Origin of the sequence: Halomonas sp. R57-5 (assembly GCF_900070345.1) — a bacterium.
In the GTDB taxonomy this organism is placed as follows: domain Bacteria; phylum Pseudomonadota; class Gammaproteobacteria; order Pseudomonadales; family Halomonadaceae; genus Vreelandella; species Vreelandella ventosae_B.
In genome coordinates, this window is sequence record NZ_LN813019.1 from 3919798 (window position 1) to 4035140 (window position 115343).

A 115343-nucleotide genomic window follows, 5' to 3' on the forward strand; every position below is an offset into this window, starting at 1 on the left:
TGATTTCGCAATGTTCAACCTTCCCTCGGGCGGCGCGTTCTTTGAGGACGGCACCTTCCGCGCTCTAGGCATCGCTCATCCGGAGCGTCTCGATAGCATGCCGGATGTGGCCACCCTGCGCGAACAAGGCATTGAGATGGATCACTCCACTAGCCGTGGTATTTTTGCTCCCAAAGGCACACCTCAAGAAGTTCTCGACACCATCGCTGATGCATACGAGCAGGCTCTTGAGAATGAAGAGGTACAAAGCCGTATCGAGAATGAATTTGGCTCTGTGGTGAGATTTCTAGCGGGTGATGATTATCAAGCGTTCTTGGATGACAACGAAGCGGCCCTCTCTGCTGCTGCCGAAAACATCGATTTCCAGAACTGAGGACGCATCCCTCTAGCCCTCGTAGCTACTTGGGCTAGCTACTTGGGCTAGAGCCATCCGGAGGCATCGCTAATGCTTACACTAACGAAAGACCGCGCCTTGGCGCTGGTACTGCTCTTGATTGTGGCCGTCATGTGGATGGAATCAGGCAGCATTGCGCCTCCTACCAGTTGGCAGCCCTATGGGTCGGCGCTGTTCCCACGCATTTTATTGGTAGTGATCGGGGGGCTGTCGTTAATGATTTTGGTGCGCTCATTATTAGTAAAAGTGCCTGAGCGTGCGGGCGCAAAACAGCTTCTCACAGATTGGTTTAAGAGCCGACGCACTATAGTCGCGCTATTCCTACTGTTTGGACTTTATGCCGCGTTACTCCCCTTAGTGGGTTATATCGCGGCCACGATAGGTTTCTTAGTCGCCTCTCTTGCCCTGTTGATGGGCACCAATACACGACGCAAGTGGATCATTAATCTCACTCTCAGTTTCACCCTGACGCTGGTGATTTTTGTGGTTTTCCGCTTCGGCCTGAATGTATGGCTGCCTTAACCTGTGGAGTAAATAATGACTAACTTTTTCCTCCAGGCGCTCGCGGAGGTCGGCACGCCATCGGTTTTGGGCCTGATCGTTATCGGAGTGCTGTTTGGGATTATTGGCGGCAGCATTCCTGGTTTCACCGTCACCATGGCCATCCTGGTGGTCTTCCCTTTCACTTTTGCGATGGATCCGGTGAGTGGGGTCTCGTTGATGGTCGGTGTGTTTGTGGGCGGCTACTCAGGAGGAATTGTATCGGGCGTAATGCTCGGCATCCCCGGCMCTCCCTCCTCCATCACTACTGTTTATGATGGCTACCCCATGGCGCAGAAAGGCGAGCCTGGCCGTGCATTGGGGATTGGTGTTGCAGCTTCGTTTTTAGGCACCTTGATCAGCGTGGCGGTGCTCGTCTTTTTCGGGCCGCTGATTGCCAGCTTTAGCATGAACTTTCGTCCGTGGGAGATCACCGCACTGATTGTGTTCGCCCTAACGCTTGTGGCGGGGCTCTCCAGCGGTGCACTACTCAAAGGCCTGATGGCCGCGGCTTTAGGGCTTTTAATCACTACTGTGGGCTATGACCGCAACAGCAATCTGCGCTTTGATTTTGGCCTACCCGCACTAGGTTCAGGGTTTGAAATCCTACCGGTGATGATTGGTATTTTTGCGTTCTCACAACTACTGGGCAATATCGAAAAGCTAAAAGATGAGAAGAGCGGTGCCCAAAAAATCGATACCAATGTAACGATTCCCTACGGCCAAATACTCAAAGATATGGCGGGGCAAAAGCTCAATACGCTGCGTTCTTCTTTAATTGGCAGCTTGGTGGGCGCGCTACCTGGCACGGGTGGCACCGTGGCGAACTTCTTGAGTTACGACCAGGCTAAGAAATTCTCTCGACATCCTGAAGAGTTTGGCACCGGCACCCCGAGTGGCATCGTGGCATCTGAAGCCTCAAATAGCGCGGTGGCGGGTGGCGCTTTTGTGCCCACACTGGCGCTGGGGATACCCGGCGATTTGCCTATGGCGATCATGATGGGGGTACTGATTCTGCATGGCATTACGCCAGGGCCAATGATGTTTGAACAAAATCCGGTATTGGTCGGCGCCATTTATGCCAGCCTGCTGATTGGCGCGGTTGTCATGGTACTTTGCAACCTACTGCTGGTGCGCTGGTTTGCCAAAATATCGCTGATCCCCCAACAGATCCTCGTCCCCGTGGTGCTAATGCTGTGTGCCATTGGCGCCTACGCCTTGAATAACAACCTGTTTGATATCTGGGTGCTATTCATTTTCGGAATCATCGGCTACCTGCTCTGGAAGGCGGAAGTACCGCTCACCCCGCTGATACTTGGCGTAGTGCTTGGCGACAATCTTGAGCGCCAACTATTCCGGGCCTTAGAACTTAATGAAAGCTGGTTAACGTTCTTAACTCGGCCTCTCTCTGCGCTTTTCTTAGCATTAGCTGTCGCTTCTATTCTATTTTCGCTCTATCAAGATCGTAAAATTCAGCGCTTAAAGAGCGCCAGTCAGCAAGAGAACATTTGATGCGTAAATAAGTTTAGTCAACAACATTCTTTTAATAGGAAACTGTTATGCAACAAGACGCACTCTACTACCCCAGCGCCTCGCGCCGAATGGCAACCTTCGGTAAGCGTGGCATGGTGGCGACCTCACAACCGCTAGCCGCCCAGGTGGGCATTAGCATATTGCAGCAAGGCGGCAATGCGATTGACGCTGCCATTGCTACGGCAGCTGCATTAACCGTGGTTGAACCGACCTCTAATGGAATCGGCAGCGACGCCTTTGCCATTGTCTGGGTCGACGGCAAGCTACATGGCCTCAACGCCAGCGGCCCTGCCCCACAAGCAGCCACTATTGAAGCACTTAAAGCACTTGGCCACGACGCTATTCCTAATCACGGCATGCTGCCTGTCACAGTGCCTGGCGCCCCGGCTGCCTGGGCGGCGCTGTCTGAGCGCTTCGGTAAGCTGCCGTTTGCAACGTTGTTAGCGCCTGCGATTGCATTGGCCGATGAGGGCTTCCCGGTATCTCCCGTGATTCATCAGATGTGGAAAGAAGCTTTCAACACCTACTCGGCTTACGACGAGACTGCCTTCAAACCCTGGTTTGATACTTTCGCCCCCGAAGGACGAGCACCGGAAGCAGGCGATCTATGGCGATCTGAAGGCCATGCAAAAAGCCTAAAAGCGATTGCTGATACCCACGCCAAAGCCTTTTACGAGGGCGAGTTGGCCGAGGCCATTGACGCTTTTTCCAGGGAGCATGGCGGCTTGTTACGCAAAGAAGACCTGGCCGCTTATCAGCCAGAGTGGGTTGACCCGATTAGCGTGCGCTACAAAGGCCACGACATTTGGGAAATCCCACCCAATGGCAGCGGCATGATTGCACTACAAGCATTGGGGATGCTGGAGCACCTGGGCGAAGCGGGAGGCGATCAGGTCGAAATCCTGCACCGTCGTATTGAAGCTACCAAACTGGCCTATGTCGATGGCTTTGCCCACATTACCGATCTCGACGCCATGCGCCCAAGCATTGCGCAGATGCTTGACGATGAGTACTTAAAATCTCGTGCCTCACTGATCAACGAGCAGGCCGTTGACCCCGTACACGGCAACCCAATCAAGGGGGGCACCGTTTACCTGGCAACCGCAGATGATGAAGGCAATATGGTGTCATTCATTCAAAGCAACTTTAAAGGCTTTGGTTCGGGCATGGTAGTGCCCGGCACTGGCATCAGCCTGCAAAACCGTGGCTGGTCGTTCTCGCTTGATCCGCAGCATCCTAATGCCTTGGCGCCAGGCAAACGCACTTATCACACCATCATTCCAGGCTTTATCACCAAAGATAATCAAGCCGTTGGGCCTTTTGGTGTGATGGGCGGCTATATGCAGCCCCAGGGTCATGTGCAGGTAGTCACGGCCATGCTTGAAGATCAGCTCAACCCTCAGGCAGCGCTCGATATGCCACGCTGGAAGTGGACCAAAGGCAAAACCATTGAAGTCGAAGCCGACTTCCCCAACCACTTAGCCCTGGCGCTGGCCCGCCGCGGCCACGACATCGTCAAAGTTGCTGATTCCATCAGTTTTGGCCGTGGCCAAATCATTCTGCGCGCCCCTGATACAGGTGTACTGCAAGGTGGCACCGAGCCGCGCACCGATGGGGCAGTATTGCCTTGGTAAGTCGTTTATCTGGCAAGATCCTGCCCCACTAAACGTTATCCGCCGCGTTGCCGTTGAAGGCAACCGGCGGTTGTTATCTAGCTATCCTTACTCAATCCCCGCATCATGGCAGTTCCCTTATGCTAGGTAATCGCCCGTCATTTTATGCCTCCTTCTGAAACTACCTCTTCTTCGCCTGTGAGCGGTTTTTTTGGCGTCTTTCGCTATAGTCGCCGTGCCCTGGGCTTGGTCTGGGAAACCTCCCGCTGGATGATGCTGGGCTTAGCGCTGTGTACCCTGGTCGCCGGGGTTCTGCCTGCCGTGGCCGCCTGGGTGGGCCAGTTAATTGTAGACGGGGTGGTGAGCGCGATGGAGGCTCACCAAGCAGCCACTGACCCCAACCTGCTGGTGTCCATTACGCCAGTGCTAAAACTAGTGGGTATTGAAGCCGTTATTATTGCGCTCATCGCCCTTGCCCAGCGCGGCCTTTCGGCCCAGCAGTCTTTGTTGCGCGCGCTACTGGGGCAGAAGGTCAATGTGATGATTCTGGAGAAAGCCGGCCAGCTGTCACTTAGCCAATTTGAGGATTCAGAGCTTTACGACCAACTCACGCGCGCACGCCGTGAAGCCTCTACGCGCCCCCTTGCCCTGGTGAATAAAACCTTTGGACTGCTGCAAAACGCTATCTCACTAGGCAGCTTCGGGGTGCTGCTAGTGCAGTTTTCCCCTTGGGCGCTGCTGATCTTGGTGGCAGGCGCCCTGCCAGTATTTATCTCGGAAGCCAAATTTTCGGGCGATGCCTTTCGGTTGTTCCGCTGGCGCTCACCGCAAACCCGTATGCAGATCTATTTAGAAACGGTGCTGGCAAGGGAAGACAGCATTAAAGAGGTCAAACTGTTTGGCCTTGAAAGGCTATTTCTCAAACGCTATCGAGATATCTTTACCCAGCTATTTGCCGAAGACCGCCGCTTAACGTTACGCCGTGAAAGCTGGGGGTTTCTACTCGGTTTGCTGGGCACCTTAACCTTCTACGCTGCTTACGCTTGGGTAGTGATTGAAACGATTGCCGGAGCGCTTACCCTGGGTCAAATGACCATGTACCTAATGGTTTTTAAACAGGGTCAAGCAGCGCTCTCCGCCAGCCTGACGGCCATTAGTGGTATGTACGAAGATAACCTCTACCTCTCCAATCTTTAKGAGTATCTGGAGCAGCCGGTGGAGGGCGGGGACGGTACGCTCACCCAGGGTACACTGCCCGGCGACGGACTCCGTTTCGAACATGTTAGCTTCTCCTACCCCGGCGGTGCCGATGTTCTTCACGATATCTCGCTGCATCTATGCCCTGGTCAAAGCTTGGCTTTAGTCGGCGAAAACGGCTCAGGCAAGACTACCCTTATCAAACTGCTAACACGTCTCTATCACCCTACCCAGGGGCGGATTCTGTTAGATGGCAGCGACCTACGGGAGTGGAGCACTCAAGCACTGCGTGAGCGCACCGGCGTGATCTTTCAAGATTTTGTGCGTTATCAACTACAGGTGGGCGAAAACCTGGGCGTTGGCGATACCCACGCCTTTAACGACGAACAGCGCTGGCAACGCGCCGCCCAACACGGTATGGCCGATGAGTTTATTACCCGCATGGCCAGCGGCTACCAAACGCAGCTAGGCCGCTGGTTTAAAAATGGTCAGGAGCTCTCCGGCGGCCAGTGGCAAAAAATTGCCCTCTCAAGGGCTTATATGCGCGAAAACGCTGACATCTTGGTGCTGGATGAACCCACCGCCGCCATGGATGCGGCCGCAGAAGCCGAGATATTCGCCCGCTTTCGCGAGCATAGTCGCGATAAGATGGCGATATTGATCTCCCACCGTTTTTCCACAGTACGCAGTGCTGATCTCATTCTGGTTATTGATCAAGGACATATTATTGAACGCGGCACCCATGAAGAACTCCTGGCCACGGCTGGCCATTATGCGAAACTATTTCAACTACAAGCGGCAGGTTATAAATAAACACTTAAACATAAACAATTCTTATTACAATCATGTTTAAATCGTTACACCGCTAATTAAAACGTGGAACGTGAACAAAAGTCACAAGCGTTACAAAGCTATCGACCTTTCTAATACTTTAAGGGTAATGTGCTCTCATGGTTTGACACTACAGGAGTGGCACATATGAACCGTCTTCATCAGATAAAAGTTAAGTATGCTCTTGCCTTTATTAGCGTTGCGTTAGCACTATTGGTTATTGTGGTTGCCGATGCACTGCTGGTTAATATGGTCAAGAAGCGTTTAGATACATTTATCACCAACTATATTCCGGCCACTTCAGCCACACTCAACGGCGACCGAGACCTTTATCAAGCACGCGTTGCTGAGATCGAATATCTGCTATCCGACCCCAGCTCCGAGCGAGCATCTGCGCTTATTGCCGACTTTGAAGAGAATGCTCAGCAGGCTTATGAACGCATGGGCCTCTATGCCGAACTGATGCAGAACTATCCTGAGTTAACCACGCAACTAGCTAACTTTGAAACGCTGTATAACGATTGGAAACAAGAGGCAACGCGTGTTTTTGAGCTGCACCAAAACGGCAATACCGCAGCAGCATTAACGATGCTTTCTGGTTCATCATTAGACGACTTTAATGCACTACGTGATATATATGATGTATCGGGAATAAATATTGAGACAGCCACTTATCAAGCGGAAGCAGCGGTAGTTGATAGAATCCAAGTTCAGCAAACATCCACTATTATCGTTGCATTAATCATCTTTATTGCAGCGACGCTTATTGCTCTACTAGGCCCATTAATGATGTCCCGGGCTATTCGCCAAATTAGTAGACGTATCAAAGAAATCACCGAGGGTGATGGTGATTTAACTGCCCGTATTGAGAGCCAACGTCGCGATGAAATTGGTGAACTCGCTCAGCAGTTTAATGGCTTTATTAAGCGCATTGACGATACGCTACAGTCAGTTAGCAACAGTACAGTTAGCCTCCAGCATGCCTCAACGGAAATTGCCAAAGGCAGCCAGGAACTTTCGGCACGCACTGAACAAGCCGCTGCGAATTTACAGCAAACCTCTGCTTCTATGGAAGAAATTGCAGCGGTGGTTAACAACGCCTCTGACTCTGCCCAACAAGCTGATCAACTAGCACTTTCAACCAAGGAGCTCGCACAACAGGGCTTACACTCCATGCATAGCGTCGAGCAGACCATGGATACCATTAACGACTCTTCAGCTGAAATCAGCAATATCGTTAGCCTGATTGATAGTATCGCGTTTCAAACCAACATCCTGGCGCTGAATGCGTCTGTAGAAGCCGCACGAGCCGGGGAACACGGTCGGGGCTTTGCAGTGGTGGCTCAGGAAGTACGTATATTGGCCAGCCGTTCCAGTGATGCCTCAAAGAGTATAGCTACGCTGATCAATACGTCGTTAAGCCGCACAAAATCCGGCGTCGACCAAGTTAAGCAAACCGGCAACACCATGCAGGAGATGGTAAAAAGCATCGAACGTGTGGCTGACGTGATTGCTGAAATTAGTGCCGGTGCTAAAGAGCAGAGCGTGGGTATAGGCCAAGTCAACGACGCGGTCAATGAGCTGGACAGCATGACCCAGCACAATGCCTCCATGGTTGAAGAGACCAGCGCTGCCGCCGCTGAACTCAGTGATCAAGCGAACCGGTTGAGCACTCTAGTGGGCGCCTTCAAACTCAGTAATAGCGATGAACAAGCCCTTTTTGGCAAAATAGCGCCTTCCTCAATGGTTAATAAGCCCTCGACTACGCCTGCCGCTCCGCGTCGTTTGGTGAGCACCCAGCCACCCGAGTGGGAGTCCTTCTAAGTATTCTCGGCTTCTCTCTCCCTAGGGTCTTGATAAGGCCCTAGGGGTTTAACCATTTGCTTTCAAGGCATGCGCTTTTCCAGCCACCGCGCCACGCGATAACCAATAGCCAATAGCCAATAGCCAATAGCCAATAGTAAGGGTCATCAAAGGAACCTCTATGCTGTCGAATGCGTTAATTATTGATGATGATCCGGATGTTCGACTGCTCGGCAAGACACTGCTCAGTCAACACGGCTATGAGGTACTAACGGCAGGTAGCCTTGGAGAGTTAGTGCGCCAGCCTGCGCTACTCAATGCGGAGCTTATTTTACTTGATTTCGGATTGGGCGAGTTTACGGGCCTAGATATACTCGACTACCTGTACGATTTGCGTATAAAGGCGTCAATCCTATTTATTAGCAGTTGTTCACAAGAAACCGCCGCGCTGGCGATTACAGCGGGTAAGACAATGGGTTTTCACATGCTCGGTTTTCTAGCTAAGGACAAGCTATTCACGGATCTAGCATCATTCCTTGAGCTATTAAAAAAAGCTCCCAAAGCCCCCACAAGCGATGAATTGGCGAGGGCTATCCAGGACAACCAGCTGTTTCTCGCCTATCAGCCCCAAATAGACCTTCAAAACAACCACGTTATCGGGGCCGAAGCACTGGTACGCTGGCAAGATCCCCAACGCGGGGTACTGTACCCCGATAGCTTTATTCCCTTGGCCGAGCAGAGTGACCAGATGGKTTCACTCACCTGGTACGTGATCGAGCTTGCCTTACAGCAACAAGCCCAGTGGCAAGCGCAAGGCTGGCACTTGAACATCTCGATTAATATACCAGCAGCCTTTATTCAAGCAGAAGGCGTACTGGAAGCGTTTGATCAGCTTACCCAACGCCACCATGCGGTGCTTAGCAAGATTACCCTGGAGCTCACTGAAACAGCCGGCGTTGAGTGTTTGGGCTACGCAAACTATGTGCTTAAAGCATTGCGGCAACGCGGTTGCCAACTGGCGTTAGATGATTTTGGCACCGGTCACTCGTCGTTAACTCAGCTCTATCGATTGCCTTTCAGCGAACTCAAAATTGATCGTAGCTTTGTGTCACTGATCGACCAGGACAAAGAAGCACTGGTGATAACAGCGTCGATTATCGACTTAGGCAAACGACTGGGACTGACCGTGGTCGCTGAAGGTATAGAAACAGCGGCGCAGCATGCTCTTCTCGCTGAAGCGGGGTGTCCGGTTGGGCAAGGTTACTTTCTCTCTCGCCCTTTAACCGCCGCTGCCTTTAATGCCTGGATGTGTGAACGTTCACTGCCCGACGTGATGACTCAAGAAGAGAGCATGTTTGCCCGCTGCAACGCTTGCTGTGTAGAGGTATGCAGCGCCACTAAACGCTCCAGATAGACAGCCAATTCGCTGAACGGGGCGTCTGAAGCCGCTTGCTCCAATTGGCTGGCTTGTTCAGCAATCGCCGCACAGCCGAGCGAAGACGCAGCACCCTTGAGKGAGTGAGCCTCTTGGCACAAGGCKGGACGATCCTCTGATTGCCAGTAGGCGTTAAGACGGGCACTACGCTCACCAAGCCGCGTTAAAAATGTCGTCAGCAGTGCCTCCAGCGCTCTTGGCTCAAAGGTGCTTTTCAGCTCTTCACAAAGGCGCTTATCGAGCACCTGAACGGCGCCGGCGGTGTCACCCAGTGATTTGGAGCTATTAGACGAGTGAACGTGAACGCTATCAGCCGCTAAGGTTTCGGCATTAGAGAGATAGCGGCAGATCACCAAGTACAGCTCATCCCGAGTAAAGGGCTTATGGATCATATCGTCCATACCGCTTTGCATACAGCGTTCGCGGTGCTCAGGCATCACATTGGCAGTCATCGCTACAATCGGCAGCCGGGGTAACTGATGCACGGTTTCGTAATCGCGCCACCGTTGGGTGGTTTCGGTTCCATCCAGCTTAGGCATCTGCATATCCATTAAGACCAAATCGACCCTGCCATGGTCTACTTTAAGCTGGTCAAGTGCTTCCAAGCCGTTCTCTGCGATGGTCACCTGCTGGCCAAGGCGTTCCAGCATCACCCGTGCTACCGTTTGGTTTAGTGGGTTATCCTCCACCACTAAAATATGCTGCTTAGCAGTGAGTGCGAGCTGGCTATCACCGGCTTGGTAAGCTGTCAGTAGTTCGGTTTCCGGCATGCTAACGGAGAACCAAAACCGACTGCCAAGCCCATGCTGGCTGTTAACCCCGATCTCCCCCCCCATGGCTTCGACCAAGCGCTTACAGATCGCCAGCCCAAGCCCTGTACCTTCATGCCTACGCGCCATGGAGGTATCCACTTGGGAGAATGCCGAGAACAGCTGTGCATGATCCGTGTCAGCGATACCACAACCGGTATCGTGAACTTCGACGAGGATATTGTCGTCTCCAAGTGGCTTTACTTGGCATTTAACGAAGCCCTCTTCTGTGAACTTCAACGCATTATTGATTAAGTTCATGATGACTTGACGCAGCCGTGCGATGTCGCCCATCACATAACGCGGTAGCAAAGGATCGATAGTATAACTAAAGGTGACCTTCGCCTTCGGCTCGCGCAGCGTGTAGCTTTCACATAGCTGGTCGATGCACTGATGGAGGTCAAACGGCTGACAGTCCAGATCAAGACGTCCAGACTCAATTTTGGTGTAATCAAGAATATCGTTAATCACCGCACGCAAATTCTCCGCACTGCGCTTTAGCGCGGCTAAATACGTCGCCGCGTTGGGTGTTTTCACCTCTTCGCTTAACAAATCCGCCATACCCACTACACCATTCAACGGGGTACGGATCTCATGACTCATTACGGCCATAAACTCAGATTTTGCGAGACTTGCTTTCTCTGCTTGCTTGGCAGCCTCATTTAACTCTTGGCTCTTGGCTTCTAACGCTTGAGCCTTGCGATCACTTGAGCGACGTTCCAGAATCAGCGCGCGAACCAGCATACCGCCTGACAACATTAACAGGACAATAAGCAACAGCACCAATCCGTAGAGGCGCGTCAATGTGCGGTGTTCCTCACTATGCATATGGGAGACATGGGCGTTGGTTTCGACCAAAATGGTACCGGTGAGCCGCTGTAGCTCACCCGCTTCCTGCAGGAGGGTAGCCGTTAAAGCGCTATTTAAATTGGTAGGGTTGTCCCATAGCGTTTCGAGTAGGGTTTCCATCTCTAAAATGCGGATTTGAGTTTGTCGAATGATCTCCTCAATATTTTCAAGTTTCGCCACGATTTTTCCTATTTCACCTTGAAAAAAAAGTGACTGTCGGCTGAAGAGGATTTCATAACGCAGCAACACGTCATCAACCGTAGCTTTCCCAGTACTCGTTTCGAATAGCGATAGGCGTAATTCGCGCACCTCTCGATCAAACTGATACCCGGCCCATAATAAGTTTTCGAGCAACCGATTCTCCAGCTCATGCTGACGGTTATAAATAACCCCACCGGTAGTAAGCGCAGAAAGAAAAAAAAGGATCGCCGAGAATGTAGCGACCCTCGTACTACGGGAAAAATAGAACTTAAAAAAGGCCAGCATGACAGCTACTCGGTTATATTATTCAATGTCAATTCTCGCCACCTGCCACACAGAGCGCGAGAATATCTCCTCATTTAGAAGCTCGGGATGCTTGTCAAAGGGGTAAATAACAAATAGTGGCCCCTGATCACGAATTCGCAATACTTCTCCGTTTGCCTGCATGGCTAGAATGACATCGTAATGCTCAAAATCACTGAGAGGTACTGTCGCCGCGTATTCATTCAACGCTATTACGCGAACATTCGCCCCCTCGGCACCGGCGGCTTCCAAGATAGCTCGCCCCAATGGGCCAGAGAAGCGCATCAAGCCATCGTGCCAGGGCGTACGGGTAACCGTTTCGTGCTGCCCCAATGCCTCTAGCATCGCTTTATCAAAATGGGCTTCATCACCCACATTTGGCTGACCAACCTTACCACTCACCACTAACATTACCGGGCCTTCAGGTGCTTCCAGGGCTATAGCATGAGTCGACGGCAGAGCAATGCTCAACGCGACGATAAAAGTCCTAAATTTAAGAACCAAAGAACGACGCATGAAGCTGCACCTCAGTATTAGCGATTGAAAGTGCAAGGAGTATATATCGGCCGTCTGCGAGCGAACTGTAAACCTTTGTGTCAACGCATCATTATCAACTAAACTTTATGCATGAGTTTTCCACGTCTACGCGTGTGACGTTTATAAGACGACAATAAGGGAAATCACCATTATGCATATTGGCGTACTTGAAGATGATCTCGACCAGCAGGCCTTTATTGAGCAGTGCTTACTAACGGTAGGCCACCAGGTTTCTTTATTTACTCGCGCTAGCGAGCTTCGTCGCGCGACACAACAACACAGTTTTGATTTGCTGATTATCGATTGGCGTCTCCCTGACAGCGACGGTATGGATGTTGTTGCCCATCTGCGCCAACACGACAGCTGGCGCGGGCCAATCCTGTTTATTACCGCCAGTCAGGGTGAAGACGACGTCGTGAAAGCACTCGAACAGGGCGCAGATGACTTTCTCGCTAAACCCCTTCGCCCCAGTGAGCTTATTGCCAGAGTAAGCGCACTAGGTAGGCGCTCAGGGTATGCCACACCGCGCCCAGCGCTGACCTGCCCCGACACCTTTACCCTGCATACCGAGGAGCATTACATCAGCGTGGCCGGTAACGCCGTGGATTTAACCGAACGTGAGTATCGGTTAGCTGCACTCTTCTTCTCAAAAATTGGTGAGTTAATTACCCGCGCGCACTTGCTAGAGCTGGTATGGGGCATCAAAGGGGACGTTTCGACGCGCACCGTGGATACCCACGTAAGCCGCCTACGCCGAAAGTTAGAGTTGGATGGTCGTCATGGCCTGCGTCTGCGCAGCGTTTACCAGTCGGGGTATCGCATGGAGACCTGCCAAACCACCAACATAGAACAAGTGGCTAATTAGACTTGACGCTCCCATAAACATCGGTTAAAAGATAAGGGCTGCCTTTAAAAAGGTAGCTCTTTTTATTAACCAGATTTTCAAAGTAAGACTTTTCAGAGAACCTCATTATGCGCTGGCAAATCCCCGCGACACGAATGAATAAGCTGTATCGCATTATTAATAATGCGGTATCAACTTATTGTTGTCGCGCGCCAGATATGTAGTGAGAAAATTGGCCGCGGCAGGTGTCGCGGCCATGTGATTTATCGTTACCTTTGATACTCCCTGATCGCGATGTTGCCCGGCCTCCTAACCCAGGAGACCTACCCCATGGCAATCGCAACAATGACTCGCAAGCTACTCAACGCGTTAAAGCACTCGCGCACTCAGCGGCGTTTTTATGAAGACCCACGCTTTCACGATCCGCACCTGTTAAAAGATATCGGCTTACGCTGGGAACAGGGCCAACTGGTATCCATTCATGGTGTAGAGGAGCCAAGCCAACGCAACCAGCGCCATCAGGCTGAAACCCGCGATGCCTACGAAAAATGTCCACATTGCGGGAGTAGTTTGGCATAGCCAACGCCCCGGTCACAGGACGTGGCCGGGGCGTTCGATCGTTTCAGGGTATAACAGAGATATAGCCAAATCGCTTATTTCAAACGGCTTAGCTTAAACAAGCAAGCTCAAGCGGCTTGGCTATATCCCTGCTTGACTCCTTTCTCGGTAACCCGGCCTTTACGAGAGTAACTGCCCTTACCTTTTTTCGGGGTTTGCTGCTGCATTTTAAACATTGGCGTCCGCAGCTGCGCTTTTAAAGCGTTGTCTTTTATCTTGCGCTGTTTCATCGTTTTCTCCGTTCTTTTTTTAAAGATGCCTGCTTGGCAGGCATCCACTACGACACACACTATCAATTGAAGTTCATCTATTAGCGTCCATCGTTTAGCGTTTCAAGCCTTGGTAATGCATTCCCCTTACTCATCCCAGGCAGGCGCAATTTCCGGGTTGGCAATACGCTCTTTACGATCCAGCTTGGCGATTTCAGCCATTTCGCTTTCGCTCAAGACTAAATCAAAGGCGGCGATGTTGCTTTGAATATTACGCGCCTTAGTGGAAGATGGAATGGTAATCATATTGCGCTGTTTTACCCAAGCAAGGGTAATTTGCGCGGGCGTGACGTTATGCGCCTCGGCGATCTGCTTAAGGGTCGGGTCGTCCATTACTTTGCCCACGGCCAGTGGCATAAACGCAGTGATCTGAATACCGTGCTGCTCGCAGTGAGCAACCAGTTTACGGTTCTGTAAGAAAGGATGAACCTCGATCTGGTTGGTGAGAATTTCACCTTTGCCCAGAATGCTGACCGCTTCGTCCACCTGTGCGCAGGTAAAGTTGGAAATACCAATGTTGCGCGCCTTACCCTCGGCTTTCACTTCTTTAAGCGCCGTCAGGTAATCGACCATTGGCACTTCGTCCTTAGGGGACGGCCAGTGGATTAACAGCAAGTCGACATAATCAGTGCCCAATTTCTGCAGACTTTCGTCCACGCTGGCTTTCAGCGTGGCGGGCTCTAGCTTATCGAACCACACCTTGGTGGTTAGGAAAATATCGCTGCGCGGGATGCTGCTATCGCGAATTGCTTCACCCACACCGGTTTCGTTACCGTAAAACTGCGCCGTGTCGATGTGGCGATACCCGGCCTCAAGCGCCGCGTGAATACTCTGTTTGAGCGTATCGCCTTCCAGGCGAAACGTACCAAAACCGGGGTTAGGCATCACATTTTGCATCATTAACATCCTTTTCTATTGATAGCGTGTTAACTAACATGGGGTGGCTACGGCACCACTTCAACCCTTTGCTATTGAAACTCTTACCATGATGACGCCATGACCTTCGCTAACGAAACATCCGCCAGCGACGAAGCGCCCTTACTCCCGCTTCACCGCCAATCAGGCTTTTTAAGTTTTTTGCTGTCGCGATTAGCCGCGGTATTTGCCATGCAGATTCAGGCCATTGTAGTGGCTTGGCAGGTTTACGATATCACCAGGGACCCGATGGCACTGGCCTATGTGGGTTTGGCGCAGTTCCTGCCAATGGTGCTATTGCTGCTACCTGCAGGGGATTTCGTTGATCGCTTCTCGCGCAAACGTATTTTGCAACTTAGCTGGATGGTGCAAGGGCTATGCAGCGCCCTGCTGCTGACCCTTTCGCTGAATGAAAGTCATAATGTGGGCGGCTATTACGCTGTTCTGGCGCTGTTTGGTGCCGCACGCGCCTTTACCGGTCCTGCCTTACAAAGCTTGCTGCCCAATATTGTGCCCCGGGCGCAGCTTGCCTCTGCGATTGCCTTGAATAGCTCTATCATGAAAATTGCCGTGATCGCCGGCCCGTTATTGGGCGGCATTCTGTATGGGTTAGGCGGTGGCAGCCTTGCCTACGGCGTGTGCTTAGGCTGTTTTATTGCGGCACTTGTGCTGCTGCTCCCGGTGCCCATTCGCTACGCTGAAACCGCCAAAATACTGGAAAGCACTGCCATAAAGCGCTTTACCGCAGGTATTCGTTACATCCGCCATCAGCCGATTATTTTGGGCGCCATTTCGTTGGATCTGTTTGCCGTGTTATTGGGTGGCGTCGTGGCGCTACTGCCTATCTACGCCCAGGAAGTGCTGCACGTTGGGCCGGAAGGGTTAGGCGCGCTGCGTAGCGCTATTGCGGTGGGCGCCCTCCTAATGGGGCTCTACTTAGGCATCCGCGGCATTCAGCGCCGCGCCGGGTGGGTAATGTTTATGGCAGTGGCGATTTTTGGCATTGCCAATCTGGTGTTCGCCGTTTCAACGATTTTTTGGCTCTCCCTGATAGCCATGTTGGTGGCGGGCGCCGCCGATATGATTAGCGTCTACGTGCGCATGACGCTGATTCAGCTTGCCACCCCAGATGAGATGCGCGGCCGCGTGAATGCCGTCAACATGTTGTTTATCGGTTCCAGCAATGAGCTAGGCGAGTTCCGCGCGGGCAGCATGGCAGCAGGGTTTGGCGTAGTGCCTGCGGCCATTATTGGCGGCGTGGGCACTTTGGCGGTGGTCGGCGCCTGGATGAAGCTGTTCCCAACCTTGCGCCGGGTTGACCGTTTTGACGATGCGCGCTGATAACACTGCATCCCACCATCATTAACGCACTAACAGAGCAATCACCACAATAGCCAGCGCTAGCGATACACTTTTCCAGAACAGCACCGGATCACGTTCCAGCAGCGGTAACTGGGCGCGCTTCAGCATGTCTGGGCTTGGCGAGCGTAGCTCGAAGATAAACTCCGAAAGCGCCGGAAAGCGTTTGTGGGGAGTGGGATGTAATGCCTTTTTGAGCACCTCATCCACCCAGGCGGGCAGTTCACGGTTTTCGCTAAGCGCCGATTGGTAGGCAAGCTTATGCTGCGCCGCCTGGGTGCGGGTTTTAGCCACCTCGGTGCCATAGGGCAGCGTGCCGGTTAGCATCTGATAAGTGATCACCGCCAGGGAGTATTGATCCGAAAGGGTCGAGCCCCCTTCGCCCAGAAAGTACTCTGGCGCGGTGTACTGGGCGGTGCCAAGGATATCGTCGCTAGCCGCACTGCCCTCTTCAGCGATCCCCGCCACCTTGGCAGCGCCAAAATCGATCAGCTTTACCGTACCTTGGGTGTCGATCATAACGTTGTCAGGGCGTAAATCCTGATGCAGCATTTCCAGGCGATGAAAGGCGCGCAGCCCCTTGGCGATCTGCTCGACGAGGGGCCGCACACTGGCCAAATCGGCATCCGGATGGTCGCGCATCCACTGGGTCAGGGTTTGCCCTTCGATATACGCCAGCACGGTATACAGGTAGTGGCGTGGCCGCTGTTGGGCAGGCGCTTTAAGCACGTGCACATTATTGATACGCCGGGCAATCCACTCCTCGCGCACGAACCGKTCAATGCTTGCCGGATCTTGGCTTAGCTCAGTCGAAAGCGTTTTTAGCGCGACTTTTTCACCACTCTCTATCTCTTCCGCCAGAAAGACATGGCTGCGGCTGCTGGCATGCAGCTGGCGCACAATGCGGTAGCCATCCAGTTCGCTTCCCTCACGCAACTCAGGCGGCTGCGGTAACGCGCCTAACGGCGCGTAAAGCTCATTGGAGTGACGTTCAGGCAGGCTATCAATGCGCACAATCTGTACGGTGAGGTTGTCATCGCTGCCGTTATCGAGGGCAGCAGCGATCAGTGCCTCGGCCGCCGCGTCCAGATCGCCCCAGTGGGCATGAATCAGCGCGACCATTTCGGCACTGGTCAGCCACTCATAAACACCATCAGTGGCGAGTAAAAACACATCACCGGCACTTAACGATACCGGGCGATAATCCAGCTCCAGATGCTGGCTGGCTCCCATGGCGCGGCTTAAGTGGCTGACTTCCCGCGAGGCCCAGAAGCGGTGATCCTCAGTTAACGGCTCCAGCGTATTGCCAGAGAGCTGATAGATACGGCTATCGCCAACATGGAAAAGGKGCGCGGTGGTGGACTTAATCACCATCGCGCTCAGGGTACACACATAGCCACGGTCCAGGTTGTAGCGATACTGGCTCTGGCGGGTTTGGGCGTAAAGCCACGCATTGGTGGCCTGCAGTACTCGTTGGGCAGAGGTTTTGACCGTCCAGGTCGCCGGGGTAGCGTAATAATCCGTCAAAAAACCGCCCACTGCCGCCTCGCTAGCCTCGCGGCTCACTTCGCTGCTGCTGATCCCATCCGCCAAGGCTATCGCAATGCCTTTAGTAGAACGCTGAGGTTCAGTGGGCAGGTAAACGCCATAAAAATCCTGATTGCTTGGCTTGCGCCCTTTATCAGAGTGCTGGCCGAGCGAAATGGTCAGCGCTGCCATTATGCTTCCCCTAAAAAAAGCCTCCGCCGCAGCGAAGGCTTGGTCAATGACAAACGGCTACCTATCAAATCATAGGGCTTTTTGCGGCGCGGTACGCACGTGAGTGGTGTAGAGCGTGAGCCCCGTTAATGCCAAGCCACCGATCAAGTTACCCAGCACTACCGGAATTTCGTTCCAGATCAGGTAATCCATAATCGAGAAGTTACCGCCCATCATCAACCCGGAGGGGAACAGGAACATGTTGACCACCGAGTGCTCAAAGCCCATACCGAAGAACAGCATAATCGGCATCCACATGGCAATCACCTTACCGCTCACCGTGGTTGAGATCATTGCCCCCACTACCCCCAGCGACACCATCCAGTTGCACAGTATGCCGCGAATAAAAATCGTCGCCATGCCGCCAGCGCCATACTCTTTATAACCGACGGTGCGCCCCTCTCCCACTTCGCCGATCACCCGCCCTACTTCGCTGGGTTCGGTGCTAAAGCCGTAGGTGAACACAATCGCCATGAGAAAGGCGACCGTTAATGCCCCACCAAAATTACCGATAAACACAATGCCCCAGTGCTTGAGAATACGATTAATCGTCACCCCAGGCCGTTTATCCAGCCACGCCAGCGGCGTTAACACAAATACCCCGGTCAGCAGGTCAAAGCCCATTAGATAGAGTATCGAGAAGCCCACCGGAAACAGAATCGCACCAATAATCGGGTAGCCGGTTTGCACCGCCACGGTCACCGCAAACACCGCCGCAATGGCCAAAATGGCTCCCGCCATAAAGGCGCGAATCAGCGCATCGCGGGTAGACATATGCAGCTTGGCTTCGCCAGCATCGACCATCTTGGTGGCAAATTCGGCAGGCAATAAATAGGACATAGAGTGCGTTTCCTTTGTTGTGAGTTTCAGGGTCAGATGAGAGGTGAAGCGCAAACATCAGTGATTTTTACAGCAGGCGTGGTGGCGACTCGCTGCACAACGCTGCCCACTACAATCAAACAGGGGGATGGCAAGGGAGTGGCGGCGAGTTGCTCGGGCATATCTGCAAGCGACCCCACCAGCGACTGCTGCTCGGGCTGACTGGCATTGGCCACCAGCATGATCGGCCACTCATCCGGCAGGCCTGCCTGGCGCAGGCCGTGACAAATCGCGTCGACCTTGGAAAGTCCCATATAAAACACCAGAGTTTCATCCTTACGCGCTAGCGATGACCAATCCGGAGTGCCATCTTCGCGGCATAGCTGGGCCGTCACAAAGCGCAGCTGCTGCGCATGGCCGCGATCGGTGAGCGGAATGCCCATACAGGCTGCGGCGGCTGAAGCAGCGGTGATCCCCGGCACAATGGCCGTGGGCACCTGGGCGGCGGCCAGGGCATCCAGCTCTTCGCCCATCCGCGCAAAAACCGCCGGGTCGCCACCTTTCAAGCGCACCACCGATTTACCTTCGCCGGCGAGTTTTACCATCAGCTCACCGATCTCAGCTTGGGGTACGCTGTGGTGACCGCGGGCTTTMCCCACGTAGTAGCGCTCGCTGCCGTTAGGAATCAGCGCCAGCACGTCATCCCCTACCAAGCGGTCATACACGACGGCGTCGGCCTGCATCAGTAAGCGTGCGGCCTTGAGGGTTAACAGCTCTGCATCGCCGCTGCCCGCGCCGACCAGGTAAACCTGCCCGGCGCGGCACTCGCCACGCAGTGGCAAACGTATGTCTGCAGCCTGCTGAACCAACGGCGTTAGCGCGCGGTGAGACAAGCGCATAAAGGCGTTAAACCACTTCTGTAGCAAGGGGTTGCTTAGTGCGGGCATTGGGCCGCTCCTCTTCAATCAGTGATTTCAATTCAGGAATACAGCTACCGCACTGGGTGCCGCAGGCGAGCCTAGCGCCCAACGTTTCTACGCTGGTGTCGCCCTCTCGGATAGCATTGACGATGGTGGTTTGGCCCACCTGGTGGCAACTGCACACAACCGGGCCGGTATCCGCAGCGCCGTCGTCGCAGCCAGCCAATAGACGCCGGCGGTGAGTATCGCTCAGCGCTGCATCGCTAAAGCGCGCTTGCAGCCACGCCAACCCTGGCAACTCACTGGGTGGGCCAACCATTAGCCACCAGCGCAACTGACCATTTTCCACGCAGGCAGCGCGTAGCCGTCCGTTAGTGGGGTCTTGGCTGACCACCGAGACGTCCCCAGGTAGCCACGCTTTCATCTGCGCCAACCAATCATTGACCGACTGTGTATCGGCAAGCTGCCAGCGCTGGCAGCCCGCCATGGGAATCCGCGTCCAATAATGGTTCGCGCACCACGGCGTTAATTCCGTTACGCCATCGGCCACCAGCAGAGTCGCCTGCCACTCAGTGGCGAGGGGTGCCAACGCTACGGCGCCGTGTTTCGATTCCGGCTGCCCAGAGAGCGGGTCGGTAATACTGTCGATCAGCGCGCTGCTTCTGGCCTGCTGGGTGAAGCAGTCAGTCCAGTGGATGGGTACGAAGACCTCACCGCGGCGCTGGGCGTTGGAGACCCGTACCCGGGCGCGAAATTCGCCTTTCTCGGCGGTTAGCACCGCCAACCCCTGATCGGTAACACCGGCGGTGTGGGCATCGTCCGGGTGCACGTCCATAAAGGGTTCGGCGCGGTGATTCATTAACCGCGGTGAGCGAGCGGTGCGGGTCATGGTGTGCCACTGATCACGAATTCGACCGGTGTTCAGCCGCAGCGGGTAAGCGGCACTCAGCGCCTGTTCAGGCCCTTGGGGATGGATCGCCAGCAGCTTGGCGCGACCATTGGCGGTGGCAAACTCGCCATGCTCAAACAGTCGAGCAGTGCCATGGGGTGCGGCCGTTGTGACCGGCCATTGAATGGGGGCTAAGGCGTCGTAGCCATCCTGGCCCAGACCCACCAAACCCGATATATCAAACAACCGCTGCGGGCTGCCAGGCACCGTGCTGTTATCAATACTGTTTTCAAGCCCGTTTTCAAGCCCGTTTTCAAACCCAGAGAGACGCGCGTGCTCGTCGAAAATCTCCCAGGGGTGAGCGTAGTTAAACGCCTCGGCAAAACCCAACCGTTTCGCCACCTCACACATTATCCACCAGTCGTGGCGGGCTTCACCTGGGGGCGGCAGCATGCCCCTCTGGCGAGAGATACGCCGCTCAGAGTTAGTCACGGTGCCGTCTTTCTCGGACCAACCCGAGGCGGGCAGCACGATATCCGCGTAGGGCAGCAGATCGGTGTGGGCGGCGCACTCGGAAACGATGACCAGCGGGCACTTTTCCAACGCAGCGCGAACCCGCGCCGCATCGGGCAGACTAATGGCGGGGTTGGTGGCCATCACCCACAGCACTTTTATTTCACCGCGCTCGATGGCTTCAAACAGCGCTACGGCTTTATGGCCCGGCTCTTCCGGCAGGATCGGTGTAAGGCTGTCGGTAGCCCAGAAGCGGCTGACCAAATCCAGGGCGCCTGGGGTGTGGTAATCCATATGCGCGGCTAACTGGTTGGCCAACCCGCCTACTTCGCGGCCCCCCATGGCGTTGGGCTGGCCAGTAATAGAGAACGGCCCTGCCCCCGGCAAGCCGATTTTGCCGCCGGCCAAGTGGCAGTTAATAATGGCGTTGCACTTATCGGTTCCGCTGGCGGATTGATTAACCCCCTGGGAGTAGAGTGAGACCACATGCAGTTGGCTAGCGAACCAGTAATAGAAGGTTTCCAGCCGCTCGGCGTCAACATCACAGGCCGCCGCTACCTCCGCCACCGACCCCGCCGTTTGTTGCGCGGCTTCCAGGGCCTCGTCGAAACCTTCGGTATGGCGCTCAAGGTAGAGGGTATCGAGCTTGCGCCGCTTTGCCATCCACGCCAGCAGGCCGTTAAACAGGTAAGCATCGCTGCCTGGTTTAATCCCCAGGTAGAGGTCGGCGATTTCGCAGCTGTCGGTCACCCGCGGGTCGATCACCACCAAACGCATCAGCGGATTGCGCTCTTTAGCGACTTTAATGCGCTGATAGAGCACCGGGTGATTCCAGGCCAGGTTAGAACCCACCAGCACGATCAGCTCTGCCTCTTCCAAATCTTCATAGTTGCACGGCACCGCATCGGCACCGAAGGCGCGCTTATACCCCGCCACCGCCGAGGCCATGCACAGCCGCGAGTTGGTATCCAAATGGGGGGTGCCCAAAAAGCCTTTAAACAGCTTATTGGCGACGTAGTAATCTTCAGTCAGCAGCTGCCCCGAGAGGTAGGCCGCCACGCTGTGATGACCATGCTCGGTGCGCAGGGTGTTTAAGCGTTCGGCGGTGGTGCTTAGCGCGGTGTCCCAAGAGACCTCAACACCATCGACCCGAGGATGTGTCAGGCGGCCCTGTTCGCCCAGGGTTTCGTGTAGCGCAGACCCTTTGACACACAGCCGCCCGAAGTTAGCCGGATGCTCGCGGTCGCCCTCGACAGCGCTTAGCGTGCCCGCTTCAATGGTTGCCGTCACGCCACAGCCGACACCGCAATAGGGGCAAGTCGTTTTGGCCTGAGTCATAGCTACTCCTCGGGTTGCTAATTAACGCCACGCATAAAAAAACGCCCAGTCCCTTTCTCTAAGGCGCTATATAAACGCATTAAGAGAAGAGGGCTGGACGTCGTTGCCGCAGCGCACCTTCGTCGGTGCAAAATTTACATTAATTCAAACAGCTACAATTTAAACAGCTACACATTTTCTAACGGCTAGTTATTTTTCGAACGGCTTTGGAATTGTTCGCTGCCATCGCCTAACAATGAGCGCTTATCACTTGTTAACTAACTTGTTGCTTAGTAAAGATGCAAAAGCCAAGCCTAAAACCACCTCATTAAAAATTAATTCATAAAAAACAAATATTTAAAAATTAAAAAACAGTAATGAAGCGCTCGTTTTAGCACTCATCGCGGGCGAAATGGTGTGTGAGAGTGCAAACCACCCCACTTCTCGCACCATCACTGTGCAGAGAAGCCAAGGAGCCACGTTACTGCTTATCTTTTATCTATATCTAAGCAACTGACGTTGTTGAATAAATATTGATTAATGGCCAGTTGGCCAGTTCCTTGCTTGAAACAACACAAGGTTTTTAACCATCTGACAGCCAATGGCGGTTGTCGCACGTTTAAAACATACGCTTTTAAACAGCGCTATCGGGCAACGACGCCCCTGCTGTGCTCTCCTTCTGCAAATTGCAGAACAGAGGGCGCGACAGGGGCGTTTTTTTGTTTGGTGCTCACGCAGCCGCAACGACAAGAGGAGCCACCCATGGAAACCACTTCCCGGTGCTCACCCCACGACCATCTGGTGATTATTGGCAATGGCATGGCCAGCCACCGCCTCATCGAGGCGCTGGTCAAACAGCCCGCGCGCCCCCAGCGCATCACGGTGATTGGCGCCGAGCCCAACCCTGCCTATAACCGTATTCTGCTTTCGCCACTGCTTGCCGGTGAGATGCAGCAAGACGCGCTGACCCTGCGTGATACCGCATGGTACGCAGATCAAGGCGTCACCCTGATACTGGGTGAAAAGGTCGAGACGCTTGATCGTGCGCGCCAAACATTGATTACTGATAGCGGCCAATCGTTTGATTACGATCATCTGGTCATCGCCACCGGCTCGCGCCCAGCGCTGCCCGATGTTYCCGGTATTGAGCTTGAGGGCGTACACGGCTTTCGCGACCTGCAAGATGCCGAAGCACTTGAGGCCATTGCTCAGCGCGGCGACGACGCTGTCGTGATTGGTGGCGGCCTACTCGGTCTTGAAGCGGCTGAAGGGCTGCGTAAGCGTGGCAACGGTATCAACGTTAGCGTGCTTCAGCGCAGCGAGCGGTTGATGAACCGCCAGTTGGATACCACCGCCGCGCACCTGCTTAAAGACACCCTCACTCAACGCGGCTTGAACATTATCACCGGTGCCCAGCTAGCACGACTAGAAAGCGACGCCCAGGGCCGGGTCGCCAAGCTGCATCTTGCCGATGGCCGCCAGTTGAACGCCTCTAGCGTGATCGTTGCCGCAGGCATTACACCCAATGCAGCACTGGGTGATCAGGCGGGCCTCAAAACCGAACGCGCCATCATGGTGGATGAATTTCTGACCACCTCAGACCCAACGATCTCCGCCCTTGGCGAGTGTTGCCAGTTTGATGGCACCACCTACGGCCTGGTGGAACCGATCTGGCGCCAGGTAGAAGTGCTTGCCGCAACGCTGTGCGGCGCGGCCACCCAAGGCTACGCAGATGCCCCCAGCGCCACCAAACTTAAAATCAGCGGCGTAGCGCTCTATGCCTTTGGCCCCACCGAGGCTAGCGCCGAGCATGACGTACTGAATTACCACGACCTTGAACGCGGCGACTACCGCCGCCTGCTCTTGCGCAACGGCCAGATAGAGGGCGCGGTGCTTTACGGCGACACCAGCCAGGGCCCCTGGTACTTCGAACAGGCGCTTGCAGGTACCGACCTCAACGCTTACCGCCAAGCGTTGCTGTTTGGTGCGGCGGATGTCGAGGTGCTACGCGAAGCGGCATCTCCCCATMCCCCTGATTCTTCTGAGCACTCTTCCACATGCTCTTCTTCAAAACACTCTTCTCATACAACGTCGGAGGCGGCTTAGATGTCTACCCAAACGATGGCTTCACAACAACAGCTTATTATTATTGGTAACGGTATGGTCGGCCACCACTTGGTCGAACAGCTGGTCGATAACGGCGCCCTTGAGCGCTATCAGGTCACCGTGTTTGGCGAAGAGCGCCATCGCGCCTACGACCGGGTGCATCTGTCTGAATACTTTAGCGGCCGCGATGCCGACTCGTTAGCGCTTTGCGAGGCTGATTACTACGCCACCAGCGGCGTTACACTGCGCACCGGTGAAGCAGTGATTGAGATCGACCGCGACCAGCAAGAAGTAATCACCGACCAAGGCCGTTACCCCTACGACCGCTTGGTGCTGGCCACCGGCTCCTTCCCCTTTGTACCGCCGATTCCCGGCAACGACCGCGAGGGCTGCCTGGTATATCGCACCCTGGACGATTTAGACGATATCCGTGCTGCCGCCGAAAACGCCACTACCGGTGTAGTGGTGGGTGGCGGCCTGCTTGGTTTGGAAGCGGCTAACGCCCTACGCGGTTTAAATCTCGATACGGCGGTGGTGGAATTCGCCTCACGCCTGATGCCCATGCAAGTGGATAACGAAGGCGGCGAGCTGCTGCGCGAAAAAATCGAAGAACTGGGGGTACAAGTACTCCTGGAACGGGCCACCCAGCGTATTGAGGATGGCGAAGCCAGCCGCCACCGCATGGTCTTCCAAGACGACAAAGTGCTGGAAACCGACCTGATTGTGTTCTCGGCAGGCATTCGCCCCCGCGACCAGTTGGCCCGGGGCTGCGGCCTGGAGATTGGCGAGCGCGGCGGTGTGGTGGTGGATAACCAGTGCCTGACCAGCGACCCGGCCATTCTGGCGATTGGCGAAGTGGCACTGTGGAACCAGAGCATTTTTGGTCTGGTGGCCCCCGGCTACCAAATGGCCAAAACCGCCCTTTCAACCCTGACCGGCGGTGATAGCCATTTTGGCGGCGCCGACATGAGCACCAAGCTCAAGCTGCTGGGGGTGGACGTAGGCTCAATTGGCGACGCCCATGGCAACCAGAACCCCGGCGCGCGGATGTTTCGCTACCTCGACCCGATCAAGCAGGAGTACCGCAAGCTGGTGGTTTCCAGCGACGGTAAAAAACTGCTCGGCGCGATGCTGGTGGGCGACAACGGCGTTTACGACACGCTTTTGCAGTACTACTCCAACGGTATTGAGCTACCCGATGAGCCCGCCTCGCTGATACTGCCACAAAGCAGTGGCGGAGCACCCACCCTCGGCCCCGGTGCGCTGCCGGAAACCGCCACTATCTGCTCCTGCCATAACGTCTCCAAGGGCGATATTTGCGCCTCCATTGATGCGGGTGCGATAGATTTAGGCGGGGTGAAAGGCGATACCAAAGCCAGCACCGGCTGCGGCGGCTGTACGGCGCTGCTTAAAAGCGTGGTGGATCATGAGCTGGAAGCCCGCGGCGTCGAAGTCGATAAATCGATTTGCGAACACTTCGCCCATACCCGTCAGGAGCTTTACGATATTGTGCGCGTGGAAGGCATCAAAACCTTCACTGACTTGATTGAAAAACACGGCAACGCCGACACCCACCGCCTGGGCTGCGACATCTGCAAACCCGCCGTGGCGTCCATTCTGGCCTCCTGCTTCAATGAGCCGATCACCGACGCAGCGCATATTCCCCTGCAGGATACCAACGACACCTTTATGGCCAACATGCAGAAAAACGGCACCTACTCGGTAGTGCCGCGTGTGGCCGGTGGCGAGATTACCCCAGACAAACTCATCGTACTGGGCGAAGTCGCCAAAAAATACAGCCTCTACTCCAAAGTCACCGGCGGCCAGCGGATCGACCKGTTCGGCGCCCGCCTGGAAGACCTGCCGGATATCTGGAGCGAGCTGATTGCCGCCGGTTTCGAGACCGGCCACGCCTACGGCAAATCGCTGCGCACGGTAAAATCCTGCGTGGGCAGCACCTGGTGTCGCTACGGCGTACAGGACAGCGTCGGCATGGCGATTCAATTGGAAAACCGCTACAAGGGCCTGCGCTCACCGCACAAGATCAAGTTTGGCGTTTCCGGCTGCACCCGCGAGTGCGCCGAAGCTCAGAGCAAAGACATCGGCATTATCGCCACCGAAAACGGCTGGAACCTCTACGTTTGCGGTAACGGCGGCATGCGCCCCCGCCACGCCGAGCTGTTTGCCMCCGACCTGGACGACGAGCAGCTCTACCGCACCATTGACCGCTTCTTGATGTTCTACGTGCGCACCGCCGACCGCTTGCAGCGCACCTCGGTATGGCGCGAAAACCTCGACGGCGGCCTGGAGTACCTCAAAGAGGTGATTCTGGAAGACAGCTTAGGCATCAATGATGAGCTAGAGCGCCAGATGCAAACCGTGGTGGATACTTACCAATGCGAATGGGCGGACGCGATCAGCGACCCAGAGAAGCTCAAGCGCTTCCGCAGCTTCGTCAACGACGACCGCCCGGATCCGTCGATCATTATGACCTCCGAGCGCGGCCAGCTGCGCCCCGCTTAAGCGACGCTGGGCCCTGACACTGACAACGACACTGACACTGAATAAAAACGAGGCAACCCATGACCGCAACGGCACTGAAAAAAGAGAGGGATATGGCGGATATTCAAGAMAGCCAAGCGTGGCAAAAAGTCTGTACCAAAGCCGATCTAGTCGCGTTCTCCGGCGTCGCCGCCTGGCTGGAAACCGCCGAAGGCCCCGCCCAGGTCGCTATTTTCTACTTGCCAGGCCTGGGACAAGGAAAGGGCGATGAGCTTTTCGCCCTAGACCACCATGATCCCTTCTCAAACGCCAACGTGATCGCCCGAGGCATCGTTGGCGACCTTAAAGGTGCGGCGGTAGTCGCCTCGCCTATCTATAAGCAGCACTTCCGGCTCAAAGATGGCCAGTGCCTAGAAGACGAAGAGGTCAAACTGCGTACCTGGAAGATTGAATTTAAAGGTGATGAGGTATGGGTTGAGGGGTAACTCAATTTTTATGCTACTGAAGTAATGCAGGCATATGGTCGCTGAGCGTCGGCCAGTCGGCCATATGCAACACATTAGTCTTGACTTAAAAAATGAAGTTTATCGAACAAAGTTGCTATGCTTGTCAGCCTTTTGGTTAGGTAAGCATAGGAGCAGAAAAAGTTCGTGAAGAGTGAATCAAGCACCTTATCCTTCTCCGCCTTTATGGCGCTGCTGATTGGCTGTGCTGGCATCGTGGCCACATTGGCATCTAACTCCCAAGCGATCTTGCTGGATGGGCTGTTTAATCTGATCTATTTCAGCGTCGCGCTGGTAACTATCAAGGTGAGCAAATTAGCCAGCCGTCCCGATAGCGAATCCTACCCGTTCGGCTATAGCTACTTTGAGTCGCTGGTGAATCTGTGCAAAGGGCTGCTTATTTTAGGCGTGTCTATTTTTGCCTTGGTCGATGCTATTGCGGCTCTGCTCACCGGGGGGCGTGAGATCGCAGCGGGCTTGGCAGTGCTGTATGCCCTGTTTGCCACCGCGGCCTGTTCACTAACAGCCTGGGTGATGCACCGCAGCCAGCGCCACGTCAGCAGCCCCTTGGTAGCGGCAGATAAACTCAACTGGTTAGTCAACAGCGTTATTTCGGCGGCCGTGTTAGCCGCTTTCTGCCTGGTGATGCTGTTTGAGCGCTTCGGTTGGCAAGCTATTCTGCCCTACGTGGATTCGGTGTTGGTGATTGCGGTGGTGGTGCTGTGCTTGGGCGTGCCTGTGCGTATGGCCTCCCAAGCGCTTCGGGAGCTGCTCAACAAAACCCCAGATGAGACTATCGCGGAGCCTGTACGCCAAGCCGTAGCGCGGGGTCTCGCTGATATCGACACCGTTGAAGTGCGCGTGCGCATGGTGCGTCCCGGGCGCTTACTGTATGTGATTGTGCATGTGGTGCTTCCCGAGGCATCTGACGTTTCGGTCACCAGGCAGGATTCGTTGCGGGTAAGAATTGATGACGAAGTGCGCCGCTACTACTCCCCCGTCGTATGTGATGTGGTGTTTACCACCAATACCCGCTGGGCGGCGCCCTCCTGTGGATTGTTGGTAGAGAAGCATCCCGCCTAACAGCTTGAAAGCGATTAGCTACCGCGCCTTGCGCAACAGAACTAGCGTGGCGATCACACCGCCCAGTAGCGCGAGGCCAAATAGTGTTAACGCCACGGTGTGCCCTACGGCATCAATCAGTATCCCGGTGGTGATCACCGGGATACTAAAGCCCAGATAGGCCATCAGAAAATAGCCCGCACTGGCTTGTTGGCTAGTCGACACATTCGCAATCGCCAATACACCGCTTAGCCCACCCAAATAGATAAACCCATAGCAGGCGCTACTGGCGGCCACCGTGCCCAGCAGCACCGCTGTAAGATAACCATGAACGGCACCCCAGGCGATCAGTGCATAGGCAATCGGCAGAATCACCAGCCCCAGCTGAGTAGCGGTAGGTGGCTCAAGCCGTCTCGCCCAAGGCTGAAACAGCACCCCGCAGCTGCAAATACCGAAGGTGGCGAAGCCGCTCCAGGCGGATAAACCGTGTTGGTTTAATGCCGAAGGTAGAATCGCGATGACCAACCCCACCGTGGCCCAGGCGAGCAAAATCGCCAGTCCATAGCAGAGCGCCCCCTTGGGGTAGCTGGGAAGGCGTAGCATAGGGCTTTTAGTCACATTCGGCGCACGATCCTTAAGCGTGGTGACCACCACCAGCGCCAGCGCAGCGATAGCGAGATAAAGCCACAGACTAGGAGGCGATACGCTTGGGGTGTGGAAAACAAACAGGCTGGTGACCGCCGCCCCCAAACCAAACCCCAGCGCGGTACTGGCAGTGACATAGTGGGTCGCCAAACGGTTATCCTGCCCMCCCAACAGCAGCTGCATATAAGCGGGCGCCACGGCTGATGTCAGTCCTGTGCTGATACCCAGCAGAAAGCGTGCAACCCCTAGCGCCAATAAACCGGGTGCTATCAGGGTTATCGCGGTCGCCAAGAGACATAACAGCAGTGCGGTAACGAGTAGGGGCTTACGCCCTACCCGATCAGCCAGGCCATTTAACCCCAGCAGCACCGGCACAATMCCCAACACATAGCAGGCGAAAGCGATGGTGGTGGCCCCAACGCCCAAACCATCCCGCGCTGCCAGCGCATCGTAAAGCGGGGCCTGTAAATTAACCGCCGTGGTGATCGTACATAGCGCAAACGCTAGGCAGGCGGCACTTTTTGTATTGATCGTTAGAATAGCAGCGCGATTCATAGCAAAGTCCTAAATAAGCGAGTCGTTGAACTGCTAAGCTCGCACGCTTACCGGGCAGCGGTAAGGTACACTTATTCACCACTTTTCAGACACTGTTCCGCCCTTTTAGCGAACAGTTGAAAACAACAGGGCACGTTATGCAGCTAGAGGTTAATCGGCMCTCTGCAACTCCCATCGCGCATCAGCTCGAAGCGGGCATTCGTATTTGGATTGCAGCACACGGTGCCGGTGGTGGCCGTCGGCTGCCCTCTATTCGCCGCTTAGCGGCCACTCATCACATTAGCCGTAACACAGTGATTGAAGCCTACGAGCGACTTGTGGCGGCTGGATTAGTGCGCTCACAACCCGGCTCGGGGTTTTACGTCGCGGATAGCGCAGCAGCACTGGTGTCGCCATCGACCACAACGAACGGGCTGGAAGAGGTCACCAACGGGCTGTGGGGACTTTTCAGTGCTAATGAGCACACGCTAAAACTCGGCTGCGGCTGGCTGCCAAGCGATTGGCGCGAAGGCGACGACCTAACCCATGCTATTCGCCTAGTGGCACGTAAAAGTCGTTCTGGAATCTTCGAGTACAGCACCCCGCAAGGGCCGCAGGATCTACGCGGTTTGATCCAGGAACGCCTGCGCCCATTAGCGATTACCGCTGACGCACAGCAGATCGTGATGACCGGCGGCGGCAGCCATTCGTTGGATTTGCTGGTAAGAATGCTGCTTGAGCCCGGCGACGTGGTGCTTGTAGAGKCGCCAGGCTATTACAACCTGTTCGGCCTACTGCACTTACAGCGTGTTCGCGTGATTGGCGTGCCGCGGCTTGCGGACGGGCCGGATATTGAGCGTCTGGAGGCGTTGTTAGCCGAGTACCGCCCTAAACTGTTTTATATCAACAGCGTGTTTCATAACCCCACGGGCAGTACCCTCACCCCGGCGGTTGCGCACCGAGTGTTACAGCTCGCCGAGCAGCACGATTTTAAGATGATTGAAGATGATATTTACGCGGATTTTCAGCACACTCCCACCACCCGACTGGCCGCACTAGATGGCTTAAACCGGGTGTTCTATCTGGGCAGCTTCTCAAAAAGCCTCTCCTCTTCGCTACGAGTCGGTTTTATCGCCGCCCCGCCTGGGCAAGTACAGCGCTTGGTGGATATCAAGATGTTGACCAGTATTTCGGCTTCGCGCTTTGCCGAGCATGTCGTCACTACCATGCTGCAAAACGGCAGCTACCGGAAACTCACCGAGAGGCTACGTACCAAGCTCGCCAAGCAAATGGCGATGGCCTTAACGATGCTTAAAAATGCCGGCTGGGTGGTTTATAGCCAACCGGCAGGTGGGATGTTTGTGTGGGCAAAACCACCGGCGACCATCACGCCTGAAACCCTGAACGAGCTGGCTAACCGCTGGGAAGTCACCCTCTCGCCAGGACACTTATTCTTTGCTGACCACCAGCCGACGCCCTGGCTGAGGCTTAACGTTGCCTATATGCAGGATCCCAGGGCGAAGGCGTTTATTGAAGCAGCGAGTTAAATCCTTACCCTTCTGTTGCTTCTGTCTTTTTGGCTTCTTTCACTGGCCATACATCCGCATCCACCAGTTCAGGGCGCTTAAGAATGGCCGGGTCAAATATTGGTTCATGAATACCTGCGCGGCGCTGGCGCTCATAATCTTTCAGCACGGCGACAGCTATCGGCCCCATGATCAGAATGGCAAACAGGTTGGTGGTCGCCATCAGGCCCATCGCCAGGTCGGCAAAGTCCCAGACCACGCTTAACTCCGCGACTGAACCTAACAGCACCATGGCGATAATAATCACCTTGAACACGCTGACCGCTTTTTTGGCGTGGCGGCGAAATAGAAATTCGATATTCACCGACGAGAACGAGAAGTTGGCCAAGATAGACGTAAAGGCAAAAAACAGAATCGCCAGGGCGATAAATATCTCCCCAAAACCACCTAAGTGGTCGACCATGGCATCCTGGGTGAGCTGAATACCTTCGATGCTGTCTCCCGGCGACTCCGACATCAGCCGCTCATACACCCCGGAAAGCAGAATCACCACCGCCGTACAGCTACAGATCACGATGGTATCAACGAACACCCCAAAGGATTGCACCAGCCCCTGGGCGGCCGGGTGCTTCACGGTTGCCTGAGCCGCCGCATTAGGAGTGGAACCCATGCCCGCTTCATTGGAGAACAGGCCGCGCTTAACGCCATTTTCCATCGCCGCTTTAATGGCGTACCCCGCAGCGCCGCCCACCGCGGGGCCAAGCCCAAAGGCGCTCATCACAATCAGCGAGAGCATATCGGGCACGGCAGAAAGATTGGTTACCAGGATCCATAACGCCACTAGCAAATAAGCAATCGCCATCGCGGGGACAATTTTCTCGGCAGTACGCGCCACCGACTTGAGGCCGCCATAAATCACCAAGCCTGCCAAAATGGCAATCACCACACCGGTGAGCCAATTAGGAATGCCAAAGGCGCCGTTCATGCCTTGTGCAATGGTATTCGACTGCGCAGCGTTAAACGCTAAGCCATACGCAATAATCAAAAACACCGCGAACAACGCCCCCAGCCAGCGCCATCCCAAGCAGCGTTCAATATAGTAGGCAGGCCCGCCGCGGAATACGCCATCTTCATTACGGTGCTTATAAACCTGTGCCAGCGTCGATTCGATAAATGCGGTAGCGAACCCAAGTAGCGCGGTCACCCACATCCAGAAAATCGCCCCCGGCCCGCCAACCCACAGCGCCAGCGCCACCCCTGCTAAATTACCGGTACCCACACGCGCCGCCATTGAGGTGGCGAACGCCTGGAAACCGCTAATGCCGCTTCCCGCGCCGCGGGCGGTGAAAGTCACATAAGCCATATGCCTAAACAGACGAAACTGCATGCCCCGGGTCATGATAGTAAACAGTAAACCGGCACCTAGCAGCAGATAGACAAGAATATAGCTCCAGATAAAGTTACTGACCGGCATCATGATGGTATAGAGACCATCGCGCAGCGGGGCAATTAGTAAATCGAGGGTCTCCATGGGAATACTCTCCAGTTCGTTTTTCTTCACCCCTAAGTATTTACCCTACCTCAGGGTGCTGAGTCCGCTCGCCTAAATGGCGATGCCACCCCACGATTCTAGACAGTTTTTGACCCCGCCCCAAAAAAACGCATTAAAAACTAGCCAGCTGCAAGCTGCGTAAGCTCATCATATAGCGCCTTGGGAAAGCTAAAGCCATTGACTCGGCTCCGCTCTCTTGCCTCAAAGCGGCGCTGGGAAGGCAAGCGCGCACCTTGGCCCAGAATACCCTCGAAAAGAACTTCAGCGTGTTTGAGATGGCTCTCTGCGTCCTTGCCCAAAAAAGCCTCCGGCGACATGGCGATAATCAGCTCGCCATGAAAGGGCTTGCCGGTTTTCTCAGCATTCGCTGCCTGGGTTTCGTGGCCTAGCAGGTCGCCGATCAGCGGACCCGCTAACAGCTCCACCATGGTGGAAAGTGCGGAGCCTTTATAACTACCAAAGGGCAGCATAGCACCAGCTAGGGCTGCCACTGGATCCGTTGTCGAGTTCCCCTCGCTATCAATCGCCCACCCTTCGGGGATCGATTTACCCGCTCGCCGATGCAGCTCTATCTCGCCACGGGCGACCACGCTGGTGGCAAAATCAAACGTATAGGGCGTACTCCCTGGGCGTGGCCAAGAGAAAGCGATTGGGTTGGTGCCAAAAAGGGGCGAAGTACCACCCGCCGGAGCCACAAAGGCGTGGCTGGGGGTCATCGCTAACGCTACCAGCCCTTCTGCTGAAATCGCTTCCACTTCGGGCCACAGCGCTGAAAAGTGGAAACTGTTATTAATCGCAAGCGCCGCAATCCCGCTGCGTTTAGCCTTCTCAATCAAATGCGGCTTACCCATTTCAAACGACAGCAGCGAGCAGCCCTTATTCGCATTAACGTTGACGACGCTTGCTGCCTGGTCAGTGATCGTCGGCTCGGCTTGAGTATCAACACCGCCGTTTAAGGCGGTTTGGACACAGCCAATGAGCCGGTATAAACCGTGGGAATGGCACTCATCACGCTGGGCCGCCATGACGCTGCGCGTAATCGCATCGGCATGGGGCTGGCTAAAGCCGTTATGGGTGAGCACCTTATTACTCAGCGCTTCGGCTTCTTGTACAGAAATAGTAATATTGTCACTCATGGCATCACCTAAAATACTCTTTTTGTTACTTATTTATTTAAATCTTCGTTTAAAAACCGCACTAAAAAAAGCAGGCATTCAATGCCTGCTTTTGGACTGCAATAGTGGCAGCTGTCTTTTAAAGTTCGCGTTTGCCGTCAACTAACCGCGACACTTTCAGCGGGTTGCCCTCTTTAAGCGCCTCGGGCAGCAAGCCTTCCGGTAGTGACTGGTAACAAACCGGCCGTAGGAAGCGGTGAATGGCCGCCGAACCGACAGAGGTCGTACGCGAATCAGAGGTGGCTGGGAACGGGCCACCGTGCACCATGGCATGACAAACCTCGACACCCGTGGGCCAACCATTGGCGAGAATACGTCCTGCTTTACGCTCAAGCGTAGGCATCAGCGCTTTAGCGGCATCCAGGTCGGCGTCGTCCATATGCAGTGTGACGGTGAGTTGGCCTTCTAGCTGTTCAGCAACACGCTTTACATCCGCCGCATCTTCGCACTCAACAACCAGCGATGTGGCACCGAACACTTCCGCCTGCAGCGCTTCAGACGCAAGGAAATCACTCGCTGATGCAGCAAACAGCCCCGTTTGGCATTGATACTCGCTGCCGGTATGACCACGGGCGATTTCACGCACCTGGGCCGCACCGCTCAGGCTGGTTACACCCTCTTGATAAGCACGGTGGATCCCCGGCGTTAGCATGGTCTGTGCGCCGCTGGCTTCCACTGCACCACGTGCCGCCTCAATGAAGGCGTCCAGCTCCGGGCCTTTTATCGCAATCACCAGCCCCGGGTTAGTACAGAACTGGCCGGCGCCCATATTGAGCGAACCGACAAACGCTTCACCGAGCGCTTTACCACGCGCTTTTAGTGCTGCGGGTAGCAAGAAGACAGGGTTAATACTGCTCATCTCAGCGTAGACCGGGATCGGCTGAGGCCGTGCTTGGGCGGTTTTCATCAGTGCCATACCGCCGCTGCGCGAGCCGGTAAAACCAACGGCTTGAATGCGCGGATCATCCACCAGCGCTTGGCCGATTTCGTTACCGGCACCAAACAGCAGCGAGAACACGCCTTCTGGTAACTGGCAGGCTTTCACGGCTTTTTGAACCGCCTTGCCAACAAGCTCGGAGGTGCCGGGGTGTGCAGAATGGCCTTTTACCACTACCGGGCAGCCAGCCGCCAGGGCTGAAGCGGTATCACCACCCGCTACCGAAAATGCTAGCGGGAAGTTGCTGGCACCGAAAACAGCCACTGGGCCCAGGGCAATATGGCGCTGGCGTAGGTCAGCGCGGGGTAGCGGTTGGCGCTCTGGCAGCGCTGGGTCAATGCGTACATCCAGCCATTCACCGGCACGCACAACTGAAGCAAACAAGCGCAGCTGGCCGCAGGTTCTGCCCCGCTCGCCCTCGATGCGTGCCTGAGGCAGGCCTGTTTCGGCCATGGCGCGCTCAATCAGCTCACTACCAATCGCTTCAATTTCACTGGCAATAGTTTCTAAAAAGGTCGCCCGCTCTTCGAGGGACGTTTCACGATAGGTGGTATAGGCCGCTTCCGCCAGCTCACAAGCCTGCTCAACGTGTGCACGACTGCCGCCGACATAGATAGGTTCAAGCTTTTCGCCGGTAGCGGGATTAACTGCTTGAATGTTGGCCTGGGTGCCGGTCACTGATTGTTGACCAATCAGCATTTCGCCTCGCATTGTCATACATCGCTCCTTAGATGGTCAGTGATATCACTGGTCGCCATATCATGTGTCGCGTTGCTACTGTGCACGTTACTTCTGTCCGCGATACTACTTTTCCAGATACTGGGCATAGGTGTTGCGCGCCCGGTTAAGGTGCTGAAACATTGTTTCGCGGGCAGCTTGCGCATCGCGGGAAAGAATGGCTTCGAGAATATAGCTGTGCTCTTCCTGAACGCGCTCTAAATAGCGCTCGGAGGAGATCGGGTTAATATCAATACTCAGCAGTTTGGCGCGGGGAATCACGCTCTGACTCCACTGCTTATAAAAAGATTGGAAAAAGGGATTTTTGGTCGCCGTGGCAATCGCAAAGTGAAACAGATAGTCCTCTTCACGGGCTTGGGTTTTTGCAGCATAGGCGTTACTAAAGGCAAGGTGCTGCGCCTCAAGTCGCTGACGATCTTCATCGTCGTGGCGTAAGGCAGCCAGTTCAGCTGCCGCTGGCTCTAAGGTTAGCCGCAGTTCCAGCAGGTGCAAGATATCTTCCACAGTCGTCGGGTTAATACGCTCTGCAGGACGCGCCTCTACTGTGGAAGAGCGCAGCACCGAGGTACCTACACCTCGCCGGGTTTCCACCAGCCCCAGAGACTTCAGGTGGGTAATCGCTTCACGAATCACTGTGCGGCTAACGCCAAAGGAGTCACACAGGCTGTTCTCGGTAGGGAGTTTTTCCCCCACCGCGACTTTACCCTGGGTGATCAACGCTTCCAGTTGGTCGGCCACATGCACGGACAAGCTTCCCTGCTGCGTCACTTTAGTTACTTTAAGCGGTTTTAGGGCAGATGCCGTTGCGCTGGGTTTGGCCATGGAAGCTATCCTTCATTAATCAACTAGTTGTATTATATCGTACAACCTAGGTCTTATAAGCACCACTAAGCATCGTTAGGATGGCCTATTTTAGTAAATTTACCGCCCTGATACCTCACGGCTAGGTCATCTTTATCAATATCGCGGTCAAGCTGTTCCGTTTCAACCCGCCATGGCTCAGAGCTATCCTGCGGACGCCAGCCTAAGAAGCCAGCATGAGAATTGTCCCACCACTTCTCAGCATTATCCGACGCTCCGTAGATCACCGTATACCCTAAACGCGGCGTTACAAACGCACGCTGCAAAAGACTGACGAAATCGGCTAGGCTCAGCCAAGTTGCCMTCATGCGGGTATCAGCAGGCTTATCAAAACACGAGCCGATTCTAACACTCAGTGTCTCGACACCAAATTTGTCGTGATACAGGCTAGCGAGGTTTTCACCAAAACATTTTGACACGCCATACAGGGAGTCCGGCTTTTGTACTACCTGGGTGTCGATACGCTGATGGCGCTCATAAAAACCGATGGTATGGTTGGAACTGGCAAACACAATGCGTGGTTTACCTTGCTTCCGAGCCGCTTCATAAAGGTGGTAAGTACCCATAATATTGGCCTGCAAAATGGCTTCCCACGGGCTCTCTACCGACATCCCACCTAAATGAACAATACCATCACAATCGCGCACTAGACTGGCAACAGCCTGCGCATCGCTTAAGTCAGCTTGAACCAGCTCTTCGCCCTCGCCCGCCGTACCTAAATCAGCAATATCGGATAGCCGGACATGTTTGGCGAGTGTACGAAGATGAGGTCGCAGGCTTTTGCCAAGCCCCCCGGCCGCACCGGTCACGAGAATACGGTTTAACATATAAACTCCTTACTCTATTTTTAGCTACAGACTTTTAATAACTGAAGGGTTAAAAGCCATAAAGCGCTGCAGGGTTATCCACCAAAATCTTTTGACGAGTGCTCTCATCCGCCCAATGCAACAAAACATCTAACTGTTCGGGATCGCTTGGAAACTGTTCTCTGGGTACGCCAACATGCGGCCAGTTGGATCCCCATATAATCCGTTCAGGAGCGTGCTCAATAAGCCGCTTAGCGATGGGGCCGACATCGGCATACTCAGGTCCGCCGCTCAGGCTGGCTTCATAACCCGCGCAGATTTTCATCCATGCATTACCGCGATCCAGCAAGCTAAGCAGTTGGTCAACGCGGTGATCGTCAGCGGCCACCGGCGGCATAAATTTGCCGATATGGTCGATGATGTAATCGGTTTCGATCGCTTTTAGCGTGGCCAGATAGTCATCAAGCTCACGGCCATTGAACTGCACCATCAAGTGCCAGCCGAAGGCTTTTATCCGTGCTTCAACCTCTGCTAATCGATCTATTCCAACAGCACCACCGGGCAACTGCATAATCCTGGCACCGCGTGCCCCTTGAGCGTGAAACGCTTCAATTTGGGATTCGTCAGCATCCGGCGCTATCGCTACAATCGCTCGGGCGGACTCCTGCCCGATTTCCGCCACACCCTGTAAAATCGCCCGATTATCAAACTGGTAGGCATTGGGCTGGGTCACCACAACGCGCTCCAACGAGAGCCATTTCTGAAGCTTTTGGTAGTCAGCAACGGTGGCTAGCTCAGGGATTTTGGGGCCACCCGGCTGCGCTTCATAGCCGGGTAGATAAAGGTGAACATGGCAATCTGTTGCCCCTGCAGGCGCTTTTAATGCAGGTGGTGGTCCTGTTAACGGACGTGTATTAGCGGGAATAGACAACGTCATTTCTCCTTGAGCGCGTAGGTGGACAGCGCGTCGCGATTAATCTCAATACCCAACCCAGGGCCATCAGGAATCATCATTACGCCCTGGTGATGCTCAAGGGGCGTTTGAACAACAGCCTGGCGGAAGGGGTTTTCGGTACGGTCGAACTCCATAATAGGTTCAATAGGCTTGCGGCGCGGCGGATTGGGCGGTAGCGCGGCCATAAACTGCAGGCTGGCGGCCAAACACACCGCGGTACCCCATACATGGGGCACCAAACGCACGCCGTGCATGGCCGCCATATCAGCGACCCGGCGCATTTCGCTAAAACCCCCTACGCCACAAATATCCGGCTGCACAATATCCACCGCGCGGCGGGCCAAGGGCTCATGCATGGCATAGCGACCGTGCCAGTTTTCACCGCTGGCAATAGGAATCGGCTGACCTGCCCGAACGGCTTCGTAGGTAGAAATTTGTTCGGGCAACACAGGCTCTTCAAACCAGTCGATACCAAACGGCGCGGCACGCTGCCCTAGCTCAATCGCTTCCAGGTAGTCGTAACCGTGATTGGCATCGATCATCATGCGCATATCCGGCCCGATGGCATCACGCACGGCGGCAATCMCTTCCAGATCTTCCTCGACGTCAAAGCCGATTTTAATCTTGACGGCATGAAAACCTTCGCGGCGATAACCGGCCACTTCGGCAGCTATATCGGTTACCCGGTCAACACCTGCCCGGGCGAACGAACCAGTTGCGTAAGCGCGCACGCTATCTCGAAAGCGCCCGCCAAGCAGCGTTGAGATCGGCACGCCAAAGTGCTTGCCTTTGATATCCCACAGCGCAATATCAATACCGCTTAATGCCGTAACCGTTAAGCCGCGCTGGCCTTGATCACGTAATCGGTTATAGAGCGTTAACCAAACTTTTTCCGTTTGCAGTGGATCTTCGCCTATAAGTGACTGAGCGTAGACCTCCACAATCGCTGCGTTAGGCTTAGCCGGCCCTAAGCACTCGCCCCAGCCAATGGTGCCATCATCGCAGACGATTTCGACCAAACAATGCTGGCGGCGCGAAAAGTGCATGGAAGCGCTCTCAAACGCTGTCTCAAGCTGGTAATCGAGTATATGAGTCTTGACGGCGACGACTTTCATAATTGATCTATCCTTTTTAGCGGCTTGTTGAAAGTGCCCTTATTGGAAAAAACTGGGTAACGTCAAAGAGATAGCAGGTACGTAAGTCACCAGCATTAAGGCCACAAACAGCGCTAAGAAGAACGGCCAGATCGTGCGCACCGCCTCCTCGATTTTAATTTTGCCAATCACACAGCCAACAAACAGACAGGCACCGACGGGTGGTGTACATAGCCCTAGCCCCAGGTTCATCATCAAAATAATGCCGAACTGGATCGGATCCATACCGAACTGCATAGCAACCGGCAGGAAAATAGGCGTACAGATAAGGATTAACGCCGCCATGTCCATAATCATGCCTAAAATCAACAGGATGATATTAAGCATAAGGAAAATAACCAGCGGCTTATCGGAAATAGCCATCAAGCCCGTGGTCAGCATTTCCGGAACATTGTAGAGCGCGAGCAGGTAAGAGAACGCTGATGCACACCCGACTAGAATCATCACCAGCGAGGTGGTTTTTACCGCCTGAACAACAGCAGCTTTGAAAGAGGCCCAGGTCAATTCACGGTAAACCAAGCCGGTCACGACAATAGCGTAGATAGCACCGAAGGCGCCTGATTCAGTGACGGTTAGAATACCTGACAGCACCCCACCGACGATGATCACTGCGGTCATGAGCCCAGGTAAGGAGGCGAAAAAACTGATCATCAACGCATACCAGCCAGGGAATGCTTCACCCTTATAACCGCGTTTCACCGCAACGATATAAGCCGCAACGGCCAAGCTAACGCACATTAAAATGCCTGGAACAATACCGGCGATGAACAGCTGGGTAACGGAGATACCACCACCCGCCGCGACGGCATAAAGAATCATGTTATGACTAGGGGGGATCACTACGCCTGCGATTGATGAGGTCACGGTGACATTCACGGCATAGTCGGCGTCGTACCCTTTCTCTTTCATCACCGGGATTAGGATAGAACCCAATGCGGAAGTATCCGCCACTGCCGAGCCGGATATTCCTCCGAACAGCATGGAAGAGCTAATATTTACCATCCCTAAACCACCGCGCACCTTACCTACCATTGCAGATGCTAAGCGCACAAGGCGAGTGGAGATACCGCCGTGCATCATTAACTCACCGGCAAAGATGAAGAAAGGAATCGCGAGCAAAGAAAAAACCGAAATACCAGACAGTATGCGTTGAAAGGCGACAAATAGCGGCAAGCCTTCATACAGGAAGGTAACAACAGCGGCCAATCCGACGGCAAACGCAACCGGGGCGCCGACGATAAGACCTAAGAAAAAGATCCCGAAAAGAATAATAAGCCCCATCGTTTATACCCTCTTAACTTTTCGAGACAGTAAGCGCTGCGCTATATCAGCGGCTGCAAAAAGCATGATTAGCACCCCACAAATTACTAAGGGAGCTGCACGCCAACTCTCAGATAGACCTATCATGGGTATGGCTCTGTTCAGGTTTGACATAACTAATGTCCAGCCCTGAAAAGCCATGAACCCCCCAAAGGAAAGAATAAAAATGTCAGCCAGGTGATGCATTAAGCTACGGATCGGACCGGTAAAACTTTCACGAATAAAATCAATATTCAGATGGCTATGATGCCTGACCCCTGCCGCTGCGCCTAAGCAGGTGATATAAACAACCAGCACTAACGAGGCTTGTTCTACCCAAGTCGGGGTGTTGTTTAGCACATACCGGCCGAAAACCAACCACCCAAATATAATAATAAGGGTGACTAATAAGACCCCTGCAATAAGAATACATAAGCTGGCAACACCATCTAAGATTCGATTCAGCGAGCCGCTTTCTTCCGCGTCTTCCTTATCGACCTGCGATTCAAGTTCGATACTCACGGCACATTTCCTTTTCAACTCCCGGCAGCGACTAAGCAAGACCTAGCTAACTGCCGGAAGCGTGTGGGCGACAAATTTTACTCGGTAGCGCGAATTTCCTCGATCAACTCACCCGTGCCAGGGTTATTCGCAATGAACTCTTCATACATGGGTTCCATGAGCGCCTGGAAGGCGGCTTTATCGTCAACTTCATTAATCTCGACACCGTAATCAAGAACGATCTGACGACTCTCTTCTGAGCTTTCTACCCACAGTTCACGCTGACGTTTGGAAGCCTCTTCGGCTACTTCACGAACAATTTCCTGATCTTCTTGTGAGAGCTCTTCCCAGCTGGATTTAGCCACACACAAGCATTCAGGAATAATCAAGTGCTCGGTTAACGAGTAGTAACCCGTTGTCTCATAGTGGTTACTTGATTCAAAAGAGGGATAGTTATTTTCAGCACCATCGAGCACGCCGGTGGTTAAGCTTTGATACACCTCACCATAAGACATCGGCGTGGCATTACCCCCCATAGCGGCGATCATATCGACGTAAAGATCGTTATTCATTACCCGAATCTTTAAGCCTTCGACATCTTCAGGGGTTTTAATAGGGCGTTGAGTGTTGTAAATGCTGCGAGCACCCGAATCGAACCAGGAAAGAACTACCAAGCCTTTATCTTCTAAGGCGTCGGCAAAGCGCTCACCAATTTCACCGTCCATTACCGTATGCATATGCTCTACGTCATTGAATAGGAAGGGCAGCGAGAACACATTGGTTTCTGACACGATGGGGCCCATCGGTCCCATATTGAAATTGGCAAAATCCAGCGCCCCGTTGCGGGTCTGCTCAATAGCGTCTGATTGATCGCCTAGTACAGCATTGTTATATACGCGAGGCGTGACGCGGCCTTCTGTTTGCTCCGCAACAGCTTCAGCAAACTCCTCTAACGCCACTGTATTAGGATAACCGTCAGGGTGAATGTTCCAGCCACGCCAGTTGTCAGCTTGGGCAGGCAGTGCCAACGCCATGAGTGCCATTACGCTAGCGGTAGGCAGGATAGCTTTTAAAGAGCTGGTTTTCATAGTGCTGGCGATCATGCAGTTATTGTGTGTGCGCATGTCTAACTTCCTCTTATTATTGGCAATTGCTTACTAACTATTAGTGATAGTTAGAGTGGATTAATACTTCTTTGCTACATTGATAAGCGCTTCAAGCTGCTGGCACTCATCTTTAGTGGGCATAGCCAGCGGTGCGCGGACACTGCCTGCAGGACGGCCGACAATGTCAGCGCCTGCTTTGATGAGGCTCACGGCATAGCCTGCTTTTCGATCCCTGAGATCCACGAAAGGAATAAAAAAGTCGTTGGTAATCTGTTTCACAACCTCTTTATTGCCTTTGCGCAACTCCTTGTAAAACGTCACAGCCATTTCAGGCACAAAGTTGAAAACGGCCGAAGAGTAAGTATTCACTCCAATGGAGACGTAGGCTTCAGCAAAAATTTCAGCCGTAGGCACGCCGCCGATATACACCAATCTGTCGCCAACGGTTTTGACGATTTTATTTAACGCCTGAATATCGCCTTTGCCATCTTTTAGCCCCACTAAATTAGGGCAATGATCGGCCAACTGCTGAACCGACGAGGCGTTCAAAATACCGTTACCGCGGTTGTAATAAATCACGTTGATTGAGGTGGCATCACAAATCTGGCGGGMATACTCAACCAAACCATCCTGCGGGCACTCGGTGAGGTACGGCGGCATCAATAGAATGCCGTCGGCGCCTGCCTCTTCAGCCGCTTTTGCAAAGGCTTTGCCTGTCTCCACGCTTAAGCCAGCACTGGCGATCACCGGCAAACGTCCGTCAATCACCTCAACCGCCACGCTAACGATTTCGCGATACTCCTCTAGTGAGAGACTGAAAAACTCCCCCGTACCGCCCGCGACAAAGACCGCGGAAATCTCGTGGCTAATAAACCACTCAAGCCGCTTGCGATAGCTCGCTTCATCAAAACGGCCCTGACTATCGAAGTCCGTGATGGGGAACGACAACAAACCATCGCCAATGGCGTTTATGACTGCTTGTCTTGAAAATGTCACCTTAAGCCCTCTTTATTAATGCGTTGGCCATTGGGTGAGTAGACGCTACCGACCGACCAACAGATTATGTAATACATCATACAACAAAGAAGATAAGTACCGCTCCACCAAGGCGCAAGCAGAACTATCAAAATTCAAACCAAAGTCTAGGGTCAACGGACCAAGGCAGGCTTCTTTGGATCGAACTCCCAGCCTGTAATTAAAAACTGCATGGCCATGGCATCATTCCGCTGCATGGTACCTAACGACTTATAAAGATGGTGCGCTTCCATAAGCTTCTCTTCATCCAGCTCAACCCCTAACCCTGGTGTTGTGGGCACCTTGAGTTTGCCGTCTTGAATCTGGAAAGGGTTGTGCGTAATACGCTGGCCATCTTGCCAAATCCAGTGAGTATCAATCGCGGTAATCTTGCCAGGGCAGGCGGCAGCAACGTGGGTCATCATGGCTAACGAAATATCGAAGTGGTTATTGCTGTGAGAGCCCCAGGTCATGCCCCACTCATTGCAAAGCTCACCGACTTTGACAGCACCTTGCATGGTCCAGAAATGGCAGTCCGCCAAAGGTATATCAACCGAATTAAGCTGGACGGCGTATTGCAGCTGTTTAAAATCTGTCGCAATCATATTGGTAGCCGTGGGCAGGCCGGTGCGCTTTTTGAACTCGGCCATGGTCTCACGACCGGAGTAGCTTTCTTCCTGACCACAGGGATCTTCAGCATAGCTGAGTAGATGCTTAATCGGATCGAGTACGCGCACCGCTTCATCAAGTTTCCAGGCCCCGTTGGGATCAAGCGTCAAACGCGCTTCAGGGAAAGCTTCGTGGAGCGCGCGAATGCAGTCGGCTTCTTCCTCGCCTCTCAGCACACCACCTTTAAGTTTGAAGTCCTTAAAGCCATAGCGCTCATAGGCGGCTTTGGCCAAATTAGCCACGGCGTCGGGTGTTAGTGCTTCTTGATAGCGTATTTCGTCCCAGGTGTCCTGGGGGTTATGCGCTTTAGGGTATGGCAGGTCTGTCTTGCCAGGGTCTCCCAGTAAAAATAGGTAGCCCAATGCCTCGACTTCATCACGCTGACGACCGTACTGACCGAGTAGGTCAGCCACGGGCAGCTGTAGCGCCTGTCCATAGAGGTCTAACAGCGCCGACTCAATACCTGTAATCACATGCACCGCTACGCGCAAATCAAATGTTTGACGACCGCGCTCTTCGCGCCCGTTCTGGGCTAATCGCAGGCGAACCTGATTGAGGGTGTGCTTAATATTATTGATCGGCGAACCTTCAACTAACTCACGGCACTGCTCCAGCCTGTTAAGAATACCGCCACTGGAAGGAATCTCACCCACGCCCTGATTACCCGCATCATCCTCAAGAATGACCACACAGCGAATAAACCAAGGGGCATGGCCGCCACTAAGGTTAAGCAAGAAGCCGTCATAGCCAGCGACGGGAATTACACGCATTGTTTTGATTTTTGGATACATATGCCTACTACACTGTTAGTTAATAAGCAGATTGATGCTCTAAGTAATACATCATACAACAAGAAGATAAGTATCTGGGCGTAGGAGCGCAAGCAGAACCAGCGGAATTTAAACCAAAGTAGCAGTAGCGGTCATGCCGCTCACATCGCTATAGGCAGCCTAGGCCTATAGCTAATCTTTTGAAAAACCGAGCCTTTAGATATCAACCACCCACGCTGGCTTAAACAGCAGCGGATTAAACTCATCAGGGTATCCACCGGGGTTGGCAATGATACGCGTGCCGTTACGCAGAATATCCACGGGTTCGTGCACATGCCCATGCACCCAAACGTCCATCTTGCCCATTAAATGGGGCAAGTCGGAGGCAAACGCCGGGGATAACGCATCTTCCAAGTATTGATCAGGAATACAGTCGTGCAGTGGGGCATGGTGACTAATCACAACCTTAGGGCCATCAAAGGGTTGAGCAAGCTCGTTTTCAAGCCAAGCAAGTGCTTCAGCGTGCACCTGCTGGCTCGCCTGTGGTGTGAACGTAACGCCTGGTGACGTTTGAACGATTTTAAAGTCGGGCATGTATCGTAGTGCCTTAGCCTCTGTATCGGCGGGGTTTTGAGTTGGGTCTCCGGCGTAAAGTGCAAAGTCTGTCCATAGCGTAGTGCCATAAAAGCGCACGCCATTGAGGGTTATGGCACGATTGTCCAGAAGCTCAATGTCGAGCCGCTCGGCTTCGAGCGCCAGCTCATCACGCAGCAGCGGCATGCAGGTACCGTAAAACTCATGGTTGCCTAATACATAGATAATCGGCGTGTCCGGAAAGCGGCAACGCGCCCAGGCAAGACCTTCGCACTGACGGTGAATATCTCCAGCAAGGATGACTACATCGACATCCACCTCAGGCAACTCGCGGTTTCCGTCAAAAAACTCCAGGTGCAGGTCAGACAAAATACGCAAACGCATAGGGCTCCTCGTGGCAAATACTTATTCAAACTATCTTATCCAGCCTAGGTCATTTTGTCGCAGGCCAGCGGTGCAATGTCACTTTATGCTGCATTGCAACAAAAAAGCGCTATACTAAGAATGTAGTCCCACTAGGAGGACCACATATGACTTTTCTGATAACACCCCCTGCATACGATAATGAAGTTCTAGAGTTCTGGAACTTGAATGCTCAATGGCATCGTGCCGCAGTTGAAGCAGTGAAAGCCTATTTAGGCTAATTCAGGTGCTTTCTTCCCCTTGAGACCCAAAGCTAAACACCGAAGCCGGATTAATTTCCGGCTTTTTTATGCGGTTGAAAACATTCACCAGCGCGGCAATGAATGTAACGTCGACAGTTCCTGATGTCCTCCTACTGAAATTTGTAAGCTATAGCTTACAAAAAATGGCAAATCGCCTACATCGTTAGGACTAGCCCTCTGCAAAAAAAGCTCTTAATATCTCACCACAGCTAAATTGCTGCCCTGCACAATATCAGCTGTACATAACAAAATATTTCACACAACACACACCCTGAAAAAGGAGTGAACGCCATGCAACGAGCAGCCTCCCAAGGTCATACGTTGGAAGTTGATGTTATGGAAGTATGGGCACAGCGTGCTATACAGCAACGTGCAGCACTTGACGCTATTAAAGCTTATCTGCGTTAAGCCTGGATGCGGTACGCTACTCAGCCCCACACAACGTCTCGTTTTAGCGAGGCGTTTTTTAAGCCTTTTGTAGCCATTGAACAGAAAAATTCCGCCATCAACAACTGGATGCGATAAGCAACCTTCAAGCTGTACCTACGCTTTACACAACGATTTTCACACTGCCAAGTTTCAAAATCATACCTCTCCTTGACAAAATACGCCTGCGCAAGAAAGCCCTCTTCTAACAGGCTTCTATGCTCGTAAAGATGAATATTTTTAATGCTGCTACGGCTACGATTAATTACGCTTTGTGCAGATTTAACAACAACGCTTAGCGCAATCCTGCAATGAATGTAGTTAATCTCCATCGTTTCTGCACGAGTAGGTATGGAGTTATATAAAGAAATAGTCTAATATTAATTTGGCTAATGAAGGCGCAATACTCAACGTGCAGACTCTTCTTGTTATGCACGCATATTGACGAAGGAACGGACGATGCAAACACCTTTTTTGGTTCGCAAAACATCTTATGCTTTAAGTTTAGCGGCGACACTCGCCCTCAGCGGCTGTCAATCCGGCGCTGATCTCGGCGGCCTAATATCTGCGGGCTCCGGTTTCGCTGGCGCGGCTACGATGTCTGACCAGCAAATGCAACAACTTGGCGATCAAACCATTGCTCAGCTTGACTCCCAAAATCACCTGATAGCAGATAACAGCCAGTACGCAGAACGTTTGGCAAAATTAACTCAAGGTTTGGAAACAGTCGACGGCCATACGCTTGACTATAATGTTTATCAACTAGACGAAGTGAACGCTTTTGCGGTTCCAAACGGCTCCATTCGGCTGCATAGCGGGCTGATGGATGAGATGACCGACGATGAAGTGCGCTACGTTATCGCCCACGAGATCGGACACGTCGCACTAGGACACTCCAAGCGTGCATTCCAGGTCGCCTATGCCGCGTCTGCTGCACGTGAAGCAGCGGCTGCCAGCGGCAGCAGCACCGCTGCCGCACTTTCAAGCTCTGAGCTTGGTGACTTGGGCGAAAAACTTGTCAATGCCCAGTTCTCGCAAAGCCAAGAGAGTGAAGCTGATGACTATGCCATTGAGCTAATGCAGCGCCACAACATGAATGCAGAGGCTTCAGTTGCAGCCCTACGCAAGATAGAAGCCAAATACGGCAACGACAGCAGCCTCTTCTCCAGCCACCCAGCAGCGGGTGACCGTGCAGAACGCCTAGAAGCTTCGTTCCAGTAAAGCTCAGGCACCAGTACTCCTGCCAAGTTAGTCTTGATAATGAATGGCAGGAGTATTGGTTGCTAGGGTTTAAAGATTTTTTCTTACCTCCACTAAGCCCACTCGCCACCCTCTTCTTGCTGTTCGGACAGTTGCGTTAGGTAAGTGTCCTGCAAGATATACATCCGCTTTACATCACGGTACTTGCCATTAATAAAGAACTCCTGCACCAAGTGGCCCTCTTCTATAAAGCCACTTGCCTCGTAAAGATGAATCGCTTTAACATTTTCCACCGCCACTATGAGGTATACTTTGTGCAGGTTTAAAATGGTGAAAGAGTAATGCAGCGCTTGACGAATTAACGTGCGCGCAAACCCCTTGCCCTGATACTCTGGAGTAATAATGATTTGAAACTCGCCGCTGCGATGGATATAGTCGATTTCAATCAGCTCTACCAGACCAATGGCATTTCCATGGCTATCTTCAGCGACAAAGCGCCGTTCGGCGTTGTCATGGATGTGCTTGTTATACAGCTCTTCCAGCTCATCGAATGACTCGTAAGGCTCTTCAAACCAATACGACATAATGCTCTGGTTATTATTTAGTTCATGCACAAAGCGCAGGTCGTTGCGCTCCAATGCACGCAAATAAAGTGTGTGGCCCATTTCCCGCTATCCTTATGAATATCCGTTAAGAATACTCGTTTTAAACTTGCTCGCTACCCGGTTCTTGCATTTAGGTTAGGCCATTTTGGCCAGGCGTCTAAATGAAAACAGCTCCGCCAAAGGGTGTTCTCTACCCTCTATAAGCGCTCGCAGCAGTTTGGCGCCTATCATGCTATAGCTAATGCCGTTGCCGCCGTAGGCCATGGCAAAATGAACGCGAGGGCCTAGGGCGTCATGCGGGCCGAAAAAAGGTAGACCGTCGTCGGTTTCAGCAAAGGTGCCACCCCAAGAGAATGTAGGATTAATCTCGAGTTTAGGCCATAGCGTTTCTATTTTAGCAGTTAGCCCTTCGGCCTTCTCTTCTACCCGCGCATCGCGGCGCTTGGGAATATCTTCATCGTCGTCGTCGCCCCCTACGAGAAGTCGTCCATCGCAGGTAGTGCGCATATACAGGTAGGGGCGCGATGATTCCCACATCATGGTGTGGCGCAGTTTGCCCAATGCCTCTGGCGGTAGTGGGTCGGTGATCAGCGCGTAGCTACTGCGATTGACGGCCACCTTTTCTGGCAGCCAGGCTTGCGACTCATACCCTGCGGCCATCACTACGTACTGGCAACGCAGCTTGGCGCCATTGGCCAGAGTGAGCGTGACGCCTTGATCATCCGGCGTCATCGTCTCCATCTGTGTGCGGTCATATACTTCTCCCCCACGCGCGACCACCCTGGAAAACAGCTGATATGCCATGCGATAAGGATCAATAGTGGCGGCTAGCTGAGTAAGAATAGCGCCGGGTGCCTCAAAGCCGTACTCCGCCAAAATAGCCTCGCGTTCAAGCCATTCGGCTTCAAAACCGTGTTGTTGGCGCAGCGCCAATTCCTCCTGAAGCGATGCGACATCCTCTTCGCTACTGGCATAGTAAAGGCTTTGCTGACGCTCAAAGTCCACATCGCCCAGCCCTGCCGCCAGGGACTCAAGCTCACCAATGGCCTCTGCACAGGCGCGGTAAGCACGCACTGCATCGCCTTCCCCGTAGCGCTCGGCTAACTCTGTCATATGGGTGTCAATTTCGTACTGCAGTAAAGCAGTACTGGCGGCTGAACTGCCCCACCCAACATCCCGGCGTTCAAGCACCACCACATGGTGGCCACTGCGGCTTAGCTCATCAGCAATCAACGCCCCCGTAATACCGCCACCAATCACCACAACCTCGCATTGGTGATCGCGAGTCAATTGAGGAAAGGTTTTCAACAGGCCATTTTTGACCGCCCAAAAGGGATAACCACTTTTCAGATCCATCTGTTTGCCTTTGCTTGAGAGACTTGCAGTATGCTGTTAACCATAGATGGTTCCCCGGAACTTGCTTGAGAAAACGCTTCTGAGTGATCGCCCCACACAATAAAGGAGATGCACATGATTGATTTACGCAGTGATACGGTGACCCGTCCGACCTCTGCCATGAAAGACACCATGATGGCCGCCCCGGTTGGCGATGATGTGTGGGGCGATGACCCAACGGTCAACGCGTTTCAAGCCAACCTGGCCGAGCAGGCAGGTAAAGAAGCGGCGCTGCTGTTTCCTAGCGGGACTCAAAGCAACCTGGTGGCGCTAATGGCCCACTGCGAGCGCGGCGATGAGTACATTGTTGGGCAGTCCGCACACGCCTATCGTTGGGAAGGCGGTGGCGCCGCGGTGCTGGGCAGTATCCAGCCCCAGCCCATTGAAAACGCCGCCGACGGTAGCCTGCCACTGGAAAAAATCAGTGCCGCGATTAAAGCCGACGATTTTCACTTTGCGCGTACTAAGCTGCTGGCATTAGAAAACACCTTTGGCGGCAAAGTGCTGCCCGCAGAGTACGTATTAAAAGCCACTGAGCTTGCCCGCGAGCGTGGTTTGGCAACGCACTTAGACGGCGCGCGACTGTTTAATGCAGCGGTCGCCACGGATACCTCGCTCAAGCAGCTCTGCCTACCGTTCGATAGCGTATCGCTGTGCTTCTCAAAAGGCCTGGGTACGCCAATAGGGTCGGCACTGGTGGGCTCACAAGCATTGATCGACCGCGCTCGGCGCTGGCGTAAAGTGGTGGGTGGCGGTATGCGCCAATCAGGGATTATCGCCGCCGCCTGCCAGTATGCGTTAGATCATCACGTAGCCGACTTAGCCGACGATCACCGCCGCGCTGCTCGCCTGGCAGAGGGCTTAGCAAAGCTGCCAGGGGTCAAGATTACCGCCCAGGCAACCAATATGGTGTTCGTGCATTTCCCCGATGCGCATGTAAAGCCACTCTCCGCCTGGCTAAAAGAGCACGGCATTTTGATTGAGCTGCTTTACGCCACGCGCTTCGTGACCCATCGCGATCTTAATGATGCGGATATCGACAAAGTCATCGCGGTGATGGAGGCTTATTTTAGTCGGCATTAACCGGTGATCGGCTTAGCTAAGCGATGTCGCCCCTAGAGCAAGATGTACAGCGATGCCTGCCATCATCAAGCCAATCAGGCCATCGATAATGCGCCATGCGATGGGTTTTGAAAGCCAAGGCGAAAGCGCAGCGCCGCCCCAGGCCAGCAGACTAAACCAGAGTATGGACGCGGTTGATGCCCCCGCCACAAACACACCGGCGCTCTCCTGCTGGGCGCCAATGGCGGGTATTAGCAGCAGCGTATCCAGATACACCTGGGGGTTAAGCACGGTGACGGCAAGAGTGGCGAAAATCACTTTGGTTAAGCTGCGCGCTTTTCCGGCCTCAGCGCTTAACCCTTGCCGTCCGCTAAAGGCTCTAAATAATGCCTGGGCCGCCAGCCAGCTTAAAAATACTACACCCACCCAGCGCATGGCCTCCAACGCGCTGGGCATCGTCAGCAGAAAAGCACTCACGCCAAACATGCCCGCCGTGAGCAAGATAATATCCGCACTCATGCACAGCCCTGCCGACCACCAGTGGTACTCACGACGAATCGCCAGTCCTAGGATGTAGGCGTTTTGCGCTCCAATCGCCATGATAATCCCACCGCACACCACCAGCCCGGTAATATAACTTTCCCACATTGCCCTGCCCCTATTGCCGGAATTAGCGTCGCGTTAATTAATCTGGCAATAAAGTAACTGGGAATGCTGATTGCTAAAAATCATCCTGCTAATGGGGTATTAGTTTTACTTATAGAAGAGCCAGTCATTAAATTTTAAAAATGGTTCAACATGTTAAGAATCATGGTTGTCCTAGAGCCCTACCCAACGAGATCCGCGCTCAAAGCTGACTACCCGCATCAGCGCTACTCAGCCACCCGAGCCACCGCATCGCGGCTGGCGGCTTCTCGCTGTTCGCCGGTGAGTTCAACCAACTGCCCCTGGCGCATTTCCAGCAGCCGGTCGGCCTGGTCGAAGTAGTGGTCGTCGTGGCTGATCACCACCAGCGTCTTGCCCAGCGCTCGCAACTGCGGCAGCAGCTCACGGTAGAAGACCCGGCGGAACTGCGGGTCTTGGTCGGCGGCCCATTCGTCAAGCAGCAATAGGTCGCGCTGTTCAGCGACCGCCAGCAGCATCGCCAGGCGTTTGCGCTGGCCCTGGGAGAGGTTGACGTTGGTGATGCGATCGCCGTCGAAGTCAAGCTTACTGCGCATGCCCAGTGCGGCAAGCCACTCCTCCATCAGCGCGGGGTCGGGTGACTCGCCCGCAGGGCCCATCAAACGGTCAAAGAGATGCAGGTCGGTGTAAATGGCCGAGAAGTGCTGGCGATAGCGTGTCCAGTCCTCCTCCTGCAGCGGCCTGCCATCGACTCGGACACATCCACTTTGGGGTTGGTAAAGCCCGGTTAGCAGTCTCGCCAAAGTCGATTTCCCGCTGCCGTTACCGCCGATCAGAAATACCACTTCGCCACGCTTCAAGGTCAGATCGATAGGGCCGATGGCAAAACCTGATCGAGCCTCCTCATCCGGGTAGCGATAGCTGACCTCCTCCAGGGTTAGTTCCTGCCAGTCGTGGCGCAGCGCAGAGTGGCCGAACGCTTCGCGGTGCTCGGCCAGGTCTAAACTGCTGATTTTTTCAAACGCCACTCGGGCGTTAATCAGCGTCGGGAAAGCGCCTATGGCCTGCATCAACGGCGCGCGCAAAAACAGCAGCGTGAGTGAGAAGGTCGTGGCTACCTGCACCGATGCCCAACCCAGGCCGTTGGCCAAAAAGAACGCCACACCAATGGCGCCCAGCATCATGATGTTGAACCAGTTCACCGCGCTGAGATGGTAGGTATCACCAAGAATAAAATGACGCCGACAATCCTGTGCGTTAGGCGTATAGACATCACGATACAGCCATTCGGCACGGTCACGGTTGAGCGCCAGCTCCTTGCGTCCCTCGATCACCGACTGGTAATCCGCGTAGAGACGATCCTGTATTTCGCGCAGTTTGGCCATATGCCCATAGACCCGAGCCACCAAACGCATGCCAATCAACACCGTCACGATCACCCAGAGCGCGGTGACGCCCAGCATGGCAGGCGAAAGCCACGCCAGGTAAAGCGTGGCGCCTATCGTCAGCACCCCGCCCTGCACCAGCTCCGGCAAGCGTATAAAAGCAACGGTCACTGAACTCACGTCGGTGGAGAGACTCGCCAACAAACGCGCACTGCCAATCTGCTCAGCGCGTTCGATATTGGTATCCAGAATTCGCTTGATCAACTGCCCCCGCAGCCGGTAGACGAAATGGTGGCCCAACGTGGTCAGCGCCAACTGTGATGTCAAGGTAATGACCAGTAGCAGCGCTATCAGACCCAGGAATTCGGGCAGGATGCGCCAGGGGTCGGTGAAGGTGCCCAGCAGCCGTTGATTGATAAAGGCGATGACACCGATGCCCAAGCCAGCGCTTGTCAGGCTAAGCAGCACTACGGCCACAAAAGGCCAGCGGTAATCACGCCATACAATTCTCAACAGCTCCATAACCACAACTCCCCGGCATTCTGTTTTCTTTAACAGCTAAAAGCGCTGGTGATTACAAACGCCGCAGCCCCCACATAAAGTAGGCACCGCCAATCAGTGAAGCGACCAAGCCCGCCGGTATCTCATAGGGGAAAATAATCTGACGCCCCACCCAGTCGGCCAGCACCATCAGTAGCATGCCGATCAACGCAGCACCCAGCAGGTGCTGCCCTGCACGGGAGAAGCCCACCAAGCGCGCCATATGCGGCGCCAGCAGGCCAATAAACGAAAGCGGCCCCACCACGAGGGTGGCGCAGGMGGTGAGCAGTGCTACCAGTAACAGCAACGCCAAGCGGGCACGGTTGAGGGTTACCCCAAGCGCCTTAGCCGTCGGCGCGCCTAAGGGCAAGATATCCAGCCAGCGGGTGAAGGGCAGCGTGACCAGCGCCAGCACAGCGGCAATCCCCCCTACCACCACCGCATTGGTGACATCCACGTAATAGGTAGAGCCCGCCAGCCAAGCGATCACCTGCTGGCCACGAGGGTCGCCGCCCGCCAGCATCACACTGCGCACTGCATCAAACAGCGCACTGACCGCCACCCCGGTGAGCAGCAAGCGCTCGGGGAGATAACCGCTCTTGCGGTTGATACCCACCAACACCAGCAGCGTCGCGAAAGCACCCAGGGTGCCCACGCCAATCAGCATCATATTGGTGGGTGCGGGCAGTAGGAAAATCCCTAAAATCAGCGCAATGGCACAGCCACCGCTGATACCCAGCACTTCGGGGCTGGCCATGGGATTGGCAGAAAGCCGCTGAAGTATCGTCCCGGCAATCGCCAACATCAATCCGCTGGCAGCGGCCGCCATCACCCGGGGCATACGCCACTGCATGACATTCCAGTTATTGGGCGCCAGCCAATACCAGCCATCTACGCCCTGGCCAAACAGCAAACCGAGAACCGTTGCCCCCAGTAACGCAAGCAGTAATCCAGTAACTAAACGTGAAGGCGCTGGGKGACGACGGGCGAAAACACCGGCCCCTTTCGGCGGCTGGTCGCCCTGCAGTTTCAGGCGCGGAATCAGCCACATTAACAGCGGTGCCCCCAGGGCACCGGTAATCGCCCCGGTAGGAATAAAGGCTGCCACCATGCCACCAAACTGCTGCAGCAGCAGATCCGTGGTAGCCAGCAGCACGGCCCCTAATAGCGTCGACCAGATTAGCCGCGGCCCTAAGCGGCGCGCACCGGTCATGCGCACGATATTGGGCGCTGCCAAGCCGATAAAACCGATGATGCCTACCACGCTGACAATGCTGCCGGTAATAAATACTGCCAACCCCATCCCCGCAAAGCGCAGATAGGTCAGCGAGACTCCCAGGCTCTTGGCGCTAGCATCATCCAGTTCCAGCACAGCCAAGGGGCGCAGCAAAAACCACGCGGCCACGCAGCTAATCGCCAGCCGCGGCCAGAGGATTGCAACGCCGTCCCAACCGTTTTGTGCCAGCGAACCGGCCCCCCAAATCAGCAGCCCCGAGAGTGCCTCGTGGTTAAACAGMAGCAGCGCCGTAGACAGCGCCCCCAGGTACAGATTGACCACCAGGCCCGCCAGCACCACCACGATCGGCGCCAGCCCGCGCCGCCAGGAGAGCAGAAACACTAATCCAACCGCTAGCGCGCCACCCAATAAGGCGACCCATTCGCGCCCGGCGACAAGCAGCCCCGGCGCCAGCAAGGTGGCGGTCATCAACGCCAGGTTAGCGCCCGATGCCACCCCTAGGGTGGTGGGCGATGCCAAGGGGTTGCGCAAAACCTGCTGCATAAGTACGCCCGCTAGCCCTAACCCCCCCCCGGCTAACAGCGCAATCGAGAGGCGCGGCCACCACGCGTAATAAAGCAGCAGCTCGTCAACGTTTTCAAAAGAGGGCGCCACTAACGCCTGCAATCCCAGAGTAAAACCACCCTGCCCCTGCAGGCCCACCCAAAACAGCACGACCATCGGCAGGCTCAGCAACAGGCAGGCTTTCGCGGGCGACATTCCTCCCMCTCGTTGGGCAACTTGTGAGGCGCCTAGCATAGCGAGCACCCTTTTGTGAGCACCGAACAGCTCGCCACGCGTGGCGTAATAGGCAGCAGCGTCATTGTCTAAGCCTTAATCGTTCTGGAGGTTAATAGTTAAATTATTGACAACGATTCTAAATGATAATAATTAGCACTACAATTGACTCCTTAATTGATGCACAAGTAACGGAGCCTCCTTATGGCAGCCAAACCGAGCTACCAGCTTTTTGATATCACCCTCGCCCGGCGCACCCAAGTCAGCGCCTCATTAGTCAGGTTTACTTTCACTGGCCCGGAAGTCAGCCAAATGGCGACCTATGCCCCGGATCAGCGCGTCAAGCTGTTCTTCCCCGAAGGCGGTGGTAGTCTCGATCCGCTGTTTGAAATTACCAAGCTGGAAGAGCACGACTGGTACGGCGCCTACCGCGCACTGCCGGATGCCCAAAGGCCCTCAGCGCGCACCTACACCATCCGTGCCCTGCGCCCGGAGAAGGCCGAGGTGGACGTAGAATTTGTACTCCACGGCGATAATGGCCCCGCATCGCGCTGGGCAATGCGTGCCCGCCCTGGTGACCGGCTAGCCATGACAGCCCCCGACGCCAGTGCGGAAGGCCCAAAGCTGGGCTACGAGTGGAAGCCGCCCCAAGGCGTGCGCCGTATTCTGATCATCGCCGATGAAACCGCCCTCCCCGCTGCTGCCGGTATTCTGGAAACCCTTGATGACTTGCCGCTCAAACCCAAGGTCGAAGCGCTATTCGAAGTGCCTCGTGGCGACGACGTTCAGCCGCTGCCCCAGGCCGCCAAACTGCGCTGGCTGGCCCGCGACGCGGAGCCCGCCTGCCAACACGGTGAGCTGCTGATGAGGGCGCTGCGTGATATCGATTTGCATAGGGAAATTCAAGCGCTAGGCGGCATGCCTGCTAATACCACTACCAGCACCACTACCAGCGCCACGACCAACGACGAAAGCGACGATGAGGATGGCCCACTCTGGGAACCCGCCACCCTAGATGACAGTGCGCCCTTCTACGCATGGATCGCCGCTGAAACCAAGGTCGCCATGAAGCTGCGTCGCTATTTGGTCAACGAGTGCGGGCTACCCAAGCAGTACGTTACCAGCATGGGCTACTGGCGCCTGGGCAAGGCCAATGGTTAAAGGAACGGCAAACAACACGGCGTTAAACAGTGATCTCACAAGCAAGCCAGCTCAAATGCCTATTGGCTGGCGAGACAGCCCCAACGGCTATGGGCGGGTCAGCCGTACACTTCACTGGTTGACCGCCGCGCTGGTCACGCTGCAATTTACCGTGTTGCTGGCCTGGAGAGGAATGGGCGAAAACGCTATCACGCTGTTCTTGGCGAGCATCGGGCCTCACGGCTCATTGGGTTTTATGATTCTGATAGTGACCCTGGCGCGCCTTGGCTGGGCATGGAACAACCGCAAGCAACGCCCGCCCCTATCACCTGGTCTAGGCGGGCGCATGGCGCGCTTTGTCCATATCACGTTTTATGGGCTGCTGCTGTGGCTGCCCGCTTTCGCTATTTTGCGCCAGATCGGCCGCGGTGGAGCGCTACGCTTTTATGGCATTGAGCTGCTACCCGAAGCGGAACGCGACATCACCTGGATGGTCGCCCCCGCCGAGCTCCTTCACGGCCCGCTTTCGTGGCTGTTATGTGGATTAGTCATCGGCCACATCATGATGGCGCTGATTCACCGCTTCTGGCTCAAAGACCGGGTACTGGCGCGTATGGTGGGGGCAAGTGGCCGATGAGGGTTCCGCTAGCGGCTCTTCGGCAGTCTCAGACTCAGCAGTCAACAGCTTGCCGCTCTCCAGCCGCACCAATTGATCCGCGAGGTGGAAATAGCGGTCATCGTGGGTGATGACCAACACCGCTTTGCCCATGCGTTTTAGCTCGGGCAACACCTCGCAGTAAAACACCTCTTTGAATAACGGATCCTGATCCGCCGCCCACTCGTCAAACACCAAGAAGGGCCGATCCTCAAGGTAGGCCACGACAAGCGCCAAGCGCTTACGTTGCCCCTGAGAGAGTGCTTGGGTGGTGAACGCACCGTTTTCAACCCGCACCTTGTGCTGCAGGTGCAACTTGGCCAGCAGGCGATTACCCYCCTCGTCCAGGCCATCACGCGGTGCCTCTAACAGACGTTCAAAGAGATGGAAGTCTGAGAACACCACCGAGAAAAGCTGCCGGTAGGCATCCAAGCCATCCGCTTCGACCCGCTCGCCATTGAGCAATACCTCACCACCTTCAGGCGGATAAAGCCCCACCACTACTTTGGCCAGCGTGGTCTTACCGCTACCGTTACCCCCCACCAGAAAAACCACTTCCCCCGGCGTAAAACTCAGATTAATCGGCCCCAACTCAAAGAAGTCATCGCTCTGCTCGTGGTAGTACTGATGGGTGACGTCGCGCAACTCGAGACGCTGCAAGGCAGGCACCTGAGGTGACACCTGCCTCTCCTGCCCCTGGGGCATCTCGCGTGTGATGTCATCAATTCGACTAGCAGCTACCCGCGCCATATTGATCCGCGGGATATTGATCAGCAAGCCTTCAAGGGGGGTCACCATAAACACAAACACCAGGGCAAATCCGGTCATTACCTGGGTTTGGTTAGGCCCATCGCCCGCCAACACAAACAACACCAGACCGATAAAGGCGTACATCAGGAACTGCCCCCAACTGGTCGAGATCACGAACAGCGACATGCCATAGGTACGCAGCCGCCGCACGCCTTCAACCGMCTCCCCCAGTATCTGATCCATAAAGACACGGCTCTTGCGTTGGTGTAGCCGCAGCTCTTTTGCACCATCGGTCAGCGCGCGGAAATGTCCAAACAGACGATCCTGCTCGGATGAAGCGGACTGTAGGTAATGAATAGCGCGTAAGTGCACCAGATGGTAGCCGACAGCGCCCAGCCCAATCACCCCTAAAGCAAACAGGAACACCTGCCATGAGAGCATCGCCAGGTAGCCCAAGCACCCCACCACGATGACCGTATTGGTCAAAATCACCGGCAAGCTAACGAACAGTACCGCCACGTTATTGCTGTGCTCGGTGAGTGCCGACTGGATCCGCGCACTGCCCACACGCTCGAAGTGAGCAAAAGGGGTCTCGGCCACACACTGGGCGACAAAACTGCGTAACTCGGCCAGCGCACGCTGCCCCAACCGCTCAAACAGCGCCGTCGACACCATCCGACAGAGCATTAGGGCCACAGCAATCCCCGCGAAGCCCCAAGCCGCATTGGCACGGCTGGCGGCATCGCTGTTTAACGCCGCATTGATTTGGGCAATCAGCAGCACGCTGAAAAGCCCCGAGAGAATGCTGGCCAGCGCAGCAGCGGTCATCAACCCGCGAGTTCGACGAATCAGATAGGGAAGCACATTCACCTCATTGGAAAGCCATTAGAAAAAGCGACTGGAAATCGGCACCTACCTCTAATGACGAACCGCTCGCGTAAAAAGTTAACCAATTTTATGTAAACAAGCCTCATTCTCATTCGTCATTAGATAAGGAAGTCAGTAACGCCGCCCTCCGGCGGGGTGATTTTAATTCGTTTCTTTGATTCGTTCTTATTGATAGGAGCTTAGCGGTGTCCAGTTCTGTCCAGGCACAACCACAGGTACACGTACCCTCTGAAAGCCACGCGGTGGCCTCGCTGATCTCACGCCCCGAGGGCTACGACTATCAAGTCAGCTACGAGGTCACTACACAGTCGCTTTATGTGAAGGGTGATCAAGAGCGCCTTGAGTGGGCACTGGTGGATGACAACCACTGCTTGACGCTGCGCTGGCCGCAGCGCTCAGCACCACCGCTCCCGGCACTGCTTGCCGCTATCGAAGGCGCTTTTGCCTTTTACCCAGGCACTGTTGCATTACGCCTTCAGCTACCTAGTGCTTTGCACGCCAACCTGTGTGCCGCCGGCATCGCGGTTAAAGATAGCCATGGAGAGCTCTGGGTATATGCGGAGCTATTTTGGCAGTTACCCACGCTTTGGCTTAACTCGCCCCCCACGCGCCCTTACCCGCAGCAACCCATTATGGTGAGTGGAACACGACACCCACGCCGCCCGCCGCGCCCCAGGGGCACGGTCTATCAGCGTCATATTGCCTGGCTGGATGCCACCTTGAGCTTTCGAGTGCTTGACCTTGCACTTGACCTTGAACGCTTCAACCGCTGGATGAACGACCCGGTTGTCGCTCACTTCTGGGAAGAGCAGGGTGATTTGCAACAGCACCGCGAACGGCTGGAGAGCACATTGCAAAACCCCAGTGTGGTACCACTTATCGGCTGTATCGACGGCGAGCCCTTCGGCTATTTTGAGACCTACTGGGCCAAGGAGGATCGCATCGGCGCTTATTACGATGTCGGTGACTTTGACCGCGGCTGGCACGTGCTGATCGGTGAAGCCGCTTTTCGCGGGCGGCCTTATGTCGCCGCTTGGCTGCCCTCTATCTCGCACTACCTGTTCCTGGACGACTGCCGCACCCAGCGCCTGGTGATTGAACCCCGCGTAGATAACACCAAGATGCTGCGCAATCTTGCACAGTGCGGTTATGCCCATGTGAAGGCGTTCGATTTCCCCCATAAGCGGGCCATGCTCGGCATGCAGCTACGCGAACACTTTTTTAACGAGCGCAGTTGGATTCCGCTGCCCTCGCACCCTGGGTCAGCGCCACGACCCGATCCACGCTTCACCCCATAGACACATCAGCCACGAGGACTCTTATGCATATTCACGATTTGATCGGCATCGGCTTCGGCCCCTCCAATATTGCCCTGGCCATAGCTCTCGACGAACAGCGCCAGGCAGGGCAAGCGAAGGATGCCTTGKTTATTGAGCGCCAGCCCTGCTTTGCTTGGCACCCGCATATGCTGCTGGAAAATGCCCATATGCAAATCTCTTTTCTCAAAGATCTGGTCACGCCGCGCAACCCAGGAAGCCGTTTCAGCTTTCTCAATTACCTCCACAGCAAAGGCCGCCTGCAGGACTTTATCAATCTGCAGACCTTCTTCCCCAGCCGCCACGAATTCAATGACTACCTAAGCTGGACTGCCAGCCACTTTGAACACCAGTGCACCTATGGAGAGGATGTGTTTGAAGTGCTGCCCGAAACTGATAACGACGAGGTCGCCTACCTCCGCGTGCGTTCACGGGATGAGAGTGGCGCGGTGCAGGAAAGGCTCACCCGTTCATTGGTAATTAGCGTGGGGGGCGCGCCCAATGTACCTGAATGCTTCGCCGGGCTAAAAGACGACCCACGGGTCTTCCACTCCAGCCACTATCTGAGAGAGCTGGCGAAGCAAGACGCCCCCAAACGCATCGCGGTGATCGGTGCGGGCCAGAGCGCCGCTGAGATATTCCTTGATCTACACGGCCGTGAAGGCATTCAGGTGGATCTTATTAGCCGGGCATGGGCCTTTAAACCCTCCGACGATAGCCCTTTCGTCAACGAGATTTTCAATCCCGAATACACCGACTACGTGTTCAACAACCCCACCGGCCAGCGGGAAGCACTGCTGCAGGAGTACAAAAGCACTAACTACTCAGCCCCTGACTTGGCGCTGATTCAGGAGATTTACGATGTGTTCTATCAGCAAAAAGTAACCGGCCAGGCCCGCCACCGCTTCCGCCGCCGCCATGAAGTTATTGGTAGTCAAGCAGGCCCCGAAGGTATTGAGCTAAATGTTCGCGATTTAGAGAGTGGTCATACGGACTCCACTCGCTACGACGCAGTGGTATTAGCAACAGGCTATATACGCGACACCCATAAACAGCTATTGGCCCCCGTCGCGGACTACCTGCCTGACTTTGCCGTTAACCGCCACTATCAGCTCTACACCAAGCCTGCGTTCAAACCGGCTATTTTCCTGCAAGGCAGCTGCGAGCCCACCCATGGTTTAAGCGATACCCTGCTGTCGATTTTGGCAGCCAGGACAAGTGAGATCTGTGAAGTGCTTAATGAGGCACTGCCAACATCCTATTCAGGAGTATCAACTCCCTCACTAGTAGGCGCGGACTAACCAAGCACTATTAACGCATGGCCGCTTTCTCAGAGCGGCCCCTAATACCGAGACTTACGCCCATTATGTCCTTACATCCTGATGTCGCCGCTTTCTTAGACCTGGTCGCCGATAGCAGCAATCCGCCTTTCCACTCGCTCTCACCACAACAGGCACGCGCTGCCTACGAGGCATCATCACAGATGCTTGATGAGCCAATATCTAACGATGCAACGGCACTGAGCATTACCTGTCGAGATGGCCACCCTCTTGAACTACGCCGCTACCAAGGCGAGCAGTCTTTAGCGCCCACCCTGCTCTACTTCCATGGTGGCGGCTACCTACTGGGCAGCCTGGATTCTCACGATTCGCTCTGCCAAAGCATCGCTCAAGCAACTGGCTACACAGTGTTGGCTGTCGACTATCGCTTGGCCCCCGAGCACAAGTTTCCGACGGCTTTTCACGATGCTGAAGATGCCTATTGCTGGCTGCTGAAGCATGGCGAAGCGATGGGCATCGATACCTCACGTATCGCCGTGGGTGGTGACAGTGTAGGTGGCACCCTGGCCACGGCTCTTTGCATGTCAGCGCGTGATAATGGTTGGCACCTTCCACGCTGCCAGATTTTGCTCTACCCCTGTACCAGTGCCTGGCAGGACAGCGAGTCTCACCGCCGATACGCACAAGGCTACCTACTGGAAGCAGACACCCTGCAGTGGATGTTTGGCCACTATCTAAATAGCGATGAGGAACGCCACGACTGGCGTTTTGCGCCGCTGGAGGCTGCGGATCTCAAAAGCCTACCACCTGCATTTATCGCCCTGGCCGAACACGACCCCCTGGTCGATGAAGGCATCGCCTACGTGAACCGCTTACAGGAAGCGAACGTGAATACCCAACTGACCATATACCCCGGCATGGTGCACGACTTCGCACGCCTGGGCAGCATTACGCCCGATGCCACCGGTCAAGTACGCGCGGATATCGCCAAAGCACTTCAGCACCATCTTAGTAAGCACCCCAGCCCTGTTGATTTTTAATTTCCTCCCATGGGGCACGTCATGATTGGTACCTGTGGCGTCTCTTGCCCCAGGTACCATTTTGGGCAACAGAGTGTTGCAAGACAGTACAAATTCAGAACATAATACTAATAATAACAATTACCATTAACACATAAATATCATTCAAGGGGATTATCATGCACCAATTTCGTACCGGCCTGCGCAGGAAACTGCTCTCCGTGGCCATTGCTAATGCCTGCGCTGCGACGCTATTCGTGGCACCAGCTGCTCTCGCTCAAGACACTAATCTACAGCCAAATGAAAGCAGCGATACAAGCACCACACTACCGACCCTACAAGTAACCGAAAGCCGCCTCTATGAAGAAGCAACGGGACCAGTTGATGGCTATGTGGCCACACGTAGCGCGACTGGCACAAAAACTGACACTCCTCTTAACGAAGTGCCACAGTCAATATCTGTTATTACCCGCGATGAGGTTGAAGCGCGGGGAGCTCAGTCCATCGGTGACACCTTGAGTTATACCGCAGGCGTTATTGGTAACTCTAACGGGCTAGACCCAAGACGTGACTTTGTTTCCATACGTGGTTTCAGTGCTACAGAGCTTTTTTATCGCGACGGATTGAGGCTCACTGCGTTCAACAACCAGGGAAGAACCGTCTCAGAACCTTATGGTTTAGAGAGAATTGAAGTTCTCAGGGGGCCTTCCTCGGTTCTTTATGGACAAGGCGGCCCAGGGGGAATCGTCAATCTCGTTAGTAAAAAACCCACCGACATACCCCAAGGCGAAGTTCGAGTTTCTACAGGAAGTAACGATCTCAATCAGATCGCTACCGATGTTAGTGGTTATCTAGATGACCAGGGAGCACTGAAGTATCGTTTTGTAGGTTTACTAAGAGATGCGAATGCAGAAATTGACTATACAAAAAATGACCGTACTTATCTTGCACCAAGCCTCTCCTGGACACCGAATGATAGAACTTCTCTCACCTTATTAGCAGAATATAAAGAACTGGATACTGTTGGATCTTACTATGCACTCCCTCAGGCAGGTACATTGGATAGTAACCCCAATGGTGAAATCCCTCGCTCGCGTTTCATCGGTGAGCCTGGCACTGACAACTTCGAACAAACTTATTTTTCAGTGGCAAGTTTATTCGAGCATAAGTTCAATGACACAGTAACCGTTCGGCAAAATACCCGCTATCGTGAAGCAGAAACAGATATTACAAACATTTATGTTGGTCAATTGATGGATGACCTTCGTACAGTACCACGATATGGATTGAGACGAGATGAAAATGTTGACGCTATCACGACGGATAACCAGCTACAATTTGATATAAATACGCAAGGAGTTGATCATAAAATTCTGGTAGGTGTGGATTGGCAAAAAGCCAATAACGATTTCACTGTGGACTTACCTCAAGGCCTCACACCGTTAGATGTCTTCAATCCCGTTTATGGTACTAGCAGCCTCACGTGGACGACCCAAGGCAGCGCTTCACAAGAGTTAGAGCAGACAGGTTTATATCTTCAGGATCAAATAAAAATTGATGACCGCTGGGCTTTAACACTTGCTGGTCGTCATGACTGGAGCAGTCAAACTGATCGTAATCGTCTAACAAATACAGAAAATAAAGCAAGTGACAAAGAATTCACATATCGAGCAGGACTAGCTTACACTGCAGATAATGGATTAACACCCTACATTGGCTACTCTACCTCTTTTTTGCCAGTGGTAGGCCAAGGTGCTGATGGTGCAACTTTTGAACCAGAAACAGCCCAGCAATATGAGACTGGCATAAAATACCTTTCTAATGACGGCAATATTTCAATCACTGGTTCAATATTCGACCTGACTCGCCAAAATGTTACGACTTCCGATTTAAACAACCCAGGTTTCAATCAGCAGACCGGAGAGTGGCGCTCTAGAGGTCTTGAGCTTGAAGGAAGAGCAAGTTTACCAGTTGGTTTAGACCTAGTAGCCAGCTACACTTACTTGGATCTAGAAGTCACTGAAAGCAATACTGACAACCTAGGAAAAAGACCAACAGGACAACCTGAAAATATGGCGAACCTATGGGCCAACTACCACTTTAATAGTGGAACATTGAACGGTTTAGGTCTGGGTGCCGGTGTTCGCTACATAGGCTCAAGTTTCTATGATAGCGCCAATGAAAACTCACTACCTTCTACGACACTTTTTGATGCATCCATGAGCTATGATTTTTCAAGTATCGATGCTAGCTTTGAAGGCTGGCGTGCACAGGTCAATGCGAACAACGTTACAGATAAGGAGTACGTAAGTGACTGTGGATATTTCGGAAACTCGTGTAAGTATGGCGTAGGCAGGAGCGTAATAGGATCTATATCCTACGCTTGGTAAAACAAAGCCCCGAATTTAAATTCGGGGCTTTTTATTTAACCTATTCAATGTCAAAAACATGCTAAAAAAACTTCTACTTACTTTTATTGTTTGCCTATTCTCAAGCTACTCTGCTGGTTCTGAAAGACTGGCAATTGTCACTTCCGATTGGGCTACTGCTGAAACACTTAGCATGCTAGGAGTAACGCCTATAGCAATCACTCAGCTTAGAGGCTATCATATATGGACTGGCAATGAGACCCCATTAGGCGACGCTATCGACATAGGCTTAAAACCTATGCCCAACTTAGAGTTAGTAGCAGACTATAACCCTACGTTTATATTTGGTGATAATTCGATTTTATTACAGCATATTTCAGAGATGGCACCAACTTCTAATATCTCTCTTTACCCTTTTAAGGAAAACCCATGGGAATCTATTATTAATTTTACTTTCGACATTGCAGCACAACTTAATCTCTTGCAAGAAGCTGAGAGAGTTACTGCGCAAGCAAGCCAAAAAATGGCGATTTTAAGGGAAAAAATAGAAGATAAAGCCACTCCAGTTCTGATTGTTCAATTCAGAGATGATCGCCATGCTTGGGTTTACGGGAAAAACAGCTTACTACAAGGTGTTATTGATGAGCTAGGGTTAACCAATGCTTGGGATCAGCCCACAAGTGATATAGGGATTTCACTTGTATCTATCGACCAATTGGCAAGAACAGGAGGTCACCTACTTATTATTGAGAGCCCTGCTTTTCAGGCAACTATCCGTAATCGCCTTGAAAATAGCGGCATCTGGCGAGTACTTATTAGCCAACGCGAAGGAAAAATTACTTATCTTCCCGCCAAGTATTGGCCAATAGGAGCTCTTCCATCCGCTCTTCGGTTTGCAGACTCTTTGACCACCGCACTGACAGATGGTGGTAATGGCTCATAAATAATTGACTCTTCCCAGCATGAAGCTGGGAAGAGAGTTGCATGGTATAACAGCTACTTAGGCTAGGCCTTTATTAGCAATAGGCATATAACGTGAAGCTTCTCTTTCCTGTAATAACTCCACTAATTGCGAAAGTAATGTTTTACCAATGACGATTGAGTAATGATCATCAAAAGTGTTGATTGTGCGCCTCAATAGCTGGCCCAACTGATACTCTAGAGCTTGTCGCTGCTCCTTCGGTCGTCCATCTGCCCACCAGCAGTCTGCTGTACAGCGTAGTTTTGGCAAAGTACTAGTTTTTAATGAAAGAAACTTCAAGTGCCGCGCTACACAAAATATCCGGGCTAATTCCTCGCTACCCAATGCAGCGTAACCCTCACGGCCAGATGCATCGTATGATGCAATCAACCTTTCCAGATTAATGGCAAACTCCTCCTCACTAGGTTCCTTCACGCACGCCTCATTACCGTCGAGCGTTTCAAGCGATACACCTGGCAATATTACTGATGCAAAGTTAACAAAATCCTTCTGCCAATCATCAGCGCTCTTCTGGCCGCTACCGGGGATATAGGGATCCACCAGCGCCAACAGGCTCACCTCCTGGCCTTGCTTTTCAAGCCGTGCCGCAATCATTGCGGCCAAGGTACCACCTAAAGACCAGCCCAATAATCGATAGGGGCCCTGAGACTGCAAGCCCCGGATAGTTGATGCATAATCATCAGCCATCGCTTCCAACGACGTATCACAATGTTGAGGGTCGGTTAGCATTCGGCACGGTAGCCCATATACCGTGCATACTCCCTGTAGACGCCGTGCCAACGGTTGATAGTCGTAAAGGGTGCCCATACCTGCATGCAAACAGAATAATGGTGACTGCCCCTGGCTTTCGCCATTGAGCTTAACCACACCATCTAGCGAAGCATCCGAGGACTCTCCCAGCCCTAACAAGCCAGCAATGGTCGGCTTCTGCATCAGGTCGCGAAGTTTGAAATCGAGCTTAGCAGACTTAAGAGCCCGCACACGGCTTAATACCTTTAGACTTAACAGGGAGTCTCCACCCAGTTCAAAGAAGTTGTCGGTTTCGCCGACTCGTTTGACCCCCAAGACCTCCTGCCAAATTTCAGCCAGCTGCCAAGCTTCTGTAGTTGAAGGTGAAATGTATTCACGGGTTTCTTCTAAATAAGTTTTTGGTAGGGCATTGCGCTCCACTTTACCATTTGCATTCAGCGGTAGTGCATCAAGCATGACCACGTATCCCGGCACCATATAATCCGGCAACTGTTTTCCCAGTCGCTCGCGTAATGCACTTGTGTCTAGCTCAGTACCGGCTTGGAATACTACATAAGCCACCAGACTCGAACTACCGTTGCCTTCTTGGGCAACCACTACTGCTTCTCGAATTTCCGGCTGCGCTAGCAGTTCAGCTTCAATCTCACCTAGCTCAATGCGTAATCCTCGAATTTTTACTTGGTGATCAAGGCGGCCCAGGTACTCGAGCTGGCCATCTTCCCGCCAGCGCACCAGATCGCCGGTGCGGTAGAGGCGCTCACCCTCCGTGAATGGATCGGCGATAAAGCGCTCCGCTGTCAGATCACTGCGATTGAGATATCCACGGGCCAGGCTTACCCCGCCGAGATAGAGCTCTCCAGCGACTCCTGGCGGTGCCATGTTAAGATCACCATCCAAGACGTAGGTACGGGTACCGCTAATGGGTCGCCCAATGGGAATCTGGCGGTGAGCGTCATCACGACACCACCAGTGAGTGACATGAATAGTAGTTTCAGTAGGGCCATAGAGATCATGCAGGTGGGCACCATCAAGACACTCAGCCACATCTTGCTGTAGCGTCGCTGGAACGGCCTCGCCACCGCACATAATATGCTTGAGCCGCGTCTTGGTTTTAACATCGGGATAGGCCAGAAAGGCCTTGAGCATTGAGGGCACAAAATTGAGCGTGGTGACTCCGTGCCGCTGAATTAGCTCAATGATGCGTTCTGGATCCCGGTGGTCGCCTGGCTGGGCAATCACCAAACGTGCCCCGACACTCAGCGGCCAGAAAATCTCCCATACCGAAACATCGAACCCAAACGGCGCCTTGTGCAGTACGGCATCGGTATTGGTGAGTTGATAGGTCTCCTGCATCCAGACCATGCAATTGGTCAAGGCATCATGGCGGATGGCGGCGCCCTTGGGCCGCCCGGTGGATCCTGAGGTATAAATCACATAGGCAAGATGCTCGCCGTGCAGCGTCACCGCTGGATTGGTAGAAGCATGATGCGCAACATCTAGTCGATCCAACTCAACAACGCTTAGTCCATCAGCTACCGGCAATGACGCGCGCAAGTGGTGCTGAGTCAGCAACAGTTCAATGCCACTATCTTCGGCGATGAAGGCCAGCCGCTCCGAGGGGTACTCAGGATCCAGCGGCACATAGGCGCCCCCCGACTTGAGAATAGCCAAAAGGCCCACCACCATATCAATGGAGCGTTCCATGGCGATACCCACTCGAACCTCGGGTTGCACTCCCATCCCAATCAGATAGTGAGCCAAGCGGTTTGCACGAGCATTGAGATCAGCGTAATTGAGATGCTGATTATCAAAGATAAGAGCTGTACTCTCGGGGGTTACCGTAGCTTGACACTCAATCAGATGTTGGACTGGAGAAGGGTTGAGATACTGTTGAGCATTCTCMCCCCACTTGCCCAGCAATTGACGTTCGTCTTTTCCTAACAGACTGATCTCGCTTATTGATTGCTGAGGCGCCGTTTGAAGACTCTTCACAATCCCGGCCATCGCAGCACTCATGTAATCACMCAGCCGCTGGGCACCGATTACACGACTAACTTGCCCTTCCAGTTGGAAGCCATTACCCAGGTCATCCACCGACATAGTGATCGGGTAGTTAGTACGCTCTTGACCACCTAACATTTCCATACCTTCCCAGGTATGAGCGGGACGTCCCTCTCGTTGAGGGGCGCTATAACGGTAATTTAGCAAACTGGTAAACAGTGGAGTCCCTCCAGGTAAACCACTGCAGCGCTGTGCCAGTCCCAGGCTGGCATGCTCATGATGAAGTAGTTCAGACAGAACGTCATGAGTGTGGCGAAGACACTTACCGATACTTTGAGGCCCCATTTTAATACGCACCGGTAGCGTATTGATAAACATACCCAACGCCCGTTCGGCTCCTTCCACGCCTTGCATGCGKCCGAATAGCACGGTACCGAATACCACATCGTCATGCCCCGTGATTTTGCTCAGAACCAACGCCCAGGCTAAGTGGAACAGGCTGGCCGTGCTGACACCATGCCGCTGCGCCTGTCGCCGCACATGCTGGGCTAGCTCTGTTTCCACAGGAACGCGCACTTCTTCAATATCCCCACCATCGCCGAGTACGTCCAGCAATCCGAAAGGCGCTGTTGGCTCATCTATATCGCCCAGCCGCGCACGGAAAAAGGCCTCATGCTCTGCTAGGCTCACCCCTAACCGGGCCTGAGCTACAAAGTTGCGGAATGGGATCGGTCTAGGCAACTCGTCTTCACGGCCTTGTTGAATCAGAGCGATCTCATCTACCAATAGCTCAAGGGTGGTGTGATCCATCACCAAGTGGTGGCTAGGTAACTGCAAGAGCCAGCGGTTTTGCTCGGCATCGTATGCAGCAACCGCTCTTAGCATGGGTGCTCGGCGCACATCCAGGCGGTGATATTGGGGATCCACCTCGACGTTCAGCTGTTCGGCAATATTGAGAGAGGAATCTTGACTCACTTCCAGCCACTCAAGCTCCAGGGCAGCATGCTGGTACACCACCTGCACCGGCTCACGAAGTCCCTCCCAGAGTACGGCGGTGCGAAGAATATCGTGGCGCGCAATGAGCTGATTGAAACTAGCAATAAACTGTTCCAACCGTTCCTGACTATCAAAGCCCAACAGCCGAGGGGTCACATAGGCATCTCCCTTCTCCTGCAGCCGATGGTGGAAGAGAATTCCCTCCTGTAGTGGTGCTAGTGGGTAGATATCCTGGATGTTAGCAGCGCCGCTCGGCACTAGCGCTTCAATCGCGCTGATTTCTTCAATATTGAGTTCAATTAGCGTCAACATCTCAGGCTGCAGCGTTTGGCAGTCATAAGGAATCCGGTTGATGGGGATGACGACCTCGGCTTGCTGTGGCGCTTGTATCAGCGCTTGAGCGAAAGCCTCCAACTCCGGGTATTGGAACAAAGTGCGCACCTGGGCCTTCAGACCTCGATACCGCATTTTCTCCAGCACTTTCAGAGCCAGCAGCGAATGTCCGCCTAACTCGAAGAAGTTATCGTATCGGCCAACACGCTCTACGCTCAACACTTCAGACCAGATCTCTGCTAAGACTTCTTCCACTCCGCCCAGAGGCGGCTCGTACTCCGAGCCACTGTCTAAATCAGGCTCAGGCAATGCTTTACGGTCTACTTTGCCATTGGCATTCAACGGCAGCGCCTCCAGTGTGACCACAACTCCCGGCACCATGTAGTCCGGCAACCGTTGCCCTAGCGCCTCACGTAGTAAATTGGTGTCGAGTTCAAGGTCGGCCTGGGGAACCACGTAGGCCACCAGTCTCGAACCAGTGGAGCTTTCCTGCGCTACCACCACCGCCTCGCGAACCTTCGGCTGCGATAGCAGTTCAGCTTCGATCTCACCTAGTTCAATACGCAGGCCGCGTATTTTCACCTGGTGATCGAGTCGGCCCAGGTACTCGAGCTGGCCATCTTCCCGCCAGCGCACCAGATCGCCGGTGCGGTAGAGGCGCTCGCCCTCCATGAACGGATCGGCGATAAAGCGCTCCGCTGTCAGATCACTGCGATTGAGATATCCACGGGCAAGGCTTATCCCGCCGAGATAGAGCTCTCCCTCAACGCCCTGTGGTACTAGGTTCAGCTCACCATCCAAGACGTAGGTGCGGGTACCGCTAATGGGTCGCCCAATGGGAATCTGGCGGTGAGCGTCATCACGACACCACCAGTGAGTGACATGAATAGTAGTTTCGGTGGGGCCATAGAGATCATGCAGGTGGGCACCGTCGAGGCACTCAGCCACATCCTGCTGTAGCGTGGCTGGAACGGCCTCGCCACCGCACATGATATGTTTGAGCCGCGTCTTGGGTTTAACATCGGGATAGGCCAGGAAGGCCTTGAGCATGGAGGGCACAAAATTAAGCGTGGTGACGCCGTGCCGCTGAATCAGCTCAATGATGCGTTCTGGATCCCGGTGGTCGCCTGGTTGGGCGATCACCAAGCGTGCCCCAACACTCAGCGGCCAGAAAATCTCCCATACCGACACGTCGAACCCGAACGGCGCCTTGTGCAGTACGGCATCGGTATCGGTGAGTTGATAGGTCTCCTGCATCCAGACCATGCAGTTGGTCAAGGCATTATGGCGGATGGCGGCGCCCTTGGGCCGCCCGGTGGATCCCGRGGTATAAATCACATAGGCAAGATTTTCGCCGTGCAGCGTCACCAATGGATTGGTAAAGGCATGATGAGCAACATCCAGCCGATCCAACTCAACAACGCTTAGGCCATCAGCTACCGGCAATGACGCGCGTAAGTGGTGCTGAGTCAGCAATAGTTCAATGCCACTATCTTCGGCGATGAAGGCCAGCCGCTCTGCGGGATACTCGGGATCTAACGGCACATAGGCTCCACCCGCCTTTAGGATAGCCAGTAGCCCCACCACCATCTCGATGGAGCGCTCCATGGCGATACCCACTCGGGTCTCAGGTTTTACGCCTAGGCCGATAAGGTAGTGGGCCAACTGGTTGGCGCGGGTATTGAGTTGGGCGTAGCCAACTGACTGATCTGCAAATATTAATGCAGTAGACTCTGGCGTTAACGCGACTTTGTGCTCAATCAGTCGATGGATTGGCTGAGCAGCAAGATACTGGTATGAATTCACCCCCCATTCMCTTAACAACCGCCGCTCTGCTTCTCCTAACAGGCTGATCTCACTTATCGCTTGCTGCGGTGCCGTTCGAAGCCTTTCTACGATGCCGACCACAGCCGAACGCATGTAATCACACAGCCGATGGGCACCAATCGAACGACTCACCTGGCCCACTAGCTGAAAGCCCTCTCCCAGATCGTCTACCGCCATGCCAAGAGGATAATTGGTACGCTCCTGGCCGCCCAACACTTCCATGCCCTCCCAGGTATGGCTGGAACTTCCTGCTTGCTGGGGAGCGCTATAACGATAGTTCAGCAAACTGGTAAACAGAGGCGCCCCCCCAGATAGATCACTACAGCGCTGCGCGAGACCAAGGCTGGCATGCTCGTGGTGCATTAGATCAGATAGAGTATCGTGGGTGTGACGCAGGCATCTATCGACACCTTGAGTGCCCATTTTGATACGCACAGGGAGCGTATTGATAAACATCCCCAGTGCCCGCTCAGCACCTTCGATGCCCTGCATGCGCCCGAACAGCACGGTGCCGAACACCACATCGTCCCTCCCAGTGGTCTTGCTCAGCACCAAGGCCCAAGCCAGGTGGAACAGGCTAGCCGTGCTCACACCATAGCGCTGAGCCTGTTGCCTCACCTGCTGGGCCAGTGCCGTTTCCAAAGTAACGCGAAATTCCTCGATCTCGCCGCCATCTCCTCGAATATCTAGCATCCCGAAGGGCGCGGTTGGTTCTTCAACATCGCCCAACTGCTCACGGAAGAAGGCCTCATGCTCTTCTTGGTTTATCCCTAGTCGGGTCTGGGCAACGAAATTGCGGAATGGGAGTGGTTTGGGCAGCTCATCTTCACGACCTTGCTGGATCAGGGAAATTTCTTCCACCAATAGCTCGAGGGTAGTGTGATCCATGACCAGGTGGTGGCTAGGTAGCTGCAGCAGCCAGCGTTTTTGCTCAGGATAATGAGCTGCTACTGCTCGCAGCATGGGAGCTCGACGTACATTGAGGCGGTGGTGCTCAGGGTTCACCTCGGCATTCAGTTGTTCGGCAACGCTTTGTGATGAGGCGCCATCCACGTTTAGCCATTCGAGAGCTAACTCGGCATACCGGTAAACCACCTGTACCGGCTCACGCAGGTACTCCCATAACACAGCAGTTCGTAGAATATCGTGACGGGCAATAAGCTGGTTAAAACCATCAATAAAGGCTTCCAGACGTTCTCGGCTGTCGAACCCCAGCAGACGCGGGGTGACATAGGCATCACCCTCTTCCTGCAAACGGTGGTGGAAGAGAATACCTTCCTGCAATGGTGCTAGCGGGTAGATATCCTGGATATTGCGGGCACCACCCGGCACGGCCGCTTCGATGGCGCTGATCTCTTCGCCATTGAGCTCAATCAAAGKCAGCATCTCGGGTTGGATTGCCGAGCAGCCACTTGGAATGCGGTTGGGGGGAATGATGATTTCCTGCTGCTCTGATGTCTGCGTCAATGCCCGGGCAAAGGCCGCCAGTTCTGGGCATTGGAACAGCGTGCGTACCTGCGCCGTCAGTCCCTGATGCCGCATTTTCTCCAACACCTTCAGAGCCAATAATGAATGGCCACCCAGCTCGAAGAAATTATCGTGTCGACCCACCCGCTCGATGCCAAGTATCTCCGACCAGATTTCCGCCAACGCTTCTTCTACATCTCCGTGAGGCGCGTCATACTGCGAGCCACTAGCTAAGTCCGGCTCTGGTAGCGTCTTGCGATCTACTTTGCCGTTGGCATTCAACGGAAGTGCATCAAGCGAGACCACAACGCCCGGCACCATATAATCTGGTAGCTTTTGACCTAGCGCTTCACGTAGTGAGCTAGTGTCGAGTTCACTATCGACTTGGGGAACCACATAAGCGACCAACCTAGAACCACCGGGGCCTTCTTGAGCGACCACTACTGACTCGCGAACTTCTGGCTGAGCTAATAGTTCGGCTTCGATCTCGCCTAGTTCGATACGCAGGCCGCGGATCTTTACCTGGTGATCAAGACGGCCCAGGTATTCGAGCTGACCGTCCTCCCGCCAGCGCACCAAGTCGCCGGCGCGGTAGAGGCGTTCTCCCTGCACAAAGGGATCAGCGACGAATCGTTCCGCCGTTAAGCCTTCGCGATTCAAGTAACCCCGTGCTAAGCCCACGCCACCGAGATAGAGTTCACCCGCGACCGCGGGCGGCACCATGTTGAGATCACTATCCAGTACGTAGGTGCGGATACCGGCGATCGGTTGACCTATAGCGACTTGGTTGAGTCCATCGTCTTGGCATGTCCAGTGAGTAACGTCGATGGCCGCCTCGGTAGGGCCATAGAGGTTGTAGAGTCCCGTGTGAGGCAGTCGTGCAAACACTTGGTTCTGCAACTCCGCCGGCAGCGCTTCGCCGCTGCATACCACGCGCATCAGACTCGTACAGGCTTCTTCTATCTCACCCACACCMCCGCCATGCGCCAGGAAGGCCTGCAGCATCGACGGGACAAAGTGTAGCGTGGTGATCTTGTGGGTACGGATCAGCTCGACCAGTTGTGCCGGTTCGCGATGGGCACCTGGTGGCGCCATCACCAGTCGCGCCCCCTGCATCAGCGGCCAGAAGAACTCCCACACCGAGACGTCGAAGCTGAACGGCGTTTTCTGTAACACCACATCGTTGGCCGTTAGACCATAGGCCTCCTGCATCCACTGCAAGCGATTAGTCAACGCGTGATGGCGATTGGCCGCGCCCTTGGGTCGCCCAGTAGAGCCCGAGGTGTAGATCACATAGGCAAGGTGCTCGCTATGCAGCGCCACAGCTGGATTGGTAAAAGCATGATGAGCAACGTCCAGCCGATCCAACTCAACAACTCTCAGAGCATTGGTTACCGGCAATGATTCACGCAAGTGGTGCTGGGTGAGCAGCAGTTCGATGCCGCTGTCCTCGACCATATAGGCCAATCGCTCGGCGGGGTAATCCGGATCCAACGGTACATAGGCGCCCCCCGCCTTGAGAATACCCAACAGCCCCACCACCATCTCAATGGAGCGCTCCATCGCAATGCCCACTCGAGTTTCGGGACATACGCCTAGATCGATTAGATAGTGCCCGAGGCGATTGGCGCGAGTATTAAGCTCGCTATAGCTAAGCGACTGATCTTCAAATACTAGCGCTGTGGCCTCTGGATTTTCCGTAGTCTGCCGCTCAATCAGGTGCTGGATCGTACCAATTCCTATGAAGCGCGGAGAGTTATCCCCCCACTCGGCCAACTCTCGTCTCTCACTGGCGCCGAGAATATCAAGCTCTCCCAGGCGACTATTGTAATTCTCGCAAAGTGTCGTCAAGACCTGCTGGTAGCGCTCGAGCAGCTTTTCAGCAGTCCCCTGCTCGAAGAGATCGGTACGATACTCCAGATCGCATTGAACGCCTTCCTTTCCAATCACACAATTGAGGGAAAGCTCGAATTTAGTCGTGCCATTTTCTGCCCTCATTGGCTCAGCAATGACGCCATCAAATTCCAGTTGCTCGGCGTCACCATCCATCTGTACGCCAAACATAACCTGGAACAGAGGATTGCGTGACGGATCGCGCTGCTCACTACGAGCTTCCAATAGTATCTCTAGGGGCAGATCCGCATGATTCATCAACCCGAGAGCATCTTTCCTAACCTGCTGGACGATATCGCGAAGCGTCATAGCAGGCGATAAGTTGGCGCGAAACACTTGAGTAGATACAAAGTAGCCCATCAGGTCTTGCAGCTCATCGAACGGCCGACCAGCATGAGGCACTCCAACAGCGAACTCCATCTGATCGCTGTAGCGCGCCAGTAGGGCTTGCCATGCCGCTAATAGGATCATGAATGGCGTACACTTTTCTTTCCGACAGAGTTGTCGCAGCGCATCAACAAGGTCAGCAGGCAGAGCTATAGAAGAACGGGCACCTGAAAACTTCTGCACCCCAGGGCGCTTATAGTCAGTGGGGAGCTCGATGTCTGGTACTTGGTCACCCAGATAACTATTCCAATACGCTAAACTTTTCTCAAACTCACCACGCTCATATCTCTCGCGTTGCCAGGCTGCATAGTCTGTATATTGGATATTCAGTTCTGGTAGAAAGGCCTCATCCTGGGATGCCACTGCCAAGCAGTAAGCTGTTTTCAAATCCTTGGCGAGAATAGGGTTCGACCAAGCATCGGAAACGATGTGGTGCATACACACAGCAAGCACTTGCTCTTGCTCACCCACTTTTATCCATCTCGCCACTAAGGCCGGTGAGACGGTAAGGTCAAAGACATGGCTTGTAACTTCATTAATGGATACAGCCAGCCGAGCTTCTCGCTCTGACGGCGTTAGTATTGATAAATCCTCGCACTGCAGTTCGAACTTTGCACCGGTGGTAACCACTTGCATCGGTTCGCCGTTTCGTTCGACGAAATGAGTACGCAGTACGGCATGTCGTGCAATAACAGCCTTAAAAGCTCGCTCCAGTGCCTCAGGATTTACTTCCCCCTTTAGGTGAAAGACCCGTGGAAGATTGTAGGCACTCAACCCTGGCTCCATGTTCTGCAGTAGCCATAACTGATGCTGAGAGAAAGAGAGGGGAACGTGCTCTCCTACCTGGGTGCTCGCTACGATACTCTCTTGATACCGCCCACTCTGATTAGCGGCTAGAGATTCCTGACTCATACCATTCATTGATGAATCCTTAACTAGAGGCTGCTATTCGATTGAAAAGGAAGGATGTGCCTCTTCCTGTATTCCGTATTCACTCTCGCGTAGAGCGGCCCTCAGCTCGGCAACGGTGGGATGATCGAACACCACACCGGGGGCTATCTCGATGCCGAACTGCTTACGAATGCGTGCCACCAGCTTGATCACCAGCAAGGAGTGCCCACCCAGCTCGAAGAAGTCGTCATCAATGCCTACCTCATCGCGACCAAGCAGCTCAGCCATGGCCTGACACAGGTTGGCTTCCACGGCATCCCGGGGCTTCACCAAGGTTTTTCTTTCCGCTGTTTTTTGGGCCAAGGCTTCCAGCGCGGAGGTGTCTACCTTGCCGTTACCTAGGCGCGGGAAATGCTCAACAGGGATAAAACGAGAAGGAAGCATGGACTCAGGCAGTAGCACAGCCAGCTGCTCGCGAAGCTGGGCTTGGCCCTCAACGGACGTTACCTCGGCGTCAGCGATCAGGAACGCTACGAGTTCCTGGGTATCACCGCCCCGTCCCATCAGGCGAACCAGGCTCTGTTTAACCCCTGGCTGTGCTTGCAACATGCTTTCGATTTCCGCCGGTTCGATCCGGAAACCACGCAGCTTGACCTGATCGTCGGCTCGCCCAATAAGGCGTACGCCMCCCTCGGGCAGCACACACGCCAGATCGCCTGTGCGATAGAGACGTTCACCGGGAATAAAGGGATCTTCGACAAACGCGGAAGCATCGCTATTGAGATAGCCGCGCGCCAGTTGGGCGCCGCCCAGATACAGCTCACCTACGCCACCAGTGGGGGTCGCGTGCAAGTTATCGTCAAGTACTCGGAAGCGGCAATTCGGCAGCAACTGGGTTAGCGGTAGCGGGCCCTCAACGTCTTGCGCCAGCGATACCGGGTGCACCATAACGCCCACCGTGGCTTCTGTGGGGCCATAGTGGTTGTATAGCTGGCACTCGGGGGAGATCCGCGCGATGCTCGAAAGTAAGGCAGATGAAGTTGCCTCACCGCCTAAAATCAGTGTTTTCGGCAACCGGGGAGCTTCGCACTCCAGCAGGGCCTCCAGATGGGACGGCACTATCTTGAGTGCATCGATATCGGCCGCCGACATAAAGCGCGCGAAGTGGTCGCCATCCTGCATATCGTCAGGTGCGGCGATCACCAGGCGGGCACCATTGAACAAGGCGCCGAACAGCGCCGTATTGCCCAGGTCGGTGGCCAGCGACCCGGTCAACGCCCAGCGCTGGCATACCGATAGCCCCATGGCCTTTGTGGCACCGGCGACGTAATTGAGCAGTTGACCATGCTCAATTACCACGCCTTTTGGCGTGCCGGTGGAGCCAGAGGTATAGAGAAGGTAAGCCACCTCGCCGAGGTCAGGCTCTGGAAACGACAAGGCACTACCCGCTTCATCCACTTCTTTTGGCAGCCCCACACTGCGGATGCCGGGAAGGGCCAGTGAAGTGGGTTCCGCCTCGGCGTTTTCAGCGCTTACTACTAGCGCGGGCTGGGCATCCTCAAGCACCCGCCGTTTACGATCTACGGGCCACTCTGGATCAAGCGGCAGGTAGGCGGCACCTACACGCCATACTGCCAGTAGCAGCACGACCAAATCAGTGGAACGGGGCAAATTGAGCGCTACATAATCTCCATGTTTGACGCCCTGATTATCCAACCACCGCGCGATACCATTGATGCGGGCTTCTAATTGGGCGTAGCTCAGCGTGCGGCCCTGCTCTTCAATGGCAATGGCATCAGGCGCCGAAGCCGCCCAGGCAGCGATATGGGCCGCTACGCTACGTTCCCCAACATCAACTTTTTCATCGTCGGCCAACAACAATGCCCGCTGCTTTTCAGGGGAAACAAGCGGCACCAAAAATAGTTTTTGCGCGGGGTCGGCTAGGCCCGCCTGTAGCAGCGCCTGGTACTGCCCCAGCAGACACTCAGCCGCCGCTCGGCTATAGCAAGATGGGTCGGCGCAGAGCGTCGCCACCACGCCGCTCTTACTGCGGCCTATCTGCAAGGCAAGTTCAAATTCTGCCGATGGCCCTGGCAACTCTCGCAAGCGCCACTGCAAACCTGCCGTATTTAACTCATTCACGCCTTCTGAAAATGCGAACCCCACTGCGAGGTGGCGCTTATCAGGCAGCGCATCAATCGACCAATACTCTTGGGCTTGGGTATGCGCTTCTAACTGCTCTGATAAACGGGCGATACAGCCAGAGAAATCGCTATCAGCGACACCTTCAACCAGTACCGGCAGTACCTTGTCGAAGAGCCCGATCGCCCCTTGCATCACCTCGTAATCCTGACGGCAGTCGTGTTGCCAGCCACCTAGCACMCTCTCATTGCCGCTAATTCTGGCGAGTAACGCCCACCAAGCTGCCTGCAATACTGCCTCAGCGGATACTTGAAGCTCGTCTGCAAGGCTATCGATACGCGCCACTTGGTCTGGTTCGAGCCGACAAGCCACATATTCATGCTCTACCCGCACGCCATAGCGATTCGCTTGCCTTGCAGGTAAACAGCATGCGCCTGCCTGCTCGGCATGCTGCTGGTGCCTTTGCCAATACTCACGGCCCTCTTCAGCGTCATCGTCGTTTTCGAGAGAAGCGCGCCACTCGATGAACTGGGAATACTGCAGCGCAGACTCATCATCGGCTCCTCCGCTCTGATCGTAAGCCTCCACCAACGCCGAGAACAGCGACTGCAGGCTGCCGCGATCCGCCACCAACGCCGAAACAGCCAGCACTAATACCCAGTTTTTTTCACCAGTACGCAGCAGCGCTGGACGTAGCAGCTCGCCACTCTCGACCGCCATGGGCCGAAGCTTGAGTGCCTCGCTATAGTTTTTGAGAGCGTCATTGAGATCACCGTCGAGCAGTGGTTCCTGTTCATATCTGCCGCGTAAGTCCTCATACCGCCACTCAATAGCAGGTAGTTCTTCAAGCGCCTGGTGTCGCAGCCCGCGATACCCCGCTACGCTCTTCAGAGCCGTCGATAGGGCTTCATGCTGCTGCCTAACATTACTCAGTGCGCTTTCTAGCCGTGAGCTATCAAGTGCACCTTGAATATCGGCCACCATAACTTTGGCTTGCACCATGACATCGACCTGCGCAGACGCTGCCTGCTGGGTGCCACCTTCATTAGTTTCCGCCGCCGTCAGTACCGCGCGCTGTTCAGGGCTAAGCGGCCAATGGGCAAGGCTCTGCTGTTCCGTTATCGCATTCATTTATTGACTCCCAATACCCGTGACTTCATTGACCGACCAACTCGGCATCGGCACTTGCTCCTTGAGCCTCTTCCAGCGCCGAACGCTCATAGATGTCTCCCATCGCTACCACGATCTTGCGTGGCCCCTCGTAAGGATCCCGGGCATGGGCCGCTAACATGTTGTCGACCATCACCACATCGCCCCGGCGCCAGTCGAAGCGCACGGCACAGGCTTCGTAGGCCTCGCCGACAACCTTCATCATCTCGTCGCTAATCACGGAGCCGTCGCCGAAATAGACATTACGCGGCAGGCGCTCCTGGCCAACCATGCCAAGCAGGTCTTCTTTCACATCAGGCTCAAGGCAACTGACGTGGTGGAGCTGCACCTGATTGAAGAACACCCGGTCACCGGTCACTGGATGAGTGACTACCGCAGGGCAGCGCGTGCGTGTCTGCAGCTCATCGTCCCCAAACCACTGCCACTCGATTCCCGCTTCTTTGAGCCGCGCCTCCACTTCCTCCTTGCTATCGGTTTTGAAAAAGTCTTGCCAGCTCACGTCCAGGTTGCGGGTGAAGGTGCGCACATAAAGCAGCCCTTTACGCTCGAACTCCTCCACAACATCGGCGGGCAGTTGGCGCAACATCTCCCTGCAGTCAACGATCGGGGTGGCACCTCCCACGGGAGAAGGGAATTCGCAAAAGAACAGTTGCTTGCGCGGCCAGCGCTCCAAATGCGAGCTTTCGTTGTGATAAAGAATCATCTGGCGCTCGGGATAGGGGGTTGAACGGTAGGTATTGCGCCCCCCTTCTTTCTTGGGCAGGTCACCATAATTGCCGTAAAGTCCCGGCTGGATAGCCTCGGCAAAGGCTTCAAACTCTTGCGGTGTGGTCAGACCAAAGTTACGGAACAGAATGCCTGCATGCGTGCGTAAGTGTTGCTCAATAAAGTCGCGCTGGGAGGTTGCCCACGCCACCGCATCAAGGTCAGGATCCGTCGCTTCGATCACGAGAGGAAAGACCCTTTTTTCGTCGAGCAGCGCCGTTCGTATCGGTGAGTCACTGTTGGTCGAGGGGCGCGCACCTGGCTGGGATTTCAGGCTGCTAAGCTTGTTGAGTTTGGAACCTTTTGAAAGCTTGTTTTGCATAGCGTGTTTCTCCATTTGGGGTAAGCGAAACTCCTCGACGGGCGTGTTGGGAGCTTCCACGATCTGCGCTAGTAGCGACTGCCAGGCACCGGTTAAGTGCTCAATGGTTTCGCGTCGGTACAATGCGGTGGCGTAGACCCACTCGACTGATAGTCCGGTGTCACTCTCATTGACGAATATCGCCATATCGAACTTCGACTCTTGCCGAGGCTGAGGCATTACCTCCACTTCCAAGCCCGGAATTGAGAACCGCTCGGTTGGCGTGTTTTGTAGTACGAAGAGGGTTTGTATCAGGGGGGAACGGTCGCGCTCACGACCAATCCCCGAAAGCTCGACAATTTTGTCGAAGGGAACATTTTGATGATCGAAGGCATCCAGCACGCTGGTCTGTACTTGCTCAAGCCAGTGGCCGAAATCAATCTGGCCATCAGACAAACGAGACCGCAGCGGGATTACATTGACAAAAAAGCCAATCAACGGCTCAACATCGGGATGGCTACGGCCAGCGACATCGGTTCCCACAATCAGGTCGTGTTGACGGGTCTGGCGATGCATCAACAGCTGAAAACTCGCCAATAGAAGCGTAAATAGCGTGGTGCCACGCTGTGCGGCAAGCTTGTTCAACGCTTGTGATAGGTCTGGACTCAGTGTCATGCTCAGGGCACTACCGGCATGCGATATTTGGCTGGGCCTAGCGAAATCCCCCGGTAGTGTTGAGAGCGGGGGAGCATCACTTAGATAGCGACGCCAGAAGGTTGCACTTTGCTCGAAGGCCTCTCCCGACAATGCTTTCTCATGCCAAGCGGCGTAGTCCACGTACTGGATGGGGAGATCGGTCAACACATCTTCACCTTCTCCGATAAGCGCCTGATAGGTAGTGACGAACTCCTTGATGAAGACAGCTTCTGACCAACCATCAAATACAATGTGGTGAACACAGAGCAGCAGCAGATGCGACCGTGGTGCCAACCTAATTACGGCGGCACGGAGAAGCGGCCCCGAGGAGAGATCAAATGCGCGCTGGGCATGCTCCTCCATAAGCCACCGGGCTTGCTGACTCTGCTGGTTGCTCTCCAGGTTAACCAAGTCGACCCATTCAACCTCCATAGGGTTGCCGGATGCGACGACCGCAACCGGTTCMCCTTCTTCGTTCTCAGGGTAACGGGTACGCAGTACTTCATGGCGATCTACAATTACGTCAAACGTTGACTTAATCGCTTCTGCATCAAGCCTCCCTGTGAGGGTTAGAGCAGTGGACATATTGTAGGCAGTTCGCTCGCGGGTAGAGCCTGCCAGCCGATCAACCATCCATAGCCGCTTTTGGGCCGGGGACAATGGCATTTCCTCACGCCGAGGGATGGAAGTTAGTGGCTCTCCACCAGCCATGTCATTCATACCGGTAGAGATAAGGGGGGCCAATTCGCACAGAACCGGGGACTTAAATAATTCACGAAGAGCCAAGCTATGCAGGCCTGCCGCTCGTATGCGTGCAAGCACCTGCATTGCCAACAGAGAATGACCGCCTAGCTCAAAAAAGTTGTCGTGGCGGCCGACCCGCTCAACACCCAAAACCTCAGCCCAGATTGCCGCTAGCGTTTCTTCCGACTGCCCCTGGGGAAGCTCGTACCGTGTGCCACTGGTCAAGTCAGGCTCAGGCAGGGCCTTACGATCCACCTTGCCGTTGGGGTTCAGTGGTAACGTATCGAGCGTGACCACGACTCCCGGCACCATATAGTCCGGCAGTCTCTGCCCCAGCGCCTCACGCAGTGAACTAGTGTCGAGTTTACTGTCGGCCTGGAGCACCACATAGGCCACCAGCCTCGAACCACCGGGGCCTTCTTGAGCGACCACCACCGCTTCACGAACCGCCGGCTGAGAGAGTAGTTCGGCTTCAATCTCGCCAAGCTCGATACGCAGGCCGCGGATCTTCACTTGGTGATCGAGGCGGCCCAGGTACTCAAGCTGGCCGTCCTCCCGCCAGCGCACTAGGTCGCCGGTGCGGTAGAGACATTCGCCCTGCGCAAATGGATCGGCGACAAAACGTTCTGCGGTAAGGTCAGGGCGGTGCAGATAGCCCCGTGCCAACCCAATGCCTCCGAGATAGAGCTCCCCCGCAACTCCCGGTGGCGCTAAGTTAAGATCTCCATCCAGCACATAGGTGCGGATACCGGCGATGGGTTGACCGATAGCTACGTGGTTGCGCCCATCGTCTTGGCAGGCCCAGTGAGTGACATCAATGGCCGCTTCGGTGGGGCCGTATAGGTTGTAGAGCTCCGTATGAGGCAAGCGGGCAAATACCTGATTCTGCAGTTCGGCCGGCAGCGCCTCACCGCTGCATACCAAGCGTGTCAGACTGGTGCAGTCTTCAACCTTGCCATGAGCCAAGAAGGCCTGAAGCATTGAAGGTACAAAGTGCAGTGTAGTGATGTTATGGCTACGGATTAGCTCGACCAATTGTGCCGGTTCGCGATGGGCTCCCGGCGGCGCCATCACCAGCCGCGCCCCCTGTATCAGCGGCCAGAAGAACTCCCACACGGAAACATCGAAACTGAATGGCGTTTTCTGCAGCACCGCACCGTCGGTCGTCAGCCCATAGGCGTCTTGCATCCACTGCAGGCGGTTGGTCAGCGCGTGATGACGGTTGGCCGCACCCTTAGGACGCCCGGTAGAACCCGAGGTGTAAATGACATAAGCGAGATGTTCACCGTGCAGTGCCACCTCCGGGTTGGTTGACGCATGATGCGCCACGTCCAATTGATCCAGCTCGATAACGCCAAGGCTCTCAAACACCGGCAACGTATTGCGAAGGTGCTGTTGGGTAAGCAGTAGCTCAATACCGCTGTCTTCAACCATATAGGCCAGACGTTCGCTGGGGTAATCCGGATCCAACGGTACATAGGCGCCCCCCGCTTTAAGAATGCTCAGCAGCCCCACCACCATCTCGATGGAGCGCTCAACAGCGATGCCTACTCGAGTCTCAGGTTGTACGCCTAAACCAATCAGATAGTGGGCCAAGCGATTGGCCCGGGTGTTAAGCTCGGCGTAGCTGAGATGCTGATCATCGAAAATGAGGGCTGTAGCTCCAGGCGCCATATCGGAACGACGCTCAATCAAACGATGGATCGGGGCTTCCCATTCGTAATGCTCATCATTGACGCTCCACGTCTCAAGCTGTTGCTGCTCAACGTCACTTAACCAGTCAATGTCACCGACTCGGCGAGTAGCCGACTCACTCAACTGTTTCAGCACTCCCACCAGATGCTGGATCAATATCTCGGCAGCGGCATCATCTAACTGTGACCGTGAATAGCCGCAGCAAAGCTCCAACGCCTCCTTATGGAAGACGACCAGCGTGACGGGATAATTGGTTTGCTCGCGGTTATCCACTTCGCCGAACGTCAGCCCGCCTGGCAAATTCTGGTGTAACGCGGCATCAACGGGATAGTTCTCGAATACCACCAAGCTATCGAACAGTGCCTGGCCACCCTGCCCCGCCCAGCGTTGGATTTCGTATAGCGGCGTATGCTCATGCTCGCGACTCGCCAAGTTTTGTGCCTGTAACTGGCACAACCACTCGTTGACGCGAAGCGAGGGGTTCAATGAAACAATGACTGGCAAGGTATTAATAAAGGGGCCGATCAAGTTTTCTGCTGCCGGTAGCTCAGCGGGTCGTCCAGCCACGGTAGCTCCAAAACAGATGCTATCTTGCCCCGTATAACGTGCCACCAGCAGCGCCCAGGCACCTTGCATTAAAGTATTGAGCGTTATGCGAGTCGCTTTGGCGAAACCCTCCAATCGTTGAGTGGTCGTGCTATCCAGTGACAGGGTTATCTCTTGATGCCCAGCTTGCGCCTCGTAAGGTCTAGGGGKGGTGCTCACTAGGTGCGTGGGTGCATCGAGACGCTGCAGCTGGTCACGCCAGTAAGTCTCACTGGCATTGGTGTCACGACGCTGTAACCATGCAATGTAATCACGATAGCGTCCTTCTGCAGATGGCAAGGCCTCTCCGGCGTAACAGCGCAACACCTCGCCCATCAGTTGCGACGTACTCCAGCCATCCAGCAGCAAATGGTGGCGCGTCCAGATAAAGCAGTATCGGGTTTCTGCAATTCGCACCAACGCCAAGCGCATCAGCGGCGGCGCCGTCATGTCGAACGGTTTCCGCTGCTCCTGGGACAGTCTCTCAAGCGCCGCTTTTAGATCCACTCGTTCGCGCCAATCCACTTCAAACCACGGCAGATCAACGTTGCGCGCCACCCACTGCAACGGCATTCCAGCACTCTCCAGGAAGCCACTGCGCAGAACCTCATGGCGCGCGAGTACTGCTTGCCAAGCGAGCTGGAAGCGTTTGACATCCAGGTCGTCAATTTCTACCTGCAACTGGTTCAGATAGGCTGAATCTTGGTCATCGTAAAGGCTGTGGAACAGCATGCCCTGCTGCAACGGGGACAGTGGGTAGAGATCCGCCAGCTGGKCAGTGTCAACAGGCAAGCCGTCAAGCTGCTCTTGACTCAGCCCCGCCAGCGGGAAGTCCGAAGGTGTTGCGCCACGAACGCCACTAGCACAGTGCTCAATCAATGCCTCTAGTTGCGCTTGGAAGCTTACTTGCAAGGCATGTATCGCTGCCTCGCTGTGAATCTCACGACTGTAATTCCAGTCGAAGCGCAGTTGGCCATCTTGAACCCAGGCCACCACCTCAATCCAGGTACGGCGCTTGCTTTGGGGCGCGCGAGCCTGCCCTGCATTCTCTTTAGCGAGCCGCCAGGCCCCATCGCCCTGTAGGGAGCGATCCAACTGGCCTAGATAATTGAAGGTGACCTGGGGGTAGGCACCACCGACCAGCGCGGGCTCTTCTTTCAAATAGCGCAGCACGCCGTAGCCGAGCCCCTTTTCAGGCACTTGGCGAAGTTGCTCTTTGATTGCTTTTAGGCTTGTACCGGGCTCCGCATTACCTGGGGTCAGGCGAACCGGGTAGAGCGAGGTGAACCAACCTACGCTGCGACTGAGATCGATACCGTCGAACAGGTCTTCGCGGCCATGGCCTTCCAGTTCGATTAGTACACTGTCTCGCTCCGCCCATTGGCACAGGGCGCTCGATAGTGCATTGAGGAGCAGGTCATCTACCTGGGTACGATAGGCTTTATGCACCGGCCCCAGCAGTTGCGTGGTGGCCTCGGTAGGCAAGCTGCCAACGAGCGATGCGGTATCGGCGACGGTGTTGCTGCCATGGGGATTCCGTGCCGGTAGGCTGGGCTCTGGCGCTGTGACGAGACTTTCCCAATAGGAGCATTGCTCAGCCAAAGCCTCCGATTTGGCATAGTCGGCCAGGGCACGCGCCCACTCATCTAGCAAGGTGGTTGCCGGTGGTAGGTCGACTGTCTTTCCTGCACTTAACTGCGCGTAGGCCGCTTGCAGGTCGTCGAGGATCACGCGCCACGAGACGCCGTCTATCACCAGGTGGTGAGCCACTAGCAGCAATCGCCCTCCGCGCTCGCCTCCCAGTGCCATCCAGATAGCACGGAACGGCCGCGCCAAACTCAGACTGCGTTGCGCAGCATCGGCAGCCTGGGTGATGGCCTGCGCCGGATCCGCATGATCGCTTACGTCCACGTGCTCGAAGAGATCGTCGGCTAGCTTGCCATAGGCTTGTTGCCAGCTATCGCCAACGCGCTCAAAGCGCAGCCGCAAGGCGCTATGGTGATCTACCACTGCCTCAATGGCACGCCGTAGCAGCGCGGTATCTACACCACTGGCCGCTTCCAGCATCAACGACTGATTCCAGTGCTGTGGCTCGGCAAAGTTCTGCTCGAAGAACCAGCGCTGTACCGGCAGCAGCGCAAAGGAAGCTGCTTTATTGGGCGCAGCCGCTTGTTTAGGAGCGGTAGCAGCTAGAGGCGTGGCCATCGCCGCCACGGCGGCCACAGTCTGCCCTTCCATCAACTGCTTAGGCGTTACCTTGTAGCCACGTTTACGCGAACGCGCGACGATTTGCAGACTGAGGATTGAGTCACCACCCAGCTCGAAGAAGTTGTCGTTGCGCCCCACCTGCTCGCAGCCGATTACGTCGGCCCAGACTGCGGCTAGGGTTTCCTCCGCTGCTCCCTGGGGAGCTTCGAATGCTTTACCACCACCCGCTTGTACTGGCTCGGGCAGCGCCTTKCGATCTAACTTGCCATTGGCGGTTAGCGGTAAGGCATCTAGCCGTACTATGGCACTGGGCACCATATAGTCCGGCACGCGTTCGCCAAGCTGCGCGAGTAACGCGGCGTCATCGATGTCGCTTCCGGCTGCCATAACCACGTAGGCGAACAGTTGCGCACGGCCTTCCTCGTTTTCCCGCGCTACCACTTCGGCCTCCGCGATGCACGGTTGATCGCGCAGCAGGGTAGCGATTTCGCTCGGTTCAACCCGATAGCCGCGAATCTTGACCTGATCATCCACACGGCAAAGAAACGTCAAGCTACCGTCGGCCAGTTGGCGCACACGGTCACCGCTGCGATAGAGCCGCTCCCCCGCATGGAAGGGGCTGGCGACGAAACGTTCCGCCGTTTGCCCCAGCCGCTGTAGATAGCCTTGAGCCAGTCCTGGGCCACCCAAGTAGAGCTCGCCGGCAACACCCTTCGGTACCGGATTAAGCCAGGGATCCAGCACCCAGGCCTGAGCATTGGCCAGCGGTGTGCCGATAGGCAGTGTGCTGGCAGCTCGATCGGCTATGTCAGCTTGCTGGGTGAGAATACCTACCGTGGTTTCCGTAGGCCCGTAGTGATTAAGCACTTGGCAGGTTGGCTTAAGCTCGGCGATACGTTCCAGTAGCGCCCAGTCGGTCGCTTCGCCGCCCAGAATCAGGCGCTCGTGCGGAAGCACGTCAGCCGGGGTTGCCGCACTCAGCAGTGCCCGCAGGTGGCTGGGCACAATCTTGAGCACATCCACCCGCTGTTCCCGCATATAAGCTGCAAAGGCATCCGGGTCAAAGGCGCACTCGGGAGAAATGAGGTGCAAGGTGCGGCCGGTGCACAAGGCACCAAACAGCACCGTATGCCCCAGATCCGCCGCCACCGTCGACACCATCGCCATGTTGCGGGCACCTTCTGGTAGCGCCAGCGCCTCCAGAACACCCTGTACGTAATTGGCCAGAGCACCGTGACTAACCGCCACCCCTTTAGGCTTGCCCGTGGAACCAGAGGTATAGATCACATAGGCAGTCTGCTGAAGATGGATGACGGGGGATTTATTCTCTACGGCAGCCGGAACATCGTCGGMAAACGCCAGCTCCATTACCGGAACAGCATCGCTCCAGTCGCAAGCCGTACTGCTCAGCATCAAGCGAGCGCCACTGTCAGCCAATTGATAGGCCAAGCGCTCGCGCGGCAGTTGCGGATCCAGCGGTACGAAAGCCCCGCCCGCTTTGAGTACGGCGAGGATACCGAGCACGTACTCGCACGAACGCTCGGCGTGAATGGCAACACGCACCTCGGAACCAACGCCTTTTGCGATTAGTGCCTGTGCCAGACTCTGGGCTTGGGCATCCAGGCTGGCATAGGTATAACGGTACTGCCCGTCGTTTACGGCTAACTCATCAGCATGAGCTACCACCACTTTCGACAGCAGGGTGGGTATAGCCTGAGTGAGAATCTCGCTTTGGTTTCCTTCCAACACGGAGATAGGCTCAGGTAGCGACAGCATCGCAGTGTGAGACCGCGGATCAGCTACGACCTGCTCGGCCAGGAATCGGAATGCCTGGCAGAAACGCTCGATCGTGGTGGCATCGAATAGCTCTGCGGAGTAAGCGAATAGACCTGCTATTCCCTCGGGCTCATCGCAAAAATCGAGACTCAGGTCGAAGTGAGCAATACCCGTGAATACCTGCTCGGCTTGAATGACTAGGCCAGCCACGTGACGCTCCGCCTGCCACATTTCCTGCTGAGTACACTTCACCTGAAATAGCGGATGTACCCCCGGTTGCCGTTCTAGCTGTAGCGCCTCCACCACTTGATCGAAGGGGACATCCTGATGCAGCTGGGCATCGATCAGGGTAGCGTTCACCTCATCTAACAAACGTTCGAAATTTCCAGTGGGATCAATCTGAGTGCGCAACACAACGACATTGATAAGGTACCCAATTAAGCCCTGAAGCTCGGCTTTATGCCGATTGGCAATCGGCGCCCCTACCTTGATATCTGTCTCACCGCTAAAGCGATACAACGTCTGCTTCAATAGCGCCAAGATCACGGCGTAGAGTGAAACGTTTCTTTCACGGGCTAGGCTACGTAGCTGCTCGCTCAACTCACCGGGAAGCGTAAAGCGCAGTTGGCCTTCGCTCGGTGCGGACATCGCTTGGCGTGGGCGATCCAAGGGCAACGCTAGCGGGGGATGATCCCCCGAGAGGCGTTCACACCAGTGAGCAAGTTGGCCCTGCCGCTCACTACTATGTCGCTCACTACTGTGCTTCTGACGCTGCTGCCAAACCGCATAATCTGCGAACTGTACTGGCAGTGGTGCAAGCTTGACTTCTTGCTGTGTGCACGCACCCTCATAAAGTGCGCATAGATCATCGATGAGCACCTGCACTGACCATCCATCGCCAGCAATGTGGTGCTGCACGACAGCTAACACATGGTGCTCCGTGGACAAGCGGTAGAGTGCGATGGTTAAGGGAGGTGCCTGATCCAGGGCAAAAGCCTTCCGGGCCAGTTTGGTGAGTGCGTCATGCAGTGCCTGCTCCCGTTCATCCACGGTATCACCGGGCATCTCGTCACAGATCAACTCAGGATGCCAATCCTGCGCTAGCCGCTGAACAGGTTCTCCCGCCTCACTCAAGGGGTAGTAAGTACGCAAAATGTCATGGCGTTGCACGAGATCCTCCAGCGCTGCATTGAGCGATGATGGATCCAACACCCCCTTGAGATGCAGTGCCCCTGCCATATTGTAACCAGCGCTCTGGGGATCAAGTTGCCACGTCAGCCATAGGCTGCGCTGTCCTTCCGACAGCGGTATGTCGCCTTGGCGCTGATCATCTTCAAGACGGGGGATGGCCATCCCTCGTTGATCCGATGATGCCGCCAAACGTGCTTCGATAGCTTTAGCCATGGCAGACAAGCGCGGTTGCTCGAACAGCGAGTGCAGAGATAGCTCGACGCCCCAGTAATCACTGATGGTGGCGGCTAGCCGCACCGCCGCCAGAGAATTACCACCGCTGGCGAAGAAATGAGCATCGCTGCCTAGCGGCTTACTTTGCGACTGGGTGTCGTCATCCCCCAGCACCTGGTGCCAGAGCTTCGCCAACGCCTGCTCCGTTTCGCTCCCAGCTTCCGCAGGCGATGGCGATGACTTTCCTCCGCCCTCAGCGTCACCATCACTGACAAAACGCCCAAAGGCGTGAATGGCGTAGGCATCCAGGCTMCCCGCCTCCCAGCCTTGGCGGCAGGTGCTGCGCTGCAATTTACCGCTGGAGGTTTTGGGAAGACCGCCTGGGTTAAGCAGTAGCACTACCGAAAGCGGCTCGTGGCAAGCGGATCCCACCGTCTCGCTTAGTGCTTCGACCAGCTTCTCGGCGGGCACTAGCTTCTGTATGCCGCGGGAGACCTCTGCCGCGACGCCAATCCCCTCGGCGCCTTCAGGGGTGGTCACTGCAAAGGCTGCCACGCGCCCTTTGCGCACTGCTTCCACTTCCGCCTCGATAGCGCTCTCGATATCCTGAGGGTAGACGTTATGGCCGCGCAGAATGATCAGGTCCTTAATACGCCCGGCGATATACAGCTGCCCTTCGTGCAGAAAGCCTAGATCGCCAGTGCGCAGCCATCGATCATCGCGGGCGTCGTGGTTCTGTGCATCAGCATCATCGGTGCGCTGCCAACTGACCCCATCGCGGGTGACAAAGGCTTGCGCTGTTGCTTCTGGGTTCTGCCAATACCCGTGCGCCACGCTGGGCCCATTGACCCAGATCTCGCCGACGTCACCACTGGGCAGCGAGTGAAGCCCCTCAGGGTCGACAATATCGATAGCGTGACCGGGTTCCGGTGTACCGCAGCCCACCAGGGTGTTGCCTTCAACCGCTGAAACAGCCTTTCCCTCGGCCAGCGATTGTTGAGAAAAAGCAGTACCCACCACGCCCGTACCGCGCGAATTACAGCTAACCAATAGCGTTGCTTCGGCCAAGCCATAACAGGGTGCTGCGGTATCAGCGGCAAAGCCCGCTGGGCGGAAGCGTTCGATAAAGCCCGTGAGGGTATCGTGGCGTACCGGCTCGGCGCCTGAGAACGCGACCCGCCAGCTAGATAAGTCGAGCGCCTCAAGCTGCTCGTCACGGATACGCTCAAGACACAGTCGATAGGCGAAATCGGGGCCACCACTAATGGTGCCCCGGTGGCGGGAGATCGCTTCCAGCCAGCGTACCGGCCGCTGTAAAAAGAAAGTGGGGCTCATCAATACCGCAGGGATACCGCGATAGATGGGCTGCAGCAGGCCACCGATCAGCCCCATGTCGTGGTAAAGCGGCAGCCAACTGACGAAAACATCGTCGGCACCAATCGAGAAGCCCGTCTCAATAGCACGCTCGTTCGCCATCAGGTTCCCATGGCTAACCATCACCCCTTTGGGAGTGGCCGTGGAACCTGAGGTGTACTGTAAAAAGGCGAGATCACCACGCTTTGGGCGATGCTCAATCCAGTGTTCAGCGCGGCTCTCATCTACGGCATCCACGGGGATCAGTTCGGCGCTGCCGAAGCCTTCGCTTGCAGATGCGACCACATCGATAATCGTTGTAGAGGTGAGCACACAGGCGGCCTGGGAGTCGGCGGCAATGGCGAGCAGACGTGCCAGATGTTGCTGCTTGGCCGACTCTGGAGGGAAGACCGGCACGGCAATCACCCCGGCATATAGGCAGGCGAAGAACGCCACCACATAGTGTTCATCGTTATCCAGCAGGATCAAGGCACGCTCACCAGCCGGGAACCGCTGCTGGAGCTCGCTGGCCAGGGCGCGGGAACGCCGCTCCAGGGTGGCGTAGTCAAGGGTGGTCTCACCTTGTGCGTTCACTACAATCAGCGCCCTGTCGCTGGGCCTTTCCCGGGCCAGGCGACTTAAATGCTCAACGAAGCTGTGGTTAACAACGTTATGGGACGGGTGGCTGTTCATCGTCTGGGCGTGCCTTATATTCATATGCGTACCTGCTGGAACTCCTGGCCGTGGCGTGGGATTGAGCCGTTGTATTCAGTCTTTGGAGAGGTTGCCGTGACCTTCCGCCATGGCGACGACGACTTTGCGCGGCCCTTTGAACGGCGTGCGTGCATGGGCGACCAGCATGTTGTCGAGCATTAGCACATCGCCTGCCTGCCAGGGGAACATCACCGTTTCGTCGGCCAGTACGCCGCGGATCTCATCGAAGATGGCATCGTCGATGGGGCTACCATCGGCAAAGAAGACGTTGCGCGGCATGTCTTCGGGGTCAAGCAGCTCTTCCAGCGACTCTCGTACTTCTGGCTGCAGGTTGGAGACATGGAAAAGATGGCCTTGGTTGAACCACACCTGCTCACCGGTGACAGGGTGAGTCTCTATGCTTTGGCACAGTTGGGTGGTACGCAGGTCGCCATCGGGCTTCCACTCACAGCGAATACCCGCGCGCTGGCAGAATGCCTCCACTTCAGCGCGGTCTTCGGTGTTAAACACCTTTTGCCAAGGCATATCGAAATCACCGTAGTTGCGTACGTAGAGAATGCCTGGAGCAAAGCGCTCACGAATCTCTACTGGCATACGGCGGTAAATAGCGCGGCTATCGGCTATCGGCGTCTCTCCCCCTTCGGGGGAAGCGGTGACACAGTGGAACCAGATTTTCATCGGCCACTCGCGGGTGTAGGCCTGCTCATTGTGGAGGGGAATATGTTGATGGGCGGGGTATTCGGTGGAGGTATAAATGCCTGACGAAACCGCTGAGCGTGGCGTAGAAGCGAACTCATAGCTCAGCAGAGGATGACCAAAGGCGGCAGCAAACTGCTGAAAATCGTCCACGGAGGGAACATCGAAGCCTCTTAGCAACACCCCGCCGACTCTGGCCACCAACGTCTCAATATCAGCACGCAAATCGCCAAAGGCTTCCAGCAGCGGCTGCCCTGGATAGGKGGGGGAAATCATAATGGGCAGCTCCGAATCAGCAGGCCCCTGACGTTTGGATATGGTGTTGGTTTGTTGCGTTGGTGTTGCGCTTTGGCTGTCCATTATTGATCTCCTAAAAAGTCGTTGAGTAGCGTTAACTCTGGGCATAGCTCTTTGCATAGCCCAGGGCAGCGGCATAGCCACTCGGCGCTGGCAGCGGCCATGCCTGCAGAGGTGATGACACGGGAAGCGAGTGCTTAAGGCAGTAACTAGCAGGCGGCACTGCCGCTGGGCTAACCGAGAGCGCTTGCAGATGGTCCGCGATTCCTAAACCCAAGGTCTTGAGTACCGCTTCTTTAACCACCCAGCGCTCCATGAAGGGCAGCGTGGCACCGCGAATGTGGTCGCGCTGCTCGCTCGGCGATAGCACCAGCCCGTGCAGCGGCGCCAGTTCGGCCTCGGATCGACGACGCTCAATATCGACCCCCACCGAGCCGCCGGGAGCGAGCGCGATTAGGGCGACATGGCCAGAGTGGGAAACATTGAAAGCAGGCCCATCAGCGTTTTCCAACTCGGGTTTGCCGTAAGCGTTCTGAGTGAACACCAGCTTTTCTGGCGCTATACCGGTGTGCGCGGATAGCAGTCGCCGCAGGGCAGCGCGTGTCGCCACAGCGCGTACGACATCGGCGTGATGGCGAAGCCGCTGGGCGCGCTGCCACCCGGCTCGGCTCAGCAGCCGGCCATCGTCGTCGGCTACCGGGGCATTCAGGTCGAGCGCTAAGCGCCATACCTCAAGCCCCTCTGGCACCCCTTCAGCTAACCGCAGGCGCTGCATGAGGCACCTCCTCGAGCCGTCGGGCCAGTGCCCGCCTTAGGGTATCCAGCACTTGCGGTTGCTGCTGGCGAATAAAGAAGKGCCCTCCTTTGAACCAGTCTAAAGAGAACGCCCCGCCGGCTTCCCGCTGCCACGCTTCCAGACGCTCTTGCTCAATATCGTCTTCACGCCCGGCGAGTACCTGCAGTGGGTAAGCAAGCGGCGACCCGCCGCGATAGCGAAAACTGCGGCAGAGGCGATAGTCCGCCATCAAGATATCGAGGGTAAGGCGCAGCAGCTCAGGGCTTTCGAAGACCTCCTCTGGGGTGCCGCCCTGTTGGCGCAGATCTGCGATTAAGGCCTTATCGTTATCAAGCCCCGCCAAGCGCTCTGAGTCACGCATTGAGGGCGCCGCGCTGCCTGAGGCGAATAGCATCCGTGGCTGAGGGCGCCCCACATCGCGTAAGCGTACCGCCATGCCATAGGCCAGCAGCGCCCCCATGCTGTGGCCAAACAGGGCAAAATCACCGCGCATCCGCGTTGCCTGCTCTTCGCACAGCCGCACCACCTGGGTCTCGAAGTCATCGATAAGTGGCTCACCCAGGCGTTCGCCACGCCCAGGCAATTCGACGGGATATACCTCGACCCAGGCGGGCAACTTGCGCTTCCAGCGTAGATACATGGTGGCACTGGCCCCGGCGCAGGGCAGGCAGAGCAGCCTTAAACGCTTAACCTGCATTCACCTGCTCCGCCTCACTTTTGGCCTGCGCATCCATCCACTGGCGTAGCGACAGCGGCCGCATATCAGTCCAGGTCTTTTCGACGTAGTCGAGGCAGGTTGGCTTATCGCCGAGCACACCGGTATCGGTCCAGCCAGCGGGAATCGCTTTCCATTCTGGCCAGAGGGAGTACTGCTCTTCGTGGTTGACTAATACGCGGAAGACACCATCTTCACGATCAAAACAACTTGTCATGGAATTAACCTCATCGTTGCCAAAGGAATGAGAAATAAAACGCAATTGCTTCTCATTACTTAGTGACGAGTGAGGAACCAGAAAATTTAATGCTGGAAAGGAAGAAAGTAGAAAAAATAGGGGGAGGGGTCGCTAGGGCGTCGGCATAGCATGACTCTTGCCAGGCTAAAAATTGCTCCAGCGGGAGGCAGCGTTAGCTAGCGACCATTGAGTTAGCCTGAAAATCGAAGGAGGAGAGTAAAAAAAGTGGCTTATCAGCTGCGCTCATCACCGCTTGGGATCAGCCCTGTTAGCATCCAGAGCTGTTCTGCTTCATGAAAGACTCGGCGGTGCTGAGAAGAAGCCGCTAACCACGCATGCAGCGCCTCGCGATCAGCGTCGCTCAACGTCTCTTCATGCTCGCGCATCAGCCAGTCTAGCGCCGTTTGCCAAACGGCATCGTCGCCGCTGTCGTTATCCATCGTTACTGTCAAACCTCGCTACTGCTGCCTGCTGAACACCTGTCTCGGGAAGCGTGTAATATTATCAACGCTATTTGCTGACAGTGTAACAAAGCGACAACAAAGAAGGGACGGAACGTGGGCTTACCGATCTGGCAACGTCTGACCTAGGGTGCCTCTGATTAACGTAATGAGCGAAGGCTAGACAAGGCAAAAATCAACGAAAAAGCGGAGTTTACGAGCTGTAAATGAGCATTTTGAGGCGATTTTTAACGCCGTATAGGCAAGCGCAATAGTTAATCAGAGGTTCCCTTGTAGCGACTGGCGGCAATGAGTCATTGCATCGCGAATCATAAAATTAACTAACGTGGTGGAAATACCTAACAAGTGGGCCACTTCCCGCTGCGTATGACTTCCCGAACGATAGAGCTCAAAGGCGCGCCGCGTACGCTCGGGCAGCTCGTCCAACGCGTCCACCACCTGTGCCAAGGCCTGGCGGTCAATGGCGATCACCTCTGGGGAGTGTGACGCGTAAGAGGTGGTATCCCCTTCCTCTTCTTTTGCAAACAACGTTGACTCAAACACGGAACGACGGCAACGGTCAATGGCGAGATTGCGCACCACCCGTGACACGTAGGATATGGGCTGCTTTACCTCAAAAAGCGTGGTTGCCTCTGAAATTTTTAGATAGGCGTCTTGCACGACATCATCGGCTTGATCAGCATTGCCCAAGACTCTTGCGGCGACACAACAGAGCCGGGGCCGCTGATTAACGAAGATGTCTTCTAACTCAGCGCTCCAGGTCTGGGTATCCACAGCACGGCCTCCTGCCTTGATTAACACTACGGAATAAATGGCAATAATTATTATTTGCGTTATAGCCTGGTAAGTCAACGGGTGAGAGCTAACTCACTTTTTATAACGATATGCCTGCTGGTAAAGCGCCGGTGTGAGGCATTTATACCCCTGGCGCCTGCGCAGCGTTGACTTCGCGGCAAAGATACTCATAATGCAAACAAAAACAATTATCACTTAACCACGTGCTAAAATAGCCTTCCGTACGGAAGATGTCGACGCGTTGGGCTGACTGTGTAGATATGGACACTTAAACATTCGCCATGACGCTTTTATCCACAAAACACAGGCATGATCGTGGAATATCAACAGGGTACTTTCTGTCACTACGTACGCCGTAAAACCACTGCATTATCGGGTACTCTGCTAATCAGTTTATTGATGAGCACCGTGTCAATGGCGGGAAATGGAAGTATTGAAGCGCCCGTAGCGACGTTTGATTTCGCCATTGCCGAGACCCTCAACGCGATTGGTCATCCCCCGAGGTTTTTAGCGGGTCTAAAGGGATACGAAACCTACTCACGTCAAGATGGCGCTATCCCTAATACGACTAACCTTGGTTACCGTTTTCTGCCAAACTATGAACTACTGGCAAGCCACCCTCCGCAGCATATTCTGATTTCACCACCCGCCCATACCAGCTTATTGCCAAGGCTCAGTGAAATTGCCGATGTTAAGGAGTATCCGCTTTACAACTTTTCCGAAATTAATAGCGGACAGAGCCATTGGGAAGCAGKGGAGGCGTTGACGCGTCAGCTTGGAACCCTCGTCAATGACTCCGCTGCATCAGAGCAGTACATTGAGCAAACCAACCGCTACTTTGACGATTTAAAAAGCCAGCTTGATAGCATCGATGAAGCAGTTTTAATGGTACGTCTAGTGGATGAGCGCCATGCCCGCGTTTATGGCAAAGGAAGCGTGGAAGGTATGGTATTAAATCGCCTTGGCCTCCAGAACGCTTGGCAGGACGACTTAGGTCAGTGGGGGATGACGACCATTAGCGCGACACCTCTATTTAGCATCGACGCTAAAATGATATTCCTTGAAAGCCCCTACGACCCTCCGGGTGGGCAGCGTCAACTACTCGCTGATGGCCAGTGGCGGCATTTACCAACCGTGAAAGAAGGCAACTATCTCATTATTCCTACTAACTACTGGTCTTGGGGAGGCCTACCTGCGGCACTGCATTTTGCCGACAGTCTTGCCAGCCATCTTCTTGAAAGCGCCGCACCGCCATTAAGATAGGCGATGCGGCGCGAGCGATTAAAACACCCAATTCAGTGCCTATGCGCTACCACTTGTAGGACACAGTACCCAGCACAGTGCGTTCGGCCCCCCAATAGCAACGCCCTCCGTTGTTACAGCGAGCCACATACTCACGATCAAAGAGGTTATTGGCGTTAAGATTGGCACTCCAGTTATTGCCAAAATCATAACCGATGGCCGCATCAACGAGTGTCTCACTACCTACCTCTAGAGTGCCATAATCTAGGCTCTCCGGCGGGTAGGCGTAGGACTTGCCCAAGTAACGGACACCGAGACCCGTTTGCAGGCCGTTCAAAGCCCCCTGCCGGAAAGTATAATTGGCCCAAACAGAGGCCTGATGACGCGGAATCCCTGTAATTTGCTCATCTTCTAAACGCGAACCGGCATCTTCGACAATCCTGGCATCGATATAACTATAGGCAGCAGTCAGGCTCAGGCTTTCGCTAATACCGCTCTTAACCTCTACTTCTAAACCCTGGGATTGTGTCTCACCAATCTGGCGATAGTCACCGGAGCTGCCGTCGTAGCTAACATCATCTTGCTTAGTGATGTCATAAGCAGAAACCGTTACCTGGGTATTCCAACCCTCCGGCTCGTATTTCACCCCTAGCTCTACTTGGTCGCCGGTAATAGGTTTGAAGTTGTCTTCAGTGTTAAGTTGAACCGGCACGAAAGTGGTAGAGTAACTCACGTAAGGAGAGATGCCGTTGTCAAACTGATACATCAACCCGGTTTGCCAGCTGAATGCTTCGTCGGAGCGCTGAGTATCTTCATTAGCTGCAGTATAATCATCGTATTCACTATCCGCCCAGTCGTAACGACCTCCCACCAATGCAATCAACCCGCCGACTTTGCCCTGCCATTGAGCATAAGTTCCGGCCAAATTTTGCTTTAGATCGCCATCACTAGAGAGACTGGAGGTTTGCGGCTCGCTGCTATACTGAGGGTCAAAAATATCAATAAGATAGAATTCACCACTGGCAATGTCACTAGCATACTGGCTCTGTACGAATGACGTCCTATCGAAGCTGGCGCCGAACAACATAGTGTTTTCGAGCGCTCCGGTGGTCACATTGCCGACCACTTGGTTATCAATGGAGTAGATTCTAGACTCGTTGGCGCGATCAAGATTATAGGCGCCAATGTTAGAACCGTAACCTGCATCAACGAACTGCAACCAGGTTTCCTGCCGATCTACCAGAGATCGCGTATACCGCCCGTTTTGGCGAAACGTCCAATCATTATCAAAGCGGTGCTCGTATTCGTAACCTAATGTCCAAAATTCCCGCTCAAAGCCATCCCAGTCAGGGTGCCCTAGGTTGGTGTCGGTGCTCAATTTACCGCCTGGATTGTCGAGCAGAGTACCCGACGCCGGTAGCCCTAATTGAATCTCGGTGCTGTCTTTTTGATATTGTCCCAGCAATGTCAGGGTATCCCTATCGCTCAGATCGATGGCCAGCGAAGGGGCAAAGTAGATCCGGTCGTCCTCCATGCTATTGATTTGCGTATCAGCCTCGCGAATCAGGGACACCATTCGACCACGGACGCTGCCATCTTCATTCAGAGCGCCCGACACATCAGAGGAGAACTGCCGTCGGTCATGGGKTCCATAGCTAAGATTGACCTCTCCCTGTCGTTCATAAGTTGGGCGTTTACTGACCAGGTTTACTAACCCACCGGGCACGTTTTCGCCGTACAGAATTGAAGTCGGCCCCTTGAGTACTTCTACTCTCTCTAGACCATAAGGCTCGGCCGAAGTGGCATAGGCATTGGACTGCACGCGCAAACCATCGCGGTAGGTACCGTAACCATAATCCCTTTGGTTCATGCCGCGAATGTAGAAAATATCGCCTGCCAGAGCATCACCGCCAGGGTAGTTAGCACTGTTAACACCTGGCACATAATCTAAAATGTTACCTAGTGTTTGTGCTCCCTGATCCTCAATCTGATTCCTCGTTACCACCGAAATGGCGCGTGGTGTTTCAGACAGTGGGGTATCAGTTTTAGTTGCCGTTAGACTGCGATCTGCCTGATAACCCACATCTGGCCCCTGTGCCCCCACTCGCTCTGCTGTTACCGTCAGACTCTCCAATTCGGAGACCGATTCTTCTTCCTGAGCTGCTGAATAAACTGGCACCGCAACCAATGTGACGACCAACAACCCGCTTTGACAATACAGCGCGTATTTTCCCTTGAGCATACAACCGTTCCCCTTTTAAAAGGCTGATAAATTTTCAATAAAATAAATTATTATGATTATCATTTGCATTTTATGGTAAAAACTTTCCTCACCTCAAGTTCTCTTTGCCATTTCCCGTTCTCAAACCATAAGCAAATTCTCTTTTTTCAGAACGCTTACTTATTCCCGCTCTTTCACCTGAAGAGCAGTTTTGAACAGCGCGCCGCACAGAACATTCGAACTAGAACCTCGCTATGCAGAATGCCATCAGGGATACAGGGGTCGTTTAAAGCCAGCAGACTTAGTTTCTGCCCTGCTAAAAGTGCGAAGATCATCACTGTCATCTCCGTGTCATGAATGGCTAGTTACATTGAATAGATACAGTTTTGCCATTCACTAATACACGATGAATGCCCAGGGGAAATACAATGCTTGATAGCAGCAATGACCTACTCGAAACGGTGAAACAGGCGGCGTACGAGGCAGGTGCGCTGTTACGCGAGGGGTATTCGCTAAAGGGAAGAATTGCCTTTGAGCAAAAGGGGGCGTCAGACTTTGTCAGCTACTACGATACGGCCGCCGAGAACATCATTATCGACTGTATCAACAGCGCTTTTCCCGATATCGCTTTCCTAGGTGAAGAGAGCGGGCTGACGCCAACCGATAGTGACTATACCGTCATCATTGACCCTCTTGATGGCACCAGCAACTTTCTGCATGGGGTGCCTCACTTCTCGGTCTCCATAGCGGTTACCAAGGGCGATGAGCTGATCATCGGCATTGTCTATCAACCGCTGCTTGATGAAATGCTTTGGGCCAGCCTTGGCACCGGCGTCTTCCTCAACGACACGCCGCTCACGACGCCTGAACCGCGCCCACTGAACGAGATGCTGGTAAGCACCTGCCTGCCCTACCACGCTAAAGGCGACTTCACGACGTCCATAAATCAACTCGCCGTGCTAATGCCCCAAGTGGCTGGCATCCGCAGCCCAGGTTCTGCGGCGCTGGAGATCGCCTATCTCAGTCTAGGCCGCTTTGATGCCTTTTGGTCTCAAGGCGCGGCGCTTGAATTTTGGGATATCGCCGCCGGTATTGTGATTGCCCGAGAGGCTGGTTACACCGTCACGGATCTCACTGGCGAGCCGAACCCCGCTCAATGGAACAGTTTACTTGCGGCACACCCCGAAAAACATAGCCAACTGCTAGCGTGTTTAGCGCCTTACTGATAAACGATCAACGTCATTTCTAATCGCATCGGTTAGCCAATCAAGCAAAGGCTAACCGCCTAAGACCTACCCCTCGTCTGCTTTCCCCAAGGACGTTTACCCTCTATCACGTAAATCTTTTCATTTTTTTGTTAAAAATGAGAACCATTAGCACTAGAATGGAGGCATTATCATCAACCCTATCGCTAGGAGTCATTCATGTTCGAGGTCAAAGGCGCCACCTTTGAAATCAATGGTAAGCAGATTTTAAATCCCATTGACCACAGCTTTCATGAGGGCAAGGTTTACGGCCTGATTGGCCATAACGGCTCGGGTAAGTCGACGCTGATCAAGCTCATGGCCCAGCAGCAGCCAGTAAGCCAGGGGGAGGTTCACTTTGACCAGCGCCCGCTGAGTGACTGGGGAAATCGTGAGTTCGCCCGTCAGGTGGCTTACCTGCCCCAGCATTTACCAAGTGCAGAAAGTCTTACCGGGCGTGAGCTAGTCGCCTTTGGCCGCTACCCATGGCACGGGCTGCTAGGCCGCCACACCCAGAAAGACAAAGATGCCATTGATCGCGCCATTGCCCTGACCCACACAGAGGCCTTTGCCGACCGCTTGGTCGACACGCTCTCCGGTGGTGAACGTCAGCGAGTCTGGCTGGCGATGCTACTCGCCCAGGGCAGCCGCTTCCTGCTGTTGGATGAGCCGCTAGCGGCCCTGGATATCGCCCACCAAATCGAAGTGCTGGCGCTGATCCGCAAGCTGTGCGACGAGCTGAACTTGGGGGTTATTATCGTGCTGCATGATATCAACATGGCCTCGCGCTACTGCGACGAGCTGATGGCACTGCACAGCGGCCGCCTACTCGCCCACGGCGCCCCCAACGATATGATGTGCGACAGCACCTTAGAGGCTATTTATGGTCTACCGATGCAGGTCATGAAACACCCCAACGGAGAGCACAATATCGCCGTGGCGCAATAACGCTATTGTCCGAGGCAAGATACTTTTTAAAAGCMCTCATTCGCAATCAAATGCTTCAACTGATACGCATTATCGATTAAGCTGAATGCCACATGTCCCTGTGTGCTGTGTCAAAMCCTATGTGAAAGCCCTTGTTTGAAAGACCTGCGATGGAGCCTCGCGATGCCCTCTGCTCTGCGTCAGCCACAACTGTTCGAGCCTTCGTTAGCGTCCTGCTACACCGGGCCGTTGGCGAACTTTACGCCGCCGTTAATAGGTGGAACGCCACCGCTGGAAGCGTTCAAAACAGCCCGTTGGCGGAATGCCGATTGGCTTAAAGAGGATCTCTCCCGTTTCGCTGGGCAGTACCCAGACGGAGACCAGCGGGCAGTGGTATCGATCTGGTCGAAGTGGCACTTAAGCGCGCTAACCGTTCCCACACTGACAGCCAATCTGCTGCTTAACCGTGACTTGCCGGTGGGGCTAGACGACATGCAGGTTCTCTTTAACGATAAAGGCGCTACCTCGCGGCTGTGGGTACCCCACGAAGGCACCCCGATAACCACGCAAGATCCTTTTGAGCGTTTTGCTACTTTGATTGAGCAGCACTGGGCACCGTTAATTGAGCAATTAGCGGCCATCTCCGGCGCCGCTCAGCGGGTGTTCTGGAGCAATGCCGGTGGCTATCTGGATTTTTACGTCAATGCGCTAGGCGAGCACCCACTGGCTAATCGGCAGGCGTTTGAAGCAGCCAAGTCGCTGCTGGAAGCACGCACCCTGCCCAACGGCAAGCGCAACCCGCTGTTTCAGCCGGTGCGTTACTTTACGCCTAAGGGGAGTGAGGAGGTTAAGCGGGTGCGCAAGCTCTGCTGCCTGCGTTACTTACTGGATGAGTTTGATACCTGCGGTACCTGCCCACTTGAGGGCTGCGACCTGGAGGCGCGCAAACGCGCCAAACAGGCCGCCCGTTAAAGCGGTTTAGATATTTATTTGCGCCACCGCATCTTCACTTGCTCGCGCACGCTGCTCGCCTTTCAGCTCGCTTAATTGCCCCTTCGACATCTCCAGCAATCGGTCGGCGTGGACGAAGTAGCTGTCGTCGTGGCTGATCGCAAACACAGTTTTCCCCATCGCTTTTAAGTGCGGTAATAGCTCGCGGTAGAACAGCCGTCGGAACTGCGGGTCTTGATCCGCCGCCCACTCGTCGAGCAGCAAGATATCGCGTTTTTCGGCAATCGCTAGTAGCAGTGCCAAGCGTTTACGCTGCCCTTGGGAGAGCTGGGTGTTGATGACGCGATCACCCTCCCACTGCAATTTGTGCTGCATCTGCAGTCGCTCAAGCCAGGTATCAACGACCTGCGGGTCAGCAGGCAGGCCTTCAGGGCCCATGGTCTGATCAAACTGATGGAAATCGGTAAAAACGCTGGCAAAGCGAGCGCGGAACGCTTCCCACTGAGCAGCAGTGACCACCTCGCCATCAATCTTAATAGTGCCGCTTTGGGGGCGGTATAACCCCGAGAGTAGCCTTGCCAGGGTCGACTTACCGCTGCCGTTGCCGCCGATCAGAAACACCTGCTCACCGCGCTCTAGGGTCATATTGAGCGGCCCCACCTGGAAGCCCTCGCCTTGGGCAGTGTCCGGGTAGTGATAAGTGACTTCCTCCAGCTCCAGATGCTGCCAATCGGCCAGCGTATCGTCAACGGCAAAGCTTGATTGGTACTCGGCTAGCTCCAGGCTGCTCAATTTATCAAACGCGACCTGGGCACTGATCAGCGTTGGCCAAGCGCCCACCGCCTGAATCAGCGGCGTACGCAGGAACAGCAGCGTCAGCGCGAAGGTGGAAGCCACCGTGGTATTCGCCCAGCCCAATCCATTAGAGAGGAAAAACACCACCCCGATGGCACCCAACATCATAATGTTAGACCAGTTGTTAGCGCTTAAGTGGTAGGTATCGGCGCGGATAATGTGGTGACGGTAGTCACGGGCATTGGCGGTATAGCGCTCATCATAAAAGCGCCGGGCACGGTCGCGGTTCAGCGCCAGCTCTTTGCGCCCTTCAATGGCTGCCTGGAAATCTTTATAGAGGCTGTCTTCGCTTTCACGCACGAGGCGAAAATGGCGATACACCCGCGACACCAGCACCCAACCCACGCCCATGGTGAACGCGATCCACAGCACGGTGATCACCACCATTTGCGGCGAAAGCCATGCCAAATAGGCCACCGAGGCAAGCGTTAGCACCACGCCCTGAATCAGCTCCGGCAGACGCACAAAGCCAATGGTGATGTTACGCACATCGCTGGACAGGCTAGCAAGCAAGGTGGCGTTGCCCAACTGCTCCAAACGCTCAATATCGGTGTCGAGGATCCGCTTCACCAGCCGCGAGCGTAGGTCAAACACAAAGTGGTGCCCCAGCACGGTGAGCGCCAATTGCGTACTGAGTGTGACTGCCAGGAGCACCGCCAGCAGGCCGAGAAATTGCGGCAACGCCGCCATACTGCCTACTTCAATAAGCCGTTGGTTGATAAAGGCAATCACCCCGACCCCTAAGCCAGCGCTCAATAGGCTCAGAGCAATGGCGCCTAAAAAGGGCCAGCGGTAGTGATGAAATACTAAGCGCAGCAGTTCCATGGGGCTCCTTGCCTTCTGTAAAGAGCGCTGAAGTCTACCAGCAGCACCGCTCACCAAGAAGACGTCATTTATAATGGCTTCAAACCGGTGGTCTGACAGCCTGTTTCAGAGGGCTATCTCAAAGAGCTATTTCAAAAACCATATCAAAGCGCTATTCCTAAGAGCTATTCCTAAGAGCTATTCCTAAGAGCGGTTTCAACTGGCTATGTCTAACTGGCTAAGTCAGATGGTTATCCCAGCGGAGTTCCAGGCTGGCGAGTAGCTCAGGCATCGCCAAGTCAGGCGTTACTCGATAGAGCCCGCCCTGGCCGGAGGAGACCAGAAAACCGCCATTGCCATCACAGCGGGCACCAGCGGCGTCAGGGAGTGCCAGGCTGGCGACAAGATTGCCTTGTGCGGCATCCAGCAGCAGTACCCGGTTGCCGCGAGGGGCAGTCACCAGGACATTGCCAGAAACACGGCTAAACGCCACGCTGGCAGTGTAGTGCTTCAGACTGGCGGTGACTTCATCGGCCAGCGACAGTTCGGAGAAGTGCCCCTGGGCATCCAGTCGGCAGATCAGTGGGTGGGTCTCCCACTCGGGGCCTTCAAACTGATAACCCGCGATCACCGTACCATCCGCCGCCACGTCGAGATGACGGCAGCTGAGCTGGTGGTGTGAAGGTTCGTGACGGGCCAGTACCTCACCACTGTTACGATCCATCAGCATTAGCGCTGGTGCCATAGTGTCCAGGTTGAGCTTAACCCGGCCGTAGTCAGGGTGTGTCTGGATACCCCCCAAACCAATCACCAGAGTGTCACCATCCGGCATCAGCCTCAGCTCATGGGGCCCAATGCCGYCCAGCGGCATATCGCGCACATGGGCGTAGTCGTTGTCAGCGTCGTAAACGCGCACTAGCCCGGCGCTGTCCTCCAAGCGGTTGGCGGTGACATACAGATAGCGCCCGTTCAGGTCGAACACGCCATGCCCGTAGAAGTGGTAGCCCTCCCCAGCCGCAAGGGTGTGGGCTAATTGGCGGCTGTCCCCATCGATCACATGCATCCGTGTACCAGGGCGGCGAGCGAACAATACGGCCTGGSGGGAGTCAGGCCGTAAACAGCCGCCGTGGCAGCGCTCGGGCACCTCGATCATAAAGCGGGTCTCACCATCCAATGCCACCCCGGCGATGTAATGCCCTCCGCTGGGGTCGTCGACCGCGCTGAACAGCCAAGCGGCTTCCTCTCGCGCAGGCAGCGCCCAGCTTAACGGGGTCAGCGCCATGGCGACGCTGCCCAACCCCACTTTGAGAACCTGGCGTCGCTGCATGGTTTAATCCCCATCGCTGGAGTTAAAGCCTCGCACCAGCCCCAGTTCACCAGCGATCTCATTACCCAGCAGGTGGCGTAACTGGCTGATATCGAGGTAAAGCGACTGTAGACCGCGAAACGCCGCTTCGTCGTCCAGGGCAAGCACTAAGCCCGACGGCTGGTCGCGGGCCTGGGCGAGCGTCTTATCGAGCTGGTCACGAAATGCCTCGGCGAGCGGCAGTGCCTCGGCCTCGCGCAGCAGCGCGGTAAGGCCCGGCAAGAAGCCGGTACGCAGGCCCTCCAGGCTGCTCTCTACCAAACGGACCGAGTTGCCGCTACGCCAAGCTTCGGACAGGTAGCCGTTGGCGGGGGCGCCCTTAAGGCCCATGGGTTCCCCAAGGCGTTTATCTTCTAGGAGCTCAAGGGCCTGGATGGCGCTGGCCAAGGTGGTTTCCGTGTAGTCAGAGGTGCCAAGATAGTGCTCACCAAAGGCCTGCCAGTCGCGATGCAGCGCATTTGTGGTATCCGCGATATGCGTCGTGATGGCCTGCATCAAGTCGCAGGCGGCAGGATCGCTAAGAGCCTGTCCATCCATGGCGTCGTCATAAAGCAAGTACTCAAGGGCGGGAAAGCCCTGGACCGCCACGCTATCGCCGGCAATCACCTGGGCATCCAACGCGCTGGTTGCTTTTAACCACCCGTTCACCTTGCGGCCTACCAGGTTTTTGCGATCTGGCCAGAACTGGAGTTGCCAGCCCCGGCTGTTCTGCTCGACGGGGCCGAACTGTATAAAACGCACCGCCTGCCAGGCCTGATAGGCGCTCAGCCAGTCATTTTCTAACCGCTGCCTTAGTGCCTCGTCGGGGCTCTGACAGAAACGCACGGCGCTAGTCTCCAGGCGTTCAGAGGCGACGCTCAGTTCGGCATATTGCATCTCTACCGCGCCGTGCCATATATCCCGCGGCGTGGTGTTCTCCGTAGCAAAAGATAGCGGTGCAGCCAAAAGTGCACAGGCCAGCAAACCCAGCCGACGAAACGTAGCCATCACATAAACTCCTTGGCAATTAAGCCTTCCAGCAACACTTATAGGGATTCAAGAAAGCGAATGAGTTCAGCGCGCTGATCCTCAGGCAAGTCACGATAGCTCTGGGTGGCCTCTTCCGCCTCACCGCCGTGCCAGAGAATCGCCTCTTCCAGGGTGCGAGCACGGCCATCGTGAAGAAAGCCCGCTCTAGGGTTTACCGTTTGCGCCAGCCCGATTCCCCACAACGGCGGGGTGCGCCACTCGCGGCCATCGGCCTTGAACTCGCTGCGCTGGTCGGCCAGGGCGTCGCCCATGTCGTGGAGCAGCAGGTCGCTATAGGGCCATATTATCTGATCCGCTAGAGCCGGGCGTGCGGCATCCGCAGCGGTGCGATGGCGAGGGGTATGACAGCTGGCGCAGCCCAAAGCATTGAATCTTTCGGCACCCTGCTTCACCGCCGGGTCATCCATATCGCGGCGCATCGGCACTGCCAGGCTGGAGGCGTAGAAGGTCACAAAGTCGGCCACGTCATCACTGACTTCTGGCGTGCCTCCGTTGGGAAAATCATCGCAGCCCTGGCTCTCCATGCAGTCGGTCTGCGGCACCAAACTGGAGGTCAGCCCCATATCGCCAGCAAAGGCGTGCAGGCCCTGCTGCTCAATGCTGGGTTCACCCGCTTTCCAGCCGAAACGCCCCATAACGGTGCTGCCGGTACGCAGATCCCAAACCCGATTGGCGCGCCCGGAAATGCCGTCGTCATCCGCGTCGTCAGGGTCGGCGGCCGCCAGCAGGTCGGCTTCAGGAATTGCCGCCAGCAGCCCCAGGCCAATCATCGGCGGAGCCAGCCGCGGCGAGGTCTGCAGATCCTCGGGCAACTCACCGTAGGCGGGCTCGGCAATCGAGTAAAACGGCGCCTGCAGGGTAACGCTAGTGCCATCGGCAAAAGTCACCTCTCGAGGACGATACTCGATCAACATTTTTGCCTCTGGCTGCGCGCCGGAAATCGCCGCGGTTTGTAGCTGCAGGCCGTAGTTGGGCACCGGAAGCGCGCCGCGCTGTTCCAGAATCTCGGGCTCCGCTTGCTGAGAAGGTAGCGAAAGGCGCAGGAATAGCGCGATGGGGTTTTCATCACCGGCTGGTGGGTGGCCGCGACCATCTTTGAGGTGGCACCCTTGGCAGCTATTGGTATTGAATAGCGGGCCCAGGCCGTCGCGGGCATCGGTGCTGGCGGGAGCCGCCACCCAAGGGTTACGGAAGAAGCTATTACCCACGCTGAAATCCAGCCGTTTGGTCATCGACATATTACCCAGCGGCAGCGAATAAGCGTTATGGTCAAACTGCTCCACCGACCCATCGCCGCCACTCATGGGTGTCGATTGGAGGGGATAATCTTGGGTAGGTGGCTCATTTTGAGTAGGCGATTCATTTTGTATAGATGACTCGGCTGCCTGCAAGGGTGCTACCAACAGGGCCAGCAAGAAACTGCTTCTGGCTAATGTGCAGGGCACCCACTTGGCTAGGATAATAAACCGGGGTAAGCGGTACATGGTGATACCTTGAGAAGGATGTTACTGAATACGAGCCATTCGATAAAAGGCAACAGAGCCGCTCGATAGTAGAACTATCGGCGGCTCATGGTAGACGCTAGTTCGGTCTAGAACTGGTGACCGGCGTCATCGGGCTGCAGAGATGTCACCCCAAGCACGCCAGCGGATTCCTCAAGCGAGCCGGTTTGCGCCACCAACGCTAAAATCGCGCCGTTGATCAACTCGCTGCCCTTCACGTTACCCGGCGCGATCATCATATCGAAGGCCATTGGCGAGCTCTCAGTTTCTGCCGCCTGTTTGATCGCATCAAGGCGCGCCATACTGGCGTCAAGCTGCTGGCCCAGAGTGTCAGCAAGCTCGCTATCTTCTTGAGCCAACAGGTCTTGCAGCGAAGGTCCATCTACCACGCTGCCGTCTAGGCGCTGATAGCTGCCGGTGTAGATATTCTGAACACCCTGGCCGTTGTAGTAGTGGGAGTTGTGGGTATTGTCGCTGAAGCAGTCGTGCTCATCCTCAAAAGAGTTGGCCTCCAGAGCGACTTTTAAGCGCTCACCTGCTAGCTCGCCAAGCGACAGTGAGCCCATGCCGAACAGCATGCGGCGCAAGCCTTCCTGGTCGCTTTCCGCCAGCAGCTCCTGGCGGTAATTGCCCTCGGTGTCCGGCGCCCACTGGGCCACCATCCACTCAAGATCATCGACTAGCAGGTCGGACACCGCGTCCAGATAAGTGCGGCGACGGTCGCAGTGGCCGTGGGTGCAGTCATCGCCGGTTTGGTAATCGCTGACCGGACGTTCCCCGTTGCCTGCCTCAAAACCATGCAGATCCTGGCCCCACAGCAAGAATTCGATGGCATGGTAGCCGCTGGCAACGTTGGCTTCAGAGCCGCCGATTTCATTAAGATCGGCCAGGAGTTGCGGGGTAATCTCGCTAACGTCCAGGCTTTCGCCCCCAACATTGATTTGCTCGTTGGCAATGATATTGGCCGTGGCGCCTTTATTGCCCAGCTCATGCTGGTAGTCATCGCCTTCGACGTAATCAATCATGCCCTCGTCCAAGGGCCAGGCGTTTAGCTGCCCTTCCCAATCGTCGACCACCGCATTGCCGAAACGAAACACTTCACTCTGCTGATAAGGTACCCGCGCCTGCAACCAGGCTTGCTTGGCTCCGCTCAGGGTTTCGGCCGTGGGATTGGCGAGCAATTCGTCGATACGCTCGTTCAATGCTTGGGCAGCATTCAGTGCATCGGCGTAATTGGCATAAGCCAGATCGGCGTAGTGTTTAACCACGGCGTCAGCGCTAACGGTGTCGTCAGCAGCAGCGGTGTCGACAGCAACTGGGGCAAAAGGCATCAGCGCACTAAGCGCAACGATGCCAGCAAGAGGGCGACGGAGCATGATGGAGGGCATTACAGTGTCCTTTAGGCTATGGCGTTACAGAAACGACTAAAATAAAGTGCTAAGTCATCTCGCTAGGATGGGATGTTGCGCCCAATCTGAAATGTAATTCATTGGCTTATGAGACTCAATCCTATTTAATCTCATATCAATCGCACCGCCGGGTTTATTCGTTCTTTTTTTGCTTTACGTCACTTTTTGCTGCTCTGGGAATACCGCTATGCTGGATTACAAACTGCTTCACGCCTTAGCGACCGTAGTGGAGTGCGACGGTTTCGAGCGCGCAGGCGACGTGCTGGGGCTTTCGCAGTCGGCAGTCTCCCAGCGCATCAAGGCACTGGAAGTTCGCCTGGGCCAGCCGGTGCTGATTCGCCACCCGCACTTAGCCCCCACCCCTGCGGGCCAGCGGCTGTTGACCCACTACCAACAAGTCCAGCTATTAGAGCGTGACCTGCGGGGCTCTCTGCCCACGCTGGATGACCAGGCTCCGCGACTGCGTATCGCTATCAATGCAGATAGCCTGGTCACCTGGTGGGCCGAGGCCGTCGCACATATCTGCCAGCAGGAGGGAGTGCTGCTGGATCTGGTGATCGAAGACCAGGATGTCGGGCTCAAGCGCTTGCGCGATGGCGATGTAGCCGCTTGCCTGTGCGCAACACCACAGCCGATTGCCGGAGCACGCTGTGTGGCGCTGGGCGAAATGCACTACCATCCGCTCGCCTCACCCGATTATGTGGCGCGACACTTCCCGGATGGACCCAACGCTGAAGCTTTTCAAAAGGCCCCGGCCATCGTCTTCGGCCCCCATGATCAGTTGCAGCACCAGTTTCTCGCCCTGTGCGGTTACCATGGCCGCTTTCCTTACCACCTCTGCCCCTCTTCAGAAGGGTTTGTACGCTTGGCCGCGGCCGGGATCGGCTACGGCATGATGCCCCAACTACAGGTCGGCGAATTAATGGCAAGTGGCCAATTGACCAGKGTTGCTCCCGGCCACTCTTTAGCAGTGCCTCTTTATTGGCATTTTTGGCGCCACAGCGGCCAGTTAATCCAACGGCTTACCCAGCAATTGAGTCGTATCATGTATTAAGTATGAGGGTTTTAAACGCTATCTTTTGCCAAAGCCGACTACACTCAAATAGCTGATCGCGACACAGGTAGTTTAAGCAGCTAGCGCTATGTCGACGAATTAGCGCCCCCGGCGGGCAAGGGAACCCAGGGAACAGCGCACGGGGTAATAAAACGAAAAAAGCGATACCCTATGCATGCAATACGTTTAACGACGGGTGTTTACACTGGCCTATTGTTGCTGCTTGCGGTTTTGTTTATTCCGCGGGCTCAGGCAAACACTCTTTTATCCGCATCGCCAAGCCAGGCGAGCTATTCGCTTGCCCCTTATAACGAGTTCTGGCACGCCGACGAACCGTCTTTATCGATTAACGATTTACTCGCAAAACCGCGTACCTTTAAGCCCACCCACCAAGCCAAAGATTTAAATTTCGGCTATACCCGCGGTGATGTGTGGCTGCGCACCCAAGTGCGCAACGATTCGCCGGATCCCCAGAGCTGGGTGGTGGAGTTTGAGTACCCGTTCCTGGATTACGTTACCCTTTATACGTTTCGCCAACAGCGCAGCGAAGTGCAGCTAAGCGAAGTGCAACTAAGCGGCAGTGCGGTTCCCGTTGAACAGCGTGCGCTCGCCCACCGGCAGGCGGTTTTCCCCCYTCAGCTAGCCGCCCATGAAACGGTCACGCTGTATACCCATGTGGCTGCATCAGGCAGCAAGATGCTTAGCTATAACTTACTAGCACCCGAGGCATTTTATACCCAAAACGACCGACATAATTTTTGGCTGGCCACTTACTTTGGCATGCTGCTGGCGATGGGCTTATATAATTTACTGCTATTTTTTGGCTTCAAAGAGCGCGTATTTCTTCACTACTCGCTATTCGTCGCGGGCTTTGGGCTTGCCATCCTGGCGTTTAACGGCATTGGCACTCTCATGTTTTGGAGTTTTTTAGGTGAAAACACGTCACGCTTGGTGGCACTCGGCTTCACCTTTGCCTCCACCATGGCCACGCTGTTTGCGCAGAGTTTTCTTAACACCGAGACATACTGCCCACGCTGGCATCAGGTATTGAACACCTTTCGCAGCTACTGCTGGCTGGCCGTTATCGCGTCGCTGCTGCTACCCATTCCTGCGGCGCTTCACCTCATGGATGTGACAGGGTTTATGGCAGCCTTACTGCTGCTGATATGCGGCAGCTACTGCAGCTTGCGACGCATACCCAGCGCTAGGCTGTTCGTGTTTGCGTGGTCGCTATTTCTGCTGGGGGCAGGTGTCTTTGCACTGCGCAACCTGGGCGTACTACCCGCCAATTTTATTACTCTTCACGGGATTCAAATTGGCTCTGCACTAGAAATGTTGCTGCTTTCGTTTGCGCTGGCATCACGCTTTAACAAACTTAAACGGCAAAAAGAGCGTGCTCAAACCGCTATGTTAGCTGCGCTTAAAAAGCAGGAAGCCGTGCTGGAGCAAAAAGTCGCCGCCCGCACTAAAGCACTGGAGCATTTAGCCAACGGCGATATGCTGACCGGTTTATTAAATCGTCACGGCCTGGCGCGCTGCGCCGAAGAGGTTCTCGAGCGTAATCGTCAACTTGGTCAGCGCTTGGCGTTACTGATGCTCGATCTTGATCGTTTCAAACCCATTAACGACTGCTACGGCCATGAGGCAGGAGATTTTGTATTACAACAAATAGCTAAGCGCATCGCTAACCTGGCGCGTGTTGGTGATCACTGCGCACGCTTTGGCGGCGATGAGTTCATTATTATCATGGAGAATATTGAGCCCGACGATACGCTTGAGAATATTCAGGCCCGTATCGGGGAAGCCATTCGCTCACCGATCAAACTCCCCTGCGGCGAACGAGTCAGTGTGGGCGTAAGCATCGGCGTTAGCACTTGCCAGGGGACAGACAACACCACGCTAGAGAGTTTACTGCGTGAAGCCGATAGCCATATGTACGCTGTCAAATCTCGCCAAGCAGTAGAGTGCTATCGCTACGGCTCGGCGGGTTAGTCTTTAGCCATTTTCAATGGCCGTTAATCAAACAGGCTCATACGCTTCATCACGTTATCGCGTTTGATTTTCCAATGGAATATGGCCCCCGCGACGTGCAGTACCACCAAGCCTAAAATGGCCCACCCCAGGCGCTCATGCCACATAAACAGCTGTTCAGATAGCTGCTCGCGCTCGCCAATTAACCCTGGCAAATGCCAGTGGAAAAACTCAACGGGAAATCCGCCACTTGCCGTTGCTGCCCAGCCCAACAAAGGCATGATAATGAGTGCTAAATAGAGCAAATGATGGACGCTGGTACTGACTACTCGCTCAAAGGCGTTTAAAGGCGGTTCATGGTCGGGCACCACAAAGGCCAGTCGGGTAATAATACGTAGCGTCATTAGCAATAGTATCAACACCCCCAGCGTTTTATGGCTGGTATAAAGCAGGTTCGTAAGCATATTGCCGACTAGCGCAACGGTGCGCTCATAGCCCAAAAAGCCTAACGTTAAACCGCTGGCCAAAGAGAGCAACACTGCGCCCGCCACCAGCCAGTGCAACACCCGATGCGGGTAGATATAGTGATCCAGTTCGTGCATGTAGTGCTCCTAACTGCCAATGCATTGGCTTTTTAGTCTAGTCAGTAACGCTCCCTTACGCTGATTAAAGCACTACGCGGCCATCAACGCTAAACGTTACTAACGAAATACCTTATAGCGCCTGCTCGGGCGCTGCCAGCTGTTCGCGTATTAACTCGCCCAATCGGCGCGCAGGCTCCGAAGGCCGGTGCGGCGCACGGTGCAGCGCCAGCTCAATCATCGGCAGCGCCGGCAGCCCGCTGCTCTCATCCAGCGGCCTCAGCGCTGGGGTTAGCATGCTGCGAGTCACCACCACGATGGCCAACCCAGCGGTAACAATTGGTGCCAACCCCGCCATGGACTGGCTGGTATAGGCAACCCGCCAGCTACGCCCGGCTGATTGCAATGCCTGCTCGGCCACTTCACGAAACACATCTGCCCCAGGGGAGTAGAGCGCCAGCGGCAGCGGGTCACTAAGCAGCGGCTGCTGGTTCATTCCTACGGCCCACAATAAAGGCTCCCGGCGGATAACATCGCCGCCTGGCGAGTTACGCTGCCGGGTTACCAGGGCTAAATCCAACTCTTTGGCTTTCACCTGCTCGACGAGGTGCGTGCTGGTACCGCAGATCACCTTTAACCCGACCGCGGGATAAAGCTGATGAAAGTAGGCAAACACCGAGGGCAGCAGCGAGGCGTAATCTTCAGGAATCCCCAGGGTAAGATCCCCGGTGACCTGACGAGCCTGCATATCACTCCATGCTTCATCATTAAGCGCTAATAGCCGTCGGGCATGGCTGAGTAATCGCTCACCTTCTGAAGTAAAGCGTATTCGCCGCCCTTCCCGCTCGTGCAGCGTGAGCGATAACTGCGCCTCTAACCGCTGTAGCTGCATGCTCACGGTTGACTGGGTATACGCTAACCGCTTTGCCGCCGCCGTTACACTGCCGGTGTCCGCGATGGCCACCAGGGTACGTAGCAGGGTTAGATCCAACGTGGGTGCACGCATATACCAGTCCTCATCTATCAGCCCTTATTCATCTGCCCTTATTCATCACCATTCTTGATAATAACGATCATAAAAGATCGATATTGTGATGTGTTCATAATGAGTATGCTGCTCAGCACATTCACTAATCAAGGAGAACTCTTATGCATCCCGTTCACTCCCCCGCGTTATTTCCACGTTGGTACAGTGTTGGTGCGGCGTTAGTGGCCGTGATGCTTTGGAGTGCGGCGCCGCTGCTGGCCGAGTTTGCCAAAGCGACACCGCCCTTGCAGCTAACCGCCGTTACCCTGTTAGCAGGGTCATTAGCAACGCTACCGTTAAGCCGCCGGGTTAACGTCGCCGCCTGCGGCGCGGGCTGGCAACTGAGTGTTTGGGTGGGTATCCCGCTGCTCATCTTTGGCGCCGTCAGCACCTACTTTATTGGCATGCGGTTAGCGCCCGCCGCCGAAGCGGCGCTGATTACCTACACTTGGCCGGTGCTGTTTGTACTACTCAGCCAATGGAGCCGTTTTGGCCGCCTGCAGATTGCGGGGGTTGTCGGCGCACTGATTGCGTTTTCGGGTGCGGCGCTGCTGCTGGTTCCTCAAGCTATCAACGGGGGCTTGGGAGGCGCCACCACGGGCTACGCGCTAGCCTTGTTGGCCGCCTGCTGCTGGGCAATCTATTCATGGTTAAGCCAAGCAGCGCCAGTGGCGTTAACGCCGCTGCTGCCGCGGCTACTGCTCATCGCCTGTGCTATTGCCTTGACCGCGAGCCTGGCACTGGAAGGCACGCTAGCTTTTCCCAGCGGGGAGGCATTGCTGGCAGGTATCGCCCTGGGGTTAGGGCCGTACGGAGTAGCCATGGTGGCGTGGGATAAAGCGTTGCGCTGGGGGCACGCGAGCCTGGTGGGCAGCTTGGCCTATGGCGTGCCGATCCTGGCCGCCCTGCTGCTGGTGCTGGCAGGCATGAGCGTACTCGACTGGCGTTTACCCGCCGCGGCCGTGCTGGTGGTGGTAGGCTGCCTCAAAGCGAGCCGTTAATCTCCTCACGCCTAACTATTTACACCTTACGCCTCACCATTTACTCCTCACCACCGACCAATAGAGTAACGCCCCTATCACGATAAGCGACAGGGGCGTTGGGCATTATTGATTAACGCTGATAATTAAAGCTCTGGGGGAATATCCGTCGGCTCCATCTCAAGGCTTAATTCGAATAAGCCGCTACCGGTAGCGCTAAAGCCTCGTGCGCTTACCGTGTAAGTGCCGGGCAGCAACGGCTCTTGAAGACGTGAGTCGGTACCGCCTGCGCCGTCGTCATCGCTGATGGCAACGCCTTGACCACTAACTTCGATAAAGGTGTCAAAATCGGCAGAGCGCATCTCCAACGTCACTAACGAGCTCTCTTCTACCTCCAACTGGTACGTCAGCGGCTCTCCGCTGTACCAACCGTTCAGCGCTTCACCAGGGGTAAGCGTGCCTTCATTACGCAGTTCAACATCGGGCATATCGCG

General features: G+C 54.9%; 78 protein-coding genes (2 of these 78 only partly in view). 31 read left to right on the forward strand and 47 right to left on the reverse strand.

Annotated elements, in window-relative coordinates; translation table 11 throughout:
* The 7 genes from HALO_RS17995 to HALO_RS18025 all read left to right on the forward strand — a co-directional run.
* A protein-coding gene (locus HALO_RS17995) for a Bug family tripartite tricarboxylate transporter substrate binding protein (RefSeq protein WP_231896745.1) crosses the window boundary here: on the forward strand, nucleotides 1–373 show its 3' portion. The gene continues 608 nt to the left of window position 1, outside the view; only the last 373 of its 981 coding nucleotides appear in the window; its start codon lies off the left edge, out of view; it ends in the stop codon at nucleotides 371–373.
* Nucleotides 374–445: 72 nt separating this feature from the next.
* Nucleotides 446–916, forward strand: coding sequence for a tripartite tricarboxylate transporter TctB family protein (locus tag HALO_RS18000; RefSeq protein ID WP_035577186.1), 471 nt, complete (start codon nucleotides 446–448; stop codon nucleotides 914–916).
* A gap of 15 nt (nucleotides 917–931) precedes the next feature.
* On the forward strand, nucleotides 932–2446 hold the full coding sequence (locus HALO_RS18005) for a tripartite tricarboxylate transporter permease (RefSeq protein WP_050713796.1): 1515 nt from the start codon (nucleotides 932–934) through the stop codon (nucleotides 2444–2446).
* Nucleotides 2447–2493: 47 nt separating this feature from the next.
* Entirely contained in the window at nucleotides 2494–4101 is a 1608-nt protein-coding gene (locus tag HALO_RS18010) for a gamma-glutamyltransferase family protein (protein WP_035577181.1), read from the forward strand.
* 144 nt (nucleotides 4102–4245) lie between these two features.
* Nucleotides 4246–6090 (forward strand): ABC transporter ATP-binding protein, encoded by a 1845-nt coding sequence (locus tag HALO_RS18015; protein WP_050713797.1) that lies wholly within the window; start codon nucleotides 4246–4248, stop codon nucleotides 6088–6090.
* Nucleotides 6091–6255: 165 nt separating this feature from the next.
* A complete protein-coding gene (locus HALO_RS18020; RefSeq protein WP_035577177.1) occupies nucleotides 6256–7932 on the forward strand; it encodes a methyl-accepting chemotaxis protein in 1677 nt (558 codons plus the stop codon).
* 160 nt (nucleotides 7933–8092) lie between these two features.
* A complete protein-coding gene (locus tag HALO_RS18025) occupies nucleotides 8093–9325 on the forward strand; it encodes an EAL domain-containing response regulator (RefSeq protein ID WP_050713798.1) in 1233 nt (410 codons plus the stop codon).
* Here HALO_RS18025 and HALO_RS18030 read toward each other — a convergent pair.
* Nucleotides 9250–11184 carry an ATP-binding protein gene (locus tag HALO_RS18030; RefSeq protein ID WP_231896746.1) on the reverse strand — a complete coding sequence of 645 codons (1935 nt, stop codon included), beginning with the start codon at nucleotides 11182–11184 and terminating at the stop codon, nucleotides 9250–9252. The genes HALO_RS18025 and HALO_RS18030 overlap by 76 nt on opposite strands.
* Nucleotides 11185–11508: 324 nt before the next feature.
* Nucleotides 11509–12024: a molybdopterin-dependent oxidoreductase gene (locus tag HALO_RS18035; RefSeq protein WP_035577173.1), complete on the reverse strand. Its 516-nt coding sequence runs from the start codon at nucleotides 12022–12024 to the stop codon at nucleotides 11509–11511.
* 172 nt (nucleotides 12025–12196) lie between these two features.
* Between HALO_RS18035 and HALO_RS18040 the strand changes: the two genes are divergently transcribed.
* A complete protein-coding gene (locus HALO_RS18040) occupies nucleotides 12197–12910 on the forward strand; it encodes a response regulator transcription factor (protein WP_035577172.1) in 714 nt (237 codons plus the stop codon).
* 309 nt (nucleotides 12911–13219) lie between these two features.
* Entirely contained in the window at nucleotides 13220–13468 is a 249-nt protein-coding gene (locus HALO_RS18045; protein WP_035577169.1) for a hypothetical protein, read from the forward strand.
* A gap of 107 nt (nucleotides 13469–13575) precedes the next feature.
* Here the strand turns inward: HALO_RS18045 and arfA are convergent, their stop codons facing one another.
* Together arfA and dkgB are read right to left on the reverse strand one after the other, a co-directional pair.
* Entirely contained in the window at nucleotides 13576–13737 is a 162-nt protein-coding gene (gene arfA, locus HALO_RS18050) for an alternative ribosome rescue factor ArfA (protein WP_081899030.1), read from the reverse strand.
* 126 nt (nucleotides 13738–13863) lie between these two features.
* Nucleotides 13864–14682, reverse strand: coding sequence for a 2,5-didehydrogluconate reductase DkgB (gene dkgB, locus HALO_RS18055; RefSeq protein ID WP_035577167.1), 819 nt, complete (start codon nucleotides 14680–14682; stop codon nucleotides 13864–13866).
* 90 nt (nucleotides 14683–14772) lie between these two features.
* Here dkgB and HALO_RS18060 point away from each other — a divergent pair, with 90 nt between their 5' ends.
* Nucleotides 14773–16032, forward strand: a complete 1260-nt coding sequence (locus tag HALO_RS18060) for an MFS transporter (RefSeq protein WP_035577165.1) — start codon at nucleotides 14773–14775, stop codon at nucleotides 16030–16032.
* Nucleotides 16033–16053: 21 nt separating this feature from the next.
* On the opposite strand, the gene HALO_RS18065 is transcribed toward HALO_RS18060, so the two are convergent.
* From HALO_RS18065 to HALO_RS18080, 4 genes are all read right to left on the reverse strand, one after another.
* Entirely contained in the window at nucleotides 16054–17769 is a 1716-nt protein-coding gene (locus HALO_RS18065) for a bifunctional protein-serine/threonine kinase/phosphatase (protein WP_050713799.1), read from the reverse strand.
* Between the two features lie 69 nt (nucleotides 17770–17838).
* Nucleotides 17839–18648, reverse strand: a complete 810-nt coding sequence (locus HALO_RS18070) for a formate/nitrite transporter family protein (protein WP_008957727.1) — start codon at nucleotides 18646–18648, stop codon at nucleotides 17839–17841.
* Nucleotides 18649–18680: 32 nt separating this feature from the next.
* On the reverse strand, nucleotides 18681–19574 hold the full coding sequence (gene cobA / locus HALO_RS18075; RefSeq protein ID WP_035577160.1) for a uroporphyrinogen-III C-methyltransferase: 894 nt from the start codon (nucleotides 19572–19574) through the stop codon (nucleotides 18681–18683).
* Nucleotides 19534–22287 carry a nitrate reductase gene (locus tag HALO_RS18080; RefSeq protein WP_035577155.1) on the reverse strand — a complete coding sequence of 918 codons (2754 nt, stop codon included), beginning with the start codon at nucleotides 22285–22287 and terminating at the stop codon, nucleotides 19534–19536. The genes cobA and HALO_RS18080 overlap by 41 nt, the downstream gene beginning before the upstream one ends.
* Nucleotides 22288–23028: 741 nt before the next feature.
* Between HALO_RS18080 and HALO_RS18085 the strand changes: the two genes are divergently transcribed.
* From HALO_RS18085 to HALO_RS18100, 4 genes are all read left to right on the forward strand, one after another.
* A complete protein-coding gene (locus HALO_RS18085; protein WP_050713800.1) occupies nucleotides 23029–24372 on the forward strand; it encodes an NAD(P)/FAD-dependent oxidoreductase in 1344 nt (447 codons plus the stop codon).
* Between the two features lie 15 nt (nucleotides 24373–24387).
* On the forward strand, nucleotides 24388–26895 hold the full coding sequence (nirB, locus tag HALO_RS18090; RefSeq protein WP_092490913.1) for a nitrite reductase large subunit NirB: 2508 nt from the start codon (nucleotides 24388–24390) through the stop codon (nucleotides 26893–26895).
* Between the two features lie 59 nt (nucleotides 26896–26954).
* Nucleotides 26955–27359, forward strand: coding sequence for a nitrite reductase small subunit NirD (gene nirD / locus HALO_RS18095; RefSeq protein ID WP_050713802.1), 405 nt, complete (start codon nucleotides 26955–26957; stop codon nucleotides 27357–27359).
* Between the two features lie 165 nt (nucleotides 27360–27524).
* Complete coding sequence (locus HALO_RS18100) at nucleotides 27525–28460, forward strand: cation diffusion facilitator family transporter (RefSeq protein ID WP_035577145.1); 936 nt, start codon at nucleotides 27525–27527, stop codon at nucleotides 28458–28460.
* 18 nt (nucleotides 28461–28478) lie between these two features.
* Here the strand turns inward: HALO_RS18100 and HALO_RS18105 are convergent, their stop codons facing one another.
* Nucleotides 28479–29639 (reverse strand): MFS transporter, encoded by a 1161-nt coding sequence (locus tag HALO_RS18105; RefSeq protein ID WP_035577142.1) that lies wholly within the window; start codon nucleotides 29637–29639, stop codon nucleotides 28479–28481.
* Between the two features lie 137 nt (nucleotides 29640–29776).
* Between HALO_RS18105 and HALO_RS18110 the strand changes: the two genes are divergently transcribed.
* The gene (locus HALO_RS18110) at nucleotides 29777–31165 is read left to right on the forward strand and encodes an aminotransferase-like domain-containing protein (protein WP_050713803.1); all 1389 of its coding nucleotides are present in this window, start codon (nucleotides 29777–29779) and stop codon (nucleotides 31163–31165) included.
* A 4-nt stretch (nucleotides 31166–31169) separates the two neighbouring features.
* Here HALO_RS18110 and HALO_RS18115 read toward each other — a convergent pair whose 3' ends face one another.
* From HALO_RS18115 to HALO_RS18180, 14 genes are all read right to left on the reverse strand, one after another.
* Nucleotides 31170–32675, reverse strand: coding sequence for an alanine/glycine:cation symporter family protein (locus HALO_RS18115; RefSeq protein WP_035577135.1), 1506 nt, complete (start codon nucleotides 32673–32675; stop codon nucleotides 31170–31172).
* Between the two features lie 140 nt (nucleotides 32676–32815).
* A complete protein-coding gene (locus HALO_RS18120) occupies nucleotides 32816–33832 on the reverse strand; it encodes an Ldh family oxidoreductase (protein ID WP_035577134.1) in 1017 nt (338 codons plus the stop codon).
* 118 nt (nucleotides 33833–33950) lie between these two features.
* On the reverse strand, nucleotides 33951–35525 hold the full coding sequence (locus HALO_RS18125; protein WP_035577131.1) for an aldehyde dehydrogenase (NADP(+)): 1575 nt from the start codon (nucleotides 35523–35525) through the stop codon (nucleotides 33951–33953).
* Between the two features lie 87 nt (nucleotides 35526–35612).
* The gene (locus HALO_RS18130) at nucleotides 35613–36368 is read right to left on the reverse strand and encodes a FadR/GntR family transcriptional regulator (RefSeq protein WP_035577123.1); all 756 of its coding nucleotides are present in this window, start codon (nucleotides 36366–36368) and stop codon (nucleotides 35613–35615) included.
* A 65-nt stretch (nucleotides 36369–36433) separates the two neighbouring features.
* Nucleotides 36434–37234 carry an NAD-dependent epimerase/dehydratase family protein gene (locus tag HALO_RS18135; RefSeq protein WP_050713804.1) on the reverse strand — a complete coding sequence of 267 codons (801 nt, stop codon included), beginning with the start codon at nucleotides 37232–37234 and terminating at the stop codon, nucleotides 36434–36436.
* Between the two features lie 49 nt (nucleotides 37235–37283).
* Nucleotides 37284–38150, reverse strand: coding sequence for an amidohydrolase family protein (locus HALO_RS18140; RefSeq protein ID WP_035577119.1), 867 nt, complete (start codon nucleotides 38148–38150; stop codon nucleotides 37284–37286).
* Entirely contained in the window at nucleotides 38147–39283 is a 1137-nt protein-coding gene (locus tag HALO_RS18145) for a mandelate racemase/muconate lactonizing enzyme family protein (protein WP_050713805.1), read from the reverse strand. Before HALO_RS18145 ends, HALO_RS18140 begins: the two co-directional genes overlap by 4 nt.
* Before the next feature lie 39 nt (nucleotides 39284–39322).
* The gene (locus HALO_RS18150; RefSeq protein ID WP_035577114.1) at nucleotides 39323–40603 is read right to left on the reverse strand and encodes a TRAP transporter large permease; all 1281 of its coding nucleotides are present in this window, start codon (nucleotides 40601–40603) and stop codon (nucleotides 39323–39325) included.
* A gap of 3 nt (nucleotides 40604–40606) precedes the next feature.
* Nucleotides 40607–41143, reverse strand: a complete 537-nt coding sequence (locus tag HALO_RS18155; RefSeq protein WP_035577113.1) for a TRAP transporter small permease — start codon at nucleotides 41141–41143, stop codon at nucleotides 40607–40609.
* Nucleotides 41144–41220: 77 nt separating this feature from the next.
* A complete protein-coding gene (locus HALO_RS18160; RefSeq protein ID WP_231896747.1) occupies nucleotides 41221–42246 on the reverse strand; it encodes a TRAP transporter substrate-binding protein in 1026 nt (341 codons plus the stop codon).
* A 60-nt stretch (nucleotides 42247–42306) separates the two neighbouring features.
* Nucleotides 42307–43224, reverse strand: coding sequence for a 5-dehydro-4-deoxyglucarate dehydratase (gene kdgD / locus HALO_RS18165; RefSeq protein ID WP_050713806.1), 918 nt, complete (start codon nucleotides 43222–43224; stop codon nucleotides 42307–42309).
* A gap of 152 nt (nucleotides 43225–43376) precedes the next feature.
* Complete coding sequence (locus HALO_RS18170) at nucleotides 43377–44702, reverse strand: enolase C-terminal domain-like protein (protein WP_035577107.1); 1326 nt, start codon at nucleotides 44700–44702, stop codon at nucleotides 43377–43379.
* 195 nt (nucleotides 44703–44897) lie between these two features.
* On the reverse strand, nucleotides 44898–45659 hold the full coding sequence (locus HALO_RS18175; protein WP_035577106.1) for a metallophosphoesterase: 762 nt from the start codon (nucleotides 45657–45659) through the stop codon (nucleotides 44898–44900).
* Nucleotides 45660–46368: 709 nt separating this feature from the next.
* Nucleotides 46369–46698, reverse strand: a complete 330-nt coding sequence (locus tag HALO_RS18180; RefSeq protein WP_035577105.1) for a hypothetical protein — start codon at nucleotides 46696–46698, stop codon at nucleotides 46369–46371.
* Between the two features lie 127 nt (nucleotides 46699–46825).
* Between HALO_RS18180 and HALO_RS18185 the strand changes: the two genes are divergently transcribed.
* Complete coding sequence (locus HALO_RS18185; protein ID WP_035577104.1) at nucleotides 46826–47587, forward strand: M48 family metalloprotease; 762 nt, start codon at nucleotides 46826–46828, stop codon at nucleotides 47585–47587.
* Between the two features lie 92 nt (nucleotides 47588–47679).
* On the opposite strand, the gene speG is transcribed toward HALO_RS18185, so the two are convergent.
* Together speG and HALO_RS18195 are read right to left on the reverse strand one after the other, a co-directional pair.
* Nucleotides 47680–48231, reverse strand: a complete 552-nt coding sequence (gene speG, locus HALO_RS18190; protein ID WP_035577103.1) for a spermidine N1-acetyltransferase — start codon at nucleotides 48229–48231, stop codon at nucleotides 47680–47682.
* Between the two features lie 75 nt (nucleotides 48232–48306).
* On the reverse strand, nucleotides 48307–49527 hold the full coding sequence (locus HALO_RS18195; RefSeq protein ID WP_035577102.1) for an NAD(P)/FAD-dependent oxidoreductase: 1221 nt from the start codon (nucleotides 49525–49527) through the stop codon (nucleotides 48307–48309).
* Nucleotides 49528–49641: 114 nt separating this feature from the next.
* On the opposite strand from HALO_RS18195, the gene ltaE reads away from it, so the two are divergent.
* Nucleotides 49642–50649, forward strand: a complete 1008-nt coding sequence (ltaE, locus tag HALO_RS18200) for a low-specificity L-threonine aldolase (protein ID WP_035577101.1) — start codon at nucleotides 49642–49644, stop codon at nucleotides 50647–50649.
* A gap of 12 nt (nucleotides 50650–50661) precedes the next feature.
* Here ltaE and HALO_RS18205 read toward each other — a convergent pair whose 3' ends face one another.
* The 3 genes from HALO_RS18205 to fhuB form a co-directional block, all read right to left on the reverse strand.
* Complete coding sequence (locus HALO_RS18205; RefSeq protein WP_035577096.1) at nucleotides 50662–51276, reverse strand: LysE/ArgO family amino acid transporter; 615 nt, start codon at nucleotides 51274–51276, stop codon at nucleotides 50662–50664.
* Nucleotides 51277–51500: 224 nt separating this feature from the next.
* On the reverse strand, nucleotides 51501–53159 hold the full coding sequence (locus HALO_RS18210; RefSeq protein WP_035577095.1) for a multidrug ABC transporter permease/ATP-binding protein: 1659 nt from the start codon (nucleotides 53157–53159) through the stop codon (nucleotides 51501–51503).
* A gap of 52 nt (nucleotides 53160–53211) precedes the next feature.
* Nucleotides 53212–55212: a Fe(3+)-hydroxamate ABC transporter permease FhuB gene (gene fhuB, locus HALO_RS18215; RefSeq protein WP_050713807.1), complete on the reverse strand. Its 2001-nt coding sequence runs from the start codon at nucleotides 55210–55212 to the stop codon at nucleotides 53212–53214.
* A gap of 183 nt (nucleotides 55213–55395) precedes the next feature.
* On the opposite strand from fhuB, the gene HALO_RS18220 reads away from it, so the two are divergent.
* Together HALO_RS18220 and HALO_RS18225 are read left to right on the forward strand one after the other, a co-directional pair.
* Nucleotides 55396–56352: a siderophore-interacting protein gene (locus tag HALO_RS18220; RefSeq protein ID WP_035577093.1), complete on the forward strand. Its 957-nt coding sequence runs from the start codon at nucleotides 55396–55398 to the stop codon at nucleotides 56350–56352.
* Between the two features lie 55 nt (nucleotides 56353–56407).
* Nucleotides 56408–56968 carry a cytochrome b gene (locus HALO_RS18225; protein ID WP_231896748.1) on the forward strand — a complete coding sequence of 187 codons (561 nt, stop codon included), beginning with the start codon at nucleotides 56408–56410 and terminating at the stop codon, nucleotides 56966–56968.
* On the opposite strand, the gene HALO_RS18230 is transcribed toward HALO_RS18225, so the two are convergent.
* Nucleotides 56876–58600, reverse strand: a complete 1725-nt coding sequence (locus tag HALO_RS18230) for a cyclic peptide export ABC transporter (protein ID WP_092490863.1) — start codon at nucleotides 58598–58600, stop codon at nucleotides 56876–56878. The genes HALO_RS18225 and HALO_RS18230 overlap by 93 nt on opposite strands.
* A gap of 209 nt (nucleotides 58601–58809) precedes the next feature.
* Here HALO_RS18230 and HALO_RS23370 point away from each other — a divergent pair, with 209 nt between their 5' ends.
* From HALO_RS23370 to HALO_RS18255, 5 genes are all read left to right on the forward strand, one after another.
* Nucleotides 58810–59922, forward strand: a complete 1113-nt coding sequence (locus HALO_RS23370) for a GNAT family N-acetyltransferase (RefSeq protein WP_035577091.1) — start codon at nucleotides 58810–58812, stop codon at nucleotides 59920–59922.
* A gap of 23 nt (nucleotides 59923–59945) precedes the next feature.
* Nucleotides 59946–61241: a lysine N(6)-hydroxylase/L-ornithine N(5)-oxygenase family protein gene (locus HALO_RS18240; protein ID WP_050713808.1), complete on the forward strand. Its 1296-nt coding sequence runs from the start codon at nucleotides 59946–59948 to the stop codon at nucleotides 61239–61241.
* Between the two features lie 65 nt (nucleotides 61242–61306).
* The gene (locus tag HALO_RS18245) at nucleotides 61307–62260 is read left to right on the forward strand and encodes an alpha/beta hydrolase (RefSeq protein ID WP_035577089.1); all 954 of its coding nucleotides are present in this window, start codon (nucleotides 61307–61309) and stop codon (nucleotides 62258–62260) included.
* A gap of 158 nt (nucleotides 62261–62418) precedes the next feature.
* Nucleotides 62419–64629, forward strand: coding sequence for a TonB-dependent siderophore receptor (locus tag HALO_RS18250; protein WP_035577088.1), 2211 nt, complete (start codon nucleotides 62419–62421; stop codon nucleotides 64627–64629).
* A gap of 58 nt (nucleotides 64630–64687) precedes the next feature.
* Nucleotides 64688–65551, forward strand: a complete 864-nt coding sequence (locus HALO_RS18255; RefSeq protein ID WP_035577087.1) for an ABC transporter substrate-binding protein — start codon at nucleotides 64688–64690, stop codon at nucleotides 65549–65551.
* Between the two features lie 57 nt (nucleotides 65552–65608).
* Here the strand turns inward: HALO_RS18255 and HALO_RS18260 are convergent, their stop codons facing one another.
* The 9 genes from HALO_RS18260 to HALO_RS18300 all read right to left on the reverse strand — a co-directional run bounded on the left by HALO_RS18260 (nucleotide 65609) and on the right by HALO_RS18300 (nucleotide 95665).
* Nucleotides 65609–76165, reverse strand: coding sequence for a non-ribosomal peptide synthetase (locus tag HALO_RS18260; protein ID WP_050713809.1), 10557 nt, complete (start codon nucleotides 76163–76165; stop codon nucleotides 65609–65611).
* Between the two features lie 24 nt (nucleotides 76166–76189).
* The gene (locus tag HALO_RS18265; protein WP_050713810.1) at nucleotides 76190–79408 is read right to left on the reverse strand and encodes a non-ribosomal peptide synthetase; all 3219 of its coding nucleotides are present in this window, start codon (nucleotides 79406–79408) and stop codon (nucleotides 76190–76192) included.
* 25 nt (nucleotides 79409–79433) lie between these two features.
* Complete coding sequence (locus HALO_RS18270) at nucleotides 79434–91691, reverse strand: non-ribosomal peptide synthetase (protein WP_157693184.1); 12258 nt, start codon at nucleotides 91689–91691, stop codon at nucleotides 79434–79436.
* A gap of 51 nt (nucleotides 91692–91742) precedes the next feature.
* Nucleotides 91743–92744 (reverse strand): TauD/TfdA family dioxygenase, encoded by a 1002-nt coding sequence (locus HALO_RS18275; protein WP_050713811.1) that lies wholly within the window; start codon nucleotides 92742–92744, stop codon nucleotides 91743–91745.
* Between the two features lie 31 nt (nucleotides 92745–92775).
* Entirely contained in the window at nucleotides 92776–93456 is a 681-nt protein-coding gene (locus tag HALO_RS18280) for a 4'-phosphopantetheinyl transferase family protein (protein WP_035583102.1), read from the reverse strand.
* The gene (locus HALO_RS18285; RefSeq protein WP_050713812.1) at nucleotides 93434–94174 is read right to left on the reverse strand and encodes a thioesterase II family protein; all 741 of its coding nucleotides are present in this window, start codon (nucleotides 94172–94174) and stop codon (nucleotides 93434–93436) included. The genes HALO_RS18280 and HALO_RS18285 overlap by 23 nt, the downstream gene beginning before the upstream one ends.
* On the reverse strand, nucleotides 94164–94409 hold the full coding sequence (locus tag HALO_RS18290; protein WP_035583099.1) for an MbtH family protein: 246 nt from the start codon (nucleotides 94407–94409) through the stop codon (nucleotides 94164–94166). Before HALO_RS18290 ends, HALO_RS18285 begins: the two co-directional genes overlap by 11 nt.
* 254 nt (nucleotides 94410–94663) lie before the next feature.
* Nucleotides 94664–94882 carry a FecR/PupR family sigma factor regulator gene (locus HALO_RS18295; protein ID WP_231896749.1) on the reverse strand — a complete coding sequence of 73 codons (219 nt, stop codon included), beginning with the start codon at nucleotides 94880–94882 and terminating at the stop codon, nucleotides 94664–94666.
* A 267-nt stretch (nucleotides 94883–95149) separates the two neighbouring features.
* Entirely contained in the window at nucleotides 95150–95665 is a 516-nt protein-coding gene (locus HALO_RS18300; protein WP_035577079.1) for an RNA polymerase factor sigma-70, read from the reverse strand.
* Nucleotides 95666–96001: 336 nt separating this feature from the next.
* Between HALO_RS18300 and HALO_RS18305 the strand changes: the two genes are divergently transcribed.
* Entirely contained in the window at nucleotides 96002–96949 is a 948-nt protein-coding gene (locus HALO_RS18305) for an ABC transporter substrate-binding protein (RefSeq protein WP_157693185.1), read from the forward strand.
* A 46-nt stretch (nucleotides 96950–96995) separates the two neighbouring features.
* On the opposite strand, the gene HALO_RS18310 is transcribed toward HALO_RS18305, so the two are convergent.
* Entirely contained in the window at nucleotides 96996–99170 is a 2175-nt protein-coding gene (locus HALO_RS18310) for a TonB-dependent siderophore receptor (RefSeq protein ID WP_092490866.1), read from the reverse strand.
* A gap of 407 nt (nucleotides 99171–99577) precedes the next feature.
* Between HALO_RS18310 and HALO_RS18315 the strand changes: the two genes are divergently transcribed.
* From HALO_RS18315 to fhuF, 3 genes are all read left to right on the forward strand, one after another.
* The gene (locus tag HALO_RS18315; protein ID WP_050713814.1) at nucleotides 99578–100375 is read left to right on the forward strand and encodes an inositol monophosphatase family protein; all 798 of its coding nucleotides are present in this window, start codon (nucleotides 99578–99580) and stop codon (nucleotides 100373–100375) included.
* Between the two features lie 198 nt (nucleotides 100376–100573).
* Nucleotides 100574–101341 (forward strand): ABC transporter ATP-binding protein, encoded by a 768-nt coding sequence (locus HALO_RS18320; RefSeq protein WP_035577068.1) that lies wholly within the window; start codon nucleotides 100574–100576, stop codon nucleotides 101339–101341.
* Nucleotides 101342–101503: 162 nt separating this feature from the next.
* On the forward strand, nucleotides 101504–102292 hold the full coding sequence (fhuF, locus tag HALO_RS18325; RefSeq protein WP_035577067.1) for a siderophore-iron reductase FhuF: 789 nt from the start codon (nucleotides 101504–101506) through the stop codon (nucleotides 102290–102292).
* 6 nt (nucleotides 102293–102298) lie between these two features.
* Here fhuF and HALO_RS18330 read toward each other — a convergent pair whose 3' ends face one another.
* The 5 genes from HALO_RS18330 to HALO_RS18350 form a co-directional block, all read right to left on the reverse strand.
* Nucleotides 102299–103951, reverse strand: coding sequence for a multidrug ABC transporter permease/ATP-binding protein (locus tag HALO_RS18330; RefSeq protein ID WP_035577065.1), 1653 nt, complete (start codon nucleotides 103949–103951; stop codon nucleotides 102299–102301).
* Nucleotides 103952–104168: 217 nt separating this feature from the next.
* Nucleotides 104169–105257, reverse strand: coding sequence for a DUF1513 domain-containing protein (locus HALO_RS18335; RefSeq protein ID WP_050713815.1), 1089 nt, complete (start codon nucleotides 105255–105257; stop codon nucleotides 104169–104171).
* Nucleotides 105258–105260: 3 nt separating this feature from the next.
* Nucleotides 105261–106283, reverse strand: a complete 1023-nt coding sequence (locus HALO_RS18340; protein WP_035577061.1) for an imelysin family protein — start codon at nucleotides 106281–106283, stop codon at nucleotides 105261–105263.
* Nucleotides 106284–106321: 38 nt separating this feature from the next.
* Complete coding sequence (locus tag HALO_RS18345) at nucleotides 106322–107809, reverse strand: di-heme oxidoreductase family protein (protein ID WP_035577058.1); 1488 nt, start codon at nucleotides 107807–107809, stop codon at nucleotides 106322–106324.
* A 107-nt stretch (nucleotides 107810–107916) separates the two neighbouring features.
* Nucleotides 107917–109215, reverse strand: a complete 1299-nt coding sequence (locus tag HALO_RS18350) for an imelysin family protein (protein WP_092490867.1) — start codon at nucleotides 109213–109215, stop codon at nucleotides 107917–107919.
* Nucleotides 109216–109423: 208 nt separating this feature from the next.
* Between HALO_RS18350 and HALO_RS18355 the strand changes: the two genes are divergently transcribed.
* Together HALO_RS18355 and HALO_RS18360 are read left to right on the forward strand one after the other, a co-directional pair.
* Entirely contained in the window at nucleotides 109424–110290 is an 867-nt protein-coding gene (locus HALO_RS18355) for a LysR family transcriptional regulator ArgP (protein ID WP_050713817.1), read from the forward strand.
* A gap of 171 nt (nucleotides 110291–110461) precedes the next feature.
* Nucleotides 110462–112282, forward strand: a complete 1821-nt coding sequence (locus HALO_RS18360; RefSeq protein ID WP_050713818.1) for a diguanylate cyclase — start codon at nucleotides 110462–110464, stop codon at nucleotides 112280–112282.
* A gap of 23 nt (nucleotides 112283–112305) precedes the next feature.
* On the opposite strand, the gene HALO_RS18365 is transcribed toward HALO_RS18360, so the two are convergent.
* A complete protein-coding gene (locus tag HALO_RS18365) occupies nucleotides 112306–112863 on the reverse strand; it encodes a cytochrome b (protein WP_035577052.1) in 558 nt (185 codons plus the stop codon).
* A 112-nt stretch (nucleotides 112864–112975) separates the two neighbouring features.
* Complete coding sequence (locus tag HALO_RS18370; protein WP_035577051.1) at nucleotides 112976–113848, reverse strand: LysR substrate-binding domain-containing protein; 873 nt, start codon at nucleotides 113846–113848, stop codon at nucleotides 112976–112978.
* A 143-nt stretch (nucleotides 113849–113991) separates the two neighbouring features.
* Here HALO_RS18370 and HALO_RS18375 point away from each other — a divergent pair, with 143 nt between their 5' ends.
* Nucleotides 113992–114870 carry a DMT family transporter gene (locus tag HALO_RS18375; RefSeq protein WP_035577048.1) on the forward strand — a complete coding sequence of 293 codons (879 nt, stop codon included), beginning with the start codon at nucleotides 113992–113994 and terminating at the stop codon, nucleotides 114868–114870.
* A 125-nt stretch (nucleotides 114871–114995) separates the two neighbouring features.
* Here the strand turns inward: HALO_RS18375 and HALO_RS18380 are convergent, their stop codons facing one another.
* On the reverse strand, nucleotides 114996–115343 hold the final stretch of the coding sequence (locus tag HALO_RS18380) for a hypothetical protein (protein WP_035577046.1). It continues 1098 nt past the right edge of the window; the window shows 348 of its 1446 coding nt (coding positions 1099–1446); its start codon lies off the right edge, out of view; its stop codon occupies nucleotides 114996–114998.

Coding starts and splice junctions, on each gene's coding strand:
- HALO_RS18250 (WP_035577088.1), top strand. CDS start 62,419: ATGCACCAATTTCGTACCGGCCTGCGCAGGAAACTGCTCTCCGTGGCC.
- HALO_RS18080 (WP_035577155.1), bottom strand. CDS start 22,287: ATGACTCAGGCCAAAACGACTTGCCCCTATTGCGGTGTCGGCTGTGGC.
- HALO_RS18115 (WP_035577135.1), bottom strand. CDS start 32,675: ATGGAGACCCTCGATTTACTAATTGCCCCGCTGCGCGATGGTCTCTAT.
- HALO_RS18320 (WP_035577068.1), top strand. CDS start 100,574: ATGTTCGAGGTCAAAGGCGCCACCTTTGAAATCAATGGTAAGCAGATT.
- HALO_RS18185 (WP_035577104.1), top strand. CDS start 46,826: ATGCAAACACCTTTTTTGGTTCGCAAAACATCTTATGCTTTAAGTTTA.
- ltaE (WP_035577101.1), top strand. CDS start 49,642: ATGATTGATTTACGCAGTGATACGGTGACCCGTCCGACCTCTGCCATG.
- HALO_RS18020 (WP_035577177.1), top strand. CDS start 6,256: ATGAACCGTCTTCATCAGATAAAAGTTAAGTATGCTCTTGCCTTTATT.
- HALO_RS18375 (WP_035577048.1), top strand. CDS start 113,992: ATGCATCCCGTTCACTCCCCCGCGTTATTTCCACGTTGGTACAGTGTT.
- HALO_RS18340 (WP_035577061.1), bottom strand. CDS start 106,283: ATGGCTACGTTTCGTCGGCTGGGTTTGCTGGCCTGTGCACTTTTGGCT.
- HALO_RS18125 (WP_035577131.1), bottom strand. CDS start 35,525: ATGACAATGCGAGGCGAAATGCTGATTGGTCAACAATCAGTGACCGGC.
- HALO_RS18350 (WP_092490867.1), bottom strand. CDS start 109,215: ATGCCCTCCATCATGCTCCGTCGCCCTCTTGCTGGCATCGTTGCGCTT.
- HALO_RS18035 (WP_035577173.1), bottom strand. CDS start 12,024: ATGCGTCGTTCTTTGGTTCTTAAATTTAGGACTTTTATCGTCGCGTTG.
- HALO_RS18345 (WP_035577058.1), bottom strand. CDS start 107,809: ATGTACCGCTTACCCCGGTTTATTATCCTAGCCAAGTGGGTGCCCTGC.
- HALO_RS18010 (WP_035577181.1), top strand. CDS start 2,494: ATGCAACAAGACGCACTCTACTACCCCAGCGCCTCGCGCCGAATGGCA.
- HALO_RS18045 (WP_035577169.1), top strand. CDS start 13,220: ATGGCAATCGCAACAATGACTCGCAAGCTACTCAACGCGTTAAAGCAC.
- HALO_RS18245 (WP_035577089.1), top strand. CDS start 61,307: ATGTCCTTACATCCTGATGTCGCCGCTTTCTTAGACCTGGTCGCCGAT.
- HALO_RS18000 (WP_035577186.1), top strand. CDS start 446: ATGCTTACACTAACGAAAGACCGCGCCTTGGCGCTGGTACTGCTCTTG.
- arfA (WP_081899030.1), bottom strand. CDS start 13,737: ATGAAACAGCGCAAGATAAAAGACAACGCTTTAAAAGCGCAGCTGCGG.
- HALO_RS18225 (WP_231896748.1), top strand. CDS start 56,408: ATGCCTATTGGCTGGCGAGACAGCCCCAACGGCTATGGGCGGGTCAGC.
- HALO_RS18140 (WP_035577119.1), bottom strand. CDS start 38,150: ATGACGTTGTCTATTCCCGCTAATACACGTCCGTTAACAGGACCACCA.
- HALO_RS18210 (WP_035577095.1), bottom strand. CDS start 53,159: ATGGAGCTGTTGAGAATTGTATGGCGTGATTACCGCTGGCCTTTTGTG.
- HALO_RS18330 (WP_035577065.1), bottom strand. CDS start 103,951: ATGGAACTGCTGCGCTTAGTATTTCATCACTACCGCTGGCCCTTTTTA.
- HALO_RS18175 (WP_035577106.1), bottom strand. CDS start 45,659: ATGCGTTTGCGTATTTTGTCTGACCTGCACCTGGAGTTTTTTGACGGA.
- HALO_RS18070 (WP_008957727.1), bottom strand. CDS start 18,648: ATGTCCTATTTATTGCCTGCCGAATTTGCCACCAAGATGGTCGATGCT.
- speG (WP_035577103.1), bottom strand. CDS start 48,231: ATGGGCCACACACTTTATTTGCGTGCATTGGAGCGCAACGACCTGCGC.
- HALO_RS18255 (WP_035577087.1), top strand. CDS start 64,688: ATGCTAAAAAAACTTCTACTTACTTTTATTGTTTGCCTATTCTCAAGC.
- dkgB (WP_035577167.1), bottom strand. CDS start 14,682: ATGTTAATGATGCAAAATGTGATGCCTAACCCCGGTTTTGGTACGTTT.
- HALO_RS18180 (WP_035577105.1), bottom strand. CDS start 46,698: ATGGAGATTAACTACATTCATTGCAGGATTGCGCTAAGCGTTGTTGTT.
- HALO_RS18220 (WP_035577093.1), top strand. CDS start 55,396: ATGGCAGCCAAACCGAGCTACCAGCTTTTTGATATCACCCTCGCCCGG.
- HALO_RS18280 (WP_035583102.1), bottom strand. CDS start 93,456: ATGCAGCGCCTGCGGTTAGCTGAAGGGGTGCCAGAGGGGCTTGAGGTA.
- HALO_RS18205 (WP_035577096.1), bottom strand. CDS start 51,276: ATGTGGGAAAGTTATATTACCGGGCTGGTGGTGTGCGGTGGGATTATC.
- HALO_RS18160 (WP_231896747.1), bottom strand. CDS start 42,246: ATGCGCACACACAATAACTGCATGATCGCCAGCACTATGAAAACCAGC.
- HALO_RS18060 (WP_035577165.1), top strand. CDS start 14,773: ATGACCTTCGCTAACGAAACATCCGCCAGCGACGAAGCGCCCTTACTC.
- HALO_RS18370 (WP_035577051.1), bottom strand. CDS start 113,848: ATGCGTGCACCCACGTTGGATCTAACCCTGCTACGTACCCTGGTGGCC.
- fhuF (WP_035577067.1), top strand. CDS start 101,504: ATGCCCTCTGCTCTGCGTCAGCCACAACTGTTCGAGCCTTCGTTAGCG.
- HALO_RS18150 (WP_035577114.1), bottom strand. CDS start 40,603: ATGGGGCTTATTATTCTTTTCGGGATCTTTTTCTTAGGTCTTATCGTC.
- HALO_RS18170 (WP_035577107.1), bottom strand. CDS start 44,702: ATGTATCCAAAAATCAAAACAATGCGTGTAATTCCCGTCGCTGGCTAT.
- HALO_RS18130 (WP_035577123.1), bottom strand. CDS start 36,368: ATGGCCAAACCCAGCGCAACGGCATCTGCCCTAAAACCGCTTAAAGTA.
- HALO_RS18195 (WP_035577102.1), bottom strand. CDS start 49,527: ATGGATCTGAAAAGTGGTTATCCCTTTTGGGCGGTCAAAAATGGCCTG.
- HALO_RS18315 (WP_050713814.1), top strand. CDS start 99,578: ATGCTTGATAGCAGCAATGACCTACTCGAAACGGTGAAACAGGCGGCG.
- HALO_RS18040 (WP_035577172.1), top strand. CDS start 12,197: ATGCATATTGGCGTACTTGAAGATGATCTCGACCAGCAGGCCTTTATT.
- HALO_RS18365 (WP_035577052.1), bottom strand. CDS start 112,863: ATGCACGAACTGGATCACTATATCTACCCGCATCGGGTGTTGCACTGG.
- HALO_RS18120 (WP_035577134.1), bottom strand. CDS start 33,832: ATGAGTGACAATATTACTATTTCTGTACAAGAAGCCGAAGCGCTGAGT.
- HALO_RS18290 (WP_035583099.1), bottom strand. CDS start 94,409: ATGACAAGTTGTTTTGATCGTGAAGATGGTGTCTTCCGCGTATTAGTC.